Annotated in this window: 110 protein-coding genes and 1 pseudogene (1 of these 111 only partly in view); 52 read left to right on the top strand and 59 right to left on the bottom strand. The window is 66.7% G+C overall.

Going from position 1 to position 113149, the window contains the following annotated elements; translation table 11 throughout:
• Positions 1-88: 88 nt before the first annotated feature.
• Both ASE00_RS20270 and ASE00_RS20265 read left to right on the top strand, forming a co-directional pair.
• Entirely contained in the window at positions 89-655 is a 567-nt protein-coding gene (locus tag ASE00_RS20270) for a DUF1993 family protein (RefSeq protein WP_056383541.1), read from the top strand.
• Positions 656-760: 105 nt separating this feature from the next.
• Complete coding sequence (locus ASE00_RS20265) at positions 761-1561, top strand: SIMPL domain-containing protein (protein ID WP_056383628.1); 801 nt, start codon at positions 761-763, stop codon at positions 1559-1561.
• Positions 1562-1584: 23 nt separating this feature from the next.
• Here ASE00_RS20265 and ASE00_RS20260 read toward each other — a convergent pair whose 3' ends face one another.
• The 4 genes from ASE00_RS20260 to ASE00_RS20250 form a co-directional block, all read right to left on the bottom strand.
• Entirely contained in the window at positions 1585-2304 is a 720-nt protein-coding gene (locus ASE00_RS20260) for a dienelactone hydrolase family protein (protein ID WP_056383540.1), read from the bottom strand.
• 67 nt (positions 2305-2371) lie between these two features.
• Positions 2372-2602: a hypothetical protein gene (locus tag ASE00_RS23785; protein WP_162256509.1), complete on the bottom strand. Its 231-nt coding sequence runs from the start codon at positions 2600-2602 to the stop codon at positions 2372-2374.
• Positions 2603-2661: 59 nt separating this feature from the next.
• Entirely contained in the window at positions 2662-4281 is a 1620-nt protein-coding gene (gene groL, locus ASE00_RS20255; protein ID WP_056383539.1) for a chaperonin GroEL, read from the bottom strand.
• Positions 4282-4324: 43 nt separating this feature from the next.
• Complete coding sequence (locus ASE00_RS20250; RefSeq protein ID WP_056383538.1) at positions 4325-4639, bottom strand: co-chaperone GroES; 315 nt, start codon at positions 4637-4639, stop codon at positions 4325-4327.
• 270 nt (positions 4640-4909) lie between these two features.
• Between ASE00_RS20250 and ASE00_RS20245 the strand changes: the two genes are divergently transcribed.
• From ASE00_RS20245 to ASE00_RS20230, 4 genes are all read left to right on the top strand, one after another.
• Positions 4910-5179 carry an usg protein gene (locus ASE00_RS20245; RefSeq protein WP_056383537.1) on the top strand — a complete coding sequence of 90 codons (270 nt, stop codon included), beginning with the start codon at positions 4910-4912 and terminating at the stop codon, positions 5177-5179.
• Positions 5180-5284: 105 nt separating this feature from the next.
• Positions 5285-5710: a BLUF domain-containing protein gene (locus ASE00_RS20240; protein WP_056383536.1), complete on the top strand. Its 426-nt coding sequence runs from the start codon at positions 5285-5287 to the stop codon at positions 5708-5710.
• 153 nt (positions 5711-5863) lie between these two features.
• The gene (locus ASE00_RS20235) at positions 5864-6838 is read left to right on the top strand and encodes a L,D-transpeptidase (protein ID WP_056383535.1); all 975 of its coding nucleotides are present in this window, start codon (positions 5864-5866) and stop codon (positions 6836-6838) included.
• 72 nt (positions 6839-6910) lie between these two features.
• Complete coding sequence (locus tag ASE00_RS20230; protein WP_056383534.1) at positions 6911-8563, top strand: glycosyltransferase family 4 protein; 1653 nt, start codon at positions 6911-6913, stop codon at positions 8561-8563.
• 15 nt (positions 8564-8578) lie between these two features.
• Here the strand turns inward: ASE00_RS20230 and ASE00_RS20225 are convergent, their stop codons facing one another.
• On the bottom strand, positions 8579-9469 hold the full coding sequence (locus ASE00_RS20225; protein WP_056383533.1) for a LysR family transcriptional regulator: 891 nt from the start codon (positions 9467-9469) through the stop codon (positions 8579-8581).
• A gap of 110 nt (positions 9470-9579) precedes the next feature.
• Here ASE00_RS20225 and ASE00_RS20220 point away from each other — a divergent pair, with 110 nt between their 5' ends.
• Both ASE00_RS20220 and ASE00_RS20215 read left to right on the top strand, forming a co-directional pair.
• A complete protein-coding gene (locus tag ASE00_RS20220; RefSeq protein WP_056383532.1) occupies positions 9580-10443 on the top strand; it encodes an SDR family oxidoreductase in 864 nt (287 codons plus the stop codon).
• Positions 10444-10469: 26 nt separating this feature from the next.
• The gene (locus tag ASE00_RS20215; protein ID WP_235538768.1) at positions 10470-10958 is read left to right on the top strand and encodes an SRPBCC family protein; all 489 of its coding nucleotides are present in this window, start codon (positions 10470-10472) and stop codon (positions 10956-10958) included.
• A gap of 115 nt (positions 10959-11073) precedes the next feature.
• Here the strand turns inward: ASE00_RS20215 and rplL are convergent, their stop codons facing one another.
• The 3 genes from rplL to ASE00_RS20200 all read right to left on the bottom strand — a co-directional run bounded on the left by rplL (position 11074) and on the right by ASE00_RS20200 (position 13398).
• On the bottom strand, positions 11074-11457 hold the full coding sequence (rplL, locus tag ASE00_RS20210) for a 50S ribosomal protein L7/L12 (RefSeq protein ID WP_056383531.1): 384 nt from the start codon (positions 11455-11457) through the stop codon (positions 11074-11076).
• Positions 11458-11520: 63 nt separating this feature from the next.
• Positions 11521-12036 carry a 50S ribosomal protein L10 gene (gene rplJ / locus ASE00_RS20205; RefSeq protein WP_056383530.1) on the bottom strand — a complete coding sequence of 172 codons (516 nt, stop codon included), beginning with the start codon at positions 12034-12036 and terminating at the stop codon, positions 11521-11523.
• Positions 12037-12390: 354 nt separating this feature from the next.
• Positions 12391-13398 carry an LLM class flavin-dependent oxidoreductase gene (locus ASE00_RS20200; protein WP_056383529.1) on the bottom strand — a complete coding sequence of 336 codons (1008 nt, stop codon included), beginning with the start codon at positions 13396-13398 and terminating at the stop codon, positions 12391-12393.
• A 151-nt stretch (positions 13399-13549) separates the two neighbouring features.
• Here ASE00_RS20200 and ASE00_RS20195 point away from each other — a divergent pair, with 151 nt between their 5' ends.
• Complete coding sequence (locus ASE00_RS20195; protein WP_056383528.1) at positions 13550-14866, top strand: dicarboxylate/amino acid:cation symporter; 1317 nt, start codon at positions 13550-13552, stop codon at positions 14864-14866.
• Here the strand turns inward: ASE00_RS20195 and ASE00_RS20190 are convergent.
• A complete protein-coding gene (locus ASE00_RS20190; RefSeq protein ID WP_056383527.1) occupies positions 14863-16515 on the bottom strand; it encodes a ShlB/FhaC/HecB family hemolysin secretion/activation protein in 1653 nt (550 codons plus the stop codon). The two genes, ASE00_RS20195 and ASE00_RS20190, sit on opposite strands and share 4 nt — an antisense overlap.
• 69 nt (positions 16516-16584) lie before the next feature.
• Positions 16585-17925 (bottom strand): hypothetical protein, encoded by a 1341-nt coding sequence (locus tag ASE00_RS20185; protein WP_156405529.1) that lies wholly within the window; start codon positions 17923-17925, stop codon positions 16585-16587.
• Between the two features lie 309 nt (positions 17926-18234).
• Between ASE00_RS20185 and ASE00_RS24525 the strand changes: the two genes are divergently transcribed.
• Together ASE00_RS24525 and ASE00_RS20175 are read left to right on the top strand one after the other, a co-directional pair.
• Complete coding sequence (locus tag ASE00_RS24525; RefSeq protein ID WP_056383525.1) at positions 18235-18621, top strand: MarR family winged helix-turn-helix transcriptional regulator; 387 nt, start codon at positions 18235-18237, stop codon at positions 18619-18621.
• 184 nt (positions 18622-18805) lie between these two features.
• Complete coding sequence (locus ASE00_RS20175; RefSeq protein ID WP_056383524.1) at positions 18806-19465, top strand: DUF4136 domain-containing protein; 660 nt, start codon at positions 18806-18808, stop codon at positions 19463-19465.
• 154 nt (positions 19466-19619) lie between these two features.
• Here the strand turns inward: ASE00_RS20175 and dnaE are convergent, their stop codons facing one another.
• The 7 genes from dnaE to proS form a co-directional block, all read right to left on the bottom strand.
• Positions 19620-23090 carry a DNA polymerase III subunit alpha gene (dnaE, locus tag ASE00_RS20170; protein WP_056383523.1) on the bottom strand — a complete coding sequence of 1157 codons (3471 nt, stop codon included), beginning with the start codon at positions 23088-23090 and terminating at the stop codon, positions 19620-19622.
• A gap of 97 nt (positions 23091-23187) precedes the next feature.
• The gene (locus ASE00_RS20165; RefSeq protein WP_056383522.1) at positions 23188-23595 is read right to left on the bottom strand and encodes a TadE/TadG family type IV pilus assembly protein; all 408 of its coding nucleotides are present in this window, start codon (positions 23593-23595) and stop codon (positions 23188-23190) included.
• Positions 23592-24089, bottom strand: coding sequence for a TadE/TadG family type IV pilus assembly protein (locus ASE00_RS20160; RefSeq protein ID WP_056383521.1), 498 nt, complete (start codon positions 24087-24089; stop codon positions 23592-23594). The genes ASE00_RS20165 and ASE00_RS20160 overlap by 4 nt, the downstream gene beginning before the upstream one ends.
• The gene (locus ASE00_RS20155) at positions 24086-25837 is read right to left on the bottom strand and encodes a TadE/TadG family type IV pilus assembly protein (protein ID WP_056383520.1); all 1752 of its coding nucleotides are present in this window, start codon (positions 25835-25837) and stop codon (positions 24086-24088) included. The genes ASE00_RS20160 and ASE00_RS20155 overlap by 4 nt, the downstream gene beginning before the upstream one ends.
• A gap of 71 nt (positions 25838-25908) precedes the next feature.
• Positions 25909-26583: an ABC transporter ATP-binding protein gene (locus ASE00_RS20150; protein WP_056383519.1), complete on the bottom strand. Its 675-nt coding sequence runs from the start codon at positions 26581-26583 to the stop codon at positions 25909-25911.
• Positions 26576-27826: a lipoprotein-releasing ABC transporter permease subunit gene (locus tag ASE00_RS20145; protein WP_056383518.1), complete on the bottom strand. Its 1251-nt coding sequence runs from the start codon at positions 27824-27826 to the stop codon at positions 26576-26578. Before ASE00_RS20145 ends, ASE00_RS20150 begins: the two co-directional genes overlap by 8 nt.
• The gene (gene proS / locus ASE00_RS20140) at positions 27823-29136 is read right to left on the bottom strand and encodes a proline--tRNA ligase (RefSeq protein WP_056383517.1); all 1314 of its coding nucleotides are present in this window, start codon (positions 29134-29136) and stop codon (positions 27823-27825) included. The genes ASE00_RS20145 and proS overlap by 4 nt, the downstream gene beginning before the upstream one ends.
• Before the next feature lie 583 nt (positions 29137-29719).
• Here proS and ASE00_RS24275 point away from each other — a divergent pair.
• The gene (locus tag ASE00_RS24275) at positions 29720-29848 is read left to right on the top strand and encodes a hypothetical protein (protein ID WP_268801367.1); all 129 of its coding nucleotides are present in this window, start codon (positions 29720-29722) and stop codon (positions 29846-29848) included.
• Positions 29849-29899: 51 nt separating this feature from the next.
• Here the strand turns inward: ASE00_RS24275 and ASE00_RS20130 are convergent, their stop codons facing one another.
• From ASE00_RS20130 to tpiA, 3 genes are all read right to left on the bottom strand, one after another.
• On the bottom strand, positions 29900-31534 hold the full coding sequence (locus ASE00_RS20130; protein ID WP_056383515.1) for a CTP synthase: 1635 nt from the start codon (positions 31532-31534) through the stop codon (positions 29900-29902).
• Between the two features lie 139 nt (positions 31535-31673).
• Entirely contained in the window at positions 31674-32039 is a 366-nt protein-coding gene (gene secG, locus ASE00_RS20125) for a preprotein translocase subunit SecG (protein ID WP_056383514.1), read from the bottom strand.
• Positions 32040-32116: 77 nt separating this feature from the next.
• Positions 32117-32869: a triose-phosphate isomerase gene (gene tpiA, locus ASE00_RS20120; RefSeq protein WP_056383513.1), complete on the bottom strand. Its 753-nt coding sequence runs from the start codon at positions 32867-32869 to the stop codon at positions 32117-32119.
• A gap of 76 nt (positions 32870-32945) precedes the next feature.
• Here tpiA and ASE00_RS20115 point away from each other — a divergent pair, with 76 nt between their 5' ends.
• From ASE00_RS20115 to ASE00_RS20105, 3 genes are all read left to right on the top strand, one after another.
• On the top strand, positions 32946-34940 hold the full coding sequence (locus tag ASE00_RS20115; RefSeq protein WP_056383512.1) for a peptidylprolyl isomerase: 1995 nt from the start codon (positions 32946-32948) through the stop codon (positions 34938-34940).
• Positions 34941-34947: 7 nt separating this feature from the next.
• On the top strand, positions 34948-36462 hold the full coding sequence (gene trpE, locus ASE00_RS20110) for an anthranilate synthase component I (RefSeq protein ID WP_056383511.1): 1515 nt from the start codon (positions 34948-34950) through the stop codon (positions 36460-36462).
• Between the two features lie 131 nt (positions 36463-36593).
• Positions 36594-37421, top strand: a complete 828-nt coding sequence (locus tag ASE00_RS20105) for an outer membrane protein (protein WP_056383510.1) — start codon at positions 36594-36596, stop codon at positions 37419-37421.
• A 103-nt stretch (positions 37422-37524) separates the two neighbouring features.
• On the opposite strand, the gene ASE00_RS20100 is transcribed toward ASE00_RS20105, so the two are convergent.
• The 5 genes from ASE00_RS20100 to rpmF all read right to left on the bottom strand — a co-directional run bounded on the left by ASE00_RS20100 (position 37525) and on the right by rpmF (position 40584).
• The gene (locus ASE00_RS20100; protein WP_056383509.1) at positions 37525-37938 is read right to left on the bottom strand and encodes a MerR family transcriptional regulator; all 414 of its coding nucleotides are present in this window, start codon (positions 37936-37938) and stop codon (positions 37525-37527) included.
• Between the two features lie 12 nt (positions 37939-37950).
• Positions 37951-38253, bottom strand: coding sequence for an integration host factor subunit alpha (locus ASE00_RS20095; RefSeq protein ID WP_056383508.1), 303 nt, complete (start codon positions 38251-38253; stop codon positions 37951-37953).
• 106 nt (positions 38254-38359) lie between these two features.
• Positions 38360-39319, bottom strand: coding sequence for a beta-ketoacyl-ACP synthase III (locus ASE00_RS20090; RefSeq protein WP_056383507.1), 960 nt, complete (start codon positions 39317-39319; stop codon positions 38360-38362).
• Positions 39316-40380, bottom strand: a complete 1065-nt coding sequence (gene plsX / locus ASE00_RS20085; RefSeq protein WP_082594878.1) for a phosphate acyltransferase PlsX — start codon at positions 40378-40380, stop codon at positions 39316-39318. The genes ASE00_RS20090 and plsX overlap by 4 nt, the downstream gene beginning before the upstream one ends.
• A 24-nt stretch (positions 40381-40404) precedes the next feature.
• The gene (gene rpmF / locus ASE00_RS20080) at positions 40405-40584 is read right to left on the bottom strand and encodes a 50S ribosomal protein L32 (RefSeq protein ID WP_056383505.1); all 180 of its coding nucleotides are present in this window, start codon (positions 40582-40584) and stop codon (positions 40405-40407) included.
• 158 nt (positions 40585-40742) lie between these two features.
• On the opposite strand from rpmF, the gene ASE00_RS20075 reads away from it, so the two are divergent.
• Positions 40743-41174, top strand: coding sequence for an MAPEG family protein (locus ASE00_RS20075; protein WP_056383504.1), 432 nt, complete (start codon positions 40743-40745; stop codon positions 41172-41174).
• Between the two features lie 34 nt (positions 41175-41208).
• Here ASE00_RS20075 and ASE00_RS20070 read toward each other — a convergent pair whose 3' ends face one another.
• Positions 41209-41877, bottom strand: a complete 669-nt coding sequence (locus ASE00_RS20070) for an MBL fold metallo-hydrolase (protein WP_056383503.1) — start codon at positions 41875-41877, stop codon at positions 41209-41211.
• A gap of 200 nt (positions 41878-42077) precedes the next feature.
• Between ASE00_RS20070 and ASE00_RS20065 the strand changes: the two genes are divergently transcribed.
• From ASE00_RS20065 to msrA, 3 genes are all read left to right on the top strand, one after another.
• Positions 42078-42707 (top strand): aminotransferase class IV, encoded by a 630-nt coding sequence (locus tag ASE00_RS20065; protein ID WP_056383502.1) that lies wholly within the window; start codon positions 42078-42080, stop codon positions 42705-42707.
• A gap of 67 nt (positions 42708-42774) precedes the next feature.
• Positions 42775-43977, top strand: coding sequence for a pyridoxal phosphate-dependent aminotransferase (locus ASE00_RS20060; protein WP_056383501.1), 1203 nt, complete (start codon positions 42775-42777; stop codon positions 43975-43977).
• Between the two features lie 286 nt (positions 43978-44263).
• Positions 44264-45001, top strand: coding sequence for a peptide-methionine (S)-S-oxide reductase MsrA (gene msrA, locus ASE00_RS20055; RefSeq protein ID WP_056383500.1), 738 nt, complete (start codon positions 44264-44266; stop codon positions 44999-45001).
• Positions 45002-45004: 3 nt separating this feature from the next.
• Here the strand turns inward: msrA and pdeM are convergent, their stop codons facing one another.
• From pdeM to ASE00_RS20030, 5 genes are all read right to left on the bottom strand, one after another.
• Positions 45005-45667 carry a ligase-associated DNA damage response endonuclease PdeM gene (pdeM, locus tag ASE00_RS20050; protein WP_056383499.1) on the bottom strand — a complete coding sequence of 221 codons (663 nt, stop codon included), beginning with the start codon at positions 45665-45667 and terminating at the stop codon, positions 45005-45007.
• Positions 45668-45791: 124 nt separating this feature from the next.
• A complete protein-coding gene (locus tag ASE00_RS20045) occupies positions 45792-46430 on the bottom strand; it encodes an MSMEG_1061 family FMN-dependent PPOX-type flavoprotein (RefSeq protein ID WP_056383626.1) in 639 nt (212 codons plus the stop codon).
• A gap of 115 nt (positions 46431-46545) precedes the next feature.
• Entirely contained in the window at positions 46546-47847 is a 1302-nt protein-coding gene (locus tag ASE00_RS20040) for a dihydrolipoamide acetyltransferase family protein (RefSeq protein WP_056383498.1), read from the bottom strand.
• An 11-nt stretch (positions 47848-47858) separates the two neighbouring features.
• Entirely contained in the window at positions 47859-49937 is a 2079-nt protein-coding gene (locus tag ASE00_RS20035) for a transketolase C-terminal domain-containing protein (protein WP_056383497.1), read from the bottom strand.
• 17 nt (positions 49938-49954) lie between these two features.
• The gene (locus ASE00_RS20030; RefSeq protein ID WP_056383496.1) at positions 49955-51175 is read right to left on the bottom strand and encodes an amino acid aminotransferase; all 1221 of its coding nucleotides are present in this window, start codon (positions 51173-51175) and stop codon (positions 49955-49957) included.
• A gap of 113 nt (positions 51176-51288) precedes the next feature.
• Here ASE00_RS20030 and ASE00_RS20025 point away from each other — a divergent pair, with 113 nt between their 5' ends.
• Positions 51289-51765: an Lrp/AsnC family transcriptional regulator gene (locus ASE00_RS20025; RefSeq protein ID WP_056383495.1), complete on the top strand. Its 477-nt coding sequence runs from the start codon at positions 51289-51291 to the stop codon at positions 51763-51765.
• A 183-nt stretch (positions 51766-51948) separates the two neighbouring features.
• On the opposite strand, the gene ASE00_RS20020 is transcribed toward ASE00_RS20025, so the two are convergent.
• From ASE00_RS20020 to paaG, 3 genes are all read right to left on the bottom strand, one after another.
• Positions 51949-52533 (bottom strand): TetR/AcrR family transcriptional regulator, encoded by a 585-nt coding sequence (locus ASE00_RS20020; RefSeq protein WP_056383494.1) that lies wholly within the window; start codon positions 52531-52533, stop codon positions 51949-51951.
• 74 nt (positions 52534-52607) lie between these two features.
• The gene (paaZ, locus tag ASE00_RS20015; RefSeq protein ID WP_082594876.1) at positions 52608-54635 is read right to left on the bottom strand and encodes a phenylacetic acid degradation bifunctional protein PaaZ; all 2028 of its coding nucleotides are present in this window, start codon (positions 54633-54635) and stop codon (positions 52608-52610) included.
• Between the two features lie 23 nt (positions 54636-54658).
• Positions 54659-55450 carry a 2-(1,2-epoxy-1,2-dihydrophenyl)acetyl-CoA isomerase PaaG gene (gene paaG, locus ASE00_RS20010; RefSeq protein WP_056383492.1) on the bottom strand — a complete coding sequence of 264 codons (792 nt, stop codon included), beginning with the start codon at positions 55448-55450 and terminating at the stop codon, positions 54659-54661.
• Between the two features lie 89 nt (positions 55451-55539).
• Between paaG and ASE00_RS20005 the strand changes: the two genes are divergently transcribed.
• The 14 genes from ASE00_RS20005 to ASE00_RS19940 all read left to right on the top strand — a co-directional run bounded on the left by ASE00_RS20005 (position 55540) and on the right by ASE00_RS19940 (position 69349).
• Positions 55540-56997, top strand: a complete 1458-nt coding sequence (locus ASE00_RS20005) for a 3-hydroxyacyl-CoA dehydrogenase NAD-binding domain-containing protein (protein ID WP_056383491.1) — start codon at positions 55540-55542, stop codon at positions 56995-56997.
• Positions 56994-57428, top strand: coding sequence for a hydroxyphenylacetyl-CoA thioesterase PaaI (gene paaI / locus ASE00_RS20000; protein ID WP_235538765.1), 435 nt, complete (start codon positions 56994-56996; stop codon positions 57426-57428). Before ASE00_RS20005 ends, paaI begins: the two co-directional genes overlap by 4 nt.
• A 3-nt stretch (positions 57429-57431) precedes the next feature.
• Positions 57432-58634: a 3-oxoadipyl-CoA thiolase gene (gene pcaF / locus ASE00_RS19995; RefSeq protein WP_056383490.1), complete on the top strand. Its 1203-nt coding sequence runs from the start codon at positions 57432-57434 to the stop codon at positions 58632-58634.
• Between the two features lie 65 nt (positions 58635-58699).
• Positions 58700-59692 (top strand): 1,2-phenylacetyl-CoA epoxidase subunit PaaA, encoded by a 993-nt coding sequence (gene paaA / locus ASE00_RS19990; RefSeq protein ID WP_056383489.1) that lies wholly within the window; start codon positions 58700-58702, stop codon positions 59690-59692.
• 17 nt (positions 59693-59709) lie between these two features.
• Positions 59710-60000 carry a 1,2-phenylacetyl-CoA epoxidase subunit PaaB gene (paaB, locus tag ASE00_RS19985; RefSeq protein WP_414819869.1) on the top strand — a complete coding sequence of 97 codons (291 nt, stop codon included), beginning with the start codon at positions 59710-59712 and terminating at the stop codon, positions 59998-60000.
• The gene (gene paaC, locus ASE00_RS19980; protein ID WP_056383487.1) at positions 60000-60779 is read left to right on the top strand and encodes a 1,2-phenylacetyl-CoA epoxidase subunit PaaC; all 780 of its coding nucleotides are present in this window, start codon (positions 60000-60002) and stop codon (positions 60777-60779) included. The genes paaB and paaC overlap by 1 nt, the downstream gene beginning before the upstream one ends.
• A 4-nt stretch (positions 60780-60783) precedes the next feature.
• Positions 60784-61275 carry a 1,2-phenylacetyl-CoA epoxidase subunit PaaD gene (gene paaD / locus ASE00_RS19975; RefSeq protein ID WP_056383486.1) on the top strand — a complete coding sequence of 164 codons (492 nt, stop codon included), beginning with the start codon at positions 60784-60786 and terminating at the stop codon, positions 61273-61275.
• 10 nt (positions 61276-61285) lie between these two features.
• A complete protein-coding gene (paaE, locus tag ASE00_RS19970) occupies positions 61286-62362 on the top strand; it encodes a 1,2-phenylacetyl-CoA epoxidase subunit PaaE (RefSeq protein ID WP_056383485.1) in 1077 nt (358 codons plus the stop codon).
• Positions 62352-63119 (top strand): enoyl-CoA hydratase-related protein, encoded by a 768-nt coding sequence (locus tag ASE00_RS19965; protein WP_056383484.1) that lies wholly within the window; start codon positions 62352-62354, stop codon positions 63117-63119. The genes paaE and ASE00_RS19965 overlap by 11 nt, the downstream gene beginning before the upstream one ends.
• Positions 63120-63224: 105 nt before the next feature.
• A complete protein-coding gene (locus ASE00_RS19960; RefSeq protein ID WP_200957978.1) occupies positions 63225-63548 on the top strand; it encodes an EthD family reductase in 324 nt (107 codons plus the stop codon).
• Positions 63549-63684: 136 nt separating this feature from the next.
• Positions 63685-64881, top strand: coding sequence for an aspartate aminotransferase family protein (locus tag ASE00_RS19955; protein ID WP_056383483.1), 1197 nt, complete (start codon positions 63685-63687; stop codon positions 64879-64881).
• 40 nt (positions 64882-64921) lie between these two features.
• Positions 64922-66124, top strand: coding sequence for an acyl-CoA dehydrogenase (locus tag ASE00_RS19950; RefSeq protein ID WP_056383482.1), 1203 nt, complete (start codon positions 64922-64924; stop codon positions 66122-66124).
• Positions 66125-66131: 7 nt separating this feature from the next.
• The gene (locus ASE00_RS19945; protein WP_056383481.1) at positions 66132-68318 is read left to right on the top strand and encodes a thiamine pyrophosphate-dependent enzyme; all 2187 of its coding nucleotides are present in this window, start codon (positions 66132-66134) and stop codon (positions 68316-68318) included.
• Complete coding sequence (locus tag ASE00_RS19940; protein ID WP_056383480.1) at positions 68315-69349, top strand: ACP S-malonyltransferase; 1035 nt, start codon at positions 68315-68317, stop codon at positions 69347-69349. Before ASE00_RS19945 ends, ASE00_RS19940 begins: the two co-directional genes overlap by 4 nt.
• A 40-nt stretch (positions 69350-69389) precedes the next feature.
• On the opposite strand, the gene ASE00_RS19935 is transcribed toward ASE00_RS19940, so the two are convergent.
• The 3 genes from ASE00_RS19935 to ASE00_RS19925 all read right to left on the bottom strand — a co-directional run bounded on the left by ASE00_RS19935 (position 69390) and on the right by ASE00_RS19925 (position 72401).
• Positions 69390-70313: a copper resistance protein B gene (locus ASE00_RS19935; protein ID WP_082594864.1), complete on the bottom strand. Its 924-nt coding sequence runs from the start codon at positions 70311-70313 to the stop codon at positions 69390-69392.
• Positions 70310-72058 carry a copper resistance system multicopper oxidase gene (locus ASE00_RS19930; protein WP_414819868.1) on the bottom strand — a complete coding sequence of 583 codons (1749 nt, stop codon included), beginning with the start codon at positions 72056-72058 and terminating at the stop codon, positions 70310-70312. Before ASE00_RS19930 ends, ASE00_RS19935 begins: the two co-directional genes overlap by 4 nt.
• A gap of 67 nt (positions 72059-72125) precedes the next feature.
• On the bottom strand, positions 72126-72401 hold the full coding sequence (locus tag ASE00_RS19925) for a hypothetical protein (protein ID WP_056383478.1): 276 nt from the start codon (positions 72399-72401) through the stop codon (positions 72126-72128).
• Positions 72402-72592: 191 nt separating this feature from the next.
• On the opposite strand from ASE00_RS19925, the gene ASE00_RS19920 reads away from it, so the two are divergent.
• From ASE00_RS19920 to ASE00_RS19895, 6 genes and pseudogenes are all read left to right on the top strand, one after another.
• Positions 72593-73591 carry an alpha/beta fold hydrolase gene (locus tag ASE00_RS19920; RefSeq protein WP_056383477.1) on the top strand — a complete coding sequence of 333 codons (999 nt, stop codon included), beginning with the start codon at positions 72593-72595 and terminating at the stop codon, positions 73589-73591.
• A gap of 37 nt (positions 73592-73628) precedes the next feature.
• Complete coding sequence (locus ASE00_RS19915) at positions 73629-74750, top strand: zinc-binding dehydrogenase (RefSeq protein WP_056383476.1); 1122 nt, start codon at positions 73629-73631, stop codon at positions 74748-74750.
• Positions 74751-74993: 243 nt separating this feature from the next.
• Positions 74994-75518 (top strand): annotated as a pseudogene (locus tag ASE00_RS23135) (acyl-CoA dehydrogenase family protein); the annotation flags it as partial.
• A gap of 103 nt (positions 75519-75621) precedes the next feature.
• A complete protein-coding gene (locus ASE00_RS19905; protein WP_200957977.1) occupies positions 75622-76398 on the top strand; it encodes an SDR family oxidoreductase in 777 nt (258 codons plus the stop codon).
• Between the two features lie 23 nt (positions 76399-76421).
• Complete coding sequence (locus tag ASE00_RS19900; RefSeq protein WP_162256508.1) at positions 76422-77081, top strand: GntR family transcriptional regulator; 660 nt, start codon at positions 76422-76424, stop codon at positions 77079-77081.
• Between the two features lie 62 nt (positions 77082-77143).
• Positions 77144-78397 carry a TetR/AcrR family transcriptional regulator gene (locus ASE00_RS19895; RefSeq protein ID WP_082594874.1) on the top strand — a complete coding sequence of 418 codons (1254 nt, stop codon included), beginning with the start codon at positions 77144-77146 and terminating at the stop codon, positions 78395-78397.
• A gap of 69 nt (positions 78398-78466) precedes the next feature.
• Here ASE00_RS19895 and ASE00_RS19890 read toward each other — a convergent pair whose 3' ends face one another.
• Genes ASE00_RS19890 through ASE00_RS19870 form a run of 5 tightly spaced genes read right to left on the bottom strand, consistent with a single transcriptional unit; the run spans position 78467 to position 83429 of the window.
• A complete protein-coding gene (locus ASE00_RS19890) occupies positions 78467-79000 on the bottom strand; it encodes a gamma carbonic anhydrase family protein (RefSeq protein ID WP_056383622.1) in 534 nt (177 codons plus the stop codon).
• 22 nt (positions 79001-79022) lie between these two features.
• Positions 79023-79451 (bottom strand): GlcG/HbpS family heme-binding protein, encoded by a 429-nt coding sequence (locus ASE00_RS19885; RefSeq protein ID WP_056383471.1) that lies wholly within the window; start codon positions 79449-79451, stop codon positions 79023-79025.
• Positions 79448-80761, bottom strand: a complete 1314-nt coding sequence (gene glcF, locus ASE00_RS19880; protein WP_056383470.1) for a glycolate oxidase subunit GlcF — start codon at positions 80759-80761, stop codon at positions 79448-79450. Before glcF ends, ASE00_RS19885 begins: the two co-directional genes overlap by 4 nt.
• The gene (locus ASE00_RS19875; RefSeq protein ID WP_235538763.1) at positions 80758-81936 is read right to left on the bottom strand and encodes an FAD-binding protein; all 1179 of its coding nucleotides are present in this window, start codon (positions 81934-81936) and stop codon (positions 80758-80760) included. Before ASE00_RS19875 ends, glcF begins: the two co-directional genes overlap by 4 nt.
• Positions 81936-83429 (bottom strand): FAD-linked oxidase C-terminal domain-containing protein, encoded by a 1494-nt coding sequence (locus tag ASE00_RS19870; RefSeq protein WP_056383469.1) that lies wholly within the window; start codon positions 83427-83429, stop codon positions 81936-81938. Before ASE00_RS19870 ends, ASE00_RS19875 begins: the two co-directional genes overlap by 1 nt.
• 202 nt (positions 83430-83631) lie before the next feature.
• Between ASE00_RS19870 and ASE00_RS19865 the strand changes: the two genes are divergently transcribed.
• Positions 83632-84792, top strand: a complete 1161-nt coding sequence (locus ASE00_RS19865) for an alpha-hydroxy acid oxidase (RefSeq protein WP_056383468.1) — start codon at positions 83632-83634, stop codon at positions 84790-84792.
• Positions 84793-84872: 80 nt separating this feature from the next.
• Here ASE00_RS19865 and ASE00_RS19860 read toward each other — a convergent pair whose 3' ends face one another.
• On the bottom strand, positions 84873-85169 hold the full coding sequence (locus ASE00_RS19860; protein ID WP_056383467.1) for an antibiotic biosynthesis monooxygenase family protein: 297 nt from the start codon (positions 85167-85169) through the stop codon (positions 84873-84875).
• A 266-nt stretch (positions 85170-85435) separates the two neighbouring features.
• Between ASE00_RS19860 and ASE00_RS19855 the strand changes: the two genes are divergently transcribed.
• From ASE00_RS19855 to ASE00_RS19845, 3 genes are read left to right on the top strand one after another with little or no spacing between them, the layout of a single operon-like run.
• A complete protein-coding gene (locus ASE00_RS19855; RefSeq protein ID WP_056383466.1) occupies positions 85436-87343 on the top strand; it encodes a TonB-dependent receptor plug domain-containing protein in 1908 nt (635 codons plus the stop codon).
• A complete protein-coding gene (locus ASE00_RS19850; protein WP_056383465.1) occupies positions 87331-87888 on the top strand; it encodes a YfiR family protein in 558 nt (185 codons plus the stop codon). The genes ASE00_RS19855 and ASE00_RS19850 overlap by 13 nt, the downstream gene beginning before the upstream one ends.
• A complete protein-coding gene (locus ASE00_RS19845) occupies positions 87885-89594 on the top strand; it encodes a hybrid sensor histidine kinase/response regulator (protein ID WP_056383464.1) in 1710 nt (569 codons plus the stop codon). The genes ASE00_RS19850 and ASE00_RS19845 overlap by 4 nt, the downstream gene beginning before the upstream one ends.
• Before the next feature lie 40 nt (positions 89595-89634).
• Here ASE00_RS19845 and ASE00_RS19840 read toward each other — a convergent pair whose 3' ends face one another.
• The 8 genes from ASE00_RS19840 to ASE00_RS19805 all read right to left on the bottom strand — a co-directional run bounded on the left by ASE00_RS19840 (position 89635) and on the right by ASE00_RS19805 (position 98881).
• Positions 89635-91371, bottom strand: coding sequence for an acyl-CoA dehydrogenase C-terminal domain-containing protein (locus ASE00_RS19840; protein ID WP_056383463.1), 1737 nt, complete (start codon positions 91369-91371; stop codon positions 89635-89637).
• 85 nt (positions 91372-91456) lie between these two features.
• Complete coding sequence (locus tag ASE00_RS19835) at positions 91457-92047, bottom strand: TetR/AcrR family transcriptional regulator (protein WP_056383462.1); 591 nt, start codon at positions 92045-92047, stop codon at positions 91457-91459.
• A 59-nt stretch (positions 92048-92106) separates the two neighbouring features.
• On the bottom strand, positions 92107-92565 hold the full coding sequence (locus ASE00_RS19830; RefSeq protein WP_056383461.1) for a MaoC family dehydratase: 459 nt from the start codon (positions 92563-92565) through the stop codon (positions 92107-92109).
• Between the two features lies 1 nt (position 92566).
• The gene (locus ASE00_RS19825; RefSeq protein ID WP_056383460.1) at positions 92567-93739 is read right to left on the bottom strand and encodes an acetyl-CoA C-acyltransferase; all 1173 of its coding nucleotides are present in this window, start codon (positions 93737-93739) and stop codon (positions 92567-92569) included.
• Positions 93739-94665 carry an SDR family NAD(P)-dependent oxidoreductase gene (locus ASE00_RS19820; RefSeq protein WP_056383459.1) on the bottom strand — a complete coding sequence of 309 codons (927 nt, stop codon included), beginning with the start codon at positions 94663-94665 and terminating at the stop codon, positions 93739-93741. The genes ASE00_RS19825 and ASE00_RS19820 overlap by 1 nt, the downstream gene beginning before the upstream one ends.
• A 118-nt stretch (positions 94666-94783) precedes the next feature.
• On the bottom strand, positions 94784-96070 hold the full coding sequence (locus ASE00_RS19815) for a TetR/AcrR family transcriptional regulator (protein WP_056383458.1): 1287 nt from the start codon (positions 96068-96070) through the stop codon (positions 94784-94786).
• 42 nt (positions 96071-96112) lie between these two features.
• On the bottom strand, positions 96113-97912 hold the full coding sequence (locus ASE00_RS19810; protein WP_056383457.1) for an acyl-CoA dehydrogenase: 1800 nt from the start codon (positions 97910-97912) through the stop codon (positions 96113-96115).
• A gap of 123 nt (positions 97913-98035) precedes the next feature.
• Positions 98036-98881: an HpcH/HpaI aldolase/citrate lyase family protein gene (locus ASE00_RS19805; protein WP_056383456.1), complete on the bottom strand. Its 846-nt coding sequence runs from the start codon at positions 98879-98881 to the stop codon at positions 98036-98038.
• 109 nt (positions 98882-98990) lie between these two features.
• Between ASE00_RS19805 and ASE00_RS19800 the strand changes: the two genes are divergently transcribed.
• From ASE00_RS19800 to ASE00_RS19780, 5 genes are all read left to right on the top strand, one after another.
• Positions 98991-99743 carry a sulfite exporter TauE/SafE family protein gene (locus ASE00_RS19800; RefSeq protein ID WP_056383455.1) on the top strand — a complete coding sequence of 251 codons (753 nt, stop codon included), beginning with the start codon at positions 98991-98993 and terminating at the stop codon, positions 99741-99743.
• 53 nt (positions 99744-99796) lie between these two features.
• Positions 99797-101611 carry an ABCB family ABC transporter ATP-binding protein/permease gene (locus tag ASE00_RS19795; RefSeq protein ID WP_056383454.1) on the top strand — a complete coding sequence of 605 codons (1815 nt, stop codon included), beginning with the start codon at positions 99797-99799 and terminating at the stop codon, positions 101609-101611.
• Between the two features lie 112 nt (positions 101612-101723).
• A complete protein-coding gene (locus tag ASE00_RS19790) occupies positions 101724-102791 on the top strand; it encodes an acyltransferase family protein (protein ID WP_056383453.1) in 1068 nt (355 codons plus the stop codon).
• Between the two features lie 54 nt (positions 102792-102845).
• Positions 102846-104615 (top strand): DNA helicase RecQ, encoded by a 1770-nt coding sequence (gene recQ / locus ASE00_RS19785; protein WP_056383452.1) that lies wholly within the window; start codon positions 102846-102848, stop codon positions 104613-104615.
• A gap of 16 nt (positions 104616-104631) precedes the next feature.
• On the top strand, positions 104632-105048 hold the full coding sequence (locus ASE00_RS19780; RefSeq protein ID WP_056383451.1) for a TIGR01244 family sulfur transferase: 417 nt from the start codon (positions 104632-104634) through the stop codon (positions 105046-105048).
• Between the two features lie 121 nt (positions 105049-105169).
• Here ASE00_RS19780 and ASE00_RS19775 read toward each other — a convergent pair whose 3' ends face one another.
• From ASE00_RS19775 to ASE00_RS19740, 8 genes are all read right to left on the bottom strand, one after another.
• The gene (locus ASE00_RS19775; protein ID WP_082594873.1) at positions 105170-105865 is read right to left on the bottom strand and encodes an endonuclease/exonuclease/phosphatase family protein; all 696 of its coding nucleotides are present in this window, start codon (positions 105863-105865) and stop codon (positions 105170-105172) included.
• A 123-nt stretch (positions 105866-105988) separates the two neighbouring features.
• Complete coding sequence (locus ASE00_RS19770) at positions 105989-107410, bottom strand: ammonium transporter (RefSeq protein WP_056383449.1); 1422 nt, start codon at positions 107408-107410, stop codon at positions 105989-105991.
• 14 nt (positions 107411-107424) lie between these two features.
• Positions 107425-107763, bottom strand: coding sequence for a P-II family nitrogen regulator (locus ASE00_RS19765; protein WP_056357155.1), 339 nt, complete (start codon positions 107761-107763; stop codon positions 107425-107427).
• Positions 107764-107929: 166 nt separating this feature from the next.
• Positions 107930-108481 (bottom strand): DUF924 family protein, encoded by a 552-nt coding sequence (locus ASE00_RS19760; RefSeq protein WP_056383448.1) that lies wholly within the window; start codon positions 108479-108481, stop codon positions 107930-107932.
• On the bottom strand, positions 108481-109308 hold the full coding sequence (locus ASE00_RS19755) for a patatin-like phospholipase family protein (RefSeq protein WP_056383447.1): 828 nt from the start codon (positions 109306-109308) through the stop codon (positions 108481-108483). The genes ASE00_RS19760 and ASE00_RS19755 overlap by 1 nt, the downstream gene beginning before the upstream one ends.
• A gap of 167 nt (positions 109309-109475) precedes the next feature.
• Positions 109476-110906, bottom strand: a complete 1431-nt coding sequence (gene tldD / locus ASE00_RS19750) for a metalloprotease TldD (protein WP_056383446.1) — start codon at positions 110904-110906, stop codon at positions 109476-109478.
• A 65-nt stretch (positions 110907-110971) separates the two neighbouring features.
• Positions 110972-111175 carry a zinc-finger domain-containing protein gene (locus ASE00_RS19745; RefSeq protein WP_056383445.1) on the bottom strand — a complete coding sequence of 68 codons (204 nt, stop codon included), beginning with the start codon at positions 111173-111175 and terminating at the stop codon, positions 110972-110974.
• Between the two features lie 52 nt (positions 111176-111227).
• Entirely contained in the window at positions 111228-111551 is a 324-nt protein-coding gene (locus ASE00_RS19740; protein ID WP_056383444.1) for a hypothetical protein, read from the bottom strand.
• A gap of 34 nt (positions 111552-111585) precedes the next feature.
• On the opposite strand from ASE00_RS19740, the gene ASE00_RS19735 reads away from it, so the two are divergent.
• From ASE00_RS19735 to nadB, 3 genes are all read left to right on the top strand, one after another.
• Complete coding sequence (locus tag ASE00_RS19735; protein WP_235538761.1) at positions 111586-111972, top strand: ribonuclease HI; 387 nt, start codon at positions 111586-111588, stop codon at positions 111970-111972.
• A 75-nt stretch (positions 111973-112047) separates the two neighbouring features.
• Positions 112048-112977, top strand: coding sequence for an ABC transporter ATP-binding protein (locus ASE00_RS19730; RefSeq protein ID WP_056383620.1), 930 nt, complete (start codon positions 112048-112050; stop codon positions 112975-112977).
• Positions 112964-113149 carry the 5' end (the start) of an L-aspartate oxidase gene (gene nadB, locus ASE00_RS19725; protein ID WP_056383442.1) on the top strand. Its footprint extends 1413 nt past the window's final position, so only the first 186 of its 1599 coding nucleotides appear in the window; its start codon is at positions 112964-112966; the stop codon falls past the right edge of the window. The genes ASE00_RS19730 and nadB overlap by 14 nt, the downstream gene beginning before the upstream one ends.

The raw sequence follows: 113149 nt of genomic DNA, 5'->3' as shown, positions 1-113149 counted from the left end.
GGGAAGGGGGGCTTCATCGCGGCATTGATCGAAAGCAGGCGACGGTAGAAGGAAGGCGTAACCGAAGTCTTCGATCAAAGGCCGTTCGATGTCCCTGACCAGCTTTCTCGTCCCCACCTACCGGCAGATGATCGGCACGCTCGCGCGCTGGCTCGACAAGGCGGAGGCGGAACTGCCCGCCGGGCGGGCCGAAGCCCTGCTGTCCGCGCGCCTCGCCCCCGACATGTTTCCATTGTCGACGCAAATCCGCTTCGCCTGCGTCCAGCCATGGGAGGCCGTCTCGCGGCTTCGGGGCGAAGCGCTTCCGCCGGTGATCGCGGAGATGCTCGCCGAAGGGCGCAACGCGGCCGGGCATCCCGGCACGATCGCCGATGCCCGCGCCCGCATCGGCGAAACGCTGGCGATGCTCGATGGCCTCGCGCCTGACGAACTCGATGGCGATCCCGCCCGCCCGATCGCCCATGCCCTGCCGATGGGGATGATCTTCGACCTGACCGCGGAGCAATATGCGCGCGACTGGACGCTGCCCCAATTCTATTTCCACGTCATGGCCGCCTATGCGATCCTGCGGTCCGAGGGCGTGGCGCTCGGCAAGGCCGATTATGTCGCGCATATGCTGGCCTATCTCCGGCCCGGCACGGCGCCCGGCCAGTAAGCGTCATGCGATCGTCCGGCATGATATGGCGACATCCCCGCTTGGGAACCATGCCGATCCATGCTCTTTCATCCCTTCGGTTCCGCCATTGAGGAGAGGGTGAAGATGAAGCGCATTGGATATCTGCTGTTGCTGGGGGCGGGTATGCTGTCGGCCGGGGCGGGGGCCCAGACCATGTCGCCCGCGCCGGTGGTCGCGACGGGCAACGCCCTGCTCACCGTCACCGCCGAGGGCAAGGCGCTCGAAGCGCCCGATCTGGCGATCTTCAATGCCGGGGTGACGACGCAGGGCAAGACCGCCGCCGAGGCGCTGTCGGCGAATTCGACCGCGATGGAACGGGTGATCGCCCAGCTGCGCCGCGCGGGCATCGCCGAACGCGATATCCAGACGAGCAATCTCGGCATCGAACCGGTCTATTCGGACCCGAACCGCGACGCCGCGCTCGCTGCGCGCTACGCGGGCCAGCCCTATGTCCCGCCGGCGGCCGACGCGGCGGTGCCGAAGATCATCGGCTACCGTGCCAATAATTCGGTGTCCGTCCGCCAGCGCGACCTGAAGAATTTCGGGCGGGTGATCGATACGCTGGTGGCGGCGGGCGCCAATCAGGTCAACGGCCCCTCCTTCGCGATGGACAACCCCGATCCCGCGCTCGATCAGGCGCGGGTCCAGGCGATGCGCCAGGCCCGCGCACGCGCCGAGCTCTACGCCCGCGCCGCCGGGCTCAAGGTGCTGCGCATCCTCTCGATCACCGAAGGCGGCGGCTTCTACGGTTCGCCGCCGGTCGTCTTCGCGCGCGGCGCGATCGCCGCCTCGGCGCCCCCGCCTCCGCCGCCCGCCCCGGTCCAGCCCGGCGAGCTCCAGATGACCGCCAACGTCACCGTTCTGTTCGAACTCACCCCCGGCTGATCGGCGGTGCGGCGCGGGCAGGATCAGCCCGCGCCGCTGCCTATCGTCTCTGCGAGCAACGTGGTCAGCGCCGCCCAGGACAACTGGTGCGCGAAAGGATCATAGGCCATGCGCGGGTCGCCGAGGCCGGCGACGCCCGCATTGGTATAGCTGTGGAGCGCCCGGCCGTGGACCAGAAGATGCCAATCAACGCCCGCCGCGCGCATCTCCTCCTGAAAGGCGGCGACGTCCCCGGGCGGCACCAGTGGATCGAGCGCCCCGGTCGCCGCCAGCACCCGCGCCCGGACATCGCCGGGACGGGCAGGGGCGGCGCTGGTCAGCAGCCCGTGGAAACTTGCGACTGCCGCCACCGGCGCGCCGCTCCGCGCCAGTTCGAGCACCGCCGTGCCGCCGAAGCAGAAGCCGATTGCCGCCACCCGCGCCGCGTCCACTCCGTCGAGCCCGCACAATGCGTCGAACCCGGCGCGTACGCGGCGGCGCAGATAGGGCGGGTCGCCCCGAAAGGCGTCCAGTGCCGCCAGCATCTCCGCGCCGTCGAGCACGCGCCCGCCGCCATGCATGTCCGCCGCCGCGGCGATATAGCCGAGCGCCGCGAGCCGCGCGCAATGGCTGCGGACATTGCCGCCGATCCCGTCCGCCTCGTGGATGACCAGCACCGCCGCGCCGTTCGGTTTGCCGGGACGATGGATTTCTCCACGCAAGGCAAGACCGCCATCGTCATAGGTCCAGCTTTCCGCGCCCATCCTCTCGCTCCTTATAGGGTCTGGAGCGTGGACGCGCGGTGACGGGCCCGGTTCCGCCGATATGGCGCTACCGCCAGCAGGGCGGGCCGAGAAGGGTGGCGAGCGGCGCGCCCTTTTCGTCGCACCACGCCGGAAAGGGTATTTTGCGGCTGGGTTTGGACGGACGCGGCGGAGGCGCTGCGCGAGGCTGTCCGGGAATCGCCTCGCGGCGTAGCGGCCGCAGATGCGGCGCGAGCAGCCAGTTGGGCGGCAGATGGGAAGCGCCCCGGCCGCCGGTCGATCGAGGGTGGATTGTCATGCGTTGACGGAAACGCCGGCGGCGCGGAACGCCGCCGGCGGTCGTGGTTGGTTACGGGGTCAATAGTCCATTGCCGGGGCCGGGCCGGCTTTCTCGTCCTTCGGGGCTTCCGCCACCAGCGCTTCGGTGGTGATCAGCAGCGATGCGACCGATGCGGCGTCCTGCAGCGCGGTGCGAACCACCTTGGCCGGATCGATCACACCCGCCTGGACGAGATCGCCATAATCGCCGGTCGCGGCGTTGAAGCCCCAGTTGTAATCCTGGGATTCGAGCAGCTTGCCGACGATATAGGATCCGTCCTCGCCCGCATTCTCGGCGATCTGGCGCGCGGGGGCGCGCACCGCGCGGCGGACGATGTCGATGCCCGACTGCTGGTCGTCATTCGCGGCCTTGAGCCCGTCGAGCGCCTTGAGCGCACGCAGCAGCGATATGCCGCCGCCCGGAAGGATGCCTTCCTCGACGGCTGCCCGCGTCGCGTGCAGCGCGTCGTCGACGCGGTCCTTCTTCTCCTTGACCTCGACCTCGGTCGCGCCGCCGACGCGGATCACCGCGACGCCGCCCGCCAGCTTGGCCAGCCGCTCCTGCAGCTTCTCGCGATCATAGTCGCTCGTCGTGGTCTCGATCTGCTGGCGGATCTGCGCCACGCGGCCGTCGATGTCGGCCTTGCCGCCGACGCCGTCGACGATCGTCGTGTTGTCCTTGTCGATCGTCACCTTCTTGGCGCGGCCCAGCATGTCGACCGTGACGTTCTCAAGCTTGGTGCCGAGCTCCTCGCTCACCACCTCGCCGCCGGTCAGGATCGCGATGTCCTCGAGCATCGCCTTGCGGCGATCGCCGAAGCCCGGCGCCTTGACCGCCGCGACCTTCAGGCCGCCGCGCAGCTTGTTGACGACGAGCGTCGCCAGCGCCTCGCCCTCGACGTCCTCGGCGATGATCAGCAGCGGCCGTCCCGACTGGACGACCTTTTCGAGCAGCGGCACCAGCGCCTGCAGGTTCGACAGCTTCTTCTCGTGGATCAGGATATAGGGATCGTCGAGCTCGACCTTGAGCTTCTCGGCATTGGTGATGAAATAGGGCGAGAGATAGCCGCGGTCGAACTGCATGCCGTCGACGGTTTCCAGCTCGGTCTCCAGGCTCTTCGCTTCTTCGACGGTGATCACGCCCTCATTGCCGACCTTCTCCATGGCTTCCGCCAGGATGCGGCCGATCTCGCCGTCGCCATTGGCGGAAATCGTCGCCACCTGCGCGATCTCGCTGTTGGCGCTCACCTTCCTGGCATGCGCCTGCAGGTCCTTGACGATCGCGTCGACCGCCAGGTCGATGCCGCGCTTCAGGTCGATCGGATTCATGCCGGCGGCGACCGCCTTCGATCCTTCGCGCACGATCGCCTGGGCCAGCACGGTGGCCGTCGTCGTGCCGTCGCCCGCCTTGTCATTCTGCTTGCTGGCGACCTCGCGCAGCAGCTGCGCGCCCATATTCTCGAACTTGTCGGAAAGCTCGATCTCCTTGGCGACGGTCACGCCGTCCTTGGTGATGCGCGGCGCGCCGAAGCTCTTGTCGATGACGACGTTGCGGCCTTTGGGGCCGAGCGTCACCTTCACCGCATTGGCCAGCGTGTCGACGCCGCGCAGCATCCGGTCGCGCGCGTCCGATGCGAACTTCACTTCCTTCGCAGCCATTTCGGCTACCTCCTTTCATTCCTTCCTGAAATCGGCCGGCCGGTCAGGCGGCCTGCTTGAGTTCGGCGGCCGGCTCGATCACGCCGAGCACATCGCTTTCCTTCATGATCAACAGGTCTTCGCCCGCGATCCTCACCTCCGTGCCGGACCACTTCCCGAACAGGATGCGATCGCCCGGGCGCAGCGAAAGCTCGATCAGCGCGCCGCCCTCGTCGCGGGCGCCGGGCCCGACGGCGACGACCTCGCCTTCCTGCGGCTTCTCCTTGGCGGTGTCTGGAATGATGATGCCGCCCGGGCTCTTCTCTTCGGCCTCGATGCGGCGGACGACCACGCGGTCGTGCAAGGGGCGGAAATGCATGCATAACCTCCGGTTGCAAAACGGGTTGTAGCGTTGCCTCCCGTTCATCCGAACGACAGGCGGCGCTCAGCTAGTAAGCCGGCTTTTTCCGTTCAAGGGGTGCAACGAAATTTTTTGGCACTCTCATTGGTAGAGTGCCAAATCCGCCGCTTTAAGCGCGTATATCGGTCTTGACGCCGCTTGGCGGCGCGCCCAGATTTGCCCTTGGCAGGCTCTAATCGCACGCGCCATCGCATGGCGCGGCGGCACGGAAAGGAGGCGAGGCTTGCTATGGTAGACCGGGCATTCATCGCGCAGCTGCAAGGCTATGGGCTGACCACCGCGGAGATCCATTATTACCGCCCCGACGCGCCATCCCTGCTACAGCTGTTCCTCTGGCAGGAATATGATCTGGCGCCGGACTTCCCGGTGCTGTTCGACTTCCTCGATCATTGGCGGCGGGAGATCGAAGCCGCGCTCCATTCGGTCCGTATCGCGCATGAACAGCTGATCAGGCCGAGCGAATGGCGCGCCATCGACGGAATCATATCGATCCAGTGAGCGAATTGCGGCCCTGATGCGAAGACGGGCGGGCCCCCGGGATCCGCCGAGGCTACGTGATACTCCACATAGCGCTGACATCCGGCAATATGCTTGAATAACATAATGATAGCAAAGCCGACCCACCTCATCGTCTATGCCAGCCGATCGCTCGTTCCGCCTGCCTATGTCGAGCGGGAGATTGCCGACATTCTGACGCGATCGGTTCAGCTGAACGGCCGCGACGGCATCACCGGGGCACTGCTCTATACCGATGATCAGCGCTTCGCGCAGGCGCTGGAGGGCGACGCTGCGCTGGTGAAGGCGACGATGGACCGGATCCGCAAGGACGTACGCCACAACCGCATCGTGATGCTGTACGACGACGTGATCGCGCACCGGCATTTTCCGGACTGGTCGCTCGCCTACAAGGGAAACGCCCCCTCGATCGACCAGGCTATCCGCGCCGCTGAATATGAGGCGCCACTACCCTCGACCCGGGCGCTATCGGACCTCCTGGGCATCATGGCGCAGCTGGTGGGGACGGGCTGACCGCGGGCGCAGTCGACCTCCGGCATGGCCTCCATCGGGAGGCTGAAGCGCCGCCGTCGCATATCTTCCTCGGCCGCCGTGATCCGCGACACGGCTATTGCGGTGGGGCTGATGCTGAAACAAGATTCGGTATGACTCGGATGGAATAAGACGATGGTTCGGAAATTACTCTTCACCCTGGTCCTGGCAACGGCGTGTACCGCGCCTCTTCCCGCCGCCGCCGCGCCATCGCTTCAGGACGCCACGGTGGGCGCCACCGTCGCCGCGATGAAGCCCGGCGACTATCTCTGGGCGCCCAACGTCGCGCCCGCCGGCCCGGTGGTGATCGTCGTCAGCATCGCGCAGCAGCGGGCCTATGCCTATCGCAACGGCATCCCCATCGGCATCTCGACCGTGTCGACCGGGAAGAAGGGGCATGAGACGCCCACCGGCGTCTTCACCCTGCTCCAGAAGAATGTCGACCATAAGTCGAACATCTACGACAGCGCCCCCATGCCTTATATGCAGCGGCTGACCTGGGACGGGATCGCGCTGCATGCTGGCAATCTTCCCGGCTATCCCGCCTCGCATGGCTGCGTCCGCCTGCCGCTGGGCTTTGCCAAGCTGCTCTATGGCGTCACCAAATTGGGGCTGACGGTGATCGTCACCGCGGGGGCGGATGTGCCGCGCTTCGCACCATCGCCCGAAGTGCTCAGCAACGACGGCAAGAAGGGCGGCGACCCCGATCTGTTCGGCGGCCTGCTGTGGCAGCCGGAACGTTCGCCCACCGGCCCGGTCTCGATCATCGTCAGCGCTGCGGACAACCGCATGCTGGTGCTGCGCAACGGCGTGCCGATCGGCTCGGCCCCGGTCCGCATCGCGGGCGCGGTGACGGGGACCACCGCCTATACGCTCGGCGCGATCGAGGACGGCAAATATCGCTGGATGAAGCTGCCCATGCCCGGCGAAAACCTGTCGGGCCCGGTCGAGGTCACCCCCGACGAGCGCGCCCGCCTCACCGTCCCCGACGAAATGATCCGCTACACCGCCGATGTCGTCACCCCGGGGACGACCGTCGTCATCACCCCCGACACGCTGCAAAGCGGCGGCGCGGGCAAGAAGATGACGGTGATGACCGCGGGTAAATAGCTTCGCCCGGAGAGGGAGCGAGGCGCGCCCTAATTGATATTGCATGCGCGCCAGCCGTGCTAAGCGCCGCCGATGCACGCAGCGATCTATTTCCAGTCCGACGGCTATCTTCTCGATGGCGTCCAGATCGTCGGCCGCCGCATGGCCGGTGCGGCCTTCCTCCGCGCCGCGGTCGAGGGGCGCGAGGGGGCGGCGCTGCACGGCTTCGCCCCGCTCGAGAAATCGGGCGACAATTTCATCGCCGCGGTGCGTGCGATCGACCCGGCGGCGCAGGCGGCCTGGATACCCGGCCACCGGCTCGATCTGCTGGCGAAGGAGCGCATCCTCTACCGTCCCGACAATCTGCTCGGCCCGCATGCCCGGCTGCGCCTGCGCGCCGGGCCCGCCGCCTTCTCGATCTGCGGCGTCACCCACACCATCTCGACCGACACCGCGCGCAGCGGCCTCGCCGATATGCTCGCCGCTCCGGTGATGGGGTGGGACGCGCTGATCTGCACGTCGGATGCGGCGCGAAGCGTCGTCACCGGGATATTGGAGGCGGAGGCGGACTATCAGCGCTGGATGGGACGCGAGACCTTTCGTCCCGACGCCTTGCAGCTGCCGGTGATCCCGCTCGGCGTCCACAGTGCCGACCTCGCCGGATCGGCTGCCGATCGCGCCGCTGCCCGCACCTCGTTCGATATCGGCGAGGACGAGGTCGTCTTCCTCTTCGCCGGGCGGCTGAGCTTCAGCGCCAAGGCGCATCCCTATCAGATGCTGCGCGCGCTGCAGGCGGTCGCGGAGCGGGGCGGGCGGCGCATCACCCTGCTCCAGGCGGGGCAGTTCTCCAACCCGGCGGGCGAAGCCTATTACCGCCAGGCGGTGCGCGACTATTGCCCCGATGTCCGCTGCCTGTTCGTCGATGGCGCGCTACCCGCAAGCTACCGGGCCGGCTTCGCCGCTGCCGACGTCTTCCTGTCACTCGCCGACAGCATCCAGGAGACTTTCGGGCTAACCCCGGTCGAGGCGATGGCCGCCGGGTTGCCCGCGGTGGTGAGCGACTGGAACGGCTATAAGGACACGGTCCGCGACGGCGTCGACGGCTTCCGTATCCGCAGCTGGGCGCCCGAACCGGGCAGCGGCAACCTCATGGCGGTCGCTTATGAAGCCGGTCTCACCGGCACCGAACAATATCAGTCGCGCGCCAGCACCACTGTCTCGATCGACATGGCGCAGCTGGTCGACCGGCTCGCCGCCCTTGCCGGCGATCCCGATCTGCGTCGCCGGATGGGTGCGGCGGGCGAGGCCCGGGCGCGCGGCGACTATGACTGGGCGGTGATCTATCGCCGCTATCGCAATCTCTGGGCCGAACTCGATGCGATCCGCGAGCATGCGCTCGCCGATCCCGCGACCCGTGCCTGGCTCGATCGCGCGCCTAGGGCGCAGGCGGCGCATCTCGATCCGCACAGCAGCTTCGCGGTCTATCCCACCGCGCATGTCGGCGCGGCGACGCTGGTGCGGCTTGCCCCCGGCATGACGCTGGCCGACTATCAGGCGCTCGCCGCCAGCCAGGGTTTCCGCATGTGGAAAGCCCCGCCCGAAGCGATCGGCCGCATCTTCTCCGCGCTCGCCGCCGGGCCGCGCCCGATCAGGGACATCGCCGCCCGGGCGGGGATCGCGCCCGTCATGACGATCGAACTCGCCAGCCGCCTCGCCAAGATGAACCTGGTGATCCTGGGCGATTAGGGCAGGCATCCGCACTCAGCCGATATAGGCCGCCAGTTCGTCGGGGCTCCCCTGCGGAAAGGCCTCCTTCAGATAGTCGAGAAAGGCCGAGACCCGCGCGCTGAGCAGCCGCCGCGATGGATAGAGCGCCCATAATTCGGTGCCGGGCCCATCGACATCGCCCCAATGCGCCAGCCTGCCCGCCTTCAGGTCATGGCTGACCAGTGACACCGGCAACCGCCCGACGCCAACCCCCGCGCGCACCGCGTCGCGCACCATCACCAATGAGGACAGGCTGAGCACCTGGTCGATCACGACGCGCGCCAGGCCGTTCGCCGTCCGCATCTCCCAGGCCGGCCCCGGGTCGGCCGTGCCGCGCACGACGGCGGGCACCGACATATTGTCCGCCGGTCGCGCCAGATCGGGGCTCGCGACGATCACCAGCCGGTCGCGCAGCAGCACCCGCCCGATCAGCGTCTCGTCGGGGTCGGGATTGACGCGGATCACCAGATCATAAGCTTCCTCGACCATGTCGACCGGCCGGTCTTCGGTCGTCACCTCCAGCCGCACCTCGGGGAAGCGTTTCGCGAATCCGGCGGCCAACCGGCCCATCGCGGTCTGCGAAAACAGCAGCGGCGCGCTGACCCGCAGCCTCCCGCGCGGGCTTCCTCCGCCTGACGCGATCGCCGCCGCGGTCTCGTCCAGCTCGGTGAGCAGCGCTGCAGTTCGCGCGTGCAGTGCACGGCCTTCCTCGGTCAGCTTCAGCATCCGCGCGCCGCGCTCGAACAGCCGGACGTTCAGACTCGCCTCCAGCTCGGCGACCCGGCGCGACAGCGTCGCCTTCGGGCGGCCGGTGGCGCGGGCGGCGCGTCCGAACCCGCCATGGCGGGCGACGAGGTTGAAATCGGCAAGCGCGAGCAGATCCATATGTTCCACCGATAAGACAGTCTGTCCAAATCTAGCGTCTATTGGATCGGATGTGGATCACTAATTTCCGGGGCAGCCGCTTTTGGCGAATTGAAATCAGGAGTGCCCCCATGACCATTCTCGTTACCGGCGCCACCGGCAATGTCGGCCGCCATGTCGTCGATCAGCTCGTGCAGCGCGGCGCCGACGTCCGCGCCCTCGTTCGCGATCCCGCCAAGGCCGGCCTCCCGGCGGGCGTCGCCGTCGTCCAGGGCGATCTGCTCGACGTCGACTCGCTGCGCAGCGCCGTCTCCGGCGTCTCCGCGCTTTTCCTGCTCAACGCCGTCGTGCCCGACGAATTCACCCAGGCGTTGATCGCGCTCAACGTCGCCCGTGACGCCGGGGTGAACCGGCTCGTCTATCTGTCGGTCATCCACAGCGATCTTTATTCCAACGTCCCCCACTTCGCCGGTAAGTTTGGGGTCGAACGGACGATCGAGGATCTCGGCTTCGACGCGACGATCCTGCGTCCGGCCTATTTCATGGATAACGACCTGACGATCCGCGACGTGATCACCGGCCATGGCATCTATCCGATGCCAATCGGCGCGAAGGGCCTCGCGATGATCGATGCGCGCGACATCGGTGAGATCGCGGCGATCGAGCTGATCCGCCGTGCCGATGCCGCCGAACCACGACCGCTCGACCGCATCAATCTTGTCGGCCCCGACACGCTCACCGGCGCCGACGCCGCGGCGGTCTGGAGCGAGGTGCTCGGCCGACCGATCGCCTATCCGGGCGACGACACCGCCAGTTTCGAGCAGAATCTGCGCCAGTTCATGCCGGCCTGGATGGCCTATGACATGCGGCTGATGGCAGAACGCTTCCTCACCATCGGCATGGTTCCCGAAGCGGGTGACGTCGACCGGCTGACCGCGCTGCTGGGCCGCCCCTTGCGCACCTATCGCGACTTCGCCGCACAGATTGCGGGCTGACCCCGCCTTCTTCCAACCCGATATGCATGAAGGAATGTCACATAATCTATTCGACCGCCACCGTCCCCGTGAATCCCGATGGAGAGATCCTGCTGACCCGCGCCCAGGCTTGGGCCGGGCTTGAGCTCAAGGCGCGCGACGCACGGCTGTTCCTGCCGCCGGGCCTGTGCACCCGCTGCGATGTGACCGAGGAAAGCGCTACCCATTTCGTCCGCGAGGCGACGATCGCGGGGGCAGACCTGCGCGAGATCATCACTCTCGAACCCGAACGCAAGGTTACCTTCTTCCAGGCCACCGGCCCGCGCGAGGGCGCGATCGTCAACGAACTGTTCGAGGATGCGGCGGGCGCCCTCCAGCTGCGCTTCTACTGTTATCTCGGCCTGCGCGACAAACCGCCCGGCGGGCCCGAGGAGCAGGCCGAACAGGCGCAGTTCGACAGCGGCCAGGGTTACCGCGCCGCGCTCCTCTCCACCCTCAAGCGCACCCGCGAACTGGTCGCGGAAGGGCGGCTCTAACGTCCCAGCCGTCATCCCGAAACGAGTTCAGGATGACCAAACAGAAAGGGCGGCCTCTCGTGAGAGAAGCCGCCCTTCTTCGAAGTTCTGCCGTCCGGATCGGACGGAAAGAAGCTTACTTGAGTTCGACGGTCGCGCCGGCTTCCTCGAGCTGCTTCTTGAGCTTCTCGGCTTCGTCCTTGCTGACGCCTTCCTTGACGGCCTTCGGAGCCGACTCGACGAGGGTCTTGGCTTCGGTCAGGCCGAGGCCGGTGATCGCGCGGACTTCCTTGATCACGTTGATCTTCTTGCCGCCGTCGCCGGTCAGGACGACGTCGAACTCGGTCTTCTCTTCGGCAGCAGCCGCGCCGCCGCCGGCGCCGCCAGCGGCCGGAGCCGCAACCGCAACCGCCGCAGCGGCCGAAACGCCCCACTTCTCTTCGAGGAGCTTCGAGAGCTCCGCGGCTTCGAGAACGGTGAGAGCCGAGAGATCGTCAACGAGCTTGTTCAGGTCTGCCATTTTAAGTCTCCATCAGGGCCACGCGGGCCCAATATGTTTCAGTCAGTCGATGATATCGAAAGTTCAGGCGTCTTCTTTCGCCGCATAAGCGCCGATAACCCGCGCCACCTGGGCGGCGGGGGCCTGGACGATCTGGGCGATCTTGGTCGCGGGTGCCTGCAGCAGGCCCACGATCTTCGCGCGCAGTTCGTCGAGCGACGGCAGCTCGGCCAGCGCCTTCACGCCAGCCACGTCGAGAACCGTGTCGCCCATCGCGCCGCCGACGATTTCCAACTTGTCGTTGGTCTTCGCGAAATCCACGATCACCTTTGCAGGGGCGACGGGATCGACGGAGGTGCTGAGCGCGGTCGGCCCCACCAGCAGATCGTTGATCGCTGTGTAGGACGTGCCCTCGACGGCAATGCGGGCGAGCTTGTTCTTCGATACCTTGTAGCTGGCGCCGGCTTCGCGCATCTTCGTGCGGAGCGCAGTGGACTGCGCAACCGTGAGGCCGAGATTGCGGGTGACGATCACCACGCTCGTGCCCTCGAAGGTGCTCTTCAGTTCGGCGACCAGCTCGGCTTTTTGAGCTCGATCCATGCCTTACTCCTTAGAACCACCCCTGCAGCACATCCGCAGGGGCTTTTGAGCCAAAGGACAAATACGCCGCCCCTTGACCCGTCCGAGGGGTCGGTCGCCTGGCCGAGCGCCGGAAAGGGAGCGCGGCAGACCCAGCTTTCGCTGGAAAAACTTTTCCCCGTCTAGGCAGGACATTAAGCGCGGCATATTCCGCGCACCTGCTGTCTCGGACGGTACAATCCCGCATCTGCTCAAAGCGGATTCGGGACATGAAGGCGCGGCCCCTAAAGGATCGCACCGCGATTGTCGAGTCTGACCTTCATCGTCATCCCGGATCAAGTCCGGGGCGACGGTAAGGAAATGAACTTCGCCTTATCAGGACGCGAAGACCTCCGGCACGGCCGTCTTCTGGCCCGTCACCTCAGCGATGATCTCGAACGAATGCAGCCGTTTCTGGTGATCGTAGATGTCGGAGACGATCATCAATTCGTCCGCGCCAGTCTCGGCGACGAGCTTGCCGATTCCCGCCGCGACGGTCTCGCGCGAGCCGATGATCATCCGTTCGAGCATCTGCGATGCCTGATGCCGTTCGGCAGGGGACCAATAGGTGTCGATATCGTCGATCGGCGGCTGGCTGAGCGTGCGGGTGCCGCGGAAGATGTTGGCGAAGGACATTTGCTGGGTCGTCGCCAACCGCTTCGCCTCGGCGTCGCTGTCGGCGGCGACGATGTTGACCCCGACCATTGCATAGGGCCGGTCGAGCTGCGCCGAGGGTTTGAACCGTTCGCGATAGATGCGTAGCGCCGCCGTCAGCGACTGCGGCGCGAAATGCGAAGCGAAAGCGTAGGGGAGGCCGAGTTCGGCGGCGAGCTGCGCGCCGAAGGTGCTCGATCCCAGGATCCACAGCGGGACGCGCGTGCCCGCGGCGGGCACCGCCTGGACGCGCTGATTGGGTTGCACCGGCTCGAAATAATGCTGAAGCTCGAGCACGTCCTGCGGGAAATTGTCCGAATCGTGGCGGCGCAGCGCGCGGATGGTGAGCTGATCGGTGCCCGGGGCGCGGCCGAGGCCGAGATCGATCCGGCCCGGATAGAGCCAGGCGAGCGTGCCGAACTGTTCGGCGATGATGTAGGGCGCATGATTAGGCAGCATGATCCCGCCCGCCCCCACGCGGATAGTCTTCGTCCCCGCCGCGACATGCGAAATGGCGAGCGAGGTCGCCGCGCTGGCAATCCCGGCCATATTATGATGCTCAGCCATCCAGAAGCGCCGATAGCCCCAATTTTCGGCATGGGACGCAAGATCGCGGGCATTGTCGAGCGAGACGCGCGGATCGCCCTCTTCGGTCACGCGGACAAGATCGAGGATGGAAATGGCTGTCATGCGGCACTCCTGTTCGCGACCTATGTAGGTCGCTCGGCCCGCAAAACCATTGCAAAGCGCGATAGAGTCTCTGTCGGACCTATAAGCTAAACTCATTTGTTGAGGGGGCGGACCGGTCCCACCTTCGGGACAAACTTCCTGCGAGGCAGCGATGGCCCGAGCGTCCGAACCGCAATCCCGTTTCATCAGCAACTTCGGCCTGCAGGTCCTCGCCGGCATGGCGATCGGGCTCGTGCTGGGCCTGCTCGCCCGATCGATCGGGCCGGCCGGCGACGCGCCCAATGGCCTGGCCCAGACGCTCGACCTGATCGGATCGATCTTCGTCCAGCTGCTCAAGGCGCTGGTGCCGCCGCTGATCTTCGCGGCGATCGTCACCTCGATCGTCAACCTGCGCGACCTGACCAACGCGGCGCGGCTGGTGGGGCAGACCTTGCTGTGGTTCGCGGCGACCGCGCTCATAGCAGTGCTGATCGGGATCATGCTGGGCGTGACTATCCAGCCCGGCGTAGCGGCGGGCGTCGCACACGAAGCCGCCGCCGCGCCAAAGACGGTCGGGACCTGGCTCGATTTCCTCAAGGGCCTGATCCCGGCCAACGGCTTCGGCATCTATGCGAGCAGCAAGACCGGCGATGACGGCACGGTCACCACCTCGATCGGTTTCAATGCGCTCCAGATCATCGTCCTGTCGATCGCGGTCGGAGCGGCGGCGCTCCGCTCGGGCGCGGCGGCGGAGCCGTTCATCGGCTTCGTGCGCGGCTTGCTCGCGGTGATGCGGCGGCTGCTCTGGTGGGTGATCCGGCTGACCCCGATCGGCAGCGCCGGTCTGATCGGCACCGCCGTCGTCAAATATGGCTGGGACGCGCTGGCGGGGCTCAGCTGGTTCGCCGCCGCCATCTATATCGGCCTTGGGCTCGTGCTGTTCGTCGTCTACCCGACGTTGCTGCTGCTCAACGGGATCAGCCCGCGCCGCTTCTTTGCCGGGGCCTGGCCGGCGATCCAGCTCGGCTTCGTGTCGCGCTCCTCGGTCGGCACGCTACCGGTCACCGAGCGGTCGGCCGAACTGCTCGGGGTGCCGCGCAGCTACGCCTCCTTCGCGGTGCCGCTGGGATCGACCACCAAGATGGACGGATGCGCGGCGATCTATCCGGCGGTCTCGGCGATCTTCGTCGCGCAATTCTACGGCCTGCCGCTCGGCCTGACCGACTATGGGCTGATCATCGTCACCTCGGTGCTCGGCTCCGCCGCGACGGCGGGCCTGACTGGCGCAACGGTGATGCTGACCCTCACCCTGTCGACGCTCGGCCTGCCGCTCGAAGGGGCGGGCCTGTTGCTCGCGATCGACCCGATCCTCGACATGGGCCGCACGGCGACCAATGTCGCGGGACAGATCCTCGTCCCGATGATCGTCGCGAAACGCGAGGGGATATTGGAGAAATCGGTCGCCGACGGCGTGCTCGCGGAGGTTTAGGACCGCAGCGCCAGCCGCCAACCCACCGAAAAGCGCCAATCCTTGTCATAGCCGGCATAGGGCCGGTCGATCGGTTTCGCCGCTTCGAGGAACAGTGCGGCCTTGGTCGTATAGGCTAGCCGCACCCCGCCGCCCGCCGAGGCGAGATCGAAGGTGCCGCCGGGGAAGGGCCCGCGATCGAGGATGCGAACCTTGGCGCCGTCGACGAAACCGTAGAGTTCGGTGTCGCCGAAGATTTTCGACCCCATCAACGGCTTGACCGCGAGTTCGGCGAGCGCCGCCGCGCCGCGATCGGCGCTGATCACCGCCACTTCGAAGGCGCGGCCGAAATCCTGCCCGCCCACCGCGAAACGCTCGGCGGCGGGCAACCGGTCGCCGCTATACTGGCCGCTGAACCGAAGCCGCGCGACCATGCGCTTGCCGATCGCCTGATCGATGCTCGCCCGCGCGTTGACCTTGGTGAATCTTGCTTCGGCCAGCGGCGCGGTAACCCGCGCGCCCAGCGCGTCGAAGCCCCGGCTGATCGTGACCCCGCCCGCCAGCGTCCGCTTCGGCTGCGCCTCGACATAGCCCAGCGCGATACGGGCCGCGCGGGTGCGTTCGCTGGAGATCAACTGTCCGAAGGCCGCATTGTCGCTATTGAGCCCGTCGAACCCGGCGGAGGCGGTAAGATTGCGCTTATAGTCGCGGATCAGCGGATAACTGTAGGTGAGCCCGGCGATTTTCGCGTCGCCGGTGATGCTGGTATTGCGCGGGCGCGTCTTCAGATAACCGAGTGACAGCGCAAGCCGCCCGCGATCACTACCGATCGCGGTCGAATGGGCGAATGAAGCATAGCGGTAATTGCGGAAATTGGCCGAGGCGCCGAGGTTGACATCGGTCTGGTCGCCGCCCCGAAACAGGTGGAACAGCGTCGCCCGGGCGGTGAACTCGCCGCCGCGATAGGTCGCCCCCGAGCGGTTGTCGAAGCCGGTCGCGAACTCGTTGCGCTTGTCGGTGACGGTCAGGACGACACGGACCAATCCGCGCGCCGATCCCTGAACGATGTCGATGTCGGTCTTTGTACCCGGCACGTCCTGGATCAGTGAGACATAGCGTTGCAATGTCGCCTTCCTGAGCGGGGTCTCACCCACCATATGCTGCGCAATTGCTGCGATCAGTTTCCGCGCCCGGCCAGTCGACTTGTCGGTGACGACGACCTGTTCGACCTGCCCCTCGATCAGCAGCACGTCGAGCACGCCGTCGGAAATATCCTGGTTCGGGATCAGCACCGAATAGAGCGCGACGTCCGCCTTGGCGTAGCCGCCGGAGACCGCCGCGGCGATATGCTGCAGGATCGCGCGGGTCGCCGGCTTGCCGACATAGGCCTCGGCGGCGCGGGCGGCGGGCTCGGGAGCCTTCGTCCCGATGAAGCGGATCGCCCTGATGATCGTGCCCGTATGATCGGCGCTTTCCTCGATCACCGGCGCGGGCGCGGCGGGGCTTTGTTGCGCAGCATCCGGTGCAGCCGGAGTGACCGGCTGGACGCGATCGGCGCGGTTGCGGTCCAAGATTAGCGGCGATTGCCCCCATGCGGGAGAGATGGAAACCGCCGCGATCGACGCGGCCAGCGACAGCCCGGCCGCGACCGGCCTGGTCCAAGGCGTCATAATGATGTCCCCTGTTCGATCGCCCAAGAAAAAGCGGGGACGGAGCCATGCTCCGCCCCCTGAGGGAGATCAGCTGCCCTTGCCGAGCAGGCCGCTCACCAGGCCCCCGGTCGAGGTACTGGCACCACCACCTGTCGAGCCGGTGAGTGGCGCCGTCAGCCCGCCGACCGTCGTCGTGACGACATTGCCCGCCGACAGCACACCTGCCGTGACCGCGGTGCCCGTGGCCTGGGTCGGCGAGAGTAGGCTGGCGCCGACTGCCGGGCTGCTGCCGCCGTTCAACACGGTCGTGTTGCCGACGGTCACAGTGGCGAGGCCGTTGGTCGCAACGCCCGTGCTCGGCAGGACATTGCCGGAACCCGTGACGCTGCCGCCCGCGCTCGCTCCCGCGACGGGGCCAACCGCGACCGTCGCAACATTGCCGCCGCTGCCGACGCCGACCGTCGCCACGCTTCCGGCGGTCTGTGTCGGCGACAGGACGCTGACCCCGATGGCGGGCGTCGTGCCGCCCGTGCCCAGCACCTGCGTGGCCCCGACCGTCGCCCCGGCGATCTGGCCTGCGGCGCCCGTCAAACCTCCGGCCGCACCCCCTGTCGAGCCAGGGACGACCGCCGACACCAAGGTGGCATTGTCCGTGCCCAGCGGGGTCGCCACAGCCTTGACGATGTTGCCGGCGGCGTCGACCCCGACCGTAGCGAGGCTACCCATATTCTGTGTGTTCGACAGAACACTGGTCCCGACCAACTGGGTACCGCTGCCGGGCAGGACATCCTTGTTCAGCACGTTGAGCGACACCGCCTCGCCGACGGCTGCCGTCAGACCGTCGACCAGGTAGGTCTTGCCGCTTCCGGTATCGACCAGCGCCTGTCCGGTCGCCTGGAGCACCTGCGAAACCGTGCCCGCGATCGGCACCGAACCGGGCACGGCATTGTCCACCGCCTGCACGAGCGTCGGCGTCTGACCGTTCACGCCCAGCACGGCATTCCCGGCCGTCACCAATACGGTGCCGACAGCTCCGGTATTTGAGGGATTGCCGCTGTTGGCGAGCAGGCCGGTGTCGGCCACGCCCCCGGGGCCGACCAAGCCGGGAACCGGCAGGCTGGCCAGCAGACCCGTCGTCGTGCTGCCGGTACCGCCGCCGGTCCCTCCGGTCGAACTGCCCGAACCTGAGCCGCCGGAACCCGAGCCGGAGCCCGAGCCGCCGCTACCCGAACCCGTTCCGGTGCCGCCGGAGCCGGTGCCGGTGCCGCCCGATCCGTCGCCACCCCCGCCGCTGCCGTCATCGCCGCTCGCGCCCCCGTCCACAGGGGTAGACGGCAGCTGCCCCACGCCTGCCAGGCGCATGCCACCGGAACTGTCGCACGCGGACAGCGACAATATGCTAGCCGATGCGACCAAGACACCACACATCGCTCTCAATCCGTTCGTCAACATCGCAACCTCCACTCACCGATTAGTTGCAGTAATGAACCGCCATCGGCACACGTTCCTTTCCGTCCGAATCCGGATTTGAAAGTGGTTATACGCAACTTTGCGGAGTGGACTTTAGGGGCCTGCACGGGCCGTCATATGGGTTTCTAAGACCAATCTGTTGGAGAGAACCGATCAACTCTCGCGATATTACATCTCTGTATTGATTTTCACGTTTAGGAGAGCGTTACTATTCGACCGGGTCAAAACCGTAGTAGTTACTCCATTGACCGTCATTTCAGCACGCTGATGGCGGCGGTCGTTACTGGAGAGAACCAGCGTGGTCGCACAAGCGGTGATCTGATTGAGCGCGCCCGATCCGCGATGTCGGTGCGCCTGGCCCAGCGCCGGATATTTCCTTCCGCGGTGTTTCGTGAGTCCTGCTGGGACATCATGCTGCTGTGCTTCGCCAGCCAGCTCGAGGGTCACCCCCTCTGCATCAAGCAGATCCGGAATCACCTTGATGAGTCCCACACCGCGCTTCTCCGCCGCGTTGACGAACTGGAGCAGGCGGGGATGGTCCGGCGGGATCGCGACGAATCGGACGGCCGCCGCACAATGGTCCAGCTGACCCCTGCCGGAGTTGCTGCGATGACACGCTTTTTCGAGCTTCACGCCGAAATAGCCGCGCGCTGACCAAGGCGAAGGCGCCGGGACGCCGTCTTATCGCAGGTTATATTGATCGAAGGCGCCGCGGGCAACTCCGCGACGTTCCGGACGTTCAAGCCATGTTCACCCGCCGCTTGCGATAAGCTGTGGCTTAACTAGGGTAAAGCCGGGGCGGCGTTTCGGCCTCGGTGTCAGATAAGGCGCTTTGATAATGCCGATAGTTCGCAAGATCTTGGCCGCAGCCGCTCCGCTGGCGCTGCTCGCGGTATCCGCCTGTACGCAACCTTTCCAGGCCAATGTATCGCGCTTCCAGGCGCTGCCGGTTCCCGAAGGACAGACGTTCGCCATCCAGGCGAGCGATCCACGAAATCAGGGCGGTCTCGAATTCGCGCAATATGCCGCACTGGTGAGCCAGCGGCTCGCCGCCTATGGCTATCGCCCGGTCGAGGGCGGCGCGAAGCCCGAACTGGTCGTCCAGTTCGACTATGGCGTCGACCGCGGCGTCCAGAAGACCGTCTCGCGCCCCGCGCCGGGCCCGGCCTTCGGCCCGTGGGGCTATGGCGGCTTCGGTCCCTATGGCCGCCGTTGGGGATATGGATCGGCCTTTTATTATGGCTGGGACCCCTTCTGGTATGATCCCTGGTATCGCGACATCGATACCTACACCGTCTATACCAGCCATGCCGAGCTGGTGATCGAGCGCAGCGCGGACGGCAAACATGTGTTCGAAGGCAAGGCCAAGGCGCGCTCGCTCGACGATGCGCTGCCCCGGCTGGTGCCGAATCTGGTCGAGGCGCTGTTCACCAACTTCCCGGGCCAGTCGGGCGAGGAGGTGAAGATCACCATCGCGCCACCCGACAAGAAGCGGTGATCCGCCTTCCCCTCCTGCGTGCGGGAGGGGATCGAGGGGTGGGCAACGAAGACAAGGGGCTCGATGCCCCTTGGCGGAGTGTTACGCGACAAGCTGGGAAGCTCGCTGCCCTCGCCCCACCCCTACACCCCTCCCGCACGCGGGAGGGGAAGTTCTAGGAAACCACCGCCAATTGCGGGCGCCCGACGGTCCCGATCCGCGCGGTCAGGCCCGGCAATCTTTCGATCCGCGCGACCAGTTCGGCATCGAGGCGGAAGTCGCGCCCCAGAAGCAATTCCGCGCTCGTCTGATCAGGCAGCAGCGCCTGAAGATACATCTCGCCGCGTCCGCCGCGTTCGCCGGCCATTAGTGCCGCCAGCGCTGGGATCGCCGCCGGGTCGGCGGTCTCTACATCGACGCGCAGCCGGATCGACTGCATCGAATCATAGCTTTGCAGCCCGCGCACCGTGACACGCGGCGTCTCCTCCCCCGCGCGCCAGTCGAGCTCGACGCGGAGCAGCGCGCAGGTCCCGGCTTTGGCGGCATTCTCGAGTTCGGCCGAGGCCATCTCGTCGAAGCAGGTCGCGATGAACTGGCCGGTCGCGTCGGAGCATGTCGCCATCATGTAGCGCTTGCCCTTGGCCGAGGTCCGCCAGCGCGCATCCTCGACCAGCGCCGACATCACGGAATTGACCCGCCCGCCGTCGGCGGGCGCGGGCAGCGCGCACAGCGCGGCAAAGCTGCGCGCGCCATGGGCGTCGGCGAGGTGGCGGACCTGGTCGGTCGGATGCGACGAGAAGTAGAAGCCGAAGCTCTCCTTCTCCGCCGCCATCCGGTCGGCGAGCGTCCAGTGGACGCCGCGATCGATGCGGATCGGCGCGACATCGCCGGGGCTGTCGCCGAACAGGCCGCCCTGCCCGCTCTCGCGCTGGTCGGCGGCGCTCGATGCATGCGCCAGGATGATCTCCGCCGCCGCGAACACGCCCGCGCGCTCGCTTTCCATACTGTCGAACGCGCCGCCGCCGGCAAGGCTTTCGAGCTGGCGGCGGTTGAGCAGGCGCGGGTCGATCCGGTCGGCGAAATCCTCCAGGCTGGTGAACGGGCCTTTCGCCTTGCGGGCATCGACCAGCTGCTCCATCGCCTTCTCGCCGACGCCCTTCAGCGCCCCGAGCGCATAGCGGACCGCCAGCCCCTCGCCCGCCTGCTCGACCGAAAATTCGGCCTCGCTGTGATTGACGCAGGGGCCGAGGCAGTCGACGCCCATGCGCCGCATGTCATCGATGAAGATCGCCAGCTTGTCGGTCTGGTGCATGTCGTAGCACATCGACGCAGCGTAGAATTCGGGCTTATGGTGCGCCTTCATCCAGGCGGTGTGATAGGCGACCAGCGCATAGGCGGCCGCGTGGCTCTTGTTGAAGCCATAGCCCGCGAACTTGTCGATCAAGTCGAACAGCTCATTGGCCTTGGCGGCGGGGATGTCGTTCTTCGCGCAGCCTTCGACGAAGCGGCTGCGCTGCGCGTCCATCTCTGCCTTGATCTTTTTGCCCATCGCACGGCGCAGCAGGTCGGCGTCGCCCAGCGAATAGCCGGCGAGAATCTGCGCGGCCTGCATCACCTGTTCCTGATAGACGAAGATGCCGTAGGTCTCGGCCAATATGCCTTCGAGCAACGGGTGCGGATATTCGATCGTCGCGCGCCCGTTCTTGCGGTCGCCGAACATCGGAATATTGTCCATCGGGCCCGGCCGGTAGAGCGAAACGAGCGCGATGATGTCGCCGAAATTCGTGGGCCGGACGGCGGCCAGGGTGCGGCGCATGCCTTCCGATTCCAGCTGGAACACCCCGACGGTATCGCCCTTCTGGAGCAGCGCATAGACCGCCGGATCGTCCCATTCGAGCGCGTCGAGATCGACCGTGATCCCGCGTTTGGCGAGGAACTGTACCGCCTTCTGCAGCACGGACAGAGTCTTCAGGCCGAGAAAGTCGAACTTCACCAGCCCCGCGCCCTCGACATATTTCATGTCGAACTGGGTCACCGGCATGTCGGAGCGCGGATCGCGATAGAGCGGGACGAGCGCGTCGAGCCGCCGGTCGCCGATGACCACGCCCGCCGCATGGGTCGAGCTGTGGCGCGGAAGGCCTTCGAGCTTCATCGCAAGGTCGAGCAGACGGCGGACCTCGCGGTCATTCTTATATTCGTTGGCGAGCTCGGCGACCCCGTTCATCGCGCGCTCGAGCGTCCAGGGATCGGTCGGATGATTGGGGATCAGCTTGGCGAGCCGGTCGACCTGGCCATAGCTCATCTGTAGCACGCGGCCCGTGTCCTTGAGCACCGCGCGCGCTTTCAGCTTACCGAAGGTGATGATCTGGGCGACCTGATCGCGGCCATATTTCTGCTGGACGTAGCGAATCACCTCGCCACGCCGGGTTTCGCAGAAGTCGATGTCGAAGTCGGGCATCGACACGCGTTCGGGATTGAGGAAGCGTTCAAACAGCAGGCCGAGCTTGAGCGGATCGAGATCGGTGATGGTCAGCGACCAGGCCACCACCGAGCCCGCGCCCGAACCGCGCCCCGGCCCCACCGGAATATCCTGTTCCTTCGCCCATTTGATGAAGTCGGCGACGATCAGGAAGTAGCCGGGAAATCCCATCTTGATGATGATGTCGGTCTCGAAGGCCAGCCGGTCGAAATAGGCCTTGCGGGTCTCTTCGTCGGTGATGCCCGTCTTGGCGAGCCGTGCCTCCAGCCCGGCCTGCGCATCGCGGCGCAGCGCCTCCGCCTCGGCATCGCGGTCGCCGGCCAGGCTGGGCAGGATCGGCTTGCGATAGGGTGCGGCGAAAGCGCAGCGCTGCGCCACCACCAGGGTGTTGGCCAGCGCCTCGGGCAAATCCTCGAACAGCCGCGCCATTTCCGCCGCGGGTTTGATCCAGCTATCGGGCGACGAGCGCTGCCGGTCCGCGGTATCGATATAGGAGGAACTGGCGATGCACAGCATCGCGTCATGCGCAGCGTGGAATTCGGGTTCGGCGAAGCAGGCGGGGTTGGTCGCCACCAGCGGCAGATCGCGGGCATAGGCCAGATCGATCAGCGCGTCCTCGGCAGCTTCCTCGATCGCGTCGCCGCGCCGGGCCAGTTCGACATAGAGCCGCTTCGGGAACAGCGCCTGGAGCGCGTCGGCATAGCTGTCGGCCGCGGCCTTCTGCTCACCCGCGAGCAATTTCGCGAGCGCGCCCTCGCCCGCGCCGGTCAGCGCGATCAGCCCGTCGGTGCGGCCTTCCAGCGCAGACATCGGGACATGTGCATCCTCATGCACCGGCCGTTCGAGATGCGCGGCAGAGACGAGCGCGCAGAGATTGTCATAGCCCCTGGCATCCTGCGCATAGAGGGCGAGCCAGTCTATGATCAGCTGCTGCTCGAGGCCGGGCCGCTTGACCGCGAGCATGGTGCCGATGACCGGCTGAACGCCGTCCTTCTTGGCCGCGTCGGAAAAGGCCATCGCGGCGTAGAGGCCGTTGCGATCGGTCAGCGCCGCGGCGGGGAAACCCAGCTTCCTGGCCTGTTTCGAGATCGCCTTCGGCTCGATCGCGCCCTCCAGCATCGTATAGGAGGAGAAGATCCTGAGCGGCACGAAGGGATGGTAGGCCATGGCGGCAATCTAGGGATCGCCGTGCGAATCGCCAGAAAAGTTTCGGGCTTATCCACAATCTAAAATCCTCCCTGGCGAAGCCGGGGAGGGTTTTTAGTCAGCTCGCGGTGGGGAAGCAGCTTTCCGTGTTGAGCGTGCTTATGCTGCTTGGCAGCAGCTTGGTCGTCGCCCCCTGATAGCTGCTCGCGATCGCTACCTTGGTCATGCCGGAGACCGAGGAACAGGTCGCGGCCGTGGTCAGCGTCACCGCGCCGGTGGTGAGCTTGACCCCGGTCGCGGCGGCGCGGGCGACCGCATAGTCCTTGACCTCCTGTGCGGTCTTGCAGCCGGTGACGCCAAGCGCCGCGCAACGCGCGCTGTTGCTCGCGACCTCCTGGAGGGTCTGGTAGGTCCACACCGCGCGCGCGCCGTCGATGATCAGGAACATGAACATCATGAAGGCGGGCGCGACGAGCGCGAACTCCACCGCCGTCACACCCCGCCGGTCGCGCCACAAGCCGATCATTGCAACCGCACCAGCGCGTTGCGGGTCTGGGTCATATTGCCGCCCAGCATCGCCGCGGGGACGAGCATCGTGCTCGACGTCGCGACCGCGTTGACCTTCAGATAATAGCCCGCAAGGCTGCCGTCGGCACAGGTCGCGTTGCAGGCGGCGGTGGTATAGGTCGGCCCCGATCCGCTGATGCAGGCGCAGGTGCGCCCCGTGTTAGCGCAGGTTCCACCGTTGCAGGTGATCGTCACCGTCGGCGCGGCGGCAAGCTTCGCCGCTGCTTCGACATAGGTCTTGATGGCGACCGGATCGACGCTGGCGCGCGAATTGAACGCGATCATGCCGCCCTGCTCCACCGCGCTGTCGAGGCGCAGCCGCTGCTGATACCACATGCCGATGTCGAGCCCGGCGGTCATCACGAAGAAGAACAGCACCGAGAGCAACGCGAACTCGATCGTCGCGACACCGCGCTGTTCGCGGGCGAGACGGGCGAGATGGCGGCGGATCATTTGAACAGCGCCACGTTGGCGGTGGTGCTCGACGATCCGGACAGGCTCGAACAGGCGCTGGCGACATTGGTGCCGCCTGACAGGGTGAGCGTGTTGAGGATCATCATCAGGCAGTTGGTGCCGTTCGAGGACATCGACGCGCCGCCGCTCAGCGTAAGGTCCGACTTGGGCGCGTAGAATAGTCCGGCATATTTATTGGCCGATCCGCCGCCTATCGCGGTGGCCGAGCTCGTCTTGGTCGCGACCAGCACGCCGGGAATGCCGTAGCTCGACGACGCACTGGGCGCGGCCAGATCGAGCGAGGTGCCGCCTGACAGGGTGAAGGTGCCGCCCAGCGCGAAGGTCACGTCGGTGCCGCTCATCGTGCCGCCGGTGTTGTTCGAGAAATAGCCCTTGATGATGTAGCTGCCCGATCCGAAGATCGAGCTGCCATTGAGGCTGAGATTGCCGTTGATGACGTGCGTCGCGGCCTTCGGAAAGACGATGGTGCTGCCGCCGCTGGTGATGATGTCGCCACTGACGCTGAAGGTGCCCGCCGCCACGGTCGGCGCAACGCAGTTTACGGTGAAGCAGACCTTTGCGCCGCCGCCGACGTTGATCGACGTGCCGCTGACATTACCGAAGGTGATCGTGTTGCCCACCCCTACGTCGAAATCGACGAGCGCGCCGCCATTGACGTCGATCTTGCCCGCGATGCTGACATTACCGCTACCGAAATGAAGCGCGGTGCCGCCCATGCTGATCGTGTTGATCGCCCGATCGGCGGGTCCCTGGAAATAGACGGTCAGGCCCCCGGAAATCGTGAGCGTCTTGATATTGTTATAAGCGCCCGCCGGAATCGTGTAGGTCTTGGCGCCGCTGTTGAAATAGGTCGCCAGCGTACCGCTGGGGCTATAATCGAGCGTGAGGTCCGAAAAGCCGGTAGCCGTCACCGGCGTGACGAGCGCCGTCGTGCAGGCCGTGTTGCCACCCGGATAATCGGGGTCGCTGTAGCCGCTGAGCTTGTTGACCTTGCAGAGCAGCGCCTGAAGATTGCTGTCCGAGGCCATCCAGTCGCTCGCGGCGCTGGTCTTGTTCTGGACGATGTTGTTCGCGGTCGGCGAGGTGGTGATCCCGCTGCCCGGATTGTTGACCGTCTTACCGGCGTTGACCTGCTTGGCGGAGATCGTCGTACCCCAGGGGACGGTGACGCCAGCATTGGTGTTGATCGCGCAGCCCGGCGAGTTGATGGCGACGCCGCCGCTCAACGTGATGCCATAGGTCGGCGTACTCGACAGCGCGGCGATGCAGGGCGGCGCGCTGGTCGTCGTCGAGGTCGTCGTCGCCGAGCCAACCGCCGACACGTCATAGCTCAGCGCCGAGGTAAAGACGCGGCCGAGCGCAAGCGGCACCGAGGTGGTGACGGTGACCTGGACGAGTTGCTTGCTGGTCGCGCTGTCGGTGACGAGCTGAACGGTGGCGGCGCTGGCGGCGAGGCCCTGCGCCACGACCACCGCCTTGGCGGTTGCGGTCATCTCGGTCGTGTTGCTGTTGACATTATAGGCGAGCGCACCCGCCAGCGCGGCCATGTCGGCGATGCGCTGGTTCTGGGTATCGGCGGCATAGCCGCGCGTCGCTTCCACCGCGAAGGCGCCCATGCCGACGATCGTCGTCAGCGACAGCGCGCCGATCAGCGCCACGCCGCCGCGTGTGCTGTCCGCCAGACGGCGCGAGACCGCCGCAATCGAATGAATCCAGGCCCGGATCATTGGGCCCGTCTAAACGGGATTGCTTAATAAAAGTCTTAGCTGGGACGGTTAACGCCCGTATTTTCAGGCTTTCAGCTCAAATGCCCGTCGTGGAGCCGCACCACCCGGTCCATTCGCTGCGCCAGCCGCTCATTATGGGTCGCGACCAGCGCCGCCGAGCCTTCCTGGCGGACCAGCCGTAGGAATTCGGCGAGGACTATATCGGCGGTGGCCTCGTCGAGATTGCCGGTCGGCTCGTCGGCCAGCACCAGGGCGGGCCGGTTGGCGAGCGCGCGGGCGACCGCGACGCGCTGCTGTTCGCCGCCCGACAGTTGCGATGGACGATGCGTCAACCGCTGCGACAGGCCGAGCGTGGAAAGCAGGCTTTCCGCTCGCTCACGCGCCGCTGCCGTCTCCGCGCCGTGGATCAGCTGCGGCAGCACGACATTCTCGGTCGCGGTGAAATCGGGCAGCAGATGGTGGAATTGATAGACGAAGCCGAGCCGGTCGCGGCGGATGCGGGTGCGGCCCTGTGCATCGGCCTTAGCTGCCTCCTCGCCAGCGATGCGGATCGATCCCTCGAAGCCGCCTTCGAGCAGGCCCACCGCCTGGAGCAGGGTCGACTTGCCCGAGCCCGAGGGGCCGAGCAGCGCGACGATCTCGCCCGGCTGGATGGCGAGGTCGACCTGGCGCAGGACGTGGATCGCGACATCGGCCTGGTGGAAGGTGCGGCTCAGGCCGCGGACGTCAAGGACGGCGTCACTCATAGCGCAGCACCTCGACCGGATCGGTGCTCGCCGCCTTCCACGCCGGGTAGAGCGTCGACAGGAAGCTGAAGCCCAGCGCCATGAGGATGATCGCGCTCACCTCGACCGGGTCGCTCTTCGACGGCAGTTCGGTCAAAAAGCGGATCGACGGGTCCCAGAGATTCTGGCCGGTGACGATCTGGACGAAATTGACCACCGCCTGGCGGTAGAACAGGAACACCGCGCCAAGCGCGATGCCCGCGCCGGTGCCAAGCACGCCGATCACCGTGCCCACCGTCATGAAGATCTTCATCAGCGCCGCGCGCGACGCACCCATCGTCCGCAGGATCGCAATGTCGCGCCGCTTGGCGCGGACGAGCATGATCAGCGACGACAGGATGTTGAACACCGCGACGAGAATGATCAGCGACAGCACCACGAACATGGTAACGCGCTCGACCGCCAGCGCCTCGAACAGCGAGGCGTTGAGGTCGCGCCAGTCGCGGATCTCGCCCTGTTGCACCAGCTTGGGCCCGAGCGGCTTCAATATCTGGTCGACCTTGTCGGCGTTCACCGTCTGGATCTCGATCATGCCGACGGCGTCCCCCAGCATCAGCAGGTTCTGCGCGTCGGACATCGGCATCACCACGAACGCCTTGTCATAATCATAGACGCCGACCTCGAAGATCGCGGCGACCTGATAGGAGACGATGCGCGGCACGGTGCCGAACGGCGTATTCTGTCCCTGCGGGCTGATCAGGCTGATCTGGCTGCCGAGGTCCGCGCCGAGCTGTTCGGCGAGGCGCGCGCCGATCGCCACCCGATCGGTCCCCGGCGCGAGCGCGCCGAGCGAGCCACGCACCACCTTGCCCTGCATCACCGGGTTGCGGCGGATATCCTCGACCGTCATGCCGCGCACCAGCACGCCTTCAACCCGGCCGTCATAGGCCGCCATCAGCGGCTGCTCGATCAGCGGCGTAGCGGAGGTGACCCCAGGCAGCTTCTTCGCGTCGGCAGCGATCCGCCGCCAATCGGGCAGCTTGCCATCATAGCCCTGGACGACGGCATGGCCGTTGAGCCCGACGATCTTGTCGAACAGCTCCGCGCGGAAACCGTTCATCACGCTCATCACGATGATCAGCGCCGCGACGCCGAGCGCGACCGCGACCAGGCTGATCGACGCGACGAGAAAGATGAACGCCTCTCCCCTGCCGGGCAGCAGGTAGCGCTTCGCGATCATCCGTTCGTAGCGGTTGAGGATCACCCAGCCACCTTCGCCAGGGCATCCTCGACCGACAGTTCGACCTTCTCGCCGGTCGCGCGGCGCTTGAGTTCGACCACACCCTTGTCGAGGCCCTTGGGGCCGATGACGATCTGCCAGGGCAGGCCGATCAGGTCCATGGTCGCGAACTTCGCGCCGCCGCGTTCGTCGCGATCGTCGTAGAGCGTCTCGACGCCCGCTGCCTGGAGCTTCGCATAGAGATCGTCGGCGGCCGCCGCGCAGCGCGCGTCGTCGGCGCGCATGTTGATCAGTCCGACCGCATAGGGCGCGACCGCGTCGGGCCAGATGATCCCGGCATCGTCATGATTGGCTTCGATGATCGCCGCCATCAGGCGCGACACACCGATGCCGTAGCTGCCCATCTGCGGGGTCACCGGCTGGCCGTCGGGGCCCTGCACCGTCATCCCCATCGCCGCAGAATATTTGGTGCCGAAATAGAAGATGTGGCCGACCTCAATGCCGCGCGACTGCTTGAGCTTGTCACCAGTCTCGGCCTCGCGGGCGGAGTCGCGCTTCTCGTCGGTCGCGGCATAGTCGGCGGTCAGGCCGCTGACGAAGCTCTGTAACGCATCGCGGTCGTCGGCGTCGACGTCGAGCGGGCGGACCTGCTCCCAATTGCTGTGATAGAAGACCTCGCTTTCGCCGGTGGGGGCCAGGACGATGAACTCATGGCTCAGATCGCCGCCGATCGGACCAGTGTCGGCCTGCATCGGGATCGCGGCGAGCCCCATCCGCTTATAGGTGCGCAGATAGGCGACGAACATGCGGTTGTAGCTGTGCCGCGCGCCCTCGACATCGAGGTCGAACGAATAGGCGTCCTTCATGAGGAACTCGCGGCCGCGCATCACGCCGAAGCGGGGGCGGACCTCGTCGCGGAACTTCCACTGGATATGATAGAGGTTGCGCGGCAGGTCACGGTAGCTGCGGACATTGTCGCGGAAGATCGCGGTGATCATCTCCTCGTTGGTCGGCCCGAACAGCATCTCGCGGTCGTGCCGGTCGGTGATGCGCAGCATCTCCGGGCCATAGGCATCATAGCGGCCCGATTCGCGCCACAGGTCGGCGGACTGGATCGTCGGCATCAGCAGTTCGATCGCCCCCGCCCGGTCCTGCTCTTCGCGCACGATCTGTTCGATCTTGCGCAGCACGCGATGGCCGATCGGCAGCCAGGCATAGATGCCGGCGGCGGTCTGGCGGATCATGCCCGCCCGGAGCATCAGCTTGTGGCTGACGATCTGGGCATCGGCGGGCGATTCCTTCATCACGGGCAGGAAATAACGGGACAGGCGCATGGACGATCATACTCGACGCGAGAGGGATATGCCCGGCTGTCTAGTGCGTGATCGCCGGAGGGGGAAGCGCTTTGCGCGTATGCGAAGGCGCGGAATCGGCAGCAGGCGGAGCGGTTTGGCAACAAGGTCATGGATATGCGGCGACGCAGCACCACAACCCATAGCGCTACGTACCGGTCTGTCTCTGTTGCCGATACATCACACCCGCCGTCTTTCGCGTCCGCCGGCTTTGAAAGCCAATGACAAGGTCAGGGGGCGGATGTAGAGAAGCTGCACGAAACAAAGGCACTATAAAAACGGCCATGGTTCGGGGAAAATAAGGGGTTCCGCCGCCATTAAAGGGGTGGTGGCGTAGAGCCCCTAAGGGGGGTGGCGAACCATCGTCACGCGGCGCCGGGATCGGAAACGATCCCGGCGCTTGCCGTTTCAGCATATGCGAACCTTCTGCCGTAACGTCATGACGGATATGTTCCGATCCAGCTTCGCGCGGCTCGTCCCAGTCATGTGGGCGATCGCCGAAATTGGGCCAGCGAGATGGATAGCCTTGGTGACCGCCGCGTTCTCCCTCCGAAGGAGAATCACCATGGCCAGCCAGCCCCCGCCCCCCGAGGACATTCCCGCCGATACGCCGGTCGACATCCCGGTGCCGAGCCCGACCGATCCCAATCCGGGCGCGCCGAGCGATCCCGTTGTGCCGGGGCTGCCGGGGTAATAACAACGCCGTCATCCCGCATAAGCCGGGATGACGGCTAGCAAATGGGCATCAGACCAGCCGGCTCTGCTTTACCGCAGCTTCGACGAAGCTGCTGAACAGTGGATGCGGATCGAATGGTTTGCTCTTCAGTTCGGGGTGGAACTGGACGCCGACGAACCAGGGATGGTCCGGTCGCTCGACCACCTCGGGCAACTCGCCATCGGGCGACATGCCCGAGAAGACCAGCCCGCCCGCCTCGAGCGGCGCCTTGTAATGCGCGTTGACCTCATAGCGGTGGCGGTGCCGCTCCTGGATCGCGGTCGCGCCATAGATAGTGGCGGCATGGCTGTTGCCCGAGAGAACTGCGTCATACGCGCCGAGCCGCATCGTGCCGCCCATGTCCCCGCCCTCTTCGCGCTTCTGAAGGCCGGTTTCGCTCATCCATTCGGTGATCAGGCCGACGACGGGCTCGTCGGTCGGGCCGAATTCGGTGGTCGAGGCGGCGGCAATGCCGGCGGTGTTCCGTGCGCCTTCGATGCATGCCATCTGCATGCCCAGGCAGATGCCGAAATAGGGCACCTTGCGTTCGCGCGCGAATCGCACCGCGGCGATCTTGCCTTCCGACCCGCGCTCGCCGAAGCCGCCGGGCACCAGGATCGCGTTCATCGGTTCGAGCTGGGCGGCGATGCCGTCCTCGTCCTGCTCGAACAGCTCGGCGTCGATCCAGCGAACGTTGACCTTCACCCGGTTGGCGATGCCGCCATGGACCAGCGCCTCGTGCAGCGACTTATAGGCGTCGAGGAGGCCGACATATTTGCCGACGACACCGATCGTCACCTCGCCCTCGGGATTTTCCAGCCGATCGAGGATCTCGGTCCAGCGGCTGAGCTCGGGCTCGCCCTTCGCTTCGATGCCGAACGCCGCGAGCACCGCGTCGTCGAGCCCTTCGGCATGATATTGCAGCGGCACGCCATAGATGCTGCTCGCGTCGAGCGCGGGGATGACGGCTTCCTTGGCGACGTTGCAGAACAGCGCGATCTTGGCGCGATCGCTGTCGGGCAAGGGGCGGTCGCAGCGGCAGACCAGCACGTCGGGCTGGATGCCGAGCGAAGTCAGGTCGCGCACGCTGTGCTGGGTGGGCTTGGTCTTCAGCTCGCCGGCCGCCGCTATATAGGGCACCAGCGTCAGGTGGACGAAGATCGAATTGCCGCGGCCGAGATCGTTCCGCAGCTGGCGGATCGCTTCCATGAACGGCAACGATTCGATGTCGCCGACGGTGCCGCCGATTTCGCACAGCACGAAGTCGAGATCGTCGACGTCGGTGCGGGCGAACTCCTTGATCGCGTCGGTGACGTGCGGAATCACCTGGACGGTCGCGCCGAGATAGTCGCCGCGCCGCTCCTTCTGGATGATCGTCTGATAGATACGGCCCGAGGTGATATTGTCCGACTGGCGGCTGGGCACGCCGGTGAAGCGCTCATAATGGCCAAGGTCGAGATCGGTCTCCGCTCCGTCGTCGGTGACGTAGACCTCGCCATGCTGATAGGGCGACATCGTGCCCGGATCGACGTTCAGATAGGGATCGAACTTACGGATGCGAACCTTGTAGCCGCGCGCCTGGAGGAGGGCGGCAAGACTTGCCGCCATCAGACCCTTGCCAAGCGAGGAGACCACGCCGCCGGTGATGAAAATGAACCGCGCCATGGGAAAATGGGTTTAGCCGCGCCGACGGGTGAAGGGCAAGGTGGGGTACTCCATCTTTTGAGAAAAATTGCGGGCGAACGAACGAGCCTCTCCGCCCCGCGAGGCGCGCGGGCGGCTGGGCATCGCAATGATCAAGCGGTTATTGCGGCGTCGCGCCGTTGGCGGGAGAAGCGCTGCCCTGCGCCGCCGCCGCGGCGAGCGGATCATTGGCCGGGGCCGTCGGCTCGGGCGTGCTGCTCGCGGTCTTGCCGACCAGCGAGGTGTCGATCTTGGTCGGCGCGCGTTCCACCGAGGCGAGCGCCGCCAGCGCGATGCTGAGCAGCACGAAGATGGTCGCGAGTATTGAGGTCAGCCGCGTCAGAAAATCTGCCGCGCCGCGCGCGCTCATCAGACCCGACGGATTGCCGCCCGACGCCAGTCCGCCGCCTTCCGACCGCTGCATCAGGATGACCGCGACCAGCGCGGCCGCAATGATGATGTGGACGACGAGCAGGAAGGTGAACATTCGGCGCTTTCAATCTCAGGGTTGCGGCGCATCTAGTCGATCGGCGCCGAAGGTTCAACCTTGGCGGGGCGAGGCGCTCAGTTCGAAGCCGCCGCGCCGCCTTCGATGATCGGGACGAACTGGGCCGCGGTGAGGCTGGCGCCGCCGACCAGCGCGCCATCGACATCGGCGACCGACAGCAGCTCCCGCGCATTTTCAGGCTTCACCGAGCCGCCGTAGAGGATGCGCACCTTTGCGGCCTCGCCGCCGAGCAGCGCGGCCAGCTTCGCGCGGATTGCCGCATGCATCTCGGCGACGTCGCGGGTTGACGGGGTTCGCCCGGTGCCGATCGCCCAGACCGGTTCATAGGCGACGACCAGCGTCCCACCGGTGCCGTCGCGCGGCACCGATCCGTCGAGCTGGCCCTCGACCACCGCCACCGCGCGGCCCGCATCGCGTTCGTCCTCGGTTTCGCCGACGCATACAATGGCGATGAGCCCGGCGCCGATCGCCGCAGCGGCCTTCGCCTGAACCTCGGCATCGCTTTCCTTCTGGTCGGCGCGGCGCTCGCTATGGCCGACGATGGCAAGCTTCGCGCCCGCTTCGGCCAGCATCGCCGCGCTGATGCAGCCGGTGTGCGCGCCCTTGGCCGCGCCATGGCAATCCTGCGCACCGATCGCGAGATCGGGCGTCCGCGCCACGGCGGGCGCGATCAAGGTGAAGGGCGGGCAGATCGCGACATCAATCGAAGGCTGCGCTTTCGCGGCGGCGGCGATCGCGTCGAGTTCGGCCAGCGCCGCCAGCGATCCGTTCATCTTCCAGTTGCCCGCCACCAGCTTGCGCAATGCCATCGTCCTACCTCGCTCGTGATTTCGCCCGGGCCTTAGGGTGCAAAGCCGATCATCGCAATGCCCGGCCATTGCGGCGATGGGCATTGAACCCTATGGCAACCCGAACGCTTATCTGACTTCAGACGGAACGCTGATGATCTCCTTCTTTCGCCGCGCACTATCTTCCTGGGTGGTCCTTGGCCTGCTCGGCCTGATCCTGGTCGCCTTCATCGTGACGGGCGTGAACACCCCGGGCATGGGAACGGGCGGCGGCGGGAGCGGTGCCACCGTCGCAGAGGCGGGCGGCACGAAGATCAGCAGCAGCGAACTGCTGCGCCGTGCCCAGAACGAGTTCACCAACGCCCGCCGCCAGCAGCCGGGCCTCGACCAGAAGGCGTTCATTGCCGGGGGCGGGTTCGAAGGCGTGACCGATACGCTGATCAGCGCCCGCGCGCTGGAAAGCTGGGGCAAGAAGCAGGGCATGGTGATCAGCAAGCGGCTGATCGACGCCGACATAGCAGCGATCGCGGGCTTTCGCGGCGTCACCGGCCAGTTCGACGAGACGACGATGCGCAACGCGCTGGCGCAGGCGGGCATATCCGAAAAGGAGCTCCGTACCGGCATCGCGATCGACCTGCTCCGCCGGCAGGTGGCAACCCCCGCCGTCGCCGATGCGCGGGCGTCGGCGCTGATCGCCCGCCCCTATGCGACGATCCTGCTCGAACAGCGCACCGGCCTGGTCGGCATCATCCCCTTCGCCGCGGTGCAGGACGGCCGGCCGCCGAGCGACGCCGAGATCGCCGCCGCTTATAACGGCAATATCGCCGCCTATACCCGGCCTGAGGCGCGCGTGCTGCGCTATGCGCTGTTCGGCGCGGCGCAGGTCGCGGCGGAAGCCGCGCCGACCGAGGCCGACATCGCCACCTATTATCGCGAGAATGCCGCGACCTATGCTGCCAAGGACAGCCGCACGCTGAGCCAGGTCATCACGCCGAACGAGGCGACCGCGCGCAGCATCGCCGCCGCCGCCAAGGCCGGCGGCTCGCTCGCCGCGGCGGCTGCCAAGGCGGGGCTGGAAGCCGCGACGCTGAGCAACCAGAACCGCGCCGATTATGCCGGCGCGTCGAGCGAGGCGATCGCCGCGCAGGTCTTCGCCGCGCCGCAGGGCGGCATCGCCGGTCCGGTAAAGGGCGCCTTCGGCTGGTATGTGGTGCGCGTGGAGGCGATTTCGGGGGTCCCGGCCCGCTCGCTCGATCAGGTCCGCCCGGAAATCACCGCGTTGCTGACCCAGCAGAAGGCGCAGGAAGCGCTCTCCGACTATAGCGGCCGGATCGAAGACGCCATCGCCGATGGGTCGAGCTTCGCCGAGGTCGCTGCCAAGAACAAGTTGACCATCGTCGAAACCCCGCCGGTGCTGAGCACGGGTCAGGCCGTCGACCACGCCGAATGGAAGGCCCCGCCCGAGCTCGCGCCGCTGCTCAAGGCGGGCTTCGACCTGTCGGCCGACGACCGTCCCGTGGTCGAAGCGGTCGCCAAGGACCAGCAATATGCGTTGCTGACGGTGGCGAAGATCGTGCCGCCGACGCCGCTGCCGCTCGCCCAGGTGCGCGAGGCGGTGATTCGCGACATCGTCCTGAAGCGCACCGCCGCCCGCGCCAAGGCGCTGGGCCAGCAGGTGACCGCCGCGGTCAACCGCGGCGCGACGCTGGCGAAGGCGCTGGCCGACACCGGGCTGAAGCTGCCCCCGCCCCAGCCCGCCCGCGCCCGCGCGATCGACCTGACGCAGGCGCAGCAGAACGGCCAGCAGGTCCCGCAACCGCTGCAAGCGCTGTTCGAACTGCGCAAGGGCAAGGCCAAGATGGTGCCGGGACCGCAGGGCGACGTCATCTTCATCTCGGTGCTCGACACGATCACCCCGGGCGATCTCAGCAAGGCCCCCGGGCTGGCCGAAGGCATCCGCCGCGAGCTGTCGCAGGCCTATAGCGCCGAGCTGGGCGAGCAATTCCTGCACGCCGTCCAGCAGGACGTGTCGGTCAAGCGCTATCCCGACGCGATCGCCGCCGTGCGGCGCCAGTTCGCCGGCGGGCAATAAGACGATCATGGCGGCCGATGACCGCGATCAGGCGGCACTGGATGCGCTCGCGCGCGGCGAACCCGCACTGGTATGGCGCACCCAGGTCGCCGACACCGAAACGCCGGTCGCCGCCGCACTCAAGCTGATCAGGCCGGGACGCGGCGACTATCTGCTCGAATCGGTCGAGGGCGGGGCGGTGCGCGGGCGCTATTCGCTGCTCGGCCTGGCCCCCGACCTGATGTTCCGCGCGCGGGGCGACAAGGCCGAGGTGAACCGCGACTGGGCCACCGATCGCGACGCCTTCGCGCCGCTCGCCGACGACGCGCTGACCGCGATGCGCAAGCTGGTCACGAGCTGCCGGATGGCAGTACCCAAGGGATTGCCCAACGCGCTCGCATGCCTGGTGGGCTATTTCGCCTACGAGACGATCGGCCTGGTCGAAAAGCTGCCACGCCCGCCCGCCAATCCGCTTGATCTGCCCGACATGCTGTTCGCGCGGCCGACGATGATCCTGATCTTCGACCGGCTGGCCGACCAGCTGTTCATGGTCGCGCCGCTGTGGCCCGAGACCCCCGGTACACCCGAGGCGAAGCTGGCGGATGCGATCGAGCGGATCGACGCGCACGCCGCGATGCTGGGCGGTCCGCTGCCGCCGCGCAGCCATGACCTGAGCGATGCTGCGGCGCTGAGCCTGACGCCGCAGCTCGCGCCCGGCCGCTATGCCGAGATGGTGCTGAAGGCGAAGGACTATATTGCCGCGGGCGACATATTTCAGGTCGTGCTGGCACAGCGGTTCACGGTTCCCTTCCCGCTGCCGCCGATCGATCTCTACCGGGCGCTGCGGCGGATCAATCCCTCGCCCTTCCTCTATTTCCTCGACCTGCCCGGCTTCGCGCTGATCGGCTCCTCGCCCGAAATCCTGGTCCGCGCGCGCGACGGCGAGGTGACCATCCGCCCGATCGCGGGGACCCGGCCGCGCGGCAAGACCGCGATCGAGGACGCCGCGAACCGCGACAGCCTGCTCGCCGATCCGAAGGAGCGCGCCGAACATCTGATGCTGCTCGACCTGGGCCGGAACGATGTCGGCCGGGTCGCGGTGGCGGGAACGGTCGAGGTCACCGACAGCTATACGGTCGAGCATTACAGCCATGTGATGCATATCGTGTCGAATGTGGTCGGGCGGCTCGATCCGGCCAAGGACGCGCTCGACGCGCTGTTCGCGGGATTCCCGGCGGGCACCGTTTCGGGGGCGCCCAAGGTCCGCGCCTGCGAGATCATTGCCGAGCTGGAGCCCGAGACGCGCGGCGCCTATGCGGGCGGCGTCGGCTATTTCTCCCCCGATGGATCGATGGACAGCTGCATCGTCCTGCGCACCGCGGTGGTGAAGGACGGCATGATGCACGTCCAGGCCGGCGCGGGCATCGTCGCCGATAGCGACCCAGCCTATGAACAGCGCGAATGCGAGGCCAAGGCGGGGGCACTCATTGCGGCGGCGAAAGAAGCCTTGATCCGCGCGGGCGAGCCCGGTTTCGGCCAATAAATCAAGGCCTCACGCCGATAAGCGTGACATTAATGCATCACTTCCAGCTTCTTGCGTCGAAGCGGGAAACCTTTTCGTACCGGCAGCGTATCTGTCGTGCCGTAACGGCAATTGAATAAGGGATTCCTGATATGCGATTTCTCCTCTTGAGCACAGCGGCGCTTGGCATGGCGCTTGGCGCATCCGCCGCTTCGGCCCAGGATCTGGCCACCACCTCGTCCAACTGGACGGGTTTCTATGTCGGCGGCCAGCTGGGCTACAGCTGGCAGCCCAGCGACGGCGACGAGACGGTCAGCTTCGACCGCAATCGCGACGGCACCTTCGGCGACGCCTTCCCGAACTTCGCACCGGGCTTCTGCGGCGGCTCGCCCACCTCGCGCTCGCCCGCGACGGGCTGCACCAAGGACAATGACGCGACCCTGTGGAAGGTTCACGCCGGTTACGACTTCCAGTTCGGCGAGGAAAGCGGCCCCGTCGTCGGCGCCGTGATCGAATATGGTAAGGCCTATCTGTACGACCGCGTGACGGCGTACAGCACTACGCCCGCGACCTACACGTTCAAGGCGAAGCTGAAGGACAATTACTCGATCCGCGGCCGCGCCGGCTATGCGCTGAGCACCGGCACGCTGGTCTACGGCACCGGCGGCTATACGATCGGCAAGATCAAGAACAGCTTCACCACGACCAACGGCGTCAACACCTTCACGTCGAACGACAGCAGCAAGAACGCCAAGGGCTGGAACTATGGCGGCGGCATCGAGCAGAAGGTCGGCCCCTTCTCGATCGGCGCGATGTATCTGATGACGGCGCTGAAGAATAACGACTATCGCGTCGCTGTCACCGGCGGCCCCGTCGGCGGTCCGTTCACCGTCGTCAGCGGCACCGGCACCGACATGAAGCGCAGCTTCAGCAAGTTCGCCTATCATTCGGTGCTGGCGACGGTCAGCTACCACTTCTGATCGATTTCAAGAGGAGGAACGGGCCGGATGGGGTTTCCCCGTCCGGCCCGTTTTCCATTTTCAGGGTGGTCACCCCCACGAAGCAGCGAGCGGCCGCCTCGATTCAGTCCATGTCGGCCGCGAGCGCCTGGACGAGCGATTCGCGAATCGCCAGCAGTTCCGCCCGAGCGAGGGCGGGGAGGGCGGATTGGCTGACCACCAGCACCGGCTGCGGCGCAATCGGCGTGGGATCAGGCGGTGACGGCGGGGCTTCCGGTTCCGGTGTCCCCTTCTGCGCGAGCAGCTTCTGGACGCCGCGGATCGTATAGCCCTGCTCGTTGAGCAGGCTGTGGATCCGGCGCACCAGCGCCGCATCGGCAGGGCGATAATAGCGCCGGTTGCCCGCCCGCTGCAGCGGCCGGAGCTGGGGAAAACGCGTTTCCCAATAGCGCAATATATGCTGCTGGATACCGAGTTCGGCCGAGAGTTCTCCGATCGTACGGAACGCGTCCTCGGCTTTATCTCCGCCCGAACTCATTGAAAAATCGCCTTAATTACCCGCAACAATCCGATCACGCAGCATCTGGCTGGCCCGGAAGGTCAACACGCGGCGCGGTGCGATCGGCACCTCCACCCCGGTCTTCGGATTGCGGCCGACGCGCTGCCCTTTTTCGCGAAGGATGAAGCTGCCGAATCCCGAAATCTTCACATTCTCGCCCTTGGCGAGCGCACTGCACATATGCTCGAGCATCTGTTCGACGACCGACGCCGAGTCAGCCCGTGACAGGCCGATTTCCCGGTGTACTTCCTCCGACAGGTCCGCTCGCGTCAATGTCCCCCGATCCAACGCCATACCGCCCCCCAATCACATTGAGTATCGGTCACCTTACGTTTAGTCCGAGGCGAATCAAAGCCGATTCACAAGGGCTTCCGTTGCAACCTTCCGGCGAGCGGCGATCCTAGTAGCGAACCGCCGCCGCGCCCCAGGTGAAGCCGCCACCCATCGCCTCGAGCACCAGCAGGTCGCCGCGCTTCACGCGCCCGTCGCGCACCCCCACGTCAAGCGCGAGCGGCACCGAAGCAGCGGAGGTGTTGGCGTGCTGGTCGACGGTCACGATCACCCGCTCAGGCGCCAGGCCCAGCTTGCGCGCGGTGGCATCGAGGATCCGCCGATTGGCCTGGTGCGGCACCACCCAGTCGATCTCCGAAACATCGAGATTTGCGGCACCCATCACTTCGCGCAGCACTTGGGCCAGATTGGTGACGGCGTGGCGGAAAACCTCCTGCCCCTTCATGCGCAGTTTGCCGACCGTCTGTGTCGTCGACGGGCCGCCATCGACATAGAGCAGCTGGTTGTGCCGGCCATCGGCGTGGAGCCTGGCGGCCAGGATACCGCGCTCGCCTGTCTCGGCCCTGAGCACCACCGCGCCCGCGCCGTCACCGAACAGGACGCAGGTCGTGCGGTCTTCCCAATCGAGGATGCGGCTGAACGTCTCCGCGCCGATCACGAGCGCATGATCCGCAGCGCCACTGCGGATCATGCTGTCCGCGACGGTAAGCGCATAGAGGAAGCCCGAGCAGACCGCCTGAACGTCGAAGGCGACGCAATCGTCGATGCCGAGTGCGGCCTGGACGATCGTCGCCGAAGCGGGGAAGGTCTGATCGGGAGTCGACGTGGCGAGCACGATCAGCCCGATCTCCGATGGCGCGACGCCGGCGGCCTCGAGCGCGCGGCGGGCGGCGTCGGTCGCGAGCGATGCGGTCGTCTCCCCCTCGCCAGCGATGAAGCGCGCGCGGATTCCGGTGCGTTCGACGATCCACTCGTCTGAGGTGTCGACGGTCTCAGCCAGTTCGGCATTGGTGACGCGGCGGCGCGGCAGCGCCGATCCGGTGCCGGCGATGACGGAGCGACGGCTCATGCGACGCTGCTTTCTGGCTGGGAATTGTCGGGCTGGGTCAGGCGCCCGCGGAAATGTTCGAGGTCCTCCGTGATCCGGCGGGTCATATCGTCGCGGGCGATCCTGTTCGCAACGCCGATCGCGTTGGCAACGCCATTCGCGTCCGCGCCGCCATGGCTCTTCACCACCAGCCCGTTGAGGCCGAGGAAGACCGCGCCGTTGTGATTGTTCGGATCGAGATGGTGGCGCAACAGCGCGAAGGCGGGCTTCGACAGCAGGAAACCGGCCTTGGAGCGCAGCGAGCTGGAAAAGGCGCGGCGCAGCAGGTCGGTGATGAAGCGCGCGGTGCCCTCGATCGACTTGAGCGCGATATTGCCCGAGAAACCGTCGGTCACCACCACGTCGACCTCGCCCCGGCCCAGCCGGTCAGCCTCGATGAAGCCGTCGAAGCGCCATTCGCCGCTGGTCTGCTGGCGCAACGCGGCGGCGGCTTCCTTGAGCTCGCCGGTGCCCTTCAGCTCCTCGGTGCCGATGTTGAGCAGGCGAACGCGCGGCGTCTTCACGCCCACCGCTGCCCGCGAATAGGCCGCGCCCATCACCGCGAACTCGACGAGGTTGCGTGAATCGCATTCGGTGTTCGCGCCGAGATCGAGCATCACGACGTCATTGTCGCCAAGAGTCGGCATCAGCGCAGCGAGCGCCGGCCGGTCGATCCCGTGCATCGTCCGCAGCGACAGCTTGGCAATCGCCATCAGCGCGCCGGTGTTCCCGGCGGACAACGCGGCGGCGGCCTGACCGTCCTTCACCGCGAGGATCGCGGCGCCCATCGAGCTGGTCTTGGTCCGGCGGATCGCCTGGCTCGGCTTGTCGTCGCCGGTGATCACGTCGTCACAATGGACGACCGTCGAATCGGAGAGCACCGGGAAACGTGCGAGTTCAGCGCGAATCGCCGGCTCGTCGCCGAAGAGCATGAAGCGCAGCGCCGGATCGCGCCCGCGGGCGATAGCCGCACCGGCGATCATCGTCGCCGGCCCGCCGTCACCGCCCATCGCGTCGAGTGCGATTCGCGGCGCCTCGTCCACTGTCATGTCCCCTGCTGGACTCTATCAGGCCTCGACGGAGATGATCTCGCGGCCATTATAGTGGCCACAGGCGCCGCAGAGATTGTGCGGGCGCTTCAGCTCGCCGCAGTTCGGGCATTCCTGATAGGACTCGACCGAAAGCGCGTCGTGGCTGCGGCGCATGTTGCGCTTCGAGGGCGTGGTTTTTCTCTTCGGGACGGCCATGTCGGCACCTATTCCTAACTAAATAAATAAAGCGGCGAACGCCCGGCACGCTGAGGGCCGGGCTCGCCGCGAGCGCGCGACCTATAGCGATTTCGCTCCGCGTTGCAAGTATCGCCGCGACCTGCCAATCATCCGTTCATCTCAGAGGAGGGGCTGACATGATCCTACCGATTACGCTGACCATCGCGGGCGCCGCCGCCATCGTCAATCTCTGGCTGGCGGTCCGCATCGTCACCATCCGGCTCAAGGCCAAGGTGCTGATCGGCGACGGGGGCAACGCGCTGCTGACCGCGCGGACCCGGGCTCAGCTCAACTTCGCCGAATATACCCCGATCGTGCTGATCCTGATCGGCCTGATCGAGCTTGCCCGCGGCACCAGCAACTGGCTGTGGGCGGTCGGCATCATCTATATCGTCGGCCGAATCCTCCACCCCTTTGGCATGGACAAGCAGACTCCGCACCCGCTGCGGGCGGCTGGGATCCTGACCACCTGGCTCGTGCTGATCGGCCTGGCCGGCTATGCGCTGAGCATTCCCTACACCACCAGGAACGGCACGATCACGACGGTGACCAGCGACAGTCTGCATTGATGGGGATCTCAGGCGCTCCTGCCTGAGACGGGATCTATATTCCGACCACCTTGTCGCCGACGAACGGGTTGCCCGCGCGTTCGTGGGCGAAGGTGGACATCGCGCCATGGCCGGGCACGAAGGCGGTATCGCTGCCCAGCGGCCATAGCTTTTTGGTGATCGACGCGATCAGATCTTCATGGTTGCCGCGCGGGAAATCGGTGCGGCCGATCGACCCCTGGAACAATACGTCGCCCACCAGCGCCAGCTTCGACGCCGGATGGTAGAAGACGACATGGCCCGGAGTGTGGCCGGGGCAATGGATCACGTCGAGCACCAGTTCGCCGACCGTCACCTGATCGCCGTCGTTCAACCAGCGGTCGGGCTCGAAGGGACGGCCTTCTATCCCGTAGCTGCGGCCATCATCGCCCAGCCGCGCTATCCAGAAACGGTCCTCGGGATGCGGCCCCTCGATCGGCACGCCGAGCTGTTCGGCCAGGATGCCGGTGCCGCCGCAATGATCGATGTGACCATGGGTGACGAGCAGCTTCTCGATCGTCACGCCATGCTGCCGGGCCGCGGCCTTGAGCCGATCGAGATCACCGCCTGCATCGACGAAGGCGCCCTTCATCGTCCTGGTGCACCAGAGCAAGGTGCAATTCTGCTGAAAGGCGGTAACCGGCACGATCACGGCCTTGAGCGGCGGCTGGGCTTCATTGTCCATGGGCCCGAGATGATCAATGCCAGCCGACATTGCAAGGCGCGGTCACGCAGGGCTGCGACGTAAAAAATGCGGCCATAAGAAAATTTTCGAGGCGAATCGGGAACTTGCCTCTAGGTTCCGGCCCTGCTGCCGAATCGAAACCAACCGACCGGCAGCGGCGTATCTATCCAGGGCAACTGTAACAGGGGCATTTGGTCGCGATGGCGGCACGGGCATTCGATCTGATCGAGACGATGCGCTTCGAGGCGGTCGACGGCTTCGTCGAACTCGAACGCCATCTCGCGCGGATGAAGGCCAGCGCCGAAGCGCTCGGTTTTGCCTTCAACCGCCATGATTGCCGCAACGATCTCCAGGCCGCGACCTTCCGCCTGGTCGAGGATGCGCGAATCCGGCTGATGCTGTCGCGGAGCGGCGCGCTGGCGATCGAGGTTCGCCCGATGCCGCCCAGGCCGGCCGAACCCGTCGACGTCGCGATTACCCCCCTGCCGGTCGCGCCAGACGATCCGCGGCTGGTCCACAAGACCACCGATCGCGCCTTCTACGACGACGCCCGCCGCGACGCCGGGGCGTTCGAGGTCGTCTTCGCCGGCGCGGACGGGCTGCTGACCGAAGGCAGCTTCACCAATATCTTCGTCATGCGCGACGGCAGGCTGGCGACACCGCGCGGCGGCGCGCTGCTGCCCGGCATATTGCGCGAGATCCTGTTGGACCGCGGCGAGGCCTATGAGGCGGATGTCCGCGTCGAGGACCTCGCCGACGGTTTCTTCATCGGCAATTCGCTGCGCGGGTTGATCGCGGCAAGATTGGTTGCGCCGCACAAGCACGGTTGAGGCCGGGGGCTCCCTCCCCTATAGCGCCCGCGATTCCTAACCGACCCAATCAGGAAAGCGCCTCGCCATGAGCCTCATCGCCCCTGCCCTCAACCGCATCTCGCCTTCGCCGACGCTCGCCATGACGAGCCGGGTGCTCGAGCTGAAGGCGAAGGGCGTCGACGTGATCGGCCTTTCGGCAGGCGAGCCAGATTTCCCGACCCCCGATTTCGTCAAGGAAGCGGGGATCGCGGCGATCCGCAACGGCCAGACCAAATATACCAATGTCGATGGCACCGCCGAGCTGAAGGCGGCGATCGCCGCGAAGTTCAAGCGCGACAACGGGCTGAGCTATGAAGCGAACCAGATCAGCGTGAACGTCGGCGGCAAGCATACCCTGTTCAACGCGCTGGTCGCGACCGTCTCGGCAGGGGACGAGGTGATCATCCCCGCGCCCTATTGGGTCAGCTATCCCGACATCGTCCAGTTCGCGGGCGGCACACCGGTGTTCGTGAAGGCGGGCGCGGCGCAGAACTACAAGGTAACCCCCGAGCAGATCGAGGCCGCGATCACCCCGCAGACCAAATGGCTGCTCCTCAACTCGCCGTCGAACCCGAGCGGCGCGGCCTATAGCGCCGACGAGCTCAAGGCGATCGCCGAGGTCATCCGCCGGCACCCGCATGTCTGGGTGATGGCCGACGACATGTACGAGCATATCCTGTACGACGGCTTCGAGTTTGCGACCATCGCCCAGGTCGCGCCCGACCTGTACGAGCGGACGCTGACCATCAACGGCTGCTCGAAGGCCTATTCGATGACCGGCTGGCGGATCGGCTTCGCCGGCGGGCCGACCCCGCTGATCAAGGCGATGGCCAAGCTCCAGTCGCAGTCGACCTCCAACCCCTGCTCGATCGCGCAGGCCGCCGCCACCGCTGCGCTCAACGGCGACCAGAGCTTCCTCCAGGAGCGCAACGACGCCTTCAAAAGGCGCCGGGACCTCGTCGTCGCGATGCTCAACCAGATCGAGGGCGTCAGCTGCCCGACGCCCGAAGGCGCGTTCTATGTCTATCCGGACGTCTCGGGGCTGATCGGCCTGTCGACCCCGGCGGGCAAGAAGATCGCCAATGATTCCGACCTGATCGACTATTTCCTCGACGATGCCCGCGTCGCTGCAGTCAACGGCGCGGCCTTCGGTCTCGAGCCCGCTTTCCGCGTCAGCTATGCGACGTCGGAAGAGATCCTGACCGAAGCCTGCACCCGCATCCAGGCCGCCTGCGCGGCTTTGAAGTAGCCTCAGGCGCCGGCGTGCGCATCCGCGCACCTGACTATCCTCCCCGGACTACGTCCGGGTCCGGCGCGCGCTTTGCGCTTGCGGAGCCTTTACAGGCTCCGATGCCGGGACGCTCCAGCGGCACCCAAGGCCGAACGGCCGCCCGAGCTTATGCGAGGAAGCCAAGGCGGGCGGAGGCCCGCCGCCCGGCGTTTGAGGGCAAACAAAAGTGCCAAATCGTTGAAAATGTTTGGCTGGCCCCCATCTGTGTGACATAATGGTCACAGGATGAGAAAAAGGATCCCCTTTGACGGACAGTCCTAACCGGCCGCTCATCGCCGGAATTTCGGCGGGTCTCCTGCTGCTCGGCGCAGCCGGAATGATGGCGACTCGCAGCCCGGCAGTCGCTCCGGCACCCAGGGTCGATGCCGGCCCGATCGTGCGTGTTCCCGCCCCCGCGGTCGATCCGGCCGAGACCGGAAAGACCGCGACCGCCGTGCTGGCGGGCGGCTGCTTCTGGGGCGTGCAAGGCGTGTACCAGCATGTCGGCGGCGTGGTGTCGGCTGTCTCGGGCTATGCGGGCGGCCAGGCGCAGACCGCCAATTACGACACGGTCGGATCGGGCACGACCGGACATGCCGAGGCGGTGAAAATCACCTATGATCCCGGCAAGATCAGCTACGGCACATTGCTGCGCATCTTTTTCGCGGTGGTCGCCGATCCGACCACGCTCAACCGTCAAGGGCCCGATCGCGGCACCCAATATCGCACCGCGATCTTCCCGACGACACCGCAGCAACGGGCCGTCGCCGAGGCCTATATCGCGCAGCTGCGCGCGGCGAAGGCGTGGAAGGCACCGATCGTGACCAAGGTCGAGCGCCATCGCGGCTTCTATCCGGCGGAGCGCTATCATCAGGATTTCCTGACCCGGAAGCCCGATTATCCATATATCGTCTACAATGATCTGCCCAAGGTCGAAGCACTTCGCGTCGCCTTTCCGCGCCATTTCCAGCAAAAGCCCGTGACGGTCTATCCGATTGGGTAGACCTCAGGCGGCCAGTGGAAAATCCAGCAGCTTCTCCTGCACCGCGATCAGCGCGCGCGCATCCGCGCCGACCGCCTTCAGGATGACGGGGTCGGCGGCGTTCATGCCGCCGGTCAGCACCCCGAAGGACGGCAGAATCAGCTTGCTCCGTCCCGCCACGAAACATGGCCGAGAAACCCGGCGGCCGCGCAGGGTCACCTGATATTTTGGGTGAAAATGTCCAGATATCTCGGGGCGCGGATCGCTAGGGTCGGCCTCGTGACGAAGCCAGAGCCCGTCCAGTTCCACCTCGGCGGCGACATGGCCACCGAGCGGATCGGTGATCACCGCGTCATGGTTGCCGGTTATCCAGGTCCAGCGCGTCTTGGCGGTCAGCAGGCCCAGCAGGCCCAACGCCTCATCCGGCAACCGCGCGATTCCGCCGCGATCGTGGAAGCTGTCGCCCAGGCAGTACAGCGATTGCGCGCCCGTGCGATCGATCAAGGCCGCGACACGACGCAGCGTCTCGATGGAATCATAAGGCGGGAGCATCTGGCCGCGCAACGCATAGCTGCTTGCCTTTTCGAGATGGAGATCGGCCAGCATGAGGCTGCGGGAGGGGGCGTGGAACAGACCGCCCTCCGCCAATGCACACAAGTCGACCGAACAGAACGAAAAGGGAACCATGCCGCCTGATATATCGGGCGCACGGGCATCGCAATCCCCTCCGCAACCGAAGACCGCACGCCCCGCCGCATCGAGGCTGCCGCCCTCGCCGGATGACGAGGAGTTCCACGTCCCGCCAAGCAGATCAATGCTCCGGTTCGCCGTACAGATCGTTCACCATCGCATGGCTGTAACCGGCGTCGAGATCCTCGGCGGGCACGTCCGTCACCTCGGCGAGTTCCTTCATCATGACGCCGGGGCTGGGGAATGCCTTGCGGTCGAGCTGGCTGTCGGCCTTCCACAGACCGGCGCGGTTGACCGCCTTGCCGCAGTGGAAGAGCACGTCGTCGATGCGGACCACCACAGCGGTCTTCGGCCGGCGCGTGCCCTCCTTCAGCCTGTCGAGTATCTCGCCATCGACCGTCACTCCGGCGCGCCCGTTGATCCGCATGAAGATATCGAGACCAGGGAAAATGAAGAGCAGGCCGACGCGATCGTCACGCACGATGTTGCGCAAGGATTCGATCCGATTATTGCCGGGCCAATCGGCGAAACAAACCGTCTCGCGGTCGATCGTCTGAACGATTCCCGCCGCTCCGCCGCGCGGCGAGGCGTCGAGCCCGTTGCTGCTCCCAGTCGCCAGGATGAAGAAGGTCGCGCTGCGCAGATATTCGAGGTGGAAGTCCGTCAGATGGCTTCGGACCGCCCGCTGCACCAGATCACCCGGCGGCGCATAGAGCGCGCTGAGTTCCGCGTCGTTCAGATAGGCGATGTCACGATCCATGGTCGGCTCCTTCGCTGCGCCTTTATGCTGTCGCCGCATCAACCTGTCATCCGCACGGCGGTCCATATTCTCCCAGGCTAACCTCTCGCGGTTTGACGCTTATGGATTCCCGCTATCACGAAAGAGCGCAAAAGGCGTGACTCCCGTCGACTGGCCAGGTTTCGATCACCTCGACGAAGCGCGACAGCCAGCCATTGGTCTGGTGCCCATCGACGACCCGATGGTCGATCGTCAGCGACACGTAGGCGAGCGGGCGGATCTGGATCGTATCGACGCCATCTATCTCGCGCACCACGACCCGCTTCTCGGTCTTGCCGATGCCCAGAATCGCCGATTGCGGCTGGCTGATGATGATCGGCGTCGCGAACAGCGACCCCGACACGCCGTGGTTGGAAATGGTGAAGGTGCCGCCGCGCATGTCCGCCGGGGTCAGCTTGTTGGCGCGCGCGCGCTCCACCATGTCGGTCAACCGCTTCGCGATGCCGAGCAGCGACAGCTCTTGGCACTGGCCGACGACCGGCACGACCAGCCCCTTGTCGCCCAGCGCGGTGCCGATGCCGATGTTGACGTCGTCGAAGATGTCGAGCCGGTCGTCATACCAGCGGCTGTTGATCGCGGGCGCGGCCTTCATCGCCGCGACGCAGGCGGCAATGAAATAGGCGGTGAAGGTCAGGTTCGCGCCGTCCTTCGCAAAGGCATCCTTATGCTTCCTGCGATGCGCCATGATCGCCGAGAAATCGCATTCGAACATTGCGGTGACGTGCGGGGCGACAGTCACGCTGTTGAGCATGTTCTGCGCGATCGCCAGCCGCATCCGGTCATGCGGGATCGAGCGCACGCCACCCGTGGGGGCGGGCGCATCCGGGCGCGATGCGGGCTGCGGCGCGGGAACCGCAACAACCGTCGCGACGGGCACGGAAGGTTCGGCCCGCGCGGCGACGGCCTTGTCGACATCGGCGCGGGTGATCCGCCCGGCCCGGCCGGTGCCGGTGATCGTCGCCGGATCGATATTGTGGGTGCGCACCGCGCGGCGAACCGACGGCGACAGCGCCTGCGCCATCGCGTTCGTACCGCCGCCGGCAGCAGGGAGGGATGCCGGTGCCGGCGCTAGCGCCACCTCCCCAGGTGCGGCCCCGGCATCCCCGGCAGCGGCCGGCGCTTCCGCGCCATCCACCGCCGCTCCGATCCGCAGACGGCCGAGCAAAGCGCCAGGCTCGGCCTCTGCGTCGGATTGCAAGATGATTTCCTCGATGATCCCAGTCGCGGGGGCGGGAACCTCCTGGGTGACCTTGTCGGTCTCCAGCTCGACGAGCGGATCATTCTCCTCCACCCGTTCACCCACACGCTTCAGCCAGCTGCGGACGATGGCCTTCGTACCCTCCTGTTCGGCGGGCACCAATATGTCGATGTAGCCCATGGTCAGCCCCCTCAGAACGCGATCAGCTCGTCGATCTTGGCGCGGATGCGCTCGACCGACGGCACCGCCCAATCGAGCAGCACGGGATTATGCGGACTAGGGATGTCGGGCATGGTGACCCGCGCGACCGGCGCGTCGAGATCCATGAACGCCTCATCGGCCACCACCGCGGCGATCTCCGCGCCGAAGCCCGCAGTCTGCAGATCCTCATGCACGATCATGCAGCGGCGGGTGCGGCGCACCGATTCGAGCACCGCCTCGCGGTCCCACGGCATCAGCGTGCGCAGGTCGATCACGTCGGCCGAGACATGCGCCGCCGCATCCTCGCACCGCGGCACCATCGCGCCCCAGGTGACGATGGTGATGTCGCTGCCCTGGCGGGTCAGCTTCGCCTTGCCAAACGGCAGGACGAAATCGTCGCCCGGATAGGGCCGCCGCGCCCAGGCAAGGTCGAGCAGATTGCGATGTTCGAAGAAGATCACCGGATCGTTGCCGCGCAACGAGGCGCGCAGGAGACCGACCGCATCCTCGGCATTGGACGGCACCGCGACCTTCCAGCCCGGATTGTGGACGAAGGCGACCTCGTTGGTCTGGCTGTGCCAAGGATCGCCGCATTTGAAGAAGCCGCCCGGTATACGCACCACCATCGGCGCGGCGAAGCGGTTGTTGGTGCGCCAGCGCATAGTACCGCAATCGTTGATCTGCTCGGTCGCGGGCTCGGCATATTTGCGAAATTGGATCTCGGGCACCGGCATTAGCCCGGCCAGCGCCATGCCGACCGCGCGGCCGATGATCCCTTCTTCGGACAGCGAGGTATCGAAGACGCGGGCCGTGCCATATTTTTCCTGGAGACCCAGGGTCACGGCGTGGACGCCGCCCTTGGGGCCGATATCCTCGCCGAACAGCACGACCTTGTCGTTGATCGTCAACTCGTGATCGAGGGTGCGGCGGATCGCGGTCACCATGTTGATGCGCTGCCCCTCGGGCTTCGCTTCCTCGGTTGCGACGGGGGCGACATAGCCGTGCAGCGCCATGCCGCCTTCCGCCTGCATCTCGCCCTCGAAGAAGACGTTCTTCATCACATCGGCGGGCATCGAAATCGGACGCGCCCGCGCTTCCTCGCACGCGGCCTCGGCGACGCCCTGCGCGTCATCCTGCAACTGGTCCCATTCGGCTTCGCTCAGCACGGCGGGGACGAGGTAGGATTTCAGCTTGGGCAGCGGATCGCGCGCCCATTCGGCCTCGACGACGTTCGCCGACTTATAAGTCTGCGTGTCCTGGAAGCTGTGGCCCTGGAGGCGCGGCACGGTCAGGCGCAGCAATGCGGGCGCACGCTGATCGCGGACATAGGCGGTCGCCTCATCAACCAGCCGCGCGGCTTCCGCCGGATCGGTCCCGTCGCCGGAAAATATCTCCAGACCGTTCCAGCTTGCCAGATTGGCGGCGATATTGCCGCCCGGGGTCTGGAAGGTCGAGGGCACCGAGATGCCAAAGCCGTTGTCCTCGATGTAGAAGAGCATCGGCAGCTTCTGCGTCGTCGCGATCGTCAGCGCCGCCCAGAAGCCGTTCGACGCGACCGATCCGTCGCCGCCGAGCACGACCGCGAGCGCCTTGTCATAGGCGGGGTCCTTCACGACAGTGCGATAATATTCGATCGCCTGCGCCCAGCCCGCAGTCGGGGTATATTGCGCCCCCACGCCGCCGCACATCGGCAGCGCCGACGCGCCGTTGGGATTGGGGAAGTTGAACACCACGCCGATATCGCGGCCGTCCGAATAGCCGCCCGCGCGGCCCATCGCCGAACCCAGCGCGTCGGCGACATCGACGCCGAGCGCGAGCAGCAGCGGGCGCGACCGATAATAGCCGCAGCTCGCATCCTGCGGATTGTCGAGACGGCAGCCGAGCAGGATCTGCCCCATGTCATGGCCGCGCGCGGAGAATTGATAGAGGACCTCCTTCTCGGGGACGAGGCGGGTCTCCTCCATATGGTCGAGCGCACGCGACAGATGGACGAGATAGGCGACGCGCTTCCAGTCGACATTCTCGTCGGGAGCATTGCGGCGATCGACCTTGAGAGCACGGGTAGCCATGGGGAGGACGTCCTGATTCAGCGGAGCGACGCGAGCGCGTCGACGAAGGCATGGATGGTCTCGGGGGTGAGACCGGCGAGGTTGATGCGGCCCGATGCGGGCATGTAGATGCCGCGCTCCTCGCGCAGCCGGGCGACCTGCTGCGGGGTGAGCGGCAGGGTCGAGAACATGCCGTGCTGGCCGGTGAGCGGCGACAGCGTCGGATCGGCGGCGGCGAGCAGAATGCGGATGCCGCGGATGCGGTCGCGCATCTCGGCAAGCTCGGCCTTCCAGTCGGCGGTCAGCGCCGGATCGGACAGGATCACCCGGACGATCGCCGCGCCATGATCGGGCGGCATCGACCAGTTGGCGCGCGCCAGCGACAGCAGGTTCGACTGGACGACCGATGCGGTGTCCGCATCGCGCGACAACGCGTAAAGCGCGCCGACCCGCTCGCGATACAGACCGAAATTCTTGTCGCACGAATAAGCGAGCAGCCCCTCGCCCACCGTGTCGAGGACGATCCGCGCCCCCTGCGCGTCCTCGTCGAGCCCCCGGCCCAGCCCCTGATAGGCGAGGTCGATCAGCGGCAGCACGCCGCGCGCGCGCATCACATCGGCCAGTTCCTGCCACTGCGCCGCGTCGAAATCGGCGCCGACCGGGTTGTGGCAGCAGCCATGCAACAGCGCGACGTCACCGCGCTTCGCCTGCCCCAGCGCGTCAAGCGCGCGGCCGAAGGTCAGCCGCTGGGTCGCGACATCGAAATGCTCATAAGCAGCGAGTTCGAGGCCTGCTGCTTTCAGGATCGGATGATGGTTCGGCCAGGTGGGTTCACCGATCCAGACCCGCCCCTGCGGATTGAAGCGCGCGATCAGCTCTGCGGCGAGGCGCAACGCGCCCGTCCCACCCGGTGTCTGCAGGCCGGTCAGGCGCGTGCCATGTCCGGCATCGCCGAAGATGACCGGCTTCAGCGCCTCGAAAAAGCCGGTGTCGCCTTCGGGCCCCAGATAGCCCTTGCTCTCCTGCTCGGCGACCAGACGGCGTTCGGCCTCCTTCACCGCGCGCAACACCGGGGTGCGCCCCTGCGGATCGCGATAGACGCCGACCCCGACATCGATCTTTCCCGCGCGCGGATCGGCGCGATAGGCCCCGATCAAGGCGAGCAGGCTATCAGCGGGCTGCGCACTCAGCGCGCCCGGAAACAGGCCTGCTTCCTCGGCTTCGACAAGGGTCGATGGTTCGACGGCATTCAGCGACATATCTGCATCCCCATTATCGGGATGCATTTATCTCATATTGCTTGCATATTGCTTTTCAGATTTGGCATGTTCAGCCATTGATTTGAATTAAACGTTCCGCATCATGGTGAAATATGAAAGACAATAATCTCCCCATCATCCTCGATGCGCTGGACCGCAAGATTCTGACCAGCCTGCAGCAGCGCGGCAATATCAGCCATGCCGATCTGGCGGTGGAAGTCGGCGCGTCACAGGCATCCTGCTGGCGGCGCATCCGCGCGCTAGAGGAGAAGGGCGTGCTCGGCCCGGCGGTGCGCCTGCTCGACCGCGAGCGGGTCGGCCGGGGCCTCGATGTGCTCTGCCAGGTTCGCATGAAGGCGCATGATCGCGACGCCCGCCGCAAGTTCGAGGAGTTTGCCCAGCAGCACGACAATATCATGGAGTGCTTCTCGATGTCGGGCGAGTGGGACTATCTGGTCCGGCTCGTGGTCGGCAGCGTCAAGGAATATGAGGAGATATTGATGCAGGAGATATTGGCGCAGGACGTCGCCTCCTCCGCGTCGCACTTCTCGCTCAAATGCGTGAAGTACAAGACCAGCATTCCGTTGTGAGCCGTGCGGACCTCATAAATCCGCTCATCCTGAGTAGGGACTGAGCCTGGCGAAGGCCCGTATCGAAGGACCCTCCTTCGATACGCCATTTCGACAAGCTCACTGCCTGTCCTGAGCGCCTGCAAGGCAGTCGAAGGGGCTACTCAGGATGAGCGGATGGGTTTGAATCCGCTCAGAATAGACCTAGCGTGCGCTGGGAAGGATAAGCCCCGACACCATATCGGCCAGCTCGTCGGGCGAGACCGGCCCCGCCGGATCGAACCAGGTGTGGGTCCAGTTGATCATCCCGAACAGCAACATGGTGAAGGCGCGCAGGCGCGGCGCATCCTTGGGCGAGCCCGGCAGCTTGGCGAGAAGCAGTTGGACCGCATCGATGATCGACCGCTGCTTGCCGACGATCACGCCGCGCCGGTCCTCGGGCAGGTTGCCGAGTTCGTTGAGCAGCACCTTGTGCCGGTCCGCCGCGCCCGCATAGTGCCGCATGAAGGCATGGATCAGCGCGTTGACCTTGTCGCTGTCGCCCTGCCCCCGCTCGATCGCCTCGTTCACATCATCGACGAGCTGCTCGAGATGCGAGCTCATCACCTCGAACAGCACGTCCTCCTTGGACGGGAAATAATGGTAGAGCAGCGACTTGGAGACTTTGCAGGCCGCGGCAAGGTCGGTCATCGACGCGCCCTGGAAGCCGGCGCGCGCGAACAGCGCCGCCGCCTGATCCAGCATCGCCTCGCGGCGTTCCCCATAATCGGCGGCCTGCGTCCGTGCCATGCGTTCCTATGTCCCCGTCGCTCGTCAGACGGCGCTTGTAGAAACTCCTCGCCGGTCCGTCACCTGCGCCCCTCTCAGATGGCGTTCATCGTCAGAAGGTCATAGGTGGCGCAGAGTTCGTCGGCGCTGTCGGTGATCGACACCGCCCAGCGGACCTCTCCATATTCGTCGTTGCGCTGGGTCTTCGACTTGACGGTCAGCGACACCTTGATCGACTCGCCTGGCGAGACCGGCTTGACGAAGCGCAGCCCTTCCAGACCGTAATTGGCCAGCACCGGGCCCGGCGCGGGATCGACGAACAGCCCGGCGGCGAAGGACAGCAGCAGATAGCCATGCGCCACCCTGCCCGGGAAGAAGGGGTTCGCCGCGGCGGCCTCCTCATCCATATGCGCGTAGAAGGTGTCGCCGGTGAAGTTGGCGAAATGCTCGATATCCTCGAGCGTCACGATCCGCGACGCGGTGTTGAGCGTGTAGCCGATCGCCAGTTCGCCGAAGCGCTGGCGGAAGGGGTGGACATCGCCGGTCGGCTGCGGCGCGCCGGTCAGCCACTGACCGGTGATCGCCGACAGCACGCGCGGATTACCCTGCAAGGCCGAGCGCTGCATATAATGCTTCACGCCGCGCACGCCGCCCATCTCCTCACCGCCGCCCGCGCGGCCGGGGCCGCCATGGATCAGCATCGGCAGCGGCGATCCATGGCCGGTCGATTCCTTGGCGCTGTCGCGATCGATCAGGACGATGCGGCCATGGAAGGCCGCCGCGCCCAGCACGAAGTCACGCGCGACCTGCGGATCATAGGTGAAGAAGGACAATGCGAGGCTGCCCATGCCGCGATTGGCCAGCGCGATCGCATCGTCGAGATCCTTGTACGGCATCAGGGTCGAAACCGGGCCGAACGCCTCGACGTCGTGGACCAGCTGTGCGCTCCAGGGATCGTCGCTGCGGAACAGCAGCGGCGAGATGAACGCGCCCTGCCCTTCGGCTCCACCGGTCACCGTGACCTTGTCGATATCGCCGAAGCTCAGCTTCGATTCCTTCGCCATGGCGCGGGCGCGGCTGCGGACGTCCTCGAGCTGGCTCAGGCTGGCGAGCGGGCCCATCGTGACGCCCTCGACCTGCGGGTCGCCGACCACCACCTTGGCGAGCCGCGCCTGCAACGCCGCCTCGGCGGCGTCGAGCAGCGCGGCGGGTACGAAGGCACGGCGGATCGCGGTGCACTTCTGCCCCGCCTTCACCGTCATCTCGCGCGCGACCTCCTTGATGAACAGGTCGAACTCGGGGCTGTCCGGGGTCGCGTCGGGGCCGAGCACCGAAGCGTTGAGCGAGTCGCGCTCGGCAACGAAACGGACCGACTCGCGCGCGATCACCGGATGCGCCTGCAGCTTCATCGCGGTGGCCGCCGATCCGGTGAAGGACACGACGTCCTGACAGGTGAGATGATCGAGCAGATCGCCCGCAGACCCCATGACGAGCTGCAGCGCGCCGTCGGGCAACACGCCCGATTCGATCATGATGCGGAAGGCGGCTTCGGCGACATAGCCGGTCGACGACGCCGGCTTGACGATCGCCGGCACGCCGCCCAGCAACGTCGGTCCGAGCTTCTCCAGCATGCCCCACACCGGGAAATTATAGGCGTTGATGTGCACCGCCGCGCCGTGCAGCGACGTGTAGACATGCTGGCCGGCGAAGGTGCCGCGCTTGCCGATCGGTTCCAGCGCGCCGTCGATCACGATGGTATCGTCGGGCAGCTCGCGGCGGCCCTTGGACGAGGTGGTGAACAGCGTGCCCGCGCCGCCCTCGATATCGATCCAGCTGTCCATGCGGGTGGCGCCGGTCGCCCAGGACAGCGCGTACAGCTCTTCCTTGCGCTCCATCAGCGCCTGCGCCAGCGCCTTGATCATCCGGGCGCGGGCATGGAAGGTCATCGCGCGCAGCGCCGGGCCGCCCACCTTGCGGGCGTGATCGAGCATCGCCTTGAAATCGAGACCCTGGCTGCTGAGGGTCGCGACGACCTCTCCCGAGACCGCGGAACGGACCTGCTCGGTCCCGCCGGTCGGTGCGACCCAGGCGTCGGCGGCGTAGTTGAGAAGGGCGAGAGTCATCATATGGTCCTTTGAAGCGAGGATCAGCGGCCGGTGAAAACGGGCGGCCGCTTGGCCATGAAGGCGGCGACGCCTTCCTGATAATCGTGGCCGAAGCCGAGCTCGCGCATCGCGTCGCGCTCGATGTCGAGCTCGTCATCGAGCGATTTGAGCGAGGAGCCGCGGATCAGCGCCTTGGTCCGGGCGAGCCCCTTGGTCGGCCCCTTGGCGAAGCGCGCGGCCAGAGCGTCGACCTCGGCGGCCAGCGCATCGTCGTCGACGCATTTCCAGATCATGCCCCAGCTCGCCGCGGTCTCGGCGGGCAGCGGCTCGCCGGTCAGCGCGAGGCCGAGCGCGCGCGCCTGGCCGATCAGCCGGGGCAATATCCAGGTGCCGCCCGAATCGGGGATCAGCCCGATATTGGCGAAGGACTGGATGAACTTCGCGCTGCGCGCGGCGATGACGATGTCGCAGGCGAGCGCGATATTCGCCCCCGCCCCGGCCGCGACGCCGTTGACCGCGCAGATCACCGGCATCGGCAGATTGCTCAGCCGCCGGATCAGCGGGGCGTAGAAACGCTCGACCGAATCGCCCAGATCGACAGCAGCGCCGCCCGGCGCGACGGCGCGGTCGCCCAGGTCCTGTCCCGCGCAGAAGCCGCGCCCCGCGCCGGTCAGCACCAGGGTGCGCACGCTCGCATCGGCCTCGACCCGGTCGAGCGCGGCAGCGACTTCGCCGTGCATCTGAACGGTGAAGCTGTTGAGCCGGTCGGGCCGGTTGAGCGTCAGGCGCGCGATCCCGTCCGATATGCCGAACTCTATCGTCTCGAACGTCACCTTGCCGCTTGCTCCCGTCGATTGCTTTAATAGACTGCCCGGTCAGACTATTATTGGCAACCCTCTTTTTCGGCGCTACCTGAGGACGCATGGAGATTCGCAGCAACGCCCCGATCGCCGTCATCGGCGCCGGCACCATGGGCGCGGGTATCGCCCAGGTGGCGGCGACCGCGGGCCATCCCGTCACCGTCATCGATCAGGCGGAGGACGCGCTGGAGCGCGGCCGCGCGACCGTCGCCGCCGCGCTGGATCAGGCACTGCGCAAGGGGCGGCTAGACGAATCGGCGCGCGACGCCATCGCCGCGCGGATCACCTGGGCGACCGACATCGCCGCCACGGCTGGCCATGCGCTGGCGATCGAGGCGATCGTCGAGCGGCTCGACATCAAGCAGGCTCTGGTGACCGCGCTCGCTGGGGCGATGCCGCCCGATGCGCTGATCGCCAGCAACACCTCCTCGCTCGGCATCGGCGACATCGCGGCCATCCTCGACCGGCCCGAACGCTTTCTCGGCCTTCACTTCTTCAATCCCGTACCCGCAATGAAGCTGGTCGAGGTGATCGCCGGCCCGGCAACCGACCCGGCCGCGGTCAATGCCGCGGCGGACCTGATGCGCGCCTGGGGCAAGCGCCCCGTCATCGTCCGTGACGTGCCCGGCTTCATCGTCAATCGGGTCGCCCGGCCCTATTATGGCGAGGGCTTCGCCGCGCTCGGCGAAGGGATCGATCCCGCGCTGATCGACGCGGCGCTGACCGGCGGGGGCGGCTTCCGCATGGGCCCACTCGCGCTCGCCGATCTGATCGGCCACGACGTCAACTTCGCCGTCGCCTCTTCGGTCTACGACTCCTACGACGGCAAGACCCGCTTCCGCCCGCAGGACGCGCAACGCGCGCTGCGCGACGGCGGCCAGCTCGGCCGGAAATCCGGCACGGGCGTCTATGATTATGCGCAGGACCTGCCCGCGCCGCCCTATGCCGCCCCGGCCGCTGCGCCCGCATCGATCGCGATATATCAGCTCGACCAGCTCGCTCCCCTTGGCGCCGAGGCCCGCGCAGCCGGTATCGCGGTGACGGATGGTCCGGCGATCGGCGCCGACATGGCCCGGATCGGGAACAGCATGATGGCGCTCGGCGACGGACGCCCGCTCGGCGAGCGTCCGGGTGTCGATGTGCTGATCGACCAGTGCCGCGACTTCGCCAGCGCGTCGGTCAGCGTGATCAGCGCGACCTCCCCCGCCCACGCGGAAGCCGCCGCCGGGCTGCTCCAGGCGATCGGCCGCAAGGTGCTGGTCATCCCCGACCGCCCCGGCCAGATCGTGCTGCGCACCCTCGCCCAGCTCGCCAACGCCGCCGCCGACGCGGTGACCGACGACGTCGCCGACGCCGACGGGATCGACGACGCAATGATCCACGGCGCGAACCACCCCGAAGGCCCGCTGGGCTGGGCCCGCCGGGTCGGCCAAGGCCGCGTCCGCGCCGCGCTCGACAATATCGCCACCGCCAGCGGCGATGCGATGTACCAGCCCTCCAGCTATTTCGGTGCGCCATGACCATAGCCGACGATCTCGCCCGCCGCGTCGCGACGGAGATGCACGCCCGCGAGGGCACCGCCCCCGCCTGGGGCCTGACCCTTGATGAGGCGACCGAAGGCTATGCGCGGGTGCGGATGACCCTGCGCGCGGACATGCTCAACGGCCTCGGCACCGGCCATGGCGGGATGATCTTTGCGCTGGCGGACACCGCCTTCGCCTATGCCTGCAACAGCCGCAACCAGGCGACCGTCGCCCAGCAGGCGTCGATCCATTTCCTGTCGGCTCCGCGCGAAGGCGATGTGCTGATCGCCGAAGCCCGCGAGGATGCCGTCATCGGCCGCACCGGTTCCTACCGGGTCGATGTCCGCACCGCCGACGGCCGCCCCGTCGCCCAATTTCAGGGTCTGTCCCGCGCCATCGGCGGACCGGTCCTGCCCATCGAGGAGTAAGTCATGGCCGAAGCCTTCATCTGCGACGCGATCCGCACCCCGATCGGCCGCTATGGCGGCGCGCTCGCCAGCGTGCGGCCCGACGATCTCGCCGCGATCCCGCTCGCGGCGCTGCGTGAGCGCAATGCGGGCATCGACTGGGCCGCGCTCGACGATATCATCCTCGGCTGCGCCAATCAGGCGGGCGAGGACAATCGCAACGTCGCCCGCATGGCGGCGCTGCTCGGCGGCCTGGGCACCACCGCGCCGGGCACCACGATCAACCGGCTGTGCGGATCGGGCATGGACGCGGTCGCCTATGCCGCCCGCGCTATCAAGGCGGGCGAGGCCGACCTGATCGTCGCAGGTGGCGTCGAGAGCATGAGCCGCGCCCCCTTCGTCATGCCCAAGGCCGACAGCGCGTTCAGCCGCGCCAATGCGGTCTATGATACGACGATTGGCTGGCGCTTCGTCAACAAGGCGCTGAAGGCCGGCTTCGGCATCGATTCGATGCCCGAGACCGCCGAGAATGTCGCGCAGGACTTCGCGGTCAGCCGCGAGGATCAGGACAAGTTCGCGGTCGAGAGCCAGCGCCGCGCCGCCGCCGCGCAGGCCAGCGGGCGCTTCGATGCCGAGATCGTCGCGGTGCCGGTGCCGCAGAAGAAGGGCGATCCCATCATGGTCACCCGCGACGAACATCCGCGCGAAACCAGCATGGAAGCGCTGGGCAAGCTCAGGCCGATCGTCCGCCCCGACGGCACGATCACCGCGGGCAATGCGTCGGGCGTCAACGACGGCGCCGCCGCGATCATCGTCGCGAGCGAGGCCGCCGTCCGCCGCCACGGCCTCACGCCGCGCGCCCGTGTGCTGGGCGGCGCGGTGGCCGGCGTCGAGCCGCGCATCATGGGCATCGGGCCCGCCCCGGCCTCCGAAAAGCTGCTCGCCCGGCTCGGCATGTCGATCGGCGACATCGATCTGGTCGAGCTCAACGAAGCCTTCGCCAGCCAGGGGCTCGCCGTCCTCCGCCGGCTCGGCCTGCCCGATGACGCCGCGCATGTGAACCCCAATGGCGGCGCGATCGCGCTGGGCCACCCGCTCGGCATGTCGGGCGCGCGGCTCGTCCTCACTGCGGTCGAAGAATTGCAGCGGCGCGGCGCGGAAAAGGCGCTGTGCACGATGTGCATCGGTGTCGGCCAGGGCATCGCTCTCGCCGTCGAACGGGTTTGAGATAATTAATTGACCGTCTAGTCGGTCTATCATATAGACAGCTTATCGAGTCCGAAGGAGCGCGCATGTACACCACCGAACTTGGCAAGGCCGATGCGAAGGCCCCGACGCCGATCTCGAAGGAGGATCCCGCACTGCTCGCCGCGTTCGAGGCGCGCGTCGCCGCCGACGAGTTCATCGAACCGAAGGACTGGATGCCCGAGGCCTATCGCAAGACGCTCGTCCGCCAGATCTCGCAGCACGCCCATTCGGAAATCGTCGGCATGCTGCCCGAGGGCAACTGGCTGACCCGCGCGCCGTCACTGCGCCGCAAGGCCGTCCTGCTCGCCAAGGTGCAGGACGAGGGCGGCCATGGCCTCTATCTCTATTGCGCCGCCGAGACGCTGGGCACCAGCCGCCAGGAGATGGTCGAGGCGCTCCACGCCGGCAAGGCGAAGTACAGCACGATCTTCAACTATCCGACGCTCACCTGGGCGGATATCGGCGCGATCGGCTGGCTGGTCGACGGCGCCGCAATCATGAATCAGGTGCCGCTGCAGCGTACCTCATACGGCCCCTATGCCCGCGCGATGGTCCGCGTCTGCAAGGAGGAGAGCTTTCACCAGCGGCAGGGCTACGAGATCATGATGGCGATGGCCAACGGCACGCCCGAGCAGAAGGCGATGGCGCAGGACGCGCTCAACCGCTGGTGGTGGCCGTCGCTGATGATGTTCGGCCCGCCTGACGCCAACTCGCCCAATTCGGAGCAGAGCTTCCGCTGGCGGATCAAGCGCGACAGCAATGACGACCTGCGCCAGAAATTCGTCGATATCACCGTGCCCCAGGCCAAGTTCCTGGGCCTCAGCGTTCCCGATCCGGCGCTCCGCTGGAACGAGGAAAAGGGCGGGCATGATTTCGGCGAGGTCGACTGGGAGGAGTTCTACGCCGTGGTGCGCGGCGAGGGCCCGACCGCGAAGGAGCGGATGAAGGCCCGCCGCGCGGCATGGGACGAGGGTGCCTGGGTCCGCGAGGCCGCCGACGCCCATGAGGCGAAGCGCCGCGCGCGGCTCGCCGCCTGACCCCGGACAGCAAGGACATGACGATGAACAACGACTGGCCTCTCTGGGAGGTTTTCATTCGCTCGCGCGGCGGACTCAGCCACCGCCATGTCGGCTCGGTACACGCCCCCGACGGCGAACTGGCGGTGCGCCATGCGCGCGATGTCTACACCCGCCGCCTAGAAGGCGTAAGCCTGTGGGTGGTCAAGTCGAGCGACATCGTCGCGTCGGACCCCGCCGCCGCCGGTCCGCTGTTCGAACCGGCCGAGACCAAGGTCTACCGGCACCCGACCTTTTACGACATCCCCGACGTCGTGACGCACATCTGATGGCTAGCGCCCCCACCCTTGCCCGCGACGAAGCCGCGCTGATCGACTATCTGCAGCGGCTCGGCGACGACAGCCTGATCCTCGGCCAACGGCTCACCGAATGGTGCGGCCATGCGCCCGCGCTGGAGATAGACCTGTCGCTCGCCAATATCGGGCTCGACCTGATCGGCCAGGCCACGCTGTTCCTCAACCTCGCAGGCGAGATCGAGGGCAAGGGCCGCGACGGCGACAAGCTCGCCTTCCACCGCGACGTCCTCGCCTTCCGCAACTGCCTGCTGGTCGAGCAGCCCAATGGCGATTTCGCGCAGACCATCGCGCGCCAGTTCCTCTTCTCGACCTGGCAGCTCGCGCTGTTCGAAGGGCTGACCCGCTCCGCCGATCCACGCATCGCGGAGATCGCCGCCAAGGCGGTCAAGGAAGTCCGCTATCATGCCGAGCTGTCCGCCGACTGGGTGATCCGCCTGGGCGACGGCACCGAGGAAAGCCGCGAACGGATGATCGAGGGGCTCGACTGGTTCTGGCGCTTCGTCGACGAGCTGTTCGACGCCGATCCGCTCGAGGCGCCGCTGGTCGAGGCAGGCATCGCGGTCGATCGCGCCGCGCTGCGCCAGGGTTTCGACGCCACCGTCAATACTGTCCTGCACGAAGCGACCCTGCCGCTGCCCGAATATCCGCGCGGCGTGAAGGGCGGACGCATCGGCCATCATAGCGAGCATCTCGGGCATCTCCTGGCGACGATGCAGTTCCTGCCGCGCACCTACCCCGACGCCGTCTGGTAGGGCGATGACCGCCGCCGACATCGATGAGGCCGCGCGGCGCCGCATCATGGCGACGCTTGAAACCGTCCCCGATCCGGAGATTCCGGCGGTCTCGGTCGTCGATCTCGGCATTGTCCGCGGCGTGCGCAGCAATCCGCCCGCCGTGCTGATCACGCCGACCTATACCGGCTGCCCGGCGACGATCGCGATCGAGATGTCGGTGCGCACCGCGCTCGACGATGCCGGCTTTGCCGACGTGCCGATCGAGACCGTGCTGTCGCCGCCATGGAGCACCGACTGGATCAGCGATCAGGGCCGCGACCAACTAAAGGCCTATGGCATCGCCCCGCCGCCGCGCGGGACCGACGCCCCGTCGCTGCGCGCTGCCCCGGCCGAATGCCCGCGCTGCGGCTCGCTTCACACCCAGGAGGTCAGCCGTTTCGGCTCCACGCCGTGCAAGGCGCAGTGGCGCTGCCTCGACTGCCTCGAACCCTTCGACCGTTTCAAATGTCATTAGGAGTCCATTCGTGTCCGCTGGCTTTCATCCGCTGAAGATCAAGGACGTCCGCCGCGAGACCGAGGACGCCGTTTCCCTGTGCTTCGACCTGCCCGAGACGCTGGCGGAGGATTTCCGCTTCACCCCCGGCCAGCACCTGACGCTGCGCACCGAGATCGACGGCGAGGATGTCCGCCGCAACTATTCGATCTGCGTCGCCCCGCATGAAGGCGAGCTGCGCGTCGCGATCAAGAAGATCGCGGGCGGCGCCTTCTCGACCTGGGCGAACAGCGCGATTGCGATCGGTGACACGCTCGAGGTGATGCCGCCGCATGGCAGTTTCACCTGGAGCTTCGACGCTGCACGCGCCGCCAGCTATGTCGGTTTCGCGGGCGGATCGGGGATCACCCCGGTGCTGTCGCTGCTCAAGGCGACGCTGGAGGCCGAGCCCAGGAGCAATTTCGTGCTGCTCTACGGCAACCGCGCCTCCAACTCGATCACGTTCCTCGAAGAGATCGCCGCGCTCAAGGACCGCTTCATGAGCCGGTTGCAGGTCTATCATTTCCTCGAGGACGAGGAGGAGGATGTCGACCTGTTCAACGGCCGCCTCGACAGCGCTAAGGTCGCCGAGGTCCTCTCGACGCTGGTCGATCCGAGCGCGATCGACGCCGCCTTCATCTGCGGTCCTGGCCCGATGATGGACGCGGTCGAGGAGGGGCTGACCAAGGCGGGCGTTCCCGCCGACCGCATTCTGCTCGAACGCTTCACCGTCGGCGCGATGTCGGCGGCGCAGGCGGCGGCGGTGCGCGACCTCGAGCAGAAGGCGGCGGGCCGCAAGGTTCAGGTCACCCTCGATGGCCGCAAGCGCAACCTGATCTTCGACGCCGGCAAGGGCAGCATCCTGGAAAATGCCCGCGCCGCCGGCCTGCCCGCGCCCTTCGCCTGCAAGGCCGGGGTCTGCGCCACCTGCCGCGCCAAGCTGGTGCAGGGTGAGGTGAAGATGGTTGCCAATTACGGGCTGTCGGCGGAAGAGGTTGCGCAGGGCTATGTCCTGACCTGCCAGGCGGTGCCGATGACCGACGACGTCGTCCTCGATTATGACGCCTGAGCTGATCAGCGAGGCGGCGGCGGACGGCGTCCTGCTGCTGCGCCTCTACCGGCCCGAGCGCCGCAATGCGCTTGCGACTCCGTTGCTCCGCACGCTCGCCGATGCGCTCGCCGCCGCCGATGCCGACGGTGCGATCCGCGTGGCGATCATCACCGGCAGCGACAGCCTGTTCGCCGCCGGAGCGGATATCGACGAACTCGCGGCATCGACCAGCGACGACCCGATCGAGAGCCCACGCTTCCAGGCTTGGGCCGCGATCCGCGCCTTCTCCAAGCCGCTCATCGCGGCGGTGGAGGGCTGGTGCCTCGGCGCAGGCCTCGAACTCGCGCTGCGCTGCGACCTGATCGTCGCCGGAGCCAAGGCGCGCTTCGGCCTGCCCGAAACCAATCTCGGCATCATGCCGGGCGCGGGCGGCACCGCGATCCTGCCGCGCCTCGTCGGGCTGCGCCGGGCGACGGCAATGGTGCTGACCGGCGAGCCGATCGGCGCCGAGGAGGCGCTGCGCGCGGGGCTGATCACCGAGGCGGTGGCCGATGGCGAAGCCGCCGCCGCCGCGACCATGCTGGCCGCGAAGCTGGCGGCACGCGCGCCGCACGCGCTGCGCACCGCCAAGGCAAGCCTCCGCCAGGCGGCCGAACTGCCGCTGGAAGAGCATCTGCTGAGTGAGCGGCGCGCCTTTGTCGGCCTGCTCGGCGGCGCGGAAAAGGAGGAGGGCATCGCCGCCTTCAGGGAGAAACGCGCGGCACGCTGGCCTTAACGGTGCACGCCCCGGGAGAAGATATGGATCGCGCGAGGCGCCGTGATCGGTGCTGTTCGCGCGGCAAGACATAGCATGCCCGCTATCTGCGCGGCAGGAACGTCGATGCATGAGGAAAGAACCGAGATGACCGTCAAACTGATCGCGCTGTACCGCAAGCCCGCCGACGAGGCGGCCTTCCTCGCCCATTATTACGACGTCCATCTGCCGCTCGTCGCAGCGACGCCGCATCTCGCGAAGACGGTGATCAACCGTGTCACCGGGTCGCCGATGGGCGAGCCGCCCTATTTCCTGATCGCAGAGATGCATTTCCCCGACCGCGCCCGCTTCGACGAGGCGATGGCCTCGCCCGAGAACCGCGCTGCCGGCAAGGATCTGATGAGCTTCGCGCGCGAGATCGTCACACTGCTGGTGGCCGAGGAGGCCTGAGCGGCTTCTTCATTCCATTTGCGCATCTACAGATGAAGGCATTGCGTTTGTCATCGGATGATGGCGAGCGCAAAATCGATCCCATCGCCTCATGATCATGAGGAAATCCGATTAGTCGCGGCGATGGGAGAGCGACATGACCAAACATCTGATGGGTTTGTACAACCGCGCACCGATCGAGGTGGCCGAGGGGCAGGGCGTCTGGCTGACCGACGTGGCAGGCCGCCGCTATCTCGATTGCGTCGGCGGCATCGCCACCGATGCGCTGGGCCACGCCCATCCCCGGCTGATCGCCGCCCTGACCGATCAGGCGCACAAGCTCTGGCACGTCTCGAACATCTTCCGCATTCCCGGCCAGGAGGAACTCGCCCGGCGCCTGACCGAAGCCTGCTTCGCCGACGTCGCCTATTTCGCCAATTCGGGGACCGAAGCGGTCGAATGCGCGCTCAAGGCGTCCCGCCGCTATCATGCGGTCGGCGGCCAGCCCGAGCGGATCGACGTGATCGGCTTCGAGGGGTCCTTCCACGGCCGCACCTATGCGGCGGTGAACGCGGCGGGAAATCCCTCCTATCTCGACGGCTTCGGTCCCCGGTTGCCGGGCTATGTCCAGCTGTCGATCGATGACGAGGCCGCGCTGGCCGAGGCAATCGCACGCCCCACCACGGCGGCGGTGATCATCGAGCCGGTGCAGGGCGAGGGCGGCGCGCGTGCGCTGCCCGGCCCCTGGCTCCAGCGGCTGCGCGCGCTCACCCGCGCGCATGGCGTGCTGCTGATCTATGACGAGGTGCAGAGCGGCATGGGCCGCACCGGCAAACTCTTCGCACATCAGTGGTTCGACGATGCCGCGCCCGACATCATGACTATCGCCAAGGCGCTGGGCGGCGGCTTCCCGGTCGGCGCGTGCCTCGCCACCAGCGACGCCGCTCGCGGCATGACGGTGGGCGTGCATGGCTCCACCTTCGGCGGCAACCCGCTCGCCATGGCGGTCGCACTCGCGGCCTTCGACGAGATCGCGAAGCCGGAAACACTGAAAGCCGCGCGATCGGCCTCGGCCTATTTCGTCGAAGGATTGAACGCGGTGCGCAGCCGCTATCCCGACGTGATCGCCGAGGTGCGCGGCAAAGGCCTGCTGCTGGGCCTCAAGATGCATCCCAACAACCGTGAGTTCATGGGGCTGGCGCGTGACGCCGGGCTGCTGATCGCGGGCGGGGGCGAGAATTGCGTCCGCCTGCTGCCGTCGCTGCTGATCTCCGACGCCGAAATAGATGAGGCGCTGATCCGGCTTGCCGATGCCTGCGCGGCGGCGCGCGCCGCTATGGCGCAGGCGGCTTGATCTGATGCTACAATCGGCAGCGGCTTCTAAGGAATCATCCATGACCGATCAAAGCGCCCGGGCTGCGGGCGGATTCATGTGGGACGATCCGTTCCTGCTAGACGACCAGCTCAGCGACGAGGAGCGGATGATCCGCGACGCGGCGCGCGACTATGCGCAGGGGCAACTCCAGCCCCGCGTGATCGAGGCCTATCGCGAGGAGAAGACCGACCCGGCGATCTTCCGCGAAATGGGCGAACTCGGCCTGCTCGGCGCGACCATCCCGGCCGAATATGGCGGCGCGGGCGTCGGCTATGTCGCCTATGGCCTGATCGCGCGCGAGGTCGAGCGCGTCGACTCAGGCTATCGTTCGATGATGTCGGTACAGTCGTCGCTCGTGATGCACCCGATCTATGCCTATGGCTCCGGAGCGCAGAAGCGCCGCTATCTTCCCAAGCTCGCCTCGGGCGAATGGATCGGCTGCTTCGGGCTCACCGAACCCGACGCCGGATCCGACCCCGGCGGCATGAAGACGCGCGCGACGAAGGTCGATGGAGGCTACCGCCTCAACGGCTCCAAGACCTGGATCTCCAACGCGCCGATCGCCGACGTCTTCGTGGTCTGGGCCAAGTCCGACGCGCATGGCGGCAAGATCCGCGGCTTCGTCCTTGAAAAGGGGTTGAAGGGCCTGTCCGCGCCGAAAATTGAGGGGAAGCTGTCGCTGCGCGCCTCGATCACCGGCGAGATCGTCCTCGACGAGGTCGAGGTGGGCGAGGAAGCGCTGCTTCCGAATGCCGAAGGCCTCGGCGGCCCGTTCGGCTGCCTCAACCGCGCTCGCTACGGCATCAGCTGGGGCGCAATGGGCGCGGCGGAGTTCTGCTGGCACGCCGCACGCCAATATGGCCTCGACCGCAAGCAGTTCGGGCGCCCGCTCGCGCAGACCCAGCTCTTCCAGAAGAAGCTGGCCGACATGCAGACCGAGATCGCGCTGGGCCTGCAGGCTTCCTTGCGCGTCGGCCGCCTGTTCGACGAAGGCCGGATGGCCCCCGAGATGATCTCGATCGTCAAACGCAACAATTGCGGCAAGGCGCTTGATATCGCCCGGATGGCGCGCGACATGCATGGCGGCAACGGCATCTCCGACGAGTTTCAGGTGATGCGCCACATGGTCAATCTGGAAACGGTCAACACCTATGAAGGCGCGCACGATGTCCACGCGCTGATCCTGGGCCGCGCCCAGACCGGGCTCCAGGCCTTCTTCTGAGACCAAGATGGACCGGGCCCAGATCGTCCATGACAATTTCCTGCGGCGGGTCGCAAGCGGCGACCTGCCGCAGGGGCGTCCGCCGGCCGGGCCGCTGACCAACACGCAGGCGGTGTCGATCTACCGCTCCGCCTGCCTGTCGCGCGCGCTCGACCGGGTCAGCCGGGCGATGCAGGCCAAGGGCCAGGGATTCTATACGATCGGTTCGTCAGGCCATGAAGGGATGGCCGCGGTCGCCGCCGCGCTGCGGCCGACCGACATGGCCTTCCTCCACTATCGCGACGCCGCCTTCCAGATCGAGCGCGCCAATCAGGTCCCCGGCCAGTCGATTGCCTGGGACATGCTGCTGTCCTTCGCCTGCTCGACCGAGGACCCAATCTCGGGCGGCCGCCACAAGGTGCTCGGCTCGAAGGCGCTCAACATCCCGCCGCAGACCTCGACGATCGCGAGCCATCTGCCCAAGGCGGTCGGCGCGGCCTATTCGGTCGGCCTCGCCCGGCGGCATCCGCCCGAGCATCAGGTGCTTGCCGACGACGCGATCGTGATGTGCTCGTTCGGCGACGCCTCGGCCAACCATTCGACCGCGCAGGGCGCGTTCAACGCCGCGCAATGGACCAGCTATCAGGGGGTCCCGCTGCCGCTGCTGTTCGTCTGCGAGGACAATGGCATCGGCATTTCGACCAAGACGCCGAAAGGCTGGATCGCCGCCACCTTCGCTCAGCGGCCTGGCCTCGAATATTTCGCCTGCGACGGCCTCGACCTCTACGACGCCTATCGCGTCGCCAGCGACGCCGCCGCCTATGTCCGCGCCCGGCGCAGGCCCGCCTTCCTGCATATCCGCACCCTGCGCCTCTACGGTCATGCCGGCGCGGACATGCCCACCACCTATATGCCGCGCGAGGAAATCGAGGCGGAGGAGGCGCATGATCCGCTGCTGCACGCGGCGCGGCTGCTCGCCGAGGTCGGCGCGCTCGATCTCGACGACGCGCTCGCCATCTATCAGGAGACCGGAGCGCGAGTCGAGCGGATCGCCGCCGAGGCGGTGACCCGCCCCCGGCTGCGCACCGCGCCCGAGGTGATGGCCAGCCTGATCCCCCCGCCGCGCAGCTGCATGATCGGCAACGGCCCTTCGGACGAGGCGCGCGCCGCGGCCTTTGGCGGCGACCTCAAGGCGATGGACAGCCCGCAGATCATGTCGCGGCTGATCAACTGGGCGCTGACCGACCTGATGCTGGCGCACGGCGAGATCGTGCTGATGGGCGAGGATGTCGGCCGCAAGGGCGGCGTCTATGGCGTGACCCAGAAGCTCAGCGCCCGCTTCGGCCCGAGCCGCGTCATCGACACGCTGCTCGACGAACAGTCGATCCTCGGGCTCGGCATCGGCATGGCGCACAACGGCTTTCTGCCGATGCCGGAGATCCAGTTCCTCGCCTATCTCCACAATGCCGAGGATCAGCTGCGCGGCGAGGCGGCGACGCTGCCCTTCTTCTCCAACGGCCAATATAGCAATCCCATGGTCGTCCGCATCGCCGGGCTCGGCTACCAGAAGGGCTTTGGCGGCCATTTCCACAACGACAATTCGGTCGCGGTGCTGCGCGACATCCCCGGGCTGATACTTGCCTGCCCGTCCAACGGTACGGACGCGGCGATGATGCTCCGCGAATGCGTCAGGCTGGCGCGCGAAGAACAAAGACTGGTGGTGTTCCTCGAGCCGATCGCGCTCTATCCGATGCGCGATCTGCACGAGCCCGGCGACAATGGCTGGCTCGACCTTTATCCCGACCCGTCCGAGCGGATCGCCTTCGGCCAGGTCGGCGTGCATGGCGATGGCCGCGACCTCGGCATCCTGACGTTCGGCAACGGCACCTATCTGTCGCGGCAAGCGCAGAAGCGGCTGGGCGAAGAGGGGATCGATGCGCGGGTGATCGACATGCGCTGGCTCTCGCCTATTCCCGAGGACGGCATCGTCGCCGCCCTGGAGGGCTGCGCCAACGTGCTGATCGTCGACGAGACGCGGCGGACCGGCGGGGTGGCCGAGGCGCTGATGGCGCTGCTCGCCGAACGCACCTTCCTGCCCCATGCGCGGCTGACCGCCGAGGACAGCTTCATCGCCACCGGCCCGGCCTATGGCGCGACCATGCCCTCCACCGATCAGATCGTCGCGGCGGCACGGCGATTGGTGGGCGGCGCATGACCCGCAAGGCGGTGGTGATCTGCCCGGGCCGGGGCACCTATAACAAGGCCGAGCTCGGCTATCTGCACCGGCATTTCCCCGATCCGGCGCTGCTGGCGGACTTCGACGAGCAACGCCGCGCGGGCGGCCAGCCGACATTGTCCGAACTCGACGGTGCCGAGCGTTTCTCGATCGCCACCCACACGCGCGGCGACAATGCCTCGGGGCTGATCTTTGCCGCGACGCTGGGCGACTTCCTGTCGATCGACCGCGACGATATCGAGGTGGTCGCCGTCACCGGCAATTCGATGGGCTGGTATTCTGCGCTCGCCTGCGCGGGCGCGGTGACGCCCGCAAGCGGCTTCCGCATTGCCAACACGATGGGCACGCTGATGCAGCAGACGCTGATCGGCGGCCAGCTGATCTATCCCTTCATGGACGACGACTGGCACCCGCAGCCCGAACGCCGCCAGCATCTGCTCGACATGGTCGCCGACATCGCCGCCCGCCCCGGTCATGCGCTTTATCTCTCGATCGCTCTGGGCGGGATGCTGGTGCTGGCGGGGAACGAGGCCGGGCTCAGCGCCTTCGAAGCGGCGGTCGAACCCGCCGGGCAATTTCCGCTGCGGCTCGGCAACCACGCCGCCTTCCACACCCCGCTGATGGCCCCCGTCGCCGCACAGGGGCGGCAGGCGCTGCCGGTCGATCTCTTCACCGGCCCCGCATTGCCGCTGATCGACGGACGCGGGGCGATCTGGTGGCCGGGCGCGACCGATGCCGACGCGCTGCGCCACTACACGCTCGATCATCAGGTGGTGGAGAGCTACGATTTCGCCCGCGCGATCACGATCGCCGCACGTGAATTCGCGCCCGACCTGTTCATCATCACCGGGCCCGGCACCACGCTGGGCGGCGCGGTGATCCAGTCGCTGATACTCGCGGGCTGGCGCGGCATGACCGGCAAGGCGGATTTCCAGGCGGCGCAGACCGAACGGCCCCTGCTGGTCTCAATGGCGATGCCCGAACAGCGCGCCACCGTCATCGCCGGTTGACGCCCCCGCCCGCCACCGGCGGACGGGGACCATCATCGCTTCAGAACCAGGCGCGCAGGCCGACGAGCAAGGCCAGCCCGCCGACATCCTCACCCGCAAGGCGGCGATAGTCGGCGGTGCCGCCCAGCGCGCGCTCATAGTCCACGCCGATATAGGGCGCGAACTCCGGCACGAACTCGTAGCGCAGCCGTAGCCCCGCCTCGACCGTGGACACGCCCGAACCGACCCCGATCGACGGCACGTCCTGGGCCGCCAGGTCGAGTTCGACGCGTGGCTGAAGGATCAGCTTGTTGGTGATGCGCTGATCATATTCGGCCTCGACCCGCGCGGTCAGGTCGCCGCGATCGGACAGGAAAGCGGCGGCGTCGATTTCGAACCAATAGGGCGCGAGCCCCTGCACCCCGAGCACGAGATGCGCGCGATCAGGCTTCGGCCGAAGATCATAGCGAACGCCGGTCTGCAGGTTGAACCAGGGGTTCAGCGCATGGCTCCACAGCGCCTGCACCTCGGCAGATTCGACGCGGTCGCCGAAGCCGCCCTCGCCCTCCGCCTTCACCCATAGCCGGTCATAGTCACCGCCATACCAGCCCTCACCGTCCCAGGCGTAACCGTCATGACCGTCCTTCGCCCGATATTCGAGCCGGTCGAGCATCAGCTTGCCGCCCCGGAAGGTGCCATGCTCGGTGTAGACGCCACGCCGCGCGGGGACCATCGCTTGCGCCCCCCATATCGCGTCGGCGGCATATTCGGGACCGCTCGACGCGGCCGCCGAAGGCCCGGCTACCGGCGGCGCGGCAGGCCGGGGAGCCACCGCGGGTTTGCAATGCCCCATCGCCGCATGCTCCGGCGGGCAAGCTGGATCGGCAGCAGGCGCGGGCATCGCGTGATCCATATGCCCGGCATGCTGGGCGGCGGCGGGTGCTGCGGCGGCGACCAGGATCGCGGCGGCGAAAACGCGGATCATGCTGCACCTCCATCGTCGAGCGGCCGCACCTTCACGACGTTCATCATGCCGGCATGCATGTGGAACAACAGATGGCAGTGGAACGCCCAGTCCCCCGGCGCGTCGGCGGTCAGGTCGAAGCTCGCCTTGCCCCCCGGCATGACGTTGACGGTATGCTTGATGGGATGGCCATGCGCCTGCCCCGTCACCAGCTCGAAGAAATGGCCGTGGATGTGGATCGGGTGGTTCATCATCGAATTGTTGATCAGGTTCACCCGCACCCGCTCGTTGCGTTCGAAGCGGATCGGTTCGGCCCCTTCATTCATCTTGCGGCCGTCGAGCGACCACATGAAGCGCTCCATATTGCCGGTCAGGTGGATATCGACGCTCCGCGCGGGCGGACGCCTGTCATGGAAGGGCACCAGCGGCGCGAGCTGGTGATAGGTCAGCACGCGATGCGGCTCCTTCTCCAGCCCCAGCGGACGGTCTCCGGTCCGGTCGACCGGCATCGGCGCGATCATGTCGACGCCGACGCCGACATCGACGCTGGCCGGAACCGATGTCTTGTCGCGCATGCTGTGATGCATCGGCGCGGCAGGCTGACCCGGCGTGCAATGGCCCATCGCGGCATGCTCGGGCGGACAATCGCCGCCGCTCCCCCCGCTCATGTCCATGCCGCCCATCCCCATGTCGCGCATCGACAGGGTCGGACGCGGGCGCAGCAGCGGCACCGCCGCGACCATCCCGGCGCGTGGGGCGAGCGTGGCACGCGCCATGCCCGAGCGGTCGATCGCCTCGGCGGCGATCGTATAGGCCTGGCCGGCGGTCGGCGTGACGATCACGTCATAGGTTTCGGCGACCGAAATCTGGAACTCGTCGGTCTCGACCGGGCGGACATTCTGGCCATCGGCCTGCACCACCGTCATCGGCAGGCCGGGAATACGGACGTTGAAGATCGTCATCGCCGAGGCGTTGATGAAGCGCAGCCGCACCCGCTCGCCGGGGCGGAAAAGCCCGGTCCAGTTCTCCGCGGGTCCATGGCCGTTGATCAGGAAGCTGTAGGTCGATCCGCTGACGTCGGCGATGTCCGCCGGATCCATCCGCATCGCACCCCATTTCGCCCGCTCGGCGGCGCTCATCGTGCCGTCGGTGATGGTCTGCCGCTGCCGGTTGAAATAGCCGCCCTTCTGCTTGAGCTTGACCATCACTTCGTGCGGATGGAGGAAGGTCCAGTCCGACAGGACGATGACGTGCTCGCGGTCATAGGGTGCGGGTTCGGCCCCCGCCGGATCGATCACCAGCGGGCCATAATGGCCGACCTGCTCCTGCAAGCCCGAATGCGAATGATACCAGTAGGTCCCCGATTGCTTGATCGGGAATTCATAGGTGAAGGTCGTGCCCGGCTTGATCCCGGGAAAGCTGATCCCCGGCACACCGTCCATATGAAAGGGCAGGATCAGCCCGTGCCAGTGGATAGACGTGTCCTCGTTCAACGTATTTTCGACATGCAGCCGGACGGTCTGCCCCTCGCAAAGGCGGATCAGCGGGGCGGGCAGCACCCCGTTGATCGTGATCGCATGGCCGGCGCGGCCGCCCACCTTGAACATGTCATGGGCAATGCGCAGCCGGATATCCTCGCCGCTCAGCGTCGGCATGTCGGCCCGCAGCCCGGTGGAGCCGCTCTGCGCCCAGGCGGGAAATCTGCTGTCGAGCCCAAGGCCCGCCAAGCCAAGGGCGGCGGCGCGCAGCACGCTACGCCGCTTCATCATATGAGTCATTTCATCATCCTGTCTGATCGAAAGGCCGCCGTCCGGGCGGCCGATATCCGGTCCGTCAGGCGTGGCGCGGAGGCGGCGTGTCGCCTTCGAGCAGGATGCCGCCGAGCGACGACATCATAGGGATCGGCGCGGCGGCGGGACGCGTCACCATCCGCACGGCGATGCGCGGCACTGCCACCTCGACCGCCGAACAGACACCGCTGCATTGGGATTGTTTCGTCGGGCCATGCTGGTCGCCACCGCCGCCATTCTCGGCGCAATGGCCGGCAGCCGGGACCATGCCAGTCGGTTGCCCGCACGCCATCGTCATGGCGAGAGGCGCGACCAGCATCCCCCACAGAACGGCACAGGCAATGAGCCATCGCGGCAACATCGGAAGAAGCTAGGCGCAACCGGCAAAGGCCGCAAGGGCGAGAGCGCGGAGACGCCAACGTATCTCGCCGAAATATTTTTCGTAACTTTGGTATGGGATCATATTACCGTTCGGTACTAGAAGTCATCGCGACTCGGTGATGGTGAGGGATGACGATGATGATGCCGCCGGTGCGATATGCGGATCTCGGCCCGGTCCGGATGGCCTGTTACGAAGCGGGAATGCCCAGCGCCCGGCCGCCCCTGATCCTGTGCCACGGCTTTCCGGAAACGGCCTTTTCCTGGCGGCACCAGATCCCCGCACTGGCCGCCGCCGGCTGGCACGTGATCGCGATCGACCAGCGCGGCTATGGCCTGACCACCTCTCCGCCAGAGGTCGAGGCCTATGACGCCGAGGCGCTGTGCGGCGACTATGAGGCGCTGCTCGATCATCTGGGCGTCGGCCAGGCGATCTTCGTCGGGCATGACTGGGGCGGGGCGATGGTCTGGCAGATGGCGATGCGGCGGCCCGGCCGGGTCGCGGGCGTCATCAGCCTCAACACCCCCTTCCAGAAGCGCGCCCCGGCCGATCCCATCGCCATCATGCGCGACCGGATGGGCCCCGACATGTACATCGTCCATTTTCAGAAGCCGGGCGAGGCAGACGCGATGTTGGCCGATGCACGCCGGTCGCTCGACTATCTGTTCCGCCTGCCGCCTGCCGGCGAGGGCGAGACCCGCGGCTATGGCGAACGGTGGCGTGGCGAGGGGCCCTCGATCTTCCCGCTGGCGCATGAGATCGCGGCCCACGACCCCGCCGCCGATCGCCGCGAACATTTCCTGACCGGCGAGGAGTTCGAGGTCTTCGTCGAGGCCTTCGAGCGAACCGGCTTCACGGGCGGCATCAACTGGTACCGCAACATCACCCGCAACTGGGAAACGGCGGCGGCCTATGAACATATCATCCGGCAACCGAGCCTGATGGTGCTGGCGGAGAAAGATCCCTGGCTGTCGCCATCTTCGGCGGCCGGCATGGACAAGATCATCCCCGATCTAGAGACCGTGCTGGTCCGGGATTGCGGGCATTGGAGCCAGCAGGAGCGGCCCGAGCAGATCAACGCCATCATGCTCGACTGGCTCGATCGCCGGTTCCCGTCCGCCGCCGCCTGACGCCCGCGGGGGCCAACCGATAAAAAAGGAGAAGATCATGGCTTTTGAAGGACGCGAGCTCCGCTCGAAGATCGATGCTGACGGCAATCTGACCCTGTCTCTCGACGTCGTGCAGACCGACGCGCCGGGCGACGACGAGATCGTCGTCCGGGTCGAGGCCGCGCCGATCAACCCCAGCGACCTCGGCCTGCTGCTCGGGCCCGCCGACCTGTCGACGCTGCGCCCTCTGGAGGGCCGGGACGGACTGGCCCTGACCGTCCCCCAACAGCGCCTGTCGAGCGTCACGGGACGGCTCGGTCAGGCGCTGCCGGTCGGCAATGAAGGCGCGGGAACCGTGGTCGCGGCGGGGCGCAACGCCAAGGCGCTCGAAGGCAGGCTGGTCGGCATGTGGGGCGGGGCGATGTACGCCGATTATCGCAAGATCGCCGCGCGCGACGTCATTCCGCTGCCCGCCGGAGCGACCGCCGCCGACGGCGCTTCGATGTTCATCAATCCGCTCACCGCGCTCGGCTTCGTCGAAACCGCGCGGCGCGAAGGACATAAGGCGATCATCCATACCGCCGCGGCGTCCAATCTGGGGCAGATGCTGCAGAAGATCTGCCTTGCCGACGATATCCCACTCATCAACATCGTGCGCTCGGCGGAGCAGGTGGAGATATTGCGCGGCATAGGCGCCGCCCATGTCCTCAACAGCCAGGACGCGGACTTCGCCGAACAGCTCGACGCGGCGGTCGAAGCGACCGGCGCCACGATCGCCTTCGACGCGATCGGCGGCGGTCCCCTCGCCACGCAGATCATGCAGACGATCGAGGCCGTGGCGGCCCGGTCGATGACGACCTATAGCCGCTATGGATCGAACCAGTTCAAGCAGCTCTATATCTACGGCGCGCTCGATCCATCGCCGCTGATCCTCAATCGGTTGCGCTTCGGCTTCGAGTGGAGCGTGTCGGGCTGGCTGCTGATGCCGTTCCTCGCCAAGGCAGGCGCGGAGGTCGTTAGCCGTCTGCAGCAGCGTGTCGCCGACGAGCTGACCACGACCTTCGCCAGCCATTACAGCCGGGTCATCGGCCTCGCCGAAGCGCTCCAGCCCGACATCCTGCGCGCTTATGAGAAGAAGGCGACCGGCGAGAAATTCCTGATCGCGCCCTCGCGCGGCTGAGGCCGGCGCGCGGGCAACGGCGGAAACAGACCGGCCCGAGCCCTCCCTTTCCCATGGAAAGCGGAGGGTTTCTGCATGCCCGGCGGCCAGCCGAGAGCGGAATTTTTGTCGGGCACTCACCTTCATTGATCGACGATCTTCATTTTCGAATTATCCCATTATGGTTGATTTCTGATCCCTATATTGTAGGACAATCTAAATTGAATCGAACGGAGATTCCCATGGAGCCTAGCGCGTTCGGCGGAGGTGCTGTTCGACAATGTCCGCGTGCCGGCCGAAAATATGCTGCTGGGCGAAGGCCGCGGTTTCGACATCGCCCAGGGGCGGCTCGGGCCGGGCCGCATCCACCATTGCATGCGGCTGATCGGCATGTCCCAACGGGTGCTCGAACGGATGTGCCGCCGCGCCGCACTGCGCCATCCCTTCGGCCGCGCGCTGGCGGAGCAGACGGTAACGCTGGAACACATCGCCGAGGCGCGCATCATGATCGAACAGGCCCGGCTGCTGACGATGAAGGCCGCCGACATGATGGACCGGGTCGGCAACAAGGCGGCGCGGCAGCAGATCGCGATGATCAAGGTCGCCGCGCCGCTGATGGCGCAGCAGATCTTCGACTGGGCGATCCAGATGTTCGGCGGCGGCGGCACCAGCAACGACCATTTCCTTGCAGCGGCGTTCGCCAATGCGCGGCTGCTGCGCCTTGCCGACGGACCCGACGAGGTGCACCGCAACCAGATCGCCAGGCTGGAGATGCGCCGCCACCGCGACGCCGATCCGGCGCTGACCGGCGGCGCGGCGACGTGTTGTCGCTGGAGGAAGCCGGGCTTATGGCGAGCGAGGGCATGTGGCCCAAGCCGGAAGGATGGGGACGATGAGCGGTCGCGTCGCAGGCAAGAAGGCGCTGGTCACCGGCGCGGCACAGGGGCTGGGCGCGGCGACCGCCCGGCTGATGGCGCGCGAAGGCGCGCAGCTGCTGCTGACCGATCTCAACCAGAGCGGCGTGGAATCGGTCGCGGCCGAGATCAACGCCACGCATGGCGCGGGTACCGCCTGGGCGATGCGCCACGACGTGACGAGCGAAGCCGATTGGATCGCGATGATCGATCATGCCCGCGAGATGATGGGCGGCCTGTCGGTGCTGGTGAACAACGCCGGGATCGCGATCACCGGATCGGTCGAGGATCTGAGCCTCGACGAATGGCGGCGCGGCATGGCGGTCAATGGCGAAAGCGTTTTCCTCGGCTGCAAGCACGCGCTGCCGCTGCTGCGGGAGAACCAGCCGGGATCGATCGTCAACCTTTCGTCGATCGCGGGGCTGATCGCCGCGCACAACATGGCGAACTACAACGCGTCGAAGGCGGCGGTGTGGCTGCTCAGCAAGTCGGTCGCGCTCCACTGCGCGCGCAGCGGCTGGGACATCAGGTGCAATTCGCTGCATCCTACCTTCATCCACACGCCGATCCTCGACGAGATCATCGGCGATCGCGACGAGGCGGTCGTCCTGGGCAAACTCGCCCGGCAGATCCCGCTCGGGCGCGTCGGCGAACCCGACGATGTCGCCTATGCCGTGCTCTACCTCGCATCGGACGAGAGCCGCTTCATGACCGGCGCCGAAGTGAAGCTGGACGGCGGCATCTCCGCCATGTGACGACGCCGCGGAAGGAGAAACCGGTGGCCAAGCAGCCCGATACGCCGCCAGAGACCGGCGTCCGCGAGACGATCGTGCGGGACATCGTGCGCGGCCTGTATGATGGCCGCTACGAACCCGGCCAGCGACTGCCCGAAGCCGAACTGACCAGCACCTACGCCGTCAGCCGCGGGCCGGTGCGCGAGGCGCTGAACGTGCTGGCCGCGCGCAACATCGTCGAGCTGACCCCGCAGCGCGGCGCGCAGGTCCGCGTGCTGCCGATCGGCGAGGCGATCGACACATTGGTCGTCGCGCAGAACCTGATCGGCCTGGCGGCGCGCCTCGCCGCGTCGAACGGAGATCCGGCCGGGCGGGTGCGGCTGGAGGCCGCGCTGGCGAAATTGTCGGCCTTCAATCCCGACGCAGACAGCGCGGAATATGCCATCGCGCGTGACGGCTTCTACGGCGCGCTGACCGCGCTCGCCGCAAATGTCCAGCTCAACCGGATCCTGCCCACGGTTCACATCCACCTGATCCGCGTCCAGTTCCGCCCGGTGCTGCGTACCACCGACGCGAGCCGCCACCGCGACTATCAGCGGATCGCCGAGGCGGTGCTCGCTGCGCGCCCGCGCGAGGCCGAGACCGCCGCCCGCGCGCACATCGAGCGGGCGATCGAGAAGCTGCGAGCCTTTCGCGGCGGCTGATCGCGCGCGGTCATTCCACCGCCCTGTGGCCAAGCGGTACGCCATCGTTCATAGCGATGGCGATGACTGAGCGCAGGGCCCGCACCGACACCTCCGACAAGGCCGCACGGCCCGCCGCCCGTTTCGAACGGAAGCGCCAGACGATCCTCGACGCCGCGACCGTGCTGATCAACCGCAACGGGGTAAAGGGCCTGACCTTCGTCGAAGTGGGCGAGATGGTGGGTCTGAGCACCACCAGCATCACCTATTATTTCCGGCTGAAGGAGCAGCTCGCCTCGGCCGCCTTCGAACAGACGTTGGGGCGGATCGAGGCGATAGTCCGCGAAGCGGGTGCCGCGCCAACCCCCGTCGAGCGCGTGTCGCGCTATCTCGAACTCTATATCGACGCACATCGCCGCATTTGCCGGCGTGAGGAACGGCCATTCGCCGACCTGTCGGACATCCGCGCACTGGACAGCGACGTCCGCCAGGACGTGTCCGAGCATTACACCCGCATCTTCCGCCAGATCCGCGACTTCTTCGGTCCGATCCGGACCGAGGTCGAACGGACCCGCAACACGGCGCGCGCGCTTGTCCTCGCTGAGTGCGTCTACTGGTTCCCGCTGTGGCTGGGCAAATATGCTATCCAGGACTTCGACCGGATCGGGCAGCGGGTGCGCGACATCTTCCTATATGGCCTGGCGCCGGCGGGCGCACTGTGGAGACCCCGCCCGCTGGCGGTCGAGCGGCGCGACATCGACAGCGCCCGGGTCAATTTCCTGCGCACCGCGACGCGGCTGGTCAACGATCTGGGCTATCGCGGGGCGTCGGTCGAGCGGATCGTCGCGGAACTCAACGTCACCAAGGGCAGCTTCTACCATCATCTCGACGCGAAGGACGACCTGATCCTCGAATGCTTCCGCATCAGCCTCGACCGGATCCAGAACGCGCAGGCCGCCGCCGCCGCGCTCGACGGATCGCATGGCGAACGGCTGACCTCGATCCTCGCCGCGCTGCTCGAGATCCAGCTGATCGGTGACTGGCCGCTGCAACGGACCACCGCGCTCCGCACGCTGCCGCCGGAGGTCCGCGCCGATGTCGTCGCCCGGTCGGATCAGGTCGCGCTGCATTTCGCCGGGCTGATCGCCGACGGCATCGCCAATGGTTCGGTGCGCCCGGTCGACCCGGGCATCGCCGGACAGATGATCATGTCGAGCCTCAACGCCGCGTATGAACTCCATCGCCGCGCCACGGCGCTCGGCAATCCCGAACAGGCGGTCGCGCTCTACGCGTCGACCCTGTTTCATGGACTGTTCGACGATCAGCCCATCGATTGACCGCGTTACGCGTCCGTCGCCCGCAATGGCGGAGCAATGGCCATCGTCGCGTTCATCACGGGACGATGATCAGTCGCTGATCTTGCGAAGACCGCGGGCGAAGGACGCGGCCTTATCGCAATAAAGGTCAGCCGAAGCCTTGAGCCCGGCGATCGCCTCGGGCGACAATTCGCGCCTGGCCTGCGCCGGGGAGCCGACGATCAGCGTGCCGGGCGGAAAGACCTTGCCTTCGGTGACAAGCGCACCCGCCCCGACCAGGCAATCGTCGCCGATCACCGCGCCGTTGAGCACGGTTGCGCCCATACCGATCAAAACGCGGTTGCCGACCGTGCAGCCGTGCAGGATCGCGTGATGCCCGACGGTCACGTCGTCGCCGACGACCAGCGGGGCGTCGGGATCCGAATGGAGCATCGCCCCCTCCTGGACGTTGCTGCCCGCACCGACCAGGATCGGGGTGTTGTCCGCGCGGATGACCGCACCGAACCAGATGTTCGCCTTTGCGCCGAGCCGGACATCGCCGATCAGATCGGCCGAGGGCGCGACCCAGGCGGAGCCGTCTTCGGGAAGCGTCGGGCTTTTGCCGTCATATTCGTAGAGGGGCACGATCGTCTCCCGCGGTTCCGCCTTATCCCTGGGCCGATAGACCGGCAGCGGCGATCCCGGCAAGCGCGCAGATCTCGTCATTGTCCGATGTATCGCCGGTGACGCCGACCGCGCCGATGGCGAGCCCGTCCGCCCCCATAACGATCACCCCGCCCGCCGCAGGGATCACGCCATTCGCGGAGATAGGGCCGAGCGAAGCGACGAAGGTCGGCCGTTCCGCCGCCATGTCACCGATCTTGCGGCTCGACACACCGAGGGCGAGCGCGCCCGACGCCTTGGCAGTGGCGATGCCGGCCCGCAGGTTCGACGATCCGTCCTGCCGCTGGAAAGCGATGAGATGACCGCCGGCATCGAGCACCGCGACACTCAGCGGCTTGAGACCGAGGTCCGCGCCCTTGGCCAGTGCGGCAGCGATGACGGCGTTGGCCTGTTCGAGGGTGATACGGCTCATGATGCTCTCCGGTCGAGATCGTGTGTGGAAAAGGCGGCGGGGGCGGGTCCGCCGGTCGCCCAGTCGAGCAATTCGACGGTGTGGACGACGGGCAGGGCGCTGCGCATCCCGATCTGGGTGGCGCAGCCGATATTGCCCGTGGCGACGACATCCGCCCCGAGCCGTTCGATATTGGCGACCTTGCGGTCGCCGAGCTGTCCGGCGATTTCGGGCTGGAGGATGTTGTAGGTCCCCGCCGACCCGCAGCACAGATGCGCCTCGACGGGCGTGCGGACGACATAGCCGGCATGGGCGAGCAGCCGCTTGGGAGCCTCGGTCACCTTCTGGCCATGCTGCAGCGAGCAGGCCGCGTGATAGGCGACCGTGATGCCGCGCCCATCGCCCGCCGGAAGCTCGGCATCCTGCAGGAACTCGGTGATGTCCTTCGCCAGCGCCGAGACCCGGGCCGCCTTCTCCGCATAAGCGGGATCGTTGCGCAGCATGAAGCCATAATCCTTGATCGTCGTGCCGCAGCCCGACGCGGTGACGAGCACCGCGGCGAGGCCGCCATCGTCGATCAGCCGCTGCCAGGCGTCGACATTACGGCGGGCATTGGCGAGGCTGTCATGCTCGCGCCCCATATGGTGAACCAGCGCGCCGCAGCAGACCTCCCCCGGCGCGAAGATGACGTCATAGCCCGCACGGTTGAGCAGCCGGATCGCGGCGCTGCGAAACTCAGGCCGCAGCACCGGTTCGGCGCAGCCCTGGAGCAACGCGACCCGGCCCTTCGATCCGACGACCAGCGCATCGCGCTTCTCGCCACGCGGCGGTACGCTTTTCGGCGCGAGCGAGAGCATTGCGGCGAGTGGGCGCAATGGGGTGATCCGCCGCAACAACGGTTCGGCGGGCCGCGCCAGCCGGGCAAGGGTCAGCGCGACGCGGAAGCGGCGCGGATGGGGCAGGACGAACGCCAGCAGCGCCCGGATCAGCCGCTCGCGCACCGGGCGGCGATAGCGCTCCTGGATATAGGCGCGGGCATGATCGACCAGATGCATGTAGTTCACGCCCGAAGGGCAGGTCGTCATGCACGACAGGCAGGACAGGCAGCGGTCAACATGCTTGACGATCTCCGGCGTCGGCGCCCGCTCCTGCTCGAGCATGTCCTTGATCAGATAGATGCGGCCGCGCGGGCTATCGAGCTCGTCGCCCAACAGCACATAGGTCGGGCAGGTCGCGGTGCAGAAGCCGCAATGCACGCATTTGCGGATGACCGTTTCCGAGCTGGCCATCGCCGGATCGAGAAGCGCCTCGGCGGTGAACTCGGTCTTCATGCGCGATCTCCAAAGCGGCCGGTCTCGAACACGCCCATGGGATCGAAGGCGCGCCGGATGCGCGACTCCAGCGCGGCGACGCCGGGCGCGGCAGGGTGCTGCGCGGGAACGGTCTCGCGCAGCGGCGCGGGTGCGCGGACAAGAGTGGCATGCCCCCCGGCCCTTTCGGCGGCGGCGCGGACGAGCGCGGCATCGCCGTCGAAAGCGAGCCAGATCAGCCCGCCCGCCCAGTCGAACAACCAGGACGCCCCCTGCTGAGCGAGACCGCCGACCACCGCCGGCCCCTGGCTGGGCGCGACATTGACGCGCCACAGCGGCCGGTCCTGCCCGAGCGGGGCGAGCGTGCGCAATATATCCCACAAGGCGTCGGCCTCGTCGCCGCCAAGCGCTTCGACCGGGCCATGGCCCGCGAGCAGCGCGTCGAGCATTGCGCCCCGCGCGCGCACCGACGGTTCGAACCCTTCGACCCGGACCATGGTCAGCGCGACGCCGCCGTTCAGTTCAGCCGGGATATGGGCCGCCGCCGCGACCTCGGCCTGCGAGCCCATCGCCGCCGCCATCGCCGCGACCGCCTGACCGCCGTCGAGCCCGGCGACGGCGCGGGTAGCGGCGAAAGACGGACGCGGCAGCACCTTCAGGGTCAGCTCGGTCATCGCGAACAGCCGCCCCCAGCTTCCCGCCGCGAGCTTGGGCAGATCATAGCCGGTGACGTTCTTGACCACTTTCGCGCCTGCCAGCAGCGCCTCGCCCCGGCCCGAGACCGCCCGGAAGCCGAGCAGATGATCGCGCGGCGCGCCGGCGGACAGCCGACGCGATCCGGCAACGCCCGCCCCCACGACGCCGCCGATCGTCGCCTTGCCGGGCGGCTGACCGAATAGCGGGCCATGATCGAACGGATCAAAAGCGAGCCTCTGCCCCTCGGCGCGGACCAGCGCGTCGATATCGGCCAGCGGGGTGCCCGCGCCGACGGTCAAAACGAGTTCGGCGGGATCATAATCGATCACCCCGGCAAAGCCGGTCATGTCGAGCGGGGTCGCGTCGGGCGTCGGCCTGCCGGTCCCGGCCTTGCTGCCGCCGCCATGGATGGCAAGCGTGCGGCCGTCGCGCTGCGCGGAGAGGACCGCGTCGATCAGTTCTTCGGCCGAGGCCGGGCGGATGGAAACTGGCATGGTCATCAGAAGCGCGGCAGATCGGGGAAGGCGGTTTCGCCATGGTGGACGTGCATGCGGCCAAGCTCGGCACAGCGATGCAGCGTGGGGAAGACCTTGCCGGGGTTGAGCAGCAGCTTCGGATCGAAGGCGCATTTCAGCCGCTGCTGCTGCTTGAGGTCGGTATCCGAGAACATCTCGGGCATCAGGTCACGCTTCTCCACGCCGACGCCATGCTCACCGGTCAGCACGCCGCCGACCGCGACGCATTTTCGCAATATGTCATCGCCGAACGCCTCGGCACGGTCGAGCTGGCCGGGGATATTGGCGTCATACATGATCAGCGGGTGGAGATTGCCGTCACCCGCGTGGAACACATTGGCGACCCCCAGGCCATAACGCTCCGAAAGCTCGCGCATCGTTTCGAGCACCTCGGGCAGGCGGCGCCGCGGGATGGTGCCGTCCATGCAATAATAATCGGGCGACAGGCGGCCGACGGCGGGGAAAGCCGCCTTGCGCCCCGCCCAGAAACCCATGCGCTCGGCATCGTCCATCGATTGACGCAGCGTCGTCGATCCGTTGGCGCGGGCAATCTCGCTCACCTTGTCGATCAGATGGTCGCACTCCGCGCCGACCCCGTCGAGCTCGACGATCAGCAACGCCTCGACATCGAGCGGATAGCCGACCTGGACGAAGGCCTCGGCGGCGTGGATCGCGGGCTTGTCCATCATCTCCATGCCCGCCGGGATGATCCCGGCGGCGATCACGTCGGCAACACACTGTCCCGCGCCCTCGACGGTGGGAAAGCCGATCAGCATGGCGCGCGCGCCTTCGGGCCGGGGCAGGATGCGCACCGTCACCTCGGTGACGATACCGAGCAGGCCTTCGGAACCGACGACCACGCCGAGCAGATCGAGCCCGGCGGGATCGAGCTGACGCCCGCCGAGCCGGACAACCTCGCCATCCATCAGGACGATCTCGACGCCCAGCACATTATTGGTGGTCAGGCCATATTTCAGGCAATGCACCCCACCCGAATTCTCGGCGACATTGCCGCCGATCGAGCAGGCGATCTGGCTCGACGGATCGGGCGCATAATAAAAGCCGCGATCCTCGACCGCACGCGTGACAGCCAGATTGGTGACGCCAGGCTGGACCACCGCCAGCCGGTCGTCATAGTCGACATCGAGCACCCGGCTGAACTTCGCCATGCCGACCAGCACCGCGTCCGCCAGCGGGAGCGCGCCGCCCGACAGCGACGTGCCCGAACCGCGCGGCACGACCTTCACTCCCTCGGCATGGCACCAGGCGAGGATCGCCGAGACCTGCGCGGTCGTTTCGGGCAGGACGACGACCATCGGCGGCTGCCGGTAGGCGGTCAGCCCGTCGGACTCATAGGGGCGCAGCGCATCGGGATCGTCGATCACGCCCTCGCCGGGGACGATGGCGCGCAACGCCCGGACGATATCCGCGCGGCGCGCGAGGACGCCCGCGTCGGGCTCCGGCATGATGAGGGACATAGAGGGTTCCTGCGGTTTTTCGGTGAGACGCTTAAAGGTATGTAGCGCGTGAACGCAAGCATGCGATCCGGCAGGTCTGTTTTTCCGAGCACTGCTCCGTTTCAATTCGATCATATGGCGCAGAGATACTAAGATTGGCCTAGATTGTGCGAGCGCATCGCTATAACCGCTTGCACCAGAACGGCGGGACGGGAGGGCACCAATGGCAAAGGCAATAACCTGCATCGAGGATCTGCGGCAGCTCGCCGAGCGCCGCGTGCCCCGCATGTTCTACGATTACGCCGATTCCGGTTCGTGGACCGAGAGCACCTATCGCGCGAACAGCGGCGACTTCGCGGCGATCAAGCTGCGCCAGCGCGTCGCAGTCGACATGTCGGACCGCAGCCTCGCCAGCACGATGATCGGCCAGCCGGTCGCGATGCCGGTGGCGCTGGCCCCGGTCGGCTTGACCGGCATGCAGCACCCCGATGGAGAAATTCACGCGGCGCGCGCCGCCGCCAAGGCCGGCGTCCCCTTCACGCTCTCGACGATGAGCATCTGCTCGATCGAGGACGTCGCCCGGCACAGCGACGCGCCCTTCTGGTTCCAGCTCTATGTGATGCGCGACCGCGGCTTCATCGACCGGCTGATCGACCGCGCGAAGGCGGCGGAATGCTCGGCGCTGGTGCTGACGCTCGACCTCCAGATCCTCGGCCAGCGCCACAAGGACATCCGCAACGGGCTGAGCACCCCGCCCCGCCCGACGATCGCCAACCTGATCAACCTGGCCACCAAGCCGCGCTGGTGCTGGAACATGCTGCGCACCCCGCGCCGCGACTTCGGCAACATCACAGGCCATGTCGGCGGCGTGGGCGACATGCGCTCGCTGTCGTCGTGGGCCGCGAACCAGTTCGACCCCCGGCTGAGCTGGGACGATGTGAAATACATCCGTGACCGCTGGGGCGGGAAGCTGATCCTGAAGGGCGTGATGGACGCCGAGGACGCAGAGAGCGCCGCCGCGACCGGCGCCGACGCCCTCGTCGTGTCGAACCATGGTGGCCGCCAGCTCGACGGCGCGCCGTCGTCGATCGCCGCCCTGCCTGCCATCGCCGACGCCGTCGGGTCGAAGATCGAGCTGCTGATGGACAGTGGCATCCGTTCGGGCCAGGACGTCATCAAGGCGCTCGCGCTGGGCGCGAAGGGCGTGATGATCGGCCGCTCGTTCATCTATGGGCTCGGTGCGATGGGTGAGAAGGGAGTCTCGCTCTCGCTCGACATCATCCGCAAGGAACTCGACACCACTATGGCGCTGTGCGGGCTGCGCGACGTCCGCGACGTCGATGCGCGCATCCTCGTCGACCCGCCCCGCCCAAGCCGGACATGACCCGCGAGCCCGCCTCTCCGGCCGTCAGCCCAAGGCGCCCTTTTTTGTATCGCCCCGACCCAACAATCCTATCGTGACGCTCAGAAGACCCGCTTGGTCTCGGTGTGCTGAAGGCGCGGCTTGCCTGCGAAAAACTGGCCTACATTGCCGCGCCAAAGGGCGAAGTCGGGCGACTTCTGGAACATCTCCATATGGTGCGCCACCGATTCCCATTTGATCAGCAGCACGAAGATCAGCGGGTTTTCGACCTGATGGTGCAGTTCGAGACCGATATAGCCTGGCGCGCGCTCGAACAGCGGGCGCGATGCCTCGACCCCGGCGATGAACTGATCGGCAGTGCCTGGCAGGACTTCGATTTCGACGATTTCAGTGATCATATTCTTTCTTTCCCTAAGCCGCTCAGGGCTGTTCGAAATTGGTCATGAAGCCGGACGGTGGCTCGGTTCCCCCATCGCGTATAAATGTCGTCGGCCTCATGGTCATGCACTTCCCGGTCGCGATCTACGGGTAGGTACCCCATGTCCGTCGAATATTCGCCACGGCCGCCACGGCGCGGTACGCGATTGAAAACGGCACGCATCCGGAACTAACGTCTCCTTGGCGCGTCTGGCGCTGGTCGACAGGGCGCCGACCAAGGGGGATTATGAAGCGGGGCACCAAGCATAACGCGTTGATCGCGGCCATCGGGCTGTCGGTCATGGCCTGGCCAGGCGCCGCGCATGCGCAGAGTATCGAAGAACTGCGCGACATGTCGATCACCGATCTGGCCAATTTCGACGTGTCGTCAGTCACCAAGAGCGCCGGAACTTTGGGAGAGGCCCCGGCCGCCATCTATGTGATCACCCATGACGACATCGTCCGGTCGGGCAATATCACTCTGCCCGGCATGCTGCGCCTCGCACCCAATCTTCAGGTGATGCGCGGCGGCAATGGCGGGCTGATCGTCACCGCGCGCGGGCTGAGCGGCAATGCCGCGGCGCAGAGCTTTTCGAACAAGCTGTTGGTCCTGATCGACGGTCGCAGCGTCTATAGCCCGCTCTATTCGGGCGTTTACTGGGACATGCAGGACCTGCTGCCCGAGGACATCGACCGGATCGAGGTGATCAGCGGCCCCGGCGCGACGCTGTGGGGGGCCAACGCCGTCAACGGCGTGATCAACATCATCACCCGCCCGGCGGGCGCGACCCAGGGCATCTATGCGACCGCGGTCGCGGGCAACCGTACACGCGATCTAGGGCTGCGCTATGGCGGCCGGGTCGGCGACACGATCAACTATCGCCTCTACGCCAAGGGCCACCGCAACCGCGATACCGGCGACACCGTCAACAACGACAGCTGGCGGGTGCAAGGGGGTTTCCAGGTCGACTGGACCCCATCCGACACCGACCGGTTGATGGTGCAGGGCGACGCCTATCGGGGATCGCGCGGCCAGACCCTCGCGGCGCGCGAAGTGATCCACGGACGCGATCTTCTCGCGCGCTGGAATCGCGACGGAGCAGCATCGTCGCTGCAGGTCCAGGCCTATTATGACCGCACCGGGCGCAAGACCCGCGCGGGCGGGGGCAGATATGTGCTCGACACCGGTGATATCGACATCCAGCACAGCTTCGCGCTGGGCACCGCGCATAATATCGTCTGGGGCGGCGGCGCGCGGATCAACCGCTACGAGATCGATGGCCCGCCCAATTTCTTCTTCGTGCCGCCGAAACGCACGCTCTTCCTGGCCAATATCTTCGTCCAGGACAGCGTGGCGCTGACCCCGCAACTGACTGCGGTAGCGGGCCTCAAGCTGGAGAAGGACCCCTATTCCGGCGTTGCCGTGCTGCCGAGCGCGCGCCTGTCGTGGAAGCCCGACGCCAGCCTGCTACTCTGGGCGGCTGCGTCACGCGCGATCCGTTCCCCCACGCCGTTCGATCGCGACGTCGTCGAACGGGCAGGCGGCGCGGATTTCCTGATCGGGCCATCGACCTTTCGCTCCGAGAAGCTGACCGCCTATGAAGCCGGTACCCGGCTGATCGCCTCTTCGCAGGCTTCGTTGTCTATATCGGCCTTCTACAATGTCTATGACGACCTGCGCAGCATCGAGCCCGCCCCGGGCGGCTTCCTGCCCGTGCAATGGGGCAACGGCATAAAGGGCCACAGCTATGGTTTCGACAGCTGGGCCGATCTGCGCGTCACCGACTGGTGGCGGATCAAGCCGGGTTACAGCCTGCTGATCCAGCGCTTCCGCTTCAAGCCGAGCTCGGCCGGACTGCTCTTCATCGAGCAGGTCGGCAACGACCCCAAGCATCGTGTGACGCTGCGGTCTTCGATGGATATCGGCCCGCGCCTCAACCTCGACGCCGATCTGCGATACGTCAGCAGCCTTCCGAATCCGCGTGTTTCCGGCTATATCGAGCTCGGCGCGCGGGTCGGCTATTTGCTGAGCCAGCAAGCCGAGTTGTCGGTATCGGGTTTCAATCTGCTTCATAAAAGACACCTCGAACTGCCCGCGACAGAGGCGAGCCCGGTGCCCCGCAGCGTCTTCGTAGCGTTGAAGTGGCACCTCTGAAATCGGACCGCCTCTGGCGGCGATGGCTGCGCAGGACGGTGGCGCTGCTCGCAACGAGCGGGTTGGCCTTCGCCGCGCCCGCCGCCGCGCCCTTGCCGCTCGAACAGGCGATCAAGGCCAGTTACATCACCAAGTTCGCGCCCTTCGTCGATTGGCCCGTTACCGCCTTTGCGTCATCGGCCAGCCCGTTCATGATCTGCCTGACCGGCCGTGACGCCTATGGCGCGGTGCTGGAGGAAGTGGCGCGCGGGCAGAAGGTGCGCGGCCGGGCGATGCAGATCCGGCGGGTCGGCGACGCCGCACCACCGGGCGGATGCCATATCCTCGTCCTCGGCACGGCGCCGTCGGATACGATACTGGGCCAGGTCGCGGGCCAGCCCGTGCTGACCGTCGCCGACAAGGGTGCCGGCGTGGACGGCAGCATGATCCGCTTCGTGAGGCAGGCCGGGCGCGTGCGCTTCGAGATCGACAATGGCGCGGCGCGCGCGGCGCATCTGACGATCAGCTCGAAACTGCTCGGCCTGGCCGTGGCGGTAAACAAATGAAGACGATCCCCGCCATGTTCGATCGCCTCGCCCGGCGGCTGACGGTCAGCCCGCTCATCGCGCTGCTCGTGGCGCTGGCGCTGCTGATCGGCGCCTTCGCGCTGGCGATCCAGAACGATCGGCTGGGCAAGGCGGAAAAGCTGCGGCAGGCGAGCGTCCAGGCGCAGGTTCTGGCGAGCAGCCTTGCCGCGCCGCTCGCCTTCGACGACGAGAATGCGACGCGGGAATATCTCCGCGCGTTGCGCGCCGATGCCGCGATCCAGGCGGCGGCGGCCTATGACGAACGGGGCAAGTTCGTGGCCGGTTTCGCCCAGGCGGGCAATGCGGTGCCGCCCAACGGCCAGCTCACGGCCCCTGCCTTCCAGGGTCGCGACCTGATCGTCACCGCCGAGGTTGCCCAGGATGGCAGCCGGATCGGTATGGTCTATCTGCGTTCGTCGATCGAGTCCGGCCTGCGCCGGGCGATGCGCTATATCGGCATCGCCCTCATCATCGTCTTCGCCTCCTTCCTCGTCGGGCTGCTCGGCGCGGCCTATGCCTCGCTGCGCCGGGCGCATGAGCAGTTGCAGGCGGAGACGGCGAGTCGCGAAAAGGCTGAAGCCGCGCTGCGGCAGTCGCAGAAGATGGAGGCGATGGGGCAATTGACCGGCGGCGTCGCGCACGACTTCAACAATCTGCTAATGGTCGCCTCGGGCGGGCTCGAACTGCTCGAGCGCACCAGCGATCCGGCGCGGCGGGAGCGGCTGACCTCGGGCATTCGCCAGGCGGTCGACCGCGGCGCGAAACTGACGCAGCAGTTGCTCACCTTCGCCCGCCGCTCGCCGCTCAAGCCCGAGATCGTCGATCTTGCCGGCCGGATCCATGGCATGGACGAGTTGCTCAACCGTTCGCTGCGCGAGGACGTGAAGATCGCCTTCGACCTGGCCGACAACCTGTGGCCAATCGAGGTCGACCCGTCGCAGCTCGAGGTCGCCATCCTGAACATGGCGCTCAACGCCCGCGACGCGATGCCCGACGGCGGAACGATCCGGATCAGCGCGCGGAACCGGACGCTGGATGACGGCCGCGATTGCATCCTCTTGGAGATTGCCGATACCGGCACCGGGATCGCGCCGGACAAGCTCAACCAGATATTCGAACCCTTTTTCACCACCAAGGGCGTTGGCCAGGGAACGGGCTTGGGCCTGAGCCAGGTCTACGGCTTCGCGAAGGCGTCAGGCGGGGAGATCCAGGCGGAAAGCGAATTGGGCAAGGGGACGGTGATGCGCCTGCTGCTGCCGCGCACCACCAAAGCGATGTCTCAGCCGGAGAGTCGGCCCACGCGGCCCCAGGCACGCGCGGCTGCGCGGCGCAATGCCCTGCTGGTCGAGGACGATGACACGGTGGCAGCGATGGTGGGCACGATGCTCGACGATCTGGGTTTCGATCATAACCGGGTCGGGTCGGCCGATGCCGCGCTCAAACGGATGGAAAGCGGCGGCAAGGTCGATCTCGTGCTTTCGGACATGGTCATGCCAGGCGAGATGAGCGGTCTCGACCTCGTCCGCGTGATCGGCCGCAAATGGCCGGGCATCCCCGCGGTGCTGATGACCGGCTATAGCGATGCTGCTTCGGCGGCGAGTGCCGAAGGCGTCCGTCTGCTCCACAAGCCCTATCGGATCGATGCGCTCGCCGCCGAGATCGAAGCCGCCATCAAAGCGAATTGAGGCGGCCGGACCAGCCGGCCGCCTCCTCCCTCCCCAGGGATCAGAAAGCGTCGGCGGCCATCGCCATGATGCTGTCCTCGCCTGCGGAAATGCTGGCGGCAAGGCCCTGCGCCTGGGGCAGGATACGCTTGGCGAAGAAGTCGGCGACGAGGCGCTTGCCCGCGTGCAAGGGCGTGTCGCGCTGTGCAGCGGCATCCGCCATGCGGACCCACATCCAGCCCATCGAGACCAGCGCGAACAGACGCAGATAATCGACCGCAGCGGCGCCGCCCTGATCGATACCCGCGCCCCGCAACGACAGCGTCGTCTCGCGCAGCAGCGACAGGGCGGCAGCGACCCGATCGGTGACCGGCGTGCCGGCAGAGCGGGCGAGATCGGCGGCAATCAGGTCGAAATAGCCATCGACCACCGCGCCGCCCGCGAGCGGCAGCTTGCGGCCGACCAGATCGATCGCCTGAACGCCGTTGGTGCCTTCGTATATCTGGGTGATGCGCGCATCGCGGACATATTGCTCCATGCCCCATTCGCGGATGTAGCCATGGCCGCCGAACACCTGCTGCGCCTCCACGGCGGCTTCGAAACCCATGTCGGTGAAGGACGCCTTGATCACCGGCGTCAGCAGCGCGACCAGCGCGTCCGCCTTCGCCCGCTCCGCCGCGTCGGGATGACGGTGCGCCCGGTCGAGCTGAAGCGCGACCCAGCCGCTGAGCGCGCGGCCAGCCTCGACATAGGCGCGGATGCCGAGCAGCATCCGGCGGACGTCGGCATGTTCGATGATCGCGACCGGGCCGCGCGCGCCATCGGCGCTGCGCCCCTGCAGCCGCTCGCGCGCATAGCCGGTCGCCTGCTGATAGGCGGCCCCGGCGATACCGAGGCCCTGGATTCCGACCATCAGCCGTTCGGCGTTCATCATCGTGAACATCGCGGCAAGGCCCCGGTTCGGCTCGCCGACCAGCCAGCCAGTCGCGCCGTCATAGTTCATCAGGCAGGTCGGCTGGGCGTGGATGCCCATCTTCTTTTCCAGAGCGCCGACCGACATCGTGTTACGCACCGTGAACGCGCCATCCGCGCCCGCCAGATATTTGGGGACGAGGAACAGGCTGATCCCCTTGACCCCCGGCGGGGCGTCGGGAAGCCGGGCGAGGACGAGGTGGACGATATTGCCGCCAAAATCATGATCGCCCGACGAGATGAATATCTTGCTGCCGGTGACCGCATAGCTGCCGTCGGCCTGTGGCTCTGCACGGGTCTTGAGCAGGGCGAGATCGGTGCCAGCGCTGCTTTCGGTCAGCGCCATCGCGCCGGTCCATTCACCGCTGATCATTCGCGGCAGCCACAGCGCCTTGAGCTCGTCGCTCGCATGCGCCGCTATCGCCTCGCACGCGCCGCGGGTGAGGCCCGGGAACAGGCCGAACGATATGTTCGCCGCCGAGATCATCTCGTCGAGCCACAGCTGAAGGATGAAGGGGAGACCCTGCCCGCCATAGGCCGGATCGGCGGACAGCGCGGTCCATCCCGCCGCCGCGAAGTCGCGGAACGCCTCGGCGAAGCCCGGCGGCGTCTGCACTTCGCCATCGATCAGCCGGCTGCCATGCTCGTCGCCCTCGCGGTTGATCGGGTGCAGCCGTTCTGCGCACATCTTGCCCGCCTCGTCGAGCACTGCCGCCGCGAGGTCAGCATCGACGTCGAGGCCCAGCTCGCCCATCGCGCCGTCGAACCCGAGAACTTCGGTCAGCAGGAAGCGATAATCGTCGATCGGCGGAACATAGCTTTGCACAATATCTCTCCAGCGAATGCGTCAGACGGCTTACCAAACATCTGTTACAATGAAAAGCGATGTTTGTCCGCGGACCTCTCGCATCCTATTCGTGGCGGAAGATGGCGACGATCTGCGCGGCGATCTGGGCAGGGCTCAGGCGTCCGGCGCGATACCAGTCGCCAGCCGCATTGAGCTGCGACAAGAGGAGATTGCGGTAGATCGAGCGGTCGATATGCGCGGGCAGCGGCAGCGAATCGACGATAGCCCGGAACTGTTCTTCGAACCGGTCGCGCCGCGCGATCAGCTGCTCGCGTACCGGCGGCGAGACCTCGCGGAAATCGTTCATCATCGGCAGGGTGAAGGAATCGGGATCGAGCTGGACCTCGAGCAGCGCGGCGCACGCCGCCTCGAGTTTGCCCCAGGGCCCGGATGCACGCGCGACGGCACGGGCGATCTTGTCCGAAGCCTCGTCGAGCGCAGCATTGTGCAGCTCGACGAACAACGCGTCCTTCGACTTGATGTGGTGATAGAGCGAACCGCCGAGCACCCCCGCCTGCTCGCCGATGTCGCGCATCGAGGTGCCGCGATAGCCTTTCCGCGCGAACAGCTGCGCCGCGATCTCGAGGATTTCGCGGCGGCGGCTACCGGATTGTTCGGGAAGGGCCGGCGCTGCGGCCGCGGCAAGCTTGGTCATCCCGCGTAGCTAACACAGCTACACGGGCCGATGTAATCCCTCGCTTGCGGCGGCCAGCGCTACAGGAAGTGCAGACCGACCCACTCCGCCACGACCGCGGGTTTGTCCTCGCCCTCGATCTCGACGGTCGCCGCGATCGTCGTCTGCCATTGCCCCGGCGCCCGTTCGGCCAGCTTGACCAGAGAGAAACGGCCCCGCACCCGCTTGCCGGCCCGGACGGGTGCGACGAAGCGCATCGCGTTCATGCCGTAATTGACCGTCATGGCAGCGCCTTCGATCCCCGGCACCGCCGAATAGGACATCGCGCTCATCATCGAGAGGATGAGGAAGCCATGGGCGATCGTGCCGCCGAACGGCGTGGCGGCCGCGGCTTCGGGATCGACATGGATGAACTGATGATCCTCGGTGATGTCGGCAAAGGCGGTGATGCGGGGCTGATCGATCAGGAACCAGTCCGATACCCCCAGTTCCTGCCCCACCTTCGCGGCATATTGATCGAGCGACAGCGGCGCGGGCATGTCAGAGGACCTCGAACAGGCCGGCGGCGCCCATACCGCCGCCGACACACATGGTGACGACGACATATTTGGCGCCGCGCCTCTTGCCTTCGATCAGCGCGTGGCCGGTCATCCGCGCGCCCGACATGCCATAGGGATGACCGATCGAGATCGAGCCGCCGCTGACGTTGAGCCGGTCCTCGGGAATGCCGAGGATGTCCTGGCAATAGAGGACCTGGACGGCGAAGGCTTCGTTGAGCTCCCACAGGCCGATATCGCCCATGGTCAGGCCGAAGCGCTTGAGCAGCTTGGGCACCGCGAAGACCGGGCCGATGCCCATCTCGTCGGGCTCGGTGCCTGCCATCGCCATACCGACATAGCGGCCGAGCGGGGTGAGGCCGCGCTGGGCGGCAAGTTCGCTGGTCATGACGACACAGGCCGAAGCTCCGTCCGAGAGTTGCGATGCGTTTCCGGCGGTGATCACCCCGCCCTCGACCACCGGCTTCAGGCTGGCGAGGCCTTCGGCAGTCGTCTCGGGCCGGTTGCCTTCGTCCTTGCTGAGCGTCACGTCCTTGCGGGTCGTCTCGCCCGTCGCCTTGTCGGTCACCGCCATCGTCGCGGTGACGGGGACGATCTCGGCGTCGAATGCGCCGGCGTCCTGCGCTTTCGCGGTCAGCTGCTGCGAGCGCAGCGCATAGGCGTCCTGCCGCTCGCGGCTGATGCCATAGCGCCGGGCGACCGTCTCGGCGGTCTGCAGCATCGGCATGTAGATATCGGGCACCATCGCGACGAGTTCGGAATCGGAATCGACCCGCATCGCCGGGGTCTGCACCATCGAGATCGATTCGACGCCGCCCGCGACGACGACGTCCATACGGTCGACGATCACCTGCTTGGCGGCGGTGGCGATCGTCATCAGGCCCGACGAGCATTGCCGGTCGATCGTCATGCCCGAGACGGAAGCCGGCAGGCCCGCGCGCAAGGCGGCGGTGCGGCCGATGGTCGCCTGAACGCCCTGCGGCAGCGCGGCGCCGAACACCACATCGTCGATTTCAGCGGGATCGACCCCCGAACGCTCGACCGCCGCGCGGATCGCATGGGCGGCAAGCGTCGGCGACGGGGTCGCATTGAACGCACCGCGATAGGCCCGGCCGATCGGCGTGCGGGCGGTGGAGACGATGACGGCGTCGCGCATCAGTTCGCCTCCGCCAGTGCGGCTTCGCGATAACCGGCCTTGGCCAGCTCGACCTTGCTCTGATCGAAACCGCTGACCGGAATGATTTCCCCGTCGCGGTCGGCGATGGTTTCCAGATTGGCGAGGATCTGTTCGGCGGCTTCATCGCCGGTGCCGACGAAGATGCCGCGCGTCAGGGTGATGTGCGCCTGCTCGAACGCGCCCGCGCCGGCGCAGAGGATCGTGCGGTTGGGGGCCTGCTCCGACGCCAGCGCCAGTACCGCGGGGCTCACCGATTCCGGGGCCAGCAGGTCGAGAACCTCCTGCGGCATCAGGCCTTCCAGCATGCGGGTCGCGCCGGTCGGGGCGAGGCAGTTCACATGGATATTGTTCTTGGCGCCTTCGAGGCCAAGCGTCTGCATCAGTCCGACAAGGGCCAGCTTGGCCGCGCCATAGTTGGACTGGCCGAAATTGCCGTACAGCCCCGACGATGACGTCGTCATGATGATGCGCCCATAATTCTGGCTGCGCATCTGTTCCCACACAGCCTTGGTGCAGTTGGCCGCGCCGGTCAGGTGCACCGCGACGACCGCCTGGAAATCCTCCAGGCTGAGCTTGGCGAAGGTCTTGTCGCGCAGGATACCGGCATTGTTCACCAGGATGTCCACCCGGCCCCAGCGTTCCACCGCCGCGGCGACCATCGCTTCGACCGCGGCATAGTCGGTGACCGACGCGCCATTGCTCATGGCTTCGCCGCCCATCGCTTCGATTTCATCGACGACCTTCTGCGCTGCGGTAATCGAGCCGCCGGTGCCGTCGGTCGCGCCGCCGAGATCGTTGATGACCAGCTTCGCGCCGCGCTTGGCCAGCAGCAGCGCATGGGCCCGGCCCAACCCGCCGCCCGCACCAGTAACGATGGCAACCCGCCCGCTGAGATCGATCGTCATAATGCCTCCCATCTGCCGCGCCCGGCGCGACTCGCCTTTCGCTGCACGTGCGAAAGCTTCGGAGGGCTAGCTAGCCAGCAAGGCCAGGCTGGTCAAATATTTTTTACATCAGTACCATTTATGGATTGACCCAGTCGCCGGTCGTGATGAGAGCGCGCAACAGCGCTGCGAAGCTGCCCCGCACATCGGCGAGGTCGGCGAGCTCGGCGCCCGTGGCGAGGATGCGGATGAGCTTGCCGCGGAACAGCCCCTGGATGAGCAGCGGATCGATCCCGCCCGGCGGACGGTCGAAGCGCGACAGCAGCCGGCCCCAGGCCTCGTTCTGATCGGCGATCGCCGCCCAGAGCGTTGCGCGCAGCGACGGCTGGCGCGCAGCCTCGAGCCAGATTGGATAGCCGGCGAGACTGACCGGGCCATATTCGGTGGCCTCGCGCAGGAAGACCGCGGCGGTGAGATCGGCGAGCCGCTCGATGTCGAGCGCGCTGTAATCGACGCTCGCCATGGTCATCCGATAGCGGTCCTTCGATGCTTCGAACAACCGGATCTGGGCGGCGTTGAGCAGCGCTTCCACCGACGGGTAATAATAGATAGGGGCGGGGGCACTCAGCCCGGCGCGGGTCGCGACCGCGCGATAGCTGATCGCACCGGGCCCTTCGTCGATCAGGATCGCGATAGCCGCATCCAGGATGCGGGCACGAGTCTCGTCGGCCTTGCGCCCGCCGCGCGGCGTAGCGGGGGCGACGTCGCCCTCGGACGCGGAAGGCGCCCACAAGGCCGCGGGACCACCTCCGTCGAACAGCACCGCCTCGACCTGTGCCTCGTTCAGCCCGAGCGGCACGACGACGAAGATCAGCCCGATGACGATGTCGATCGCGGTGCGCGCGACGGGCACCGGATCGTCGACGCCCAGCGCGACCGCGATCTCGCGCCATATCTCGTGCAGCCGCCCGAACCACTGCCCGGCGAGCATCCGGGCCTCGGGATGGCGGGCGGCATCGAGGATGATCTCGCACCAGGCGAGCGTCGCCATCCGGTCGCGGCCCGCGGCATTGGCGACGACGCGCATCGCGAAGTGGCGGAACGACAGCGCGGGGCGCTCGGCGCGCCTCTCGAGGAAATGACGAAAGGCCTCGGTATAGCCGTGGAGCAGTTGCGCCGATGCGTCGGCGATGATGTCGAGCTTGGTTTCGTAATGATAGGTAGTCGCGGCGAGCGACACCCCCGCCTCCTGCGCGACCAGCCGGTGGGTGACGCCCGCTATGCCATGCCGGGCGATCACCGCGATAGCGGCTTCGGCGATGCGATTCTGGCGATCGACCGAGCGCTGCTGCCGGGTCGCGCGGGCCCGCGCCGGGCGTTGAGCCGGAAGCTCGCCCGACGCGCGAGAAGGTTTATGCGAAGACATGACCGGAGCCGCCGATAGCGCCGATCATCGGCTTGTTGAAGCTCACGCTCCCAGGAACTGCCCGGGCCGGACGCCCAGACAGACATCGTCGAGCGTCGCCACCAGCGTGAAGAGATGATGGACCTTGGGCAATTCGTAGCGGAAGAAGTAACGGCAGGCCGCTATCTTGCCGGCATAGAAATCATCCTCGCCGCCGCCCGAAGCCCCGACCGACGCGCGCACCGCTAGCGCCTGGCGCAGCCACATCCAAGCGATCGCGACATGGCCGAAGGCATCGAGATAGAGCGTGGCGTTGGCCAGGCCACGCTCGGCATCCTCGCAGGCGAGCACCGACGCGGTCGACTGGCGGAGCGCCGCCACGGCGCTTTCCAGCGCCGCCGCCTCGGCCTGCAACCCCGCATCCGCACTGGCCGCGGCGATCGTCGCGCCGATCTCGCCGAGCAGCAGATCGAGCGCTGCGCCATCGTTCATCCGTACCTTGCGACCGAGCAGATCGATGCCGTGGATCGCGAAGGTGCCCTCATGGATATGGTTGAGACGGTTGTCGCGGTAGTGGCGCTCGACCGGATAGTCGCGGGTATAGCCGTAGCCCCCCAATATCTGGATCGCGAGCTTGTTGGCCTCCAGGCAATGTTCGGACGGCCAGGACTTGGCGATCGGCGTTAATATCTCGAGCAGCAGGCCGATCCGCACGCGTTCGGCCGGGTCGGCCTCCAGCTTCTGCCGGTCGATCAGGATCGCACAGTGGAAGATCAGCGACAGCGCGCCTTCGATCGACGCCTTCTGCGCCAGCAGCATGCGGCGGACATCGGCATGTTCGATGATCGGCCGCTGCGGGCTGTTCGGGTCCTTGATGCCCGGCGCGCGTCCCTGCGTCCGCTCGCCCGCATAATCGACCGCATAGAGAAAGCCTGCCAGCGCCGACATGACCGAGCCATGGCCGACCGCCATGCGCGCCTCGTTCATCATGTGGAACATATAGCTCAGGCCCTTGTGGGGCTCGCCGACGAGCAGGCCGATGCAGTCGCCTTCCTCGCCGAAGTTCAGCAGGCAGTTGGTGGTCCCGCGATGACCCATCTTATGATTGAGTCCGGCCAGCGCGACATTGTTCGGCTCGCCCGGCCGGCCATCGGCGTCGACCCGGTATTTGGGAACGATGAACAGCGAAATGCCCTTAACTCCGGGCGGACCGCCGGGGATCTTCGCCAGCACCATATGGACGATATTCCCGGTCATCTCGTGATCGCCGCCGGATATCCACATCTTGGTGCCGGTGATCCGGTAGCGGCCTTCGCCCAGCGGTTCGGCGCGGGTGCGGATGTCGGACAGCGAAGAACCCGCCTGCGGCTCCGACAGGCACATGGTGCCGAGCCAGCGTCCGTCAAGCAGCGGTGCGAGGAAGAGCCGCTTCTGCTCCTCGGTGCCGAACGCCGCCAGCAGATTGGCATTGGCGGCGGTCAGCATCGCATAGTTGAACACCGACAGATTCGCCGCCGCGAACATGCCGTTGACCGCCATGTTGACGATCCAGGGCAGTTGCAGGCCGCCGATATCCTCATCGAACCCCGCCGCGCTCAGCCCTGCTTCGGCATAGGCCCGCAACGCCTCGCCGACTTCGGGCATGATCTCCACCCGGCCGTCGACGAACCTCGGCTCGTTGGCGTCGAGCGCCGCCGCGAAGGGAAGGAATTTGGTCTCGGCCAGCCCCCGCGCCATATCGAGAATCTGGCCGATCGCGGGGCGGTCATAGGCCGCATAGCGCTCCGTGCTGAGCAGCGCTTCGAGGTCGAACAGCTCGTAGAGCAGAAAGTCGATGTCCCTGCGGTTGACGATGAGAGACACGGCGCGGTTCCCCGGAACAATATGCGACCCCACACCCCCACGGCGCGGCGCGATAGCCGATCGCTATAGCGACGCACGCCATATCGTCAATTATTTTACCTTATGTACCATTTTACAGAGGCGTCAGCGGACAGCTTCTCCGGCGCGCGAGAGCAGGGTTTCGGCCTGCTTGAGATGCGGGCGGTCGATCATCTTGCCATCGAGCTTGAGCGCCCCCGCGCCCGGGTTCGCCGCGAACATCGTGATCACGGCCCGGGCGTGCGCGATCTCGGCCTCGCTGGGGCTGAAGCCTGCGTTGATCACCCCGACCTGCGACGGATGGATCGCCATCATGCCGGTAAAGCCGTCGCGCCGTCCGCGCGCGACATAGGCCGCGAGTCCCTCGGTGTCGGCGATATTGGGGTAGACCGTCTCGATCGCGGCGACCCCGGCGGCGTGCGCCCCGAACAGGGTGAGCGCGCGAACCACCTCATAGGGCGAGGTGTAGCTGCCGTCGGAATTGCGCGACGTGGCCGCGCCGATCGCGGCGGGCAGATCCTCCGCGCCCCAGGTCAGCCCGGCGAGCTGGCCGCCGACCGCGCGATAGTCACCCAGCGCGAACACCGCCGCCGCCGTTTCGCTGGCAATCGGCAAGATGGCCGGCAGAGCGCCGCCCGCCATGTCGGCGAGTTGGCGCACCGAAGCCGCGCCCTCCGCCTTGGGGAGCATCAGCCCATCGGGCCCTGCGGGAAGAACCGCCGCCAGATCGTCGCGGACGAAGGCGCTGTCGAGCGGATTGACCCGCACGAAGCAGGGAATATCGCGCGGCCGGCCGAGCCATTCGGCGATCGCCGTGCGCGCCATGGGCTTGTTTTCGGACGACACCGAATCCTCGAGATCGAGGATCAGCGCATCGGCGCCGCTGGCCGCCGCCTTGGGAAAACGTTCGGGCCGGTCGCCGGGGACGAAAAGGAGGGATCGTAGTTTCATGATGTCTCGCATCGCGCCTCGGAAGGGTTATGACAAGCTCCGCGACGAACAAGATGGGTGCATTCGGGGAAAATTCCCTTGATGCGACAGGACAACAGGAAGCCGATCCATGGATGAAGCGCTACTCGTCATTGCCGCCGGGCTGATCGCTGGTGCGATGAATGCGCTGGCCGGCGGCGGTTCCTTCGTCACCCTGCCGGTGCTGCTGGCCACCGGCATGCCCTCGGTCGCCGCCAACGCCACCAGTACGGTGTCACTATGGCCAGGCGGGCTCGCGAGCGCGGTCGTCTATCGCGGCGGGCTGCGTCCGATCGCCGGAGTGGGCCCTAGGGTGATGCTGGCGATCAGCATCACCGGCGGCGCGATCGGCGCGGGGCTGTTGCTGTGGACGCCCGAGCGGCTGTTCGACCGGCTGCTGCCCTGGCTCGCCTTGCTGGCGACTCTCGCGCTGGCCTTCGCGCCGCGGATCGGCCCGTGGATGCAGGCACGCCTCGGGTCGCGCGGCGCGCCGCTGTTGCTCGCCGGACAGCTGCTGCTCGGCATCTACGGGGGCTATTATGGCGGTGCGGTCGGACTGATGATGAGCGCGCTGTGGAGTCTGATCGACAGCGCCGACCTGAAGGTCCTGGCCGGTTCGCGTCTCCTGATGGCCACCGCCGCCAATGCCGCCGCGATCCTGTGCTTCGCGCTGGCCGGGATCGTCGCCTGGGGCACCGTGCTGCTGCTGGGCGGCGGCGCGCTGGCCGGCGGCTATGCGGGCGCAGCGCTTGGCAAGCGCCTGCCGCTACCGCTGGTGCGTGGCGTGACGCTGGTGCTGTGCGTCGCGATCACCATCGCCTTCTTCCTGCGCGCCTATCGCTGACCAACCGGCACGCACCTTTCCCTCCGGCCCCGGCATCCCTATCTTGCGGCGCGATGCCGCCTGACAATATCTCCGCCGCGACCGCCAATCCCGAACAGGGCTGGGCCACGCTTCGCCGTTTTCTGCCTTATCTCTGGCCGAAGGGAGAGCCGGGCCTGCGCGCCCGCGTGGTGATCGCGCTGCTGCTGGTGCTGGCGGCGAAGAGCGCAGTGCTGCTGATGCCCTTCGCCTACAAGGCGGCGATCGACCGGATGACGCCGGGCTTCGAGCCGGGAGTGATGATCGCGCTGGCGATGGTCGCGGCCTATGCCGGGGCGCGCTTCGGCGGCGTGCTATTCGATAATATGCGCAATGCCATCTTCGAGCTGGTCGGCCAGGACGCGGGCCGCCGCCTGTCGGTCGAGGTGTTCGCCCAGCTTCACAAGCTGTCGCTGCGCTATCATCTCGAGCGGCGCACCGGCGCGCTGACCAAGATCGTCGAGCGCGGCACCAAGAGCATCGACACGATGCTCTACTTCATGCTGTTCAACATCGGCCCGACGATCTTCGAGCTGACCGCTGTCTGCCTGATCTTCTTCTTCAAATTCGGCGTCGGCCTGGTCCTCGCCACGCTGGCCGCGATCGTTGCCTATACGGTCTTCACCCAGCGGGTGACCGAATGGCGCGCCAAGATGCGCCGCGAGATGGTCGAACATGACACTCGGGCCTCCGCGCGCGCGGTCGACTCGCTGCTCAATTACGAAACGGTCAAATATTTCAGCGCCGAGGCCCGCGAAACCGAGAATTACGGCAAGGCGGTCGCGGCTTATGCGCGTGCGGCGACCAAGAATGAAAGCTCGCTCGCCATCCTCAACATCGGCCAGGCCCTGATCACCAACGGCATGATGGCGGGCGCGATGGGCTATAGCGTCTACGGCTGGAGCCGGGGCTGGTATTCGCCGGGCGACGTGGTGTTCGTCAACACCATCCTGATGCAGCTGTTCCGCCCCCTCGACCTGCTCGGCATGGTCTATCGCGAGATCCGCCAGGGGCTGATCGACATGGAGGCGATGTTCAAGCTGATCGATACCCCCGCCGAGGTCATCGACGCGCCCGACGCCACGCCGCTGGTCGTGACCGGCGGCATGGTGAAGTTCGAGGATGTCCACTTTGCCTACGATCCGGAGCGGGAGATCTTGAAGGGGATCGACCTGACGATCCGTCCTGGCGGAACGCTCGCGGTCGTCGGCCCGTCCGGCGCGGGTAAGTCTACCCTCGCCCGCATCCTCTACCGCTTCTACGAGATCAGCAGCGGCAAGGTGACGATCGACGGCCAGGACATAGCGAAGGTGACGCAGGCGTCGCTGCGCCAGGCGATCGGCATCGTCCCGCAGGACACCGTGCTGTTCAACGACACGATCGGCTACAATATCGGCTATGGCCGCGACGGTGCGACCCAGGAGGAAATCGAGGCCGCCGCCAGGGGCGCGTCGATCCACGACTTCATCCTGTCGCTGCCGCAGGGCTATGCGACCAAGGTCGGCGAGCGCGGCCTGAAGCTGTCGGGCGGCGAGAAGCAGCGCGTGGCGATCGCGCGCACCCTGCTCAAGAATCCGCCGCTGCTGATCCTCGACGAGGCGACCAGCGCGCTCGACAGCCGCACCGAAGCCGATATCCAGTCGACGCTGCGCGGCGTCGAACAGGGCCGCACCACCATCGTCATCGCCCACCGCCTGTCGACGATCGTCCACGCCGACGAGATCGTCGTGCTGGAAGCCGGCCGGGTGGCTGAGCGCGGCACCCATGCCGAACTGCTCGCGCGCGACGGACTCTATGCCGAGATGTGGATGCGCCAGGCGAGCGAGGCCGAGGAAAGGGAAGCGGCGTAGATTCCCGCATGACCGTTATGGGAAAAGACGGCGCCCCTTCACCCGCGCCGCCATCTGTGGTGAATACAGCCATGGACCCCAGCCTTCGCTGGGGTAACGGGGATGGGAACGCTTGCAGGTCCGGCACGAACTTCGCCCGCTCACCTCGGCGCGCGGGATCGCGGCATGGTATGTCGTGCTTTACCATATCCGTGAAAGCGCGAGCTTCCTGCCCGTCGGAGTGATCGATTTTTTCGCCAAGGGCTATCTCGCGGTCGATTTCTTCTTCGTGCTGTCGGGTTTCGTGATCTGGCTCAACTATGGCGCGCTGCTGCGCGAGCATCGCTGGCGCGCGGTGCCGCATTTCCTGTGGCGACGGCTCGCCCGCATCTATCCGCTCCACCTGCTGATGCTGATCGTCGCGATCGCCTTCGCGCTGGTCTGCGTCGTCACCGGGCGCGGCCTGCCGCCTGATTTCGCCTGGGCGACCCTGCCCTTACACCTGCTGCTGGTCCAGAATTGGGGGCTGCTGGGACGATTGGGGTGGAACGTGCCCGCCTGGTCGATCAGCTGCGAACTCGCTGCCTATCTGGCCTTCCCGCTGATCGTCGCCATGGCCGACTGGCGCAGGCTGCACAGCGCGGTCCTGATCGCGCTGCTTGGGCTGCTGATGCTCGGCCTGTTCGCGCTGTTCACCGCGCTGGGCAAGCCGCTGCTCGGCAACGATATCCCGCATCTCGGCCTGCCGCGCTGCCTGTTCGAGTTTGCGATGGGTACGATCGTCGCGGCGCTGTGGCTGCGCTGGCGGGACAGGCCGCGCCGGCCTGCGCTGATCGCCGCGCTGCTGACGATCGCTGGGCTCGCCGCCTATGCCACAGGCGCGCCCGAGACGCTGGCACTGCCGTTCAGCTTCGTCTGCCTGCTGTTCGTGCTGGCGTTGACGTCAGAAGCTCGCAACCCGCTGAAAGCCCGGGCGATCCACTGGTTCGGCGAGATCAGCTACGCCACCTATCTGTCGCACGCGCTGCTCTTCCTCCTCTTCAAGATCGCCTTCGTCAGCAACGAAAAGGCGGTGCCGCCGGGGCTGATCGCGCTGTTCCTGCTGATCGTGCTCGGCGCGTCGGCGGCGCTCTATCAGGGCTTCGAACTGCCCGCGCAGAAATGGGTCAACCGCTTCGGGCCGAGACGGCCCACGGTCTGACGATATTAGCGAGTGAAGTCTCGACACCCTGCCGCCATCCGCTAGAAGCGGGCCATGCCCACCCCTTTGGAAGCCCTGCAGCGGACCTTCGGCTATGCCCAGTTCCGGGGACGGCAGCAGGACGTCATCGACCGGGTGATGGCGGGGCAAAATAGCCTCGCGGTGATGCCGACCGGTGCGGGCAAGTCACTGACCTACCAGATTCCGGCGCTGTGCCGCGACGGCACCGGGCTGGTGATATCGCCGCTGATCGCGCTGATGCATGATCAGGTGCGGTCCGCCGAGGCGGCGGGCATCCGTGCCGCGGCGCTGACTTCCGCCGACGACAATCGCGACGAGACGATCGACCGGCTGCGCCAGGGCGCACTCGACCTGCTCTATGTCGCGCCCGAGCGCGCCTCGACCGACAGCTTCCGCCGCCTGATCAGCCAGATCCCGCTCGCGTTGATCGCGATCGACGAGGCGCATTGCGTGTCCGAATGGGGACATGACTTCCGCCCCGACTACCGTCTGCTGCGCGGCCTGCTCGACCAGCGCCCCGACGTGCCGCGCCTCGCACTGACCGCAACCGCCGACCGGCACACCCGCGACGACATATTGGCGCAGCTCGGCATCGAACCCGAAGGACTGATCCTCGCCGGGTTCGACCGCGCCAATTTGCGCTACGGCATCAACCCGCGCGACGGCGTCGGGCGGCAGCTCGCCCAGCTGCTCGACGAAAATCCAGGGCCGGGCATCATCTATGCGCCGACCCGCGACGCGACCGAGAAGCTCGCCGCCCAGCTGGGCGCATCGGGCCGCCCGACGCGAGCCTATCATGCCGGGCTCGATCCATCGATCCGCGCGGCCAACCAGAAGGCGTTCGTCTCCTCCGAGGACATGGTGATGGTGGCGACGGTCGCCTTCGGCATGGGGATCGACAAGCCCGACGTACGCTTCGTCGCGCATGCGGGGCTCCCGAAATCGATCGAGGCCTATTATCAGGAGACCGGCCGTGCGGGCCGCGACGGCGAGCCGGCGGTGACCCAGCTGTTCTGGGGCGCGGAGGATTTCGCCCGCGCCCGCCGCCGGATCGAGACCGATGTCGAGGAAAGCCGCCGGTCGGGCGAGCGCCAGCGCCTCAACGCGATGGCGATGCTGGTCGAAGCGCCGGGGTGCCGCCGCGCGATCCTGCTGAAGCATTTCGGCGAGAATCCGCCGCCCGCCTGCGGCAATTGCGACAATTGCCTGAACCCGCCGACCGGCGTCGACGCGAGCGTGGTCGCGCAGAAGCTGCTCTCCGCCGCCTTCCGCACCGAGATGCGCTATGGTGTCACCCATCTGTCCGACGTGCTGGCCGGGCGTGAGACCGACAAGATCCTCGGCCTTGGCCATCATCGCCTGTCGGTGTTCGGAATCGCCGACGAGGGCGAGCAAAAGCTGATCAAGCCGGTCGCCCGCGCGCTCCTCGCCCGCGATGCGCTACGCGCCGACGATTATGGCGGCTTGTCCTTCGGCCCCGCAGCGAAGGCAATATTGAAGGGCGAGGAGCCGCTCCACCTCGTCCTGCCGCCCGAACGCGCGCGGCGGCGCAAGGGCAAGGCAGGCGCAGCGGACTATCCGCACGATCCGCTGTTCGACGTGCTGCGCGGCCTGCGCCGCGATCTCGCCAAGGCGCAGGGGGTGCCGCCCTATGTCGTCTTCACCGACGCGACCCTGCGCGAGATGGCAGCGGTGAAGCCGGATTCGCTGGGTGGCCTTGCGCAGATTTCGGGCGTAGGGGCGAAGAAGCTCGAAACCTATGGCGACGCGTTCGTCGCCGCCATCAGCGAGCATCGTGCCTGAGGAAGGGAGGAAGCCCATGTTCCGCAAGATCGACGACAGCATCTCGGTCGCCGCGCAGATCGACACTGCCGATGTCGCCGCCGCCGCGGCGCAGGGCTTCACGATGATCATCAACAATCGCCCCGACCAGGAAGAGCCGGGCCAGCCGAGCGGCGACGAAATCCGCGAAGCCGCGCGCGCGGCGGGCCTCGCCTATGTCGCGATCCCGATCACCCATGGCGGCTTTTCGATGAACCAGGTCGAGGCGATGCAGAAGGCGCTCGACAGCGCCGAAGGGCCGGTCCTCGCTTATTGCCGCTCGGGCACCCGGTCGACCTTCTGCTGGGCGCTCGCCAAGGGCGCGGCCGGCGAAGACGCTGACGAACTGGCGCGCAAGGCGGGCAATGCGGGATACGACATTTCACCGATCAAGGCGCTGCTGGGGCCGCGCTGATTTTCTCCCCTCCCTGCCAAGGGAGGGGCCGGGGGCGGGTTACGCCTCCTGGTTGGCAGACCGGTTCGCCACTGCATCTCGCCTGACCCACCCCTAACCCGTCCCTTGGCAGGGAGGGGGACTAGGATACCCAGTTCACCTTCGCCCAGACCGGCAGGTGATCCGAGGCCAGCCGCGCCCGGTCGCTGACATGGACGCCGCTGGCGACGACATGGAGGTCGGGCGTCAGGATGATCCGGTCGAGGCAGCCGACAGGCCGCCGGCTGTGATAGCTTCGCCCGGTCGGGGCGATATGGTGGCCGTCGGCGAACTCGCGGATGCAGCCGCCGTGCAATGACCATTCGTTGAGGTCGCCCATCATCACAGTCGGCATACGTCGCCTGCGGCGGCGTATATGCTCGATGATCGCGCGCACCTGCCGCCGGCGCCACAGTCCCGACAGGTCGAGATGCATGCCGACGACGCGCAGCTCCTGCCCGGCGACGTGCAGTTCGGCCATCACCGCGCCGCGCGGCTCGAGCGTCGGCAGGCTGATCGGCTCATAATCGGCGATCTCGACCGATTGCCGGATCAAGATGGCGTTGCCGTGCCAGCCGATCCCGCCCGGCCGTATGTCGAACGGCACCGCGCGATATTCGCCCTGCTTGATCAATTCGGTGGGCAAGGCGCTCTGCCGCGCGCCGAAGCGGCGATCGGCCTCCTGCAGCGCGACGATGTCGGCCTGTACTTCGTGCAGCACCTCCAGGATGCGGTCGGGCCGGCGTCGGCGATCGGTGCCTAGACCTTTTCTTATATTGTAGCTGGCGACGGTGATCATCTTCTGCCTTTGCATCCGATCACATAACAAAAAAAGGGCCGATGGGTTGCCCCACCGGCCCAGTGCGTTCGCAGGAGGAACGCGGTGAGGGGCCGCCCCTTGCGGGACAGCCCCAATTCGAAATCAGTAGTTGTAGGCGCGCTCGCCATGCTCGGCGAGGTCGAGACCCTCGAGCTCGACTTCGACCGAAGGACGCAGACCGATGGTCTTGTCGATGACGAAGAAGAGGATCGCCGAGACACCGCCCGACAGCACAAGCGTGAGGCCGACGGCCTTGAGCTGGGTGATGACCTGACCGGCCATGTCGTAGGTGCCCGCGACCGCCGGGAAGACGGTATAGTCGAACCAGCCCTGACCACCGAGCGCCGGATCGGCGACGATGCCGGTGCCGATCGCGCCGATGATGCCGCCGACGCAGTGGATGCCGAACACGTCGAGCGTATCGTCATAGCCGAGCTTGTTCTTCACCGTGGTGACGAAGAAGAAGCAGACGACCGTGGCGACTGCGCCGAGGATGATCGAGGTGACCGGAGCGGCGAAACCAGCCGCCGGGGTGATCGCGACGAGGCCGGTGACGGCGCCCGACGCCGCACCCAGGAGCGACGGCTTGCCATGAACGAACTGTTCGACCAGGGCCCAGGCCAGCGCCGCAGCGGCGGTGGCGACGAAGGTGTTGATGAAGGCGACCGCGGTCACGCCGTTGGATTCGAGGTTCGAACCAGCGTTGAAACCGAACCAGCCGATCCACAGCAGCGAGGCGCCGATCATGGTCATGGTCAGCGAGTGCGGCGGCATCGGCTCTTTCTTGTAGCCGGTGCGCTTGCCGAGGACGAGACAGCCGGCGAGGCCAGCGATACCCGCGTTGATGTGAACGACAGTGCCGCCCGCGAAGTCGAGCGCGCCCCAGCTGTAGAGCAGACCGGCGTCGCTCGGGGTGTCGGACAGGAAGTCCGGGCCCGCCCAGTACCACACCATGTGCGCCATCGGGAAATAGACGATGGTCAGCCACAGCACGACGAACAGCATCAGCGGCCAGAATTTGACGCGCTCCGCGAAGGCGCCGACGATCAGCGCCGGCGTGATGCAGGCGAAGGTCATCTGGAACACCACGAAGGCATATTCCGGAATGTAGACGTTGTTCGAGAAGGTCGCGGCATAGGTCGATGCGTTGACGCCCGCGAGGAATGCCTTCGAGAAACCGCCGAAGAAGTGGTTGTCGCCACCCGAGGTGAAGGCCATCGAATAGCCCCAGCCGACCCAGACCAGCGCGGCGATCGAGACGATCGCGAGCACCTGCATGAGCACCGACAGCATGTTCTTGGTGCGGACGAGACCGCCGTAGAACAGCGCGAGGGCGGGAACCGACATCATCAGGACCAGCGCGGCCGAGACGAGCATCCAGGTGGTGTCGCCCTTGTTGACCATGCCGGCCTGCGCCGCCGCGTCAGGGGCCTTGACGAGATCCTGCGCCCAGGCGGGCGCCGCGACCAGCGCGGTGAGGGCAAGCGTGCCGAGGCCCGTTGCCAGCTTATTGTAAAGCTTCATGTTTCCCCCTTCTATCAGAGCGCGACGTCGTCGGTCTCGCCGGTGCGGATCCGCACCGCCTGCGCGACGTCGAGGACGAAGATCTTGCCGTCGCCGATCGCGCCGGTGTTGGCCGACTGCTGGATCGCCTCGACGACCCGGCCCGCCAGATCGTCGGTGGTGGCCACCTCGACCTTGATCTTCGGAACCATGTTGGTGCTGTACTCGGCCCCACGGTAGATTTCCGTCTGGCCCTTCTGCCGCCCGAAGCCCTTGACCTCGGTAACGGTCATGCCCTGCACACCCAGGCCGGACAGTGCTTCGCGCACTTCGTCCAGCTTGAACGGCTTGATGATGGCAATGACGAGTTTCATTCTGCCTCCCTCTTTTAAGCCCGATTGTGCATCGCAATAAGCGTGCCAATTCCGTGACCGCTTGGATTCACAGGCTTAAATTTCGGAGGCGCTAAAAAGCGGGCAAAACGACTCGGGGCGCTTTGATTAAAAGTTAAGCCCTGCCCGTTTTTTGGGCAGGCGGTTGCTACCAGCCCTTGCTCATTTCGATGGCAGCGGCCTCGCCGGGGCGGTCAGCGCGGCCAAGCGCGGCATTACGCGCGGGGAACCGCCCATATTGCGCGATCATGTCATGATGCTTGCGCGCGAAGCCCAGCGAATTGGCGTTACCGAGCGCCGTGAACAGCGCGAGCGAGCGCTGCTGATCGGCCAGCACCTCGCTGTGCTGGAACGGCATATAGAGGAAGCTGAGTTGATCGGCGGTCATGTCGGCCTCAAGGCCGCGGTCGAGCGCGCCCCTGGCGATGGCAAGCGCGAGCGGATCGGTCGAGAAGGCGTCGGCATGTCCGCGGAACATGTTGCGCGGGAATTGATCGAACAGGATCACCCCCGCCACCGCCTCCTCCGCCGAGCCGAGGAAACTTTCCGGCACGCGGCTGCGCCATTCCTCCCACAGCGGCTGGAAGCGCTCGATGATCGCCGCATCGGTTGCTTCTGAACGGGTCCACCAGCGGTCGGGGCCGATCTCGTCGAACCAGAAGCCGAGGATATCGGCGGTGCCTTCGTCGGAGGGAGTCATCAACGAACCTTTCGCGGGGCCTTCCCCACCAACGCGCGAATATCGTCGATGTTCTCCCGTACCGAGCGGCGGCCGATCGCGATCAGCTCGTCGGCCTTGGTGAAATCGTGGATCTCGATATGACCGACCGGCAGGGTCAGCCCCAGGTCGGGCGGATCGAGTGCGAGCGAATGACGGGCAAGCTCGGCCATCAACAGCATCGTCGACGCGCGGACCACCGCCATCGAATTGTGCGACCGCTTCGGTGCGTTGCGGATCGCGGTGGCGACGCGGCGGCCATGATAGTCGCCCTGCAGGTTGATCGAGAGCACCGGCAGCTTGGGGGCGATCTGCCGTGCCGCCGCGACCGGCACCGGCATCACCACCCCGCCGTCGACCATGAAATGCCCATCATATTGCACCGGGCGGAACAGGCCGGGGATCGCGATCGACGCCATCACCGCCGAACTGATCGGGCCATGGTCGATCACGACCGGCTTGCCGGTGACGAGGTCGGTCGCGACCACCGCGCAGGGAATCCACAGGTCGCGGAACTGGAGGTCGCCGAGATGGATGTTGAGGTCACGCAATATGCCGCGCCCGCCCAGCATCGCGCCGGGCCGCAGATGAAAATCGAGATAAGACAGCACGCGCAGCCAGTTGGCCGACCGCGCGATCTTCTCGAGCTGGTCGAGCCGGTTGGCGGCGAGGCAGACCGCCGCGAGCGCCCCGATCGAGGTGCCCGCCGCCGCCCGGACGGCGACCCCCTCTTCCTGCAATTCGCGCAAGACGCCGATATGCGCCCAGCCGAGCGCGGCACCGCCACCGAGCGCTACGGCAATGGGCATCGCGTTTCTGGTCCCGCTCCGAGAGACTTCGCTCTCACACCATAGCCGCTCATCCTGAGGAGGAAACCGAGCGAAGGCGAAGGCTCAGTTTCGAAGGACCCTTCGAGACGCCACTTCGACAAGCTCAGTGGCTCCTCAAGATGAGCGGGGAGACCTATCATGGTCGTTTACGCCGCGGTCCCGCCCACCGTCAGCGCGGAGATCATTACCGTGGGCTGGCCGACCCCGGCAGGGACCGACTGGCCGCCCTTGCCGCAGATGCCGACGCCTTCGTCGAGCGCCATGTCGTTGCCGATCGCGGTGACCTTGGTGAGGACCGAGGGACCGTCGCCGATCAGGGTCGCGCCCTTGATCGGCACCGTCAGTTTGCCGTTCTCGATCTTGTACGCCTCGGTGCAGGAGAAGACGAACTTGCCGCTGGTGATGTCGACCTGTCCGCCGCCAAAGCTCTTGGCATAGATGCCGTTCTTCGCCCGGGAGATGATCTCTTCGGGATCGTCATTGCCGCCATACATGAAGGTGTTGGTCATGCGCGGCATCGGTGCATGGGCATAGCTTTCGCGGCGGCCGTTGCCGGTGGGCTCAACCCCCATCAGCCGCGCATTGAGCCGGTCGTGGATATAGCCCTTGAGGATGCCGTCCTCGATCAGGACGTTGCACTGGGTCGGCGTGCCCTCGTCATCGATGGTCAGCGATCCGCGCCGGTCGGCGATCGATCCGTCATCGACCACGGTAACGCCGGGGGCGGCGACCCGCTCGCCGATCCGGCCGGAAAAGGCCGAGGTGCCCTTGCGGTTGAAATCACCTTCGAGGCCATGGCCGATCGCCTCATGCAGCAGCACCCCGGGCCAGCCGGGGCCGCACACCACGGTCATCTCGCCCGCAGGTGCCGCGACCGCATCGAGATTGACGATCGCCTGGTGGAGCGCCTCGTCGATCGCGCGGTTCCACTGCGCGGGTTCGAACAGCCGGTCGTAGAGATAGCGGCCGCCCATGCCGAAGAAGCCGGTCTCGCGCCGGCCATTCTGTTCGACCACCACCGAGACGTTGAGGCGAACGAGCGGGCGGACGTCGAAGGCGGTGAAGCCGTCGGGGCGGACGATCTCGACCACGCTCCACGATCCCGACAGGCCGACCGAGACCTGCTGCACGCGCGGATCGCGGGCGCGGGCGGCGGCGTCGATCTCCTGGCACAGCGCGACCTTCTTCGCGAAGGGGATCAGGCCGAGCGGATCGTCGCCGGTGTAAAGCTTGCTGTTGGTACGGCGAGGGGCGGGGGCGCGGCTGCCCTTGGCCGGATCGAGGAGGGTCATCGTCTCGCCCGCGCGGAGGATCGCGGCCTCGCTCAGCTCATTGGCATGGGCGAAGGCGGTCGTCTCCCCCGACACGCCGCGCAGCCCGAAGCCTGCCTGCGTCGTATAGTCGGCAGTCTTGAGACGCCCATCGTCGAAGCCGAAGCTCTCCGACGTCAGATATTGCAGATAGAGTTCGCCATCGTCGCACCCCTTGAGCGTCTGCGCTGTGAGGCGCAGCGCGGCGTCCGGGTCAAGCGCGTCGCGATAAAGGAAATGGCGGGGGTCTGCGGGCTGAATGATCATGCGCCCGATATAGGGCGGCGCGGCGGAGACCCAATAGCTTTATTTACCCACTGACCCGTCAAAACCTAGTGGTGCGCGTCGCCGCCGCCTTCGAGGACGAAGCGCCGGTCGCAATAGCCGCAGTCGGCATAGCCGATGTCGGGATCGATTTCGATGAACACGCGCGGATGGCCGAGCGCCGCGCCGCCGGGAATGTCGCTCGCACCGTCACAGGTGACGCGGGTCGAGGTGACAGTGACGGTTTCGGGGGCGGATGGCTGCGTGCTCATGCGCGCCGATTAGCAAGCGCGCGGGAATCAAGCAATGCAGAGTCGCGCGATCTCAGCGGCGCCCGCCGAAGCGGCTATTTTCGAAAGCGACGGCGACCGATCCGGTTTCGCCGACCGGCGCGACCGCCGATCCGAAGACGCCGCGCGTGCCGTTGGTGCCGATCATCATGCCGATCTGGCCATGGATCTGCCGCCCTGTCCCGTTGATCACGGGCTCGCCGATCGCCCCGGCGTTGCGCGCGGCGGCGGCTTCGAGAACGCGCTCCTTCGCCTCGGGGCTCAGCGAGACCACCGTCTCCTCCGCGCAGGCCGCCGAAGCGGCGAGCAGCGCAGCGAGCGCAAAAGCATATCCGGCGCGGGCGCGATGTGCTGTCATGAGGACGCAATGCTACTGGGAACGTGAAGCGCGCGTGAACGATATTTATCAACGGCCGGTGAAGCTGTGGTTTGACGGCGGTTGCCGCCCCAATCCGGGTCCGATCGAGACCGCCGTGGTGCTGCGCGGCGTGGCCGACATCAGGCGCGGCGCGGAGACCGGCGGCAACGAGCGGGCCGAATGGCTGGCGCTGTTTCACGCGCTGGAGATCGCCGCCGCGCATGCCCTGTGCGACATCATCCTGATCGGCGACTCGCTGTCGGTGATCCGGCAGGCGAGCGGGGTGCAGCGCGGCGAGGTCCTCCACATCGAAAGATTCCGCGCACTGGCACAGGACTTCGACCGGGTCCGCCTGCGCCATGTCGGCCGCTCGCACAACCTCGCGGGCACGGCGCTGGAACGGGCACGCTGGGGCCGTTGAAGACAAGGCTGTACCGATGCCCGCAACGATCTTCTTTCTTTGCACAGCCGTCTGCCACCCGCTATGCCCCGCGCCATGAGCGACGCAGCGATCAGCATCCGGGGCCTCTCCAAGATCTACAAGGGCGGCAAACAGGCCCTGTTCGACGTCGATCTGGATATTCCGCGCGGGCAGATTTTCGGCCTGCTCGGGCCGAACGGCGCGGGCAAGTCGACGACGATCAACATCCTGGCGGGGCTGGTCAACAAGACCGCCGGGCATGTCGACATCTGGGGCTTCGACATCGACAAGGACCCGCGCAACGCCAAGGCGTCGATCGGGATCGTGCCGCAGGAGATCGTGTTCGATCCCTTCTTCACGCCGCGCGAGACGCTCGACAATCAGGCGGGCTTCTATGGCGTGCCGAAGCACAAGCGCGTGACCGAAGAACTGCTGCGCGCCGTCCACCTGTTCGACAAGGCCGATGCCTATGCGCGCTCGCTGTCGGGGGGCATGAAGCGCCGCCTGCTCGTCGCCAAGGCGATGGTCCATTCGCCACCGGTGCTGATCCTCGACGAGCCGACCGCAGGCGTCGACGTCGAGCTGCGCCAGCAGCTGTGGGAATATGTCCGCGAACTCAATGCGGGCGGCGTCACCGTCGTGCTGACCACCCATTATCTGGAAGAAGCCGAGGAGCTGTGCGACCGGATCGCGATCATCAACCATGGCCGCGTCATCGCCAACCAGCCGACCCGCGAGCTGGTGGGCATGGCGCAGGAGAAGGCGGTGTCGGTGACAGTCGACCGCGATCTCGACGCGCCGATCGACGCGGTCTGCTTCGACAAGGTCGAATTGAAGGGCAGCCGCACGCTCGTCATCACCTATGCCAAGGACAAGGTGAACGCGGGCGAGGTGCTGGCCGCCGTGCAGAAGGAAGGTCTGGGGATCGTCGATGTGTCGACCCAGGAAGCCGATCTGGAGGATGTGTTCCTGAACCTCACGCGCCAGGCCGATGGCCGCCTATAATTTCGATGTCGTCGTGATTGGCTCGGGCGCCGCGGGGCTGACCGCGGCGCTCAACCTGGCCGATCGCTTCAAGGTGGGCGTGCTCGCCAAGGCGGGCATTTCCGACGGGTCGACCGCCTGGGCGCAGGGCGGCATCGCCGCCGTGCTCGAGCCCGGCGACACCTTTGAATCG

This window comes from Sphingomonas sp. Root710 (assembly GCF_001429065.1).
Lineage (GTDB): Bacteria > Pseudomonadota > Alphaproteobacteria > Sphingomonadales > Sphingomonadaceae > Rhizorhabdus.
Note: the sequence above shows the minus strand (reverse complement) of the source record. Positions and strands in the feature narration are given on the sequence as shown.

Coding starts and splice junctions, on each gene's coding strand:
- ASE00_RS20200 (WP_056383529.1), bottom strand. CDS start 13,398: ATGACAGCCATTTCCATCCTCGATCTTGTCCGCGTGACCGAAGAGGGC.
- rpmF (WP_056383505.1), bottom strand. CDS start 40,584: ATGGCCGTCCCGAAGAGAAAAACCACGCCCTCGAAGCGCAACATGCGC.
- ASE00_RS19795 (WP_056383454.1), top strand. CDS start 99,797: ATGCCGCCTGACAATATCTCCGCCGCGACCGCCAATCCCGAACAGGGC.
- ASE00_RS20130 (WP_056383515.1), bottom strand. CDS start 31,534: ATGGCGCGGTTCATTTTCATCACCGGCGGCGTGGTCTCCTCGCTTGGC.
- ASE00_RS19940 (WP_056383480.1), top strand. CDS start 68,315: ATGACCCGCAAGGCGGTGGTGATCTGCCCGGGCCGGGGCACCTATAAC.
- ASE00_RS20235 (WP_056383535.1), top strand. CDS start 5,864: ATGGTTCGGAAATTACTCTTCACCCTGGTCCTGGCAACGGCGTGTACC.
- ASE00_RS19960 (WP_200957978.1), top strand. CDS start 63,225: ATGCATGAGGAAAGAACCGAGATGACCGTCAAACTGATCGCGCTGTAC.
- paaB (WP_414819869.1), top strand. CDS start 59,710: ATGACGATGAACAACGACTGGCCTCTCTGGGAGGTTTTCATTCGCTCG.
- ASE00_RS19895 (WP_082594874.1), top strand. CDS start 77,144: ATGACTGAGCGCAGGGCCCGCACCGACACCTCCGACAAGGCCGCACGG.
- ASE00_RS19800 (WP_056383455.1), top strand. CDS start 98,991: ATGGATGAAGCGCTACTCGTCATTGCCGCCGGGCTGATCGCTGGTGCG.
- ASE00_RS24525 (WP_056383525.1), top strand. CDS start 18,235: ATGGCGGCGGTCGTTACTGGAGAGAACCAGCGTGGTCGCACAAGCGGT.
- ASE00_RS19755 (WP_056383447.1), bottom strand. CDS start 109,308: ATGCCCATTGCCGTAGCGCTCGGTGGCGGTGCCGCGCTCGGCTGGGCG.
- ASE00_RS20155 (WP_056383520.1), bottom strand. CDS start 25,837: ATGATCCGGGCCTGGATTCATTCGATTGCGGCGGTCTCGCGCCGTCTG.
- ASE00_RS20065 (WP_056383502.1), top strand. CDS start 42,078: ATGGCGGCACGGGCATTCGATCTGATCGAGACGATGCGCTTCGAGGCG.
- ASE00_RS19815 (WP_056383458.1), bottom strand. CDS start 96,070: ATGTCTTCGCATAAACCTTCTCGCGCGTCGGGCGAGCTTCCGGCTCAA.
- ASE00_RS24275 (WP_268801367.1), top strand. CDS start 29,720: ATGGCCAGCCAGCCCCCGCCCCCCGAGGACATTCCCGCCGATACGCCG.
- ASE00_RS19950 (WP_056383482.1), top strand. CDS start 64,922: ATGACCGATCAAAGCGCCCGGGCTGCGGGCGGATTCATGTGGGACGAT.
- ASE00_RS20225 (WP_056383533.1), bottom strand. CDS start 9,469: ATGGATCTGCTCGCGCTTGCCGATTTCAACCTCGTCGCCCGCCATGGC.
- ASE00_RS19835 (WP_056383462.1), bottom strand. CDS start 92,047: ATGACCAAGCTTGCCGCGGCCGCAGCGCCGGCCCTTCCCGAACAATCC.
- ASE00_RS19885 (WP_056383471.1), bottom strand. CDS start 79,451: ATGAGCCGTATCACCCTCGAACAGGCCAACGCCGTCATCGCTGCCGCA.
- ASE00_RS20025 (WP_056383495.1), top strand. CDS start 51,289: ATGAAAGACAATAATCTCCCCATCATCCTCGATGCGCTGGACCGCAAG.
- ASE00_RS19845 (WP_056383464.1), top strand. CDS start 87,885: ATGAAGACGATCCCCGCCATGTTCGATCGCCTCGCCCGGCGGCTGACG.
- ASE00_RS19820 (WP_056383459.1), bottom strand. CDS start 94,665: ATGACGATCGATCTCAGCGGGCGGGTTGCCATCGTTACTGGTGCGGGC.
- ASE00_RS20060 (WP_056383501.1), top strand. CDS start 42,775: ATGAGCCTCATCGCCCCTGCCCTCAACCGCATCTCGCCTTCGCCGACG.
- ASE00_RS20075 (WP_056383504.1), top strand. CDS start 40,743: ATGATCCTACCGATTACGCTGACCATCGCGGGCGCCGCCGCCATCGTC.
- pcaF (WP_056383490.1), top strand. CDS start 57,432: ATGGCCGAAGCCTTCATCTGCGACGCGATCCGCACCCCGATCGGCCGC.
- ASE00_RS19870 (WP_056383469.1), bottom strand. CDS start 83,429: ATGTCCCTCATCATGCCGGAGCCCGACGCGGGCGTCCTCGCGCGCCGC.
- glcF (WP_056383470.1), bottom strand. CDS start 80,761: ATGAAGACCGAGTTCACCGCCGAGGCGCTTCTCGATCCGGCGATGGCC.
- ASE00_RS20100 (WP_056383509.1), bottom strand. CDS start 37,938: ATGAGTTCGGGCGGAGATAAAGCCGAGGACGCGTTCCGTACGATCGGA.
- ASE00_RS20095 (WP_056383508.1), bottom strand. CDS start 38,253: ATGGCGTTGGATCGGGGGACATTGACGCGAGCGGACCTGTCGGAGGAA.
- ASE00_RS19830 (WP_056383461.1), bottom strand. CDS start 92,565: ATGCCCGCGCCGCTGTCGCTCGATCAATATGCCGCGAAGGTGGGGCAG.
- ASE00_RS20020 (WP_056383494.1), bottom strand. CDS start 52,533: ATGGCACGGACGCAGGCCGCCGATTATGGGGAACGCCGCGAGGCGATG.
- groL (WP_056383539.1), bottom strand. CDS start 4,281: ATGGCTGCGAAGGAAGTGAAGTTCGCATCGGACGCGCGCGACCGGATG.
- ASE00_RS19805 (WP_056383456.1), bottom strand. CDS start 98,881: ATGAAACTACGATCCCTCCTTTTCGTCCCCGGCGACCGGCCCGAACGT.
- ASE00_RS19765 (WP_056357155.1), bottom strand. CDS start 107,763: ATGAAACTCGTCATTGCCATCATCAAGCCGTTCAAGCTGGACGAAGTG.
- ASE00_RS19730 (WP_056383620.1), top strand. CDS start 112,048: ATGAGCGACGCAGCGATCAGCATCCGGGGCCTCTCCAAGATCTACAAG.
- ASE00_RS19945 (WP_056383481.1), top strand. CDS start 66,132: ATGGACCGGGCCCAGATCGTCCATGACAATTTCCTGCGGCGGGTCGCA.
- ASE00_RS23785 (WP_162256509.1), bottom strand. CDS start 2,602: ATGACAATCCACCCTCGATCGACCGGCGGCCGGGGCGCTTCCCATCTG.
- ASE00_RS20220 (WP_056383532.1), top strand. CDS start 9,580: ATGACCATTCTCGTTACCGGCGCCACCGGCAATGTCGGCCGCCATGTC.
- ASE00_RS20165 (WP_056383522.1), bottom strand. CDS start 23,595: ATGATCGGCTTGTGGCGCGACCGGCGGGGTGTGACGGCGGTGGAGTTC.
- tldD (WP_056383446.1), bottom strand. CDS start 110,906: ATGATCATTCAGCCCGCAGACCCCCGCCATTTCCTTTATCGCGACGCG.
- ASE00_RS19825 (WP_056383460.1), bottom strand. CDS start 93,739: ATGCGCGACGCCGTCATCGTCTCCACCGCCCGCACGCCGATCGGCCGG.
- ASE00_RS19855 (WP_056383466.1), top strand. CDS start 85,436: ATGAAGCGGGGCACCAAGCATAACGCGTTGATCGCGGCCATCGGGCTG.
- ASE00_RS20230 (WP_056383534.1), top strand. CDS start 6,911: ATGCACGCAGCGATCTATTTCCAGTCCGACGGCTATCTTCTCGATGGC.
- ASE00_RS19865 (WP_056383468.1), top strand. CDS start 83,632: ATGGCAAAGGCAATAACCTGCATCGAGGATCTGCGGCAGCTCGCCGAG.
- ASE00_RS19905 (WP_200957977.1), top strand. CDS start 75,622: ATGAGCGGTCGCGTCGCAGGCAAGAAGGCGCTGGTCACCGGCGCGGCA.
- paaC (WP_056383487.1), top strand. CDS start 60,000: ATGGCTAGCGCCCCCACCCTTGCCCGCGACGAAGCCGCGCTGATCGAC.
- pdeM (WP_056383499.1), bottom strand. CDS start 45,667: ATGGTTCCCTTTTCGTTCTGTTCGGTCGACTTGTGTGCATTGGCGGAG.
- ASE00_RS20190 (WP_056383527.1), bottom strand. CDS start 16,515: ATGACGCCTTGGACCAGGCCGGTCGCGGCCGGGCTGTCGCTGGCCGCG.
- ASE00_RS19915 (WP_056383476.1), top strand. CDS start 73,629: ATGGCTTTTGAAGGACGCGAGCTCCGCTCGAAGATCGATGCTGACGGC.
- ASE00_RS20115 (WP_056383512.1), top strand. CDS start 32,946: ATGGGCATTGAACCCTATGGCAACCCGAACGCTTATCTGACTTCAGAC.
- paaI (WP_235538765.1), top strand. CDS start 56,994: ATGACCATAGCCGACGATCTCGCCCGCCGCGTCGCGACGGAGATGCAC.
- ASE00_RS20150 (WP_056383519.1), bottom strand. CDS start 26,583: ATGAGTGACGCCGTCCTTGACGTCCGCGGCCTGAGCCGCACCTTCCAC.
- ASE00_RS19780 (WP_056383451.1), top strand. CDS start 104,632: ATGTTCCGCAAGATCGACGACAGCATCTCGGTCGCCGCGCAGATCGAC.
- ASE00_RS19965 (WP_056383484.1), top strand. CDS start 62,352: ATGACGCCTGAGCTGATCAGCGAGGCGGCGGCGGACGGCGTCCTGCTG.
- ASE00_RS19925 (WP_056383478.1), bottom strand. CDS start 72,401: ATGCTGGTCGCGCCTCTCGCCATGACGATGGCGTGCGGGCAACCGACT.
- secG (WP_056383514.1), bottom strand. CDS start 32,039: ATGTTCACCTTCCTGCTCGTCGTCCACATCATCATTGCGGCCGCGCTG.
- ASE00_RS19740 (WP_056383444.1), bottom strand. CDS start 111,551: ATGACAGCACATCGCGCCCGCGCCGGATATGCTTTTGCGCTCGCTGCG.
- ASE00_RS20070 (WP_056383503.1), bottom strand. CDS start 41,877: ATGGACAATGAAGCCCAGCCGCCGCTCAAGGCCGTGATCGTGCCGGTT.
- ASE00_RS20195 (WP_056383528.1), top strand. CDS start 13,550: ATGGCCCGAGCGTCCGAACCGCAATCCCGTTTCATCAGCAACTTCGGC.
- ASE00_RS19875 (WP_235538763.1), bottom strand. CDS start 81,936: ATGACCATGCCAGTTTCCATCCGCCCGGCCTCGGCCGAAGAACTGATC.
- ASE00_RS19760 (WP_056383448.1), bottom strand. CDS start 108,481: ATGACTCCCTCCGACGAAGGCACCGCCGATATCCTCGGCTTCTGGTTC.
- ASE00_RS20040 (WP_056383498.1), bottom strand. CDS start 47,847: ATGGGCTACATCGACATATTGGTGCCCGCCGAACAGGAGGGTACGAAG.
- ASE00_RS20090 (WP_056383507.1), bottom strand. CDS start 39,319: ATGAGCCGTCGCTCCGTCATCGCCGGCACCGGATCGGCGCTGCCGCGC.
- ASE00_RS20250 (WP_056383538.1), bottom strand. CDS start 4,639: ATGCATTTCCGCCCCTTGCACGACCGCGTGGTCGTCCGCCGCATCGAG.
- ASE00_RS19930 (WP_414819868.1), bottom strand. CDS start 72,058: ATGAAGCGGCGTAGCGTGCTGCGCGCCGCCGCCCTTGGCTTGGCGGGC.
- rplJ (WP_056383530.1), bottom strand. CDS start 12,036: ATGGATCGAGCTCAAAAAGCCGAGCTGGTCGCCGAACTGAAGAGCACC.
- tpiA (WP_056383513.1), bottom strand. CDS start 32,869: ATGGCATTGCGCAAGCTGGTGGCGGGCAACTGGAAGATGAACGGATCG.
- ASE00_RS19745 (WP_056383445.1), bottom strand. CDS start 111,175: ATGAGCACGCAGCCATCCGCCCCCGAAACCGTCACTGTCACCTCGACC.
- ASE00_RS20240 (WP_056383536.1), top strand. CDS start 5,285: ATGATAGCAAAGCCGACCCACCTCATCGTCTATGCCAGCCGATCGCTC.
- ASE00_RS20030 (WP_056383496.1), bottom strand. CDS start 51,175: ATGTCGCTGAATGCCGTCGAACCATCGACCCTTGTCGAAGCCGAGGAA.
- ASE00_RS20270 (WP_056383541.1), top strand. CDS start 89: ATGTCCCTGACCAGCTTTCTCGTCCCCACCTACCGGCAGATGATCGGC.
- ASE00_RS20260 (WP_056383540.1), bottom strand. CDS start 2,304: ATGGGCGCGGAAAGCTGGACCTATGACGATGGCGGTCTTGCCTTGCGT.
- rplL (WP_056383531.1), bottom strand. CDS start 11,457: ATGGCAGACCTGAACAAGCTCGTTGACGATCTCTCGGCTCTCACCGTT.
- paaA (WP_056383489.1), top strand. CDS start 58,700: ATGTACACCACCGAACTTGGCAAGGCCGATGCGAAGGCCCCGACGCCG.
- ASE00_RS19935 (WP_082594864.1), bottom strand. CDS start 70,313: ATGATCCGCGTTTTCGCCGCCGCGATCCTGGTCGCCGCCGCAGCACCC.
- ASE00_RS20045 (WP_056383626.1), bottom strand. CDS start 46,430: ATGGATCGTGACATCGCCTATCTGAACGACGCGGAACTCAGCGCGCTC.
- recQ (WP_056383452.1), top strand. CDS start 102,846: ATGCCCACCCCTTTGGAAGCCCTGCAGCGGACCTTCGGCTATGCCCAG.
- paaD (WP_056383486.1), top strand. CDS start 60,784: ATGACCGCCGCCGACATCGATGAGGCCGCGCGGCGCCGCATCATGGCG.
- ASE00_RS20175 (WP_056383524.1), top strand. CDS start 18,806: ATGCCGATAGTTCGCAAGATCTTGGCCGCAGCCGCTCCGCTGGCGCTG.
- ASE00_RS19955 (WP_056383483.1), top strand. CDS start 63,685: ATGACCAAACATCTGATGGGTTTGTACAACCGCGCACCGATCGAGGTG.
- ASE00_RS20215 (WP_235538768.1), top strand. CDS start 10,470: ATGAAGGAATGTCACATAATCTATTCGACCGCCACCGTCCCCGTGAAT.
- proS (WP_056383517.1), bottom strand. CDS start 29,136: ATGCGCCTGTCCCGTTATTTCCTGCCCGTGATGAAGGAATCGCCCGCC.
- ASE00_RS20160 (WP_056383521.1), bottom strand. CDS start 24,089: ATGATCCGCCGCCATCTCGCCCGTCTCGCCCGCGAACAGCGCGGTGTC.
- ASE00_RS20035 (WP_056383497.1), bottom strand. CDS start 49,937: ATGGCTACCCGTGCTCTCAAGGTCGATCGCCGCAATGCTCCCGACGAG.
- paaZ (WP_082594876.1), bottom strand. CDS start 54,635: ATGACTCTCGCCCTTCTCAACTACGCCGCCGACGCCTGGGTCGCACCG.
- trpE (WP_056383511.1), top strand. CDS start 34,948: ATGGCGGCCGATGACCGCGATCAGGCGGCACTGGATGCGCTCGCGCGC.
- ASE00_RS19775 (WP_082594873.1), bottom strand. CDS start 105,865: ATGATCACCGTCGCCAGCTACAATATAAGAAAAGGTCTAGGCACCGAT.
- ASE00_RS20005 (WP_056383491.1), top strand. CDS start 55,540: ATGGAGATTCGCAGCAACGCCCCGATCGCCGTCATCGGCGCCGGCACC.
- ASE00_RS20105 (WP_056383510.1), top strand. CDS start 36,594: ATGCGATTTCTCCTCTTGAGCACAGCGGCGCTTGGCATGGCGCTTGGC.
- ASE00_RS19920 (WP_056383477.1), top strand. CDS start 72,593: ATGACGATGATGATGCCGCCGGTGCGATATGCGGATCTCGGCCCGGTC.
- ASE00_RS19770 (WP_056383449.1), bottom strand. CDS start 107,410: ATGAAGCTTTACAATAAGCTGGCAACGGGCCTCGGCACGCTTGCCCTC.
- ASE00_RS20245 (WP_056383537.1), top strand. CDS start 4,910: ATGGTAGACCGGGCATTCATCGCGCAGCTGCAAGGCTATGGGCTGACC.
- dnaE (WP_056383523.1), bottom strand. CDS start 23,090: ATGGCCTACCATCCCTTCGTGCCGCTCAGGATCTTCTCCTCCTATACG.
- ASE00_RS20185 (WP_156405529.1), bottom strand. CDS start 17,925: ATGTGTGGTGTCTTGGTCGCATCGGCTAGCATATTGTCGCTGTCCGCG.
- ASE00_RS20265 (WP_056383628.1), top strand. CDS start 761: ATGAAGCGCATTGGATATCTGCTGTTGCTGGGGGCGGGTATGCTGTCG.
- ASE00_RS19860 (WP_056383467.1), bottom strand. CDS start 85,169: ATGATCACTGAAATCGTCGAAATCGAAGTCCTGCCAGGCACTGCCGAT.